The following is a 113,806-nucleotide window of genomic DNA, read 5'->3' on the forward strand; positions in this document are numbered from 1 at the left end:
GATCGCCCCCGCGCAAGCGCCGATCACCTTCCGCTTCCAGAGTACCTGGCCGTCCAAGGACATCTTTCACGAATTCGCCCAGGACTACGCCCGCAAGGTCAACGAAATGGCGGGCGGCCAGTTGCGCATCGAAGTCCTGCCGGCCGGGGCGGTCGTCAAGGCCTTCGACCTGCTGGACGCGGTATCCGCCGGGACGCTGGATGGTGGCCATGGTGTGGTCGCCTATTGGTACGGAAAGAACACCGCCGTCGCGCTGTGGGGATCGGGCCCGGCCTTCGGCATGGACGCCAACATGCTGCTCGCCTGGCATGAATACGGCGGCGGCAAGGACCTGCTGGAGGAAATCCAGAAGGCCATGGGCGTGAACGTGGTGTCGCTGATGTACGGGCCGATGCCGACGCAGCCCTTCGGCTGGTTCAAGAAGCCAATAACCCGGGTGGAGGAAATGAAAGGGATCAAGTTCCGCACTGTCGGGCTGGCCATCGACATGTACACGGCCATGGGCGCGGCGGTGAACGCCCTGCCCGGCGGCGAAATCGTCCCGGCGCTCGATCGCGGGCTGCTGGACGGCGCCGAGTTCAACAACGCATCGTCCGACCTGGCGTTGGGCTTTGCCGACGTTTCCAAGGTGTGCATGCTGCAAAGCTTCCACCAGAGCGCCGAGCAGTTCGAGATCCTGTTCAACAAGGACAAGTACAACACCCTGCCCGATCACCTGAAGCATCTGCTGCGCTACGCGGCGCAGGCGTCCAGCGCCGACATGTCGTGGAAAGCCGCGAACCGCTATTCCCAGGACTATCTGGTTCTGCAGAACGAGCGCAAGGTCAAGTTCTACAAAACACCGGACGCGATCCTGCAGCAGCAGCTGAAGATCTGGGATGAGATGATCGAGCGGCGCTCCGCGGAAAACCCCTTGTTCAAGAAGGTGCTGGATTCGCAAAGGGCCTTTGCCCAGCGCGCCGGCAAATGGCAGGGCGATACGCAGGTGAATTTCCGCATGGCCTACAACCACTACTTCGCAGCGCCCTCCAAGGCGTGACCGGATGCGCCACGGGTTCATTGCGCCATGACATGACCGCAGGAGGCTTGCCTTTCCCATGATGGCCTTCATCCGTTTCGTCGACCGGCTGTCGACCGCCGTGGGAAAGGCGTTTGCCTGGCTCATCGTGGCGCTGACCGTGCACGTCTGCTGGGAAGTAATGGCGCGCTACCTGTTCCATCGTCCCAGCGCGTGGGCCTTCGATATGCAGGTGATGTACTACGGCGTCATGTTCATGATGTCGGGCGCCTACACGCTGGCGAAGAACGGCCATGTGCGCGGGGACATCCTCTACGGCTTTCTGCGCCCGCGCGTTCAGGCGGGACTGGACCTGGCACTGTACATCGTGTTCTTCGTGCCGGGCGTCACCGCGCTGGTGTGGGCTGGCTGGTACTACGCAGGCGAATCCATCGCTATCCGCGAGCATTCGTCGCTGATGGCCAATGGCCCGCCGATCTACCCCTTCAAGGTCTTCATCCCCATCGCCGGCGCCTTCCTGCTGCTGCAAGGCATCGCGGAGATCTGCCGCTGCGTGCTGTGCCTGCGCCACGGCGCCTGGCCGCGCCGCGCCGACGATGTCGAGGAAGTCGACGTCGACAAGCTGAAGGAAATGGTGCAGGTCAAGGACGAAGACATCGCCGAACTGGACCGCTACGCCACCGGGCAGGGAAACCGCTCATGAAGACCAACAGGGCGCTCTGGTTCGGCTATTCCTGCATCGGCATCATCGTGGCGATGATCGCCTTCCTGACGCCATGGGGCAGCCTGACGTCGGCGCATATCGGCCTGCTGATGCTGGCCCTGATCGTCGTCGCGATCATGCTGGGGTTTCCCACGGCGTTCACGCTGATGGGCATGGGCGTGCTGTTCACGTTCTTTTCCTACTCCATGCAAGGCGACGGCTTCACGCTGCGCGCGGTAAAGCAGACGCTGGATCTGATGGTGCAGCGGGCCTATGCCACCATGACCAACGAGTCGCTGATTTCCATTCCGCTGTTCGTGTTCATGGGTTACCTGGTCGAGCGGGCCAACCTGATCGAAAAGCTGTTCCGCTCCATGCACCTGGCGCTGGCCCGCCTGCCCGGTGCGCTGGCGGTGGCCACGCTGGTCACCTGCGCGATCTTCGCCACGGCGACCGGGATCGTCGGCGCGGTGGTGACCCTGATGGGGCTGCTGGCGATGCCGGCCATGCTGAAGGCCGGATACAGCGTCAGGCTGACGGCCGGTTCCATCACCGCCGGCGGCTGCCTGGGCATCCTGATCCCACCCTCCGTGATGTTGATCGTCTACGGCGCGACCACGGGCGTGTCGGTGGTGCAGCTGTACGCGGGCGCCCTCTTTCCCGGCATCATGCTAGCGGGGCTTTATATCGTGTACGTGATCCTGGTGTCCGCGCTTAAGCCCGCCCTGGCGCCCCCGCTGCCCGTCGACGAACGTCGCATTCCCCTGCCGGAGGACGCCGCGCGGGTAGCGCGGGCGCAGCCCGGCAATGCGATGGCCGGCTTGCTGACCGCGCTGTTCCAGCCGCGCGCGGGATCGGCCGCCGCCTCGCGGCTTTTCCTGTGGACCCATCTGGCGGTGGCCTTGGCCCCGCTGGCGCTGTTCGCGATCGTCATGGGCACCGTGCACCAGATGGTAACGACACCCGCGGCCATCTATGACATCCCGGAGGAACTGCGGCTGGGATCGGCCGAAGGGACGACCGATGCAGGCAGCCTGGCCGAGCCCGGCGGGTTGGCGGAACCGCCCGGCGCGGGTGGCTTGGCAGAACCTCCCGTGGCATTGGCCGACCCTTCCGCAACATTGGCCGAGCCGCCAGTCGCATCAGCACAGTCACCAACGGCGGATGGACTTGCTGAACCGCCGGCGGTGGGCAAACCGGACCAGGGTGCGGGTGCCGCCCATGCCGCACCGCCTGGCCGCGCCCCGGCGCAGACGGCCGGCGCGCCATCCGGCGATGCCGAGCGCCTGGCGGCACCTGGGGGCTATTGGATCGGATTCGCCATATGCGCCGCGATCGTCGCCGGCTTTTATCTGACGTTGAACTGGCAGCGCCTGCTGCTCTTCCGCCTGCTGATGGAATCGTTCTTCCCCCTGGCCATCATGATCGCCGCGGTGCTGGGCTCGATCACCTTCGGCCTGGCCACGCCCAGCGAAGCCGCCGCGATGGGCGCGCTGGGCGGCGCCCTGCTTGCCCTGGCCTATCGTCGGCTGAACATGCCGATGCTGAAGGAATCGGTCTACCTGACCGCCAAAACCACCGCCATGGTGTGCTGGCTGTTCGTCGGCTCGTCGATATTCTCGGCCGCCTTCGCCCTGCTGGGCGGCCAGGCCATCGTCGAGTCCTGGGTGCTGTCGCTGGGCCTGGGCAAGCTGCAATTCCTGCTCCTGGCGCAGGTCATTATTTTCCTGCTGGGCTGGCCGCTGGAATGGACGGAGATCATCGTGATCTTCATGCCCATCTTCGTTCCGCTGCTGACGGCGTTCGACATCGACCCCCTGTTCTTCGGCCTGCTGGTCGCGCTGAACCTGCAGACCGCCTTCCTGTCGCCGCCGGTCGCGATGTCGGCCTTCTACCTGAAGGGCGTGGCGCCACGGCACGTCACCCTGAACCAGATATTCCTTGGCATGATGCCGTTCATGGGCATACAGATCCTTGCCATCCTGTTGCTGTACGCCTTCCCGGGCATCGGCCTGTGGCTGCCCAAACTGCTGTACGACTGAAGCGGAGATGCACATGAAGCCGTATCCCACGAAGCTGTATCGCGCCATCGGCACCGTCATCGCGGCGCTTGCATTGCCGGTGCTGTTCTCGGCAACGGCCAACGCCCATCACGGCTGGTCCTGGGCCGACACGGACCAGATCAAGCTGACCGGCGTGGTAAAGAAAGTCGTGATCGCGCCGCCTCATCCCTACCTGGACGTGCAAACAGCCAACGACGGATTGTGGCGCGTCGAGCTGGGCAATCCCACGCAAACACGGGAGTCCGGTTTCGACGAGCGGTCCGCCAAGGTCGACCAAACCATCATCGCGGTCGGCAACCGGGCCAAGGATCACGCCGAAAAGCGCATGAAGGCCGTGCAGGTCTCCGTCGGCGGCAAGACCTATGACATCTATCCCGAACGGATCCAGCGATGAATCTGGACGCCTTCGTGCAGTGGGTGGCCGGGTTGCCGCCCGCTGTATTCCTGCGCAACTCGTCCATTGGCTATCTGCTGGTCAATGCCGCGCATATCGCGGCGCTGGGCATACTGGTGGGTTCGATCACGGCGCTGGACCTGCGTCTGCTATGGTCGCGCGGCACGGTGCCGCTGCGTGAGTTCGGCCCTTATCTTTCGAACCTGGCAGCAGTCGCCTTGGGCTTCGCGGTCATCACCGGCCTGCTGCTCTTCTCGGTGAAGGCCGATGAGTACGTCCGCAACTGGGCCTTCCTGGTCAAGGTGGTGGTGGTCGGACTGGGGATCGTGAACGCCGTGTGGCTGCATGCGGGGCCGCACTGGCGGCGCGCGCTGCGGGAACCGCAGATCCCGCGCGCGCTGCGCATGCATGCGGCAGCGTCCCTGCTGTTCTGGCTGAGCGCCATCGTCGCGGGACGCTGGATCGGCTTTCTGTAGGGCCAGTCAACGGCTTTTCTTGACGGCCATCGCCACCGCGTCGCCCATCTCTTCCGTACCGACGCGCTGGCAGCCCGGCTGCATGATGTCCGGCGTGCGGTAGCCCTCCGCCAGCACCGCGCGCACGGCGGCTTCCACGCGGTCGGCATTGGCGGTCTGGTTGAAGGTGTAGCGCAGCATCATCGCCATGGACAGGATGGAGGCGATCGGATTGGCCAGGTTCTTGCCGGCGATGTCTGGCGCCGTGCCGTGCACCGGCTCGTACAGGCCCTTCTGCCCGTAACTGAGCGACGCGGAGGGCAGCATGCCGATGGAGCCGGTCAACATGGCGGCGGCGTCCGACAGGATGTCGCCGAAGATATTGCCCGTGACCATCACATCGAACTGCTTGGGGTTGCGCATCAGCATCATCGCCGCGGCGTCGACGAACAAGTGCGTCAGCTCCACGTCGGGATATTCCTTGCCCACGTTCGTCACGACCTCGCGCCAAAGCTGCCCGACTTCCAGCACATTGGCCTTTTCCACGGAGCAGACCTTGCGGCGGCGGCCGCGCGCCGCCTTGAACGCCACATGCGCGATGCGCTCGACTTCGGATTCGCTGTAGCGCATGGTGTTGTAGCCTTCGCGCTCGCCTTTTTCGTTCACGCGGATGCCGCGCGGTTCGCCGAAATAGGCATCGCCGTTCAGCTCGCGCATGATCAGCAGGTCCAGGCCCTCGATGACTTCCGGCTTCAGCGTGGACGCGTCGATCAATTCGGGAAACAGGAACACGGGACGGAAGTTGGCGAAGATCTCCAGTTCCTTGCGCAAGCGCAGCAGGCTGGCCCCCGGCCGCATCGCGTAAGGGATGGCCTCGTCGCCGGGGATGCCGGCCGCGCCGAACAGGATGGCGTCGGCCTTGCGCGCGATCTCGGAGGTCGCGGCCGGCAGCGGATCGCCGGCGGCCTCGACACCCGCGCCGCCGATGGCGGCTTCGACCAGTTCCAGGTTCGCGCTGGAACCCAGCACGGCATGCAACACCTTGACCGCCTGGGCGGTGACTTCCTTGCCGATGCCGTCGCCCGGCATGACTGCGATTTTCATGGGTTTTCCTTCCGTTCCGTATTCAGGGATAAAGCGGGGCTAGGCGGCGGACGCATCGTGCTGCTGCTCAAAAGCGGCAATGCGGTCGCCCAGCGTCAGGGTGTAGTCCAGCTCGTCCATGCCTTCCAGCAGGCACTGCTTGGAAAAGGCATCGACCTGGAATGCGTGCGTACCGCCGTCCGGCACGGTCACGGTCTGCGACGCCAGGTCCACCGCGATGCGCACGCCCGGCTTGGCTTGCACCGCCTGCAGCAGCGACGCGACGGTGTCATCGGGCAGCACGATGGGCAGCAGGCCGTTCTTCAGCGAATTCGAGAAAAAGATATCGCCGAAGCTGGGCGCGATGACGGCGCGCACGCCATAGTCGTACAAGGCCCACACCGCGTGCTCGCGCGACGAGCCGCAACCGAAATTGCGCTGCGCCACCACGATGCGCGCCGGCCGGTACGGCGGCTGGTTCAGGATGAAATCGGGGATCTCCGAACCGTCCTTGGCGAAGCGCAAGTCACGAAACAGGTAGGCGCCGAAGTCGTCGGTGCGGGGTTTTTGCAGATAGCGCGCCGGCACGATCTGGTCGGTATCGACATTGGACCGCGGGATGGGCAGCGCCACGGCATCGAGTCGTTGGAAGGCTTCCATCATCAGCTCCTGTCCAGCAGCGGACGCGGGTCGGCCAAGTGGCCGGTCACGGCCGCCGCGGCCGCCATGGCGGGACTCATCAGGTGGGTACGCGAACCCGGCCCTTGCCGCCCCACGAAATTGCGGTTGGATGTCGAGGCACAGCGTTGGCCCGGCGCGACCGTATCGCCGTTGGTCGCCAGGCACATCGAACAGCCCGCGTAGCGCCATTCGAAACCGGCGTCGCGGAACACGCGGTCCAGCCCTTCCTGTTCCGCCTGCAGCTTGACCTGCTGCGAGCCGGGCACGACCCAGGCCTGCACCCCAGGCGCCACGCGCTTGCCGCGAGCCACCGCGGCAGCCTGGCGCAGGTCCTCGATGCGGCCGTTGGTGCACGAGCCGATGAACACGCGGTCCACGGTCACGTCGGTCAACGGCATGCCGGGCTTCAATCCCATGTAGTCCAGCGTGCGGGCCATCGCGGCCCGCCGGCCCGCGTCCTTGGCGGCATCCGGATCCGGCACGCGGCCGGAGATGGGCAAGGCATCTTCCGGGCTGTTGCCCCAGGTCACCATGGGCTGCAAGGCCGAGCCGTCCAGCACCACTTCGCGATCGAAGCGCGCGCCCGGGTCGGTGGGCAGCGTGCGCCACTGCGCCATCGCCTGGTCCCATGCCGCGCCGGCCGGCGCGTAGGGCCGCCCGTGCAGCCACGCGAAGGTCGTATCGTCCGGCGCCACCATGCCGGCGCGCGCGCCCGCCTCGATGGACATATTGCAGACCGTCATGCGGCCTTCCATGGATAGCGCGGTAATCGCCGGGCCGGCATATTCGATGACGTGGCCGGTGGCGCCCGCCGCACCGATCTGGGCGATGATGCCCAGGATGATGTCCTTGGCGGCCACGCCCGGTTGCAGGCGCCCTTGCACCACCACGCGCATCGTGGGCGGCTTGCGCTGCCAGATCGACTGCGTGGCCAGCACGTGGGCCACTTCCGAGGCGCCGATGCCGAAGGCGAATGCGCCCATGGCGCCGTGCGTGGCGGTGTGGCTGTCGCCGCAGACGATCAGCATGCCCGGCAGGCTCAGTCCCTGTTCCGGCCCGACCACGTGGATGATGCCTTGGCGCGGATCGTCCAGCCCGAAGAACTGCATGCCGGCGTCCTTCGCGTCCTGCCGCAGGGCGTCGGCCATGGCGCGTTTTTCGGGGTCGGCGATGGTTGAAAGCTCGCGCGTATCGGTGGGTACGTAGTGGTCCGGCGTGGCGAAGCTGCGCTGCGGGCTGCGCACCTTCAGGCCGCGTTGCCGCAGCATCGCGAAAGCGGGCGCCGAGCCGTCCTGGACCAGATGGCGATCGACGTAGAGCAGGCTGGTGCCGTCGTCACGCTGCAGGATCTGGTGCCGGGACCAGATCCTGTCGAACAGCGTGCGAGGCGCGGAGGCAGAGGACATAAATGGCAGCTGATAAAGGTTGATGGAACCGGCGCGATCAATCGAGCTTGGCGCCGGACAGTTCCACGATGGGCTTGTAGCGCTGGATTTCCTCGTTGATGAAGGTCGTGAAATCGCCTGGCGTGCCGCCGCCGATCTCGGCGCCGTAGTCCAGCATGCGCTGGCGGATTTCCGGATTCTTCAGCACGGCGTTGGTCGCCTTGGTGAGCTTGTCGACGATGTCCTGCGGCATGCCCTTCGGCCCCATCAGGCCGTACCACGACGACGCGTAGACGTTCTTCACGCCCAGCTCATCCAGAGTCGGGACATCGGGCAATTGCGCATTCCGCTGGCGCGAGGCCACGGCCAGCGCGCGCAACTTGCCGGACTTGACCAGCGGCAGGCAGGTGGTCGTGTCCAGCATCAGCGACACATGGCCCGCCATCAAGTCCGCTTCCGCCGGCGACGTGCCCTTGTACGGCACGTGGACGATATTGATCTTGGTCGCGTCCATGAACTGCACCGCGGCCAGGTGCTGCGACGATCCCACGCCGGCCGATCCGTAGTTCAGCTTGCCGGGATTGGCACGGGCGTAATTGACCAGGTCCTGCATGGTCTTGAACGGCGACGAAGCCGGCACCACCAGGATATTGGGCACCGCCGACACATAGGTGATGGGCGTGAAGTCCTTCACCGGATCGAACCCCAGGTGGGAATACAGGTAGACGTTGATGGCATTGGGGCTGATGGAGCCCATCAGCAGGTTGTAGCCGTCCGCGGGCTGCCGCATGGCCAGCTCGGTGCCAATGTTGCCGCCCGCGCCCGAACGGTTGTCGACGATGACCGGCTGCCCCAGCTCCTGGGACAAGCCCTGCGCGACCAGGCGGCCCATCGTGTCCACGCCGCCGCCGGGGGGCCAGGGCACGATCATCTTGATCGGATGGTCGGGGTATTCCGCGTGGGCGACGCTACAGGCGGCCAGCATCATGGCGGCTAGCCAGGCATGCAGTTTCTTCATGGTTGTCTCCGTATTCTTGTGGCAGTACGGCGCTATTCTTGGCTGGCTTCTCCCGGCGAGCAAGGCAAATTAAGACATGTCAGCTATGATTAATACTCATAGCTTTTTGGACCAGGCCATGACCCGCCGCCTCCCGCCGCTGAACGCGCTGCGCGCCTTCGAGGCCTCCGCGCGCAACGCCAGCTTTACCCGCGCCGCCCAAGAACTCTGCGTCACCCAGGGCGCCGTCAGCCGCCATGTCGCCTCCCTGGAAGACTGGACCAAGGCGCAGCTGTTCGTCCGCGGCCGCCACGGCATTGAACTGACCGGGCCGGGCCAGGCCTATTTCCGCACCATCAAGGCGGCGCTGGACCAGATCGAACAGGCGACGCGCCAGCTGCAGCAGCAGCCCGACGAACGCTGCCTGCGCATCAAGCTGCCGCCCACCTTCGCCATCAAGTGGCTGGTGCCGCGCCTGGCGCGCTTTCATGCCGCGCGGCGCGACATCGACGTGCAGATCACCACGTCCCACCTGCGCGCGGATTTCGACCGCGAGGACGTGGACGTCAGCATCCATTCCGAAACCCGGCCGCCGTCCGGCCCCGGCTACCGCCGATTGTTCGGCGAAATCCTGCTGCCGGTCTGCGCGCCGGGGCTGCTGAACAAAGAGCCGCGGCTGGAAAGGCCCGAAGACCTGGCGAACCATGTCTTGCTGTGTTCCCTGAACCGCCCGAATGATTGGCCCACGTGGCTGTCGGCGGCGGGCGTCGCGCACATCGACGGCAACAGCGGCCTCAAGTTCGAGAACGCCGCACTGGCCTACCAGGCCGCCATCGACCAACTGGGCGTCATGGTCGCGCAGCTGGCCTTCGTCAGCGACGACCTGCTGGCCGGCAGGCTGGTCGCGCCCCTGCCCCAGCGCACCGATACCGGTGGCGCCTACGTACTGGCCTATCGCAGCGACAGGCCCAAGCCGGAGCGTGTACAGGCTTTTGAAGAATGGATCGTGCAGGAAGCGGAAGAGATGGAAGCGCGTTTGCTCGGCTGAGGGCTAGACAGGTGGATTGCAGCGCACGGCGGCCGCAGCGTCGTGGCGGCGACTGCTGTTGTAATCAGCACAAAAACGTTTTTGGGGGCTGTGACGATTTGCGTGCGTTTTGTTACTCTTGACGCAACTTGCAATACACGGCCGGAAAGCCTATCCCTGGGCTCCCCTCCATACACTCCCCCCGATTCCCTTCGATGACAGCCCGCGATCTGCGGCGCCAGCGGCGCTGCGCCTTCCCTCAACACCTGAGTTTCTACAAGGCGACGTTCGCCGCCGGCCTGTCCCTGGCCGCCGCCGGGGGAGCATTCGCCCAATGTGTTTCCACAGGGCCCGTCATGGCACCTTCCGGCTGCGTCGACTGGGGCTCCGGCGATTTCACCATCACAAGCACCGGCATCGTCAACGGGACGGGGAACATTTTCGGCTACGCACTGCGCGCCGCGGGCACCGTCGGCACGCTGTTCAACCAGGGCACGATCAGCAGCGGCAGCTCGGATGGGATAGTGGTTGCCTCCGGAACCTCCGTGACGGCCATCATCAACGAGGGCATGATCACCAGCCCGACCGCGCTCAGGAACGTAGGCACGATAAGCAATATCACGAACGCAACCAACGCCTACTTCAGCGGCACGAGCGTCTACGGAATAGAAAACGACGGACGGTTCGTCGCGGCCCACATCGGGACACTGAACAATAACGGCATCATCACGGCATCCAGCCCCACGGCGGCGGCAAGCGCTGCGCTTGCCAACGTCGGCCCGTTGGCAAGCCTGGATACGCTGAACAACACCGGTTCGATATGGGGAAGCTCCACCCTGGGCGCAGGCCTGAGCAACGCTGCCGGAAGCACCATCGGGACAGTGAACAATGCACCGGCCGCGGACATCATCGGCGTTACGACCGGCCTCCTGAACAGCGGCACGATAGGCACCATTGCGAACCGAGGCCTTATCGCCGGCACCAGCCTTGCGGGCGACGAAGCCTACGGCATCCGCGCCAACGGCGGCTCCATTAGTCTCATCCAGAACGAGAATGGCGGCGCGATCCGAGGCGCTTTCGCCGGCGTGCTGGTCGAAGGCGCCAACGTGCAAGCCATCGATAACGCAGGCACCCTCGCTTCCGCGTCGAGCTTTTTGAGCGGCAGCACCACATCCCCCTACGTCGGCCTGCTGGCCCGGAACAGCGCAAGCATCGGTTCGGTAAGCAATAGCGGCACCATCACCGGCCTTTACAACGCCATACAGGTCGACTCCACGAGCACGATAGGCCCGATCGCCAACACCGGGGTGATCGCCGGCGACATCACCTCCGCCAGCACGACTGACCTGGTCATGGCAGGCGGCAGCGGCAATGCGATAGGCACGCTGACCGGCGCGAGCGGCGGCGTGGGCGCGGCCGATAAAGGGTTCATCAAGTTGACTGGGGCCAACCTGGTCTTCACCAGCGGCAATCTGCTGTTGAACGATGACATCGGCGTCGATGCGTCCCATGCGGTGATCAACAGCGGCGCGACGCTGCAGATCAGCAATCCCATCACGGTCCACGGCAATTACACGCAAACCGGCGGCGGCCTGTCGATCGACGCCGCCAACGCGACAAGCTACGGCTACCTGGACGTCAGCGGCAATGCGTCCGTCAGCAACACGGCCATCAGCCTGAACGGCGGCGGCTTGGCCGCAGGACAATCCTATTCCGTCGTGCGGGCCGGCGGCAGCGCGGCGTACAGCGGCAACACCGCCTTCGTCTCCACCAACAACGGCTTGCTCGCCCAGACCAGCACGTCCGGCGGCGCCCTGGTGGTGACGCTGTTTCCCGACGCGCAGCACCATTACTGGGACGGGACCAACACCGGCGCGGACGGCGCGATCGCCCGGGGGGGTCGGGCACGTGGACGGCCACCGGCACGAACTGGACCAGCACCGACGGCGCCAGCAACGGCAAGCTGGACACCACGGACGTGCGCCCGGTGTTCGGCGGCGCCGCGGGAACCGTCACTGTCGACGCCAGCCAGGGCGCCATCAATGTCAGCGGCATGCAGTTCTCCACCGACGGCTATCGCGTCACCGGCGCGCCGATCGGCCTGACGGCCTCGGCCTCGGCCTCGGCCATCGAGGTGGACAACAACGTCAATGCGACCATCGATTCGGTGCTGCAAGGCAGCGGCGGCCTGACCAAGACGGGCAACGGCATGCTGATCCTGAACGGCGTGAATACCTATACGGGCGGCACGACGGTCGATGCCGGCACGCTGGAGATCGGCGATGCGGACCACGCCGGCGCCAGCATCCTGGGCGACGTCGCCGTGGGCACGGCAGGCACTCTGCGCGGGCACGGCACGATTGCAGGCAGCGTTACCAACGACGGCGTCGTGCGCCCGGGCGGCTCCATCGGCACGCTCACCATCGCGGGCGACTACACGCAGTCGTCCTCCGGCACGCTGTTCGTCGACGTCAGCCCCACGGCGGCCTCACAGCTGAAGGTGGGCGGCACGGCGACGCTGGGGGGCGCCTTGAACGTGCTGTACGGCCCCGGCACGTATAGCGCAGCGTCGTTCCGCATCATCGATGCGTCCAGCGTCAGCGGCAGATTCGCCAGTGTCACCAGCAATGCCCCTGCCAACCTGGCACAGAGCGTACAGAACCTGGCCGACGGTAGCACCCTGACCCTGGCCGCCACCCCGGGCGGCAGCGGCACGGATAATGGCGGCGCGGGCAATACCGGCACAGGGAATAGCGGCACGGGTAGCAGCGGAAATGGCGGCGGCGTGGGCACGGTCGTCATCGCACCGACCAATGCCACGATTTTCGGCGCCACCGCTTCGGCGGCCATACGTGAAGGGCAGCGCGTGAACGACACGCTGCTGTCGCGCCTGGGACTATCCTGCGCCGACGCGGCGTCCGCCGCCGATTGCGCGCGTCCCGGCCGCCAGGCATGGGCGCAGATCGTGTCCAACACCGCGCACGTGCACGGCAACGATGACACGCCCAGCTACAAGGACAGCCACTATGGATTCCTGGCCGGGCTGGACAAGCAGGTCGGGGCCTGGACCGTTGGAGTAGCCGGCGGCTATAGCCACGTCGACGTTTCGGAGGACGAGGCCAGCGGCAAGATCGACACCGTGCGCATCGCCGGCTACGGCAGCCGCCGCCTGGGCCCGGTGGACGTGGCCGCCACCCTGGGTGCGGCGTACGACTTCCTGCAATCGCAGCGCTCGTTCGCCGGCCTGGGCAGCGCCAAGGGCGACACCGACGGCCAGGAGATCACGGCCGGGCTGCAGGCCAGCCTGCCGCTGGCAACCGGACCGGTAACGGTCACGCCGCGCGTGGGTGTGCGCTATCAGTACTTTCACGCCAACCGCTTCGGCGAGACGGGGCCGACCAGCCAGAACCTGGACGTCGGTTCGCAGGACTTCAACAGCCTGCAACCGTATGCGCAGGTAGCGGTGGGCCTGCCGTTCAGCACCGGCGCGGCGCGGCCCGCGCTGGTCGAGGCGCGCGTGGGCTATGCCTACGAGACGCTGGATGCCGGCCGCAATGTGGCGGCCGCGGCCGGCGACGGCACGCGCTTCACGCTGCCCGGCGTATCGCCCTCGCGCGGCATGCTGACCGCGGGCCTGGGCTTGACGCTGCCCATCGGCAAGGCGGTCGATATCACCGCGAGTTACGACCGCCTATTCGACACCGGCAACGTCTCCGCGCAGGCCTTCCTGCTGCAGGGAAGCTACAGATTCTGAGCGACTTACGGAAGAGAGCGTGGAGAGTTATCAATGTAGCCGGATGTCCGCGGCCCTGATGATGGCTCCCCACCGCATATCTTCTTCCTGGATGAATCGCGCGTAATCCGCTGGCGTGGATCCGAGCGCTTTCGCGCTCCTTGCCATCAACTGCGATTGCATGTCGTCCGACACCAAGGCCAGCCGAATTGCATTGTTCAATCGCTCGACGATAGCCGCGGGCGTGCTCTTGGGCGCAAGCACGCCCTGCCAAGCCGTAACCTCGAAACCAGGCACACCCAAGCCACCGTCGGCACGTCGTCCAAGGCCGCGATCCGCTCCTTCGCGGTCACGGCCAGCAACGAACTCCACGATGGCCCCGTTTATATACAATCAGGCAATCTTCCCAACCTGGATGGATTGACCAGATGAGCCTGTCTCGCATCGCAGTTGTCGCTTGCGCCGCCCTGCTGGCCTGCTCATCTCCCGCCCACGCCGAGGATGAAGTGAAGGGTTTCTTCGGTGAGCTGTTCAACCGCGGCAAGCCCATGGAGCTCAAGCTGACGCAGCGCAAGGATGGCATGGCACTGCAAATCAATTCGATACAGGCCAAGCCCTCCGAGACAGTCGTCGGCTTTCTGGCGAGCAATCGCGGCAATCACGAGATTCATTTGAACGAGGCCGCGGTCAACGGCCAGAAGACCTATCTTGTCGTCGAAGGCGAACGCTACTATCTGGTCCCGCCGAAGGACAACAACACGCTCGTCCTCAAGGCCGGCGAGACGATAAAGGGCACGCTGGTATTCCGGGGCGAAGTTCCCGATGTAAAGACCGTGCAGCTGCTTTTCAATGAAGGTAAAGGAGGCGTACCGCCGGAATACTTTCCGGGGTTTACCTTCGACATTCCCATGACTGCCGCCGCTTATGGCGACGATGGCTCAAAAAAAAAGTAACTGAGATCACTCGCCTTGGGCTGCAGACGGAACCGTCGCGAATCGAGCAGGTTGGCAGCCAGAAAGGCCAGTCGCAGCCGGAGGTCGTCGGTAACACTGGGAGCTCCAGCACCGCCAGCCGGATCGGCACGTTGCAAAGCGAACTCAGCGCGGTACAGGTCGACCGTGGAACGCTAGTCTCCCTGCCTGGCGACGTGTTGTTCGATTTTGACAAGGCAACGATACGTGCCAGCGCACAAGCCACGCTGGACAAGCTGGCCGAGCTGATCAAATTGCGCCAGCCGGCCTCGGTCATCATCGAGGGGCACACCGACAGCAAGGGCGACGACGCGTATAACCAACGCCTGTCCGAGGCACGTGCCGCCAGCGTGCGGGCCTACTTGAGCCAGCATGGCGCCGGCAACACGCCCATGTCCGTCGCGGGCTTCGGCGAGCGCAAGCCCGTTGTCCCCAACGAAAAACCCGACGGCAGCGACGACCCGGATGGGCGCCAGCGCAATCGGCGTGTCGAGGTGGTGCTGCGCCAGTCTTGAGTCGCTATCGCAGCGATTCCGCATAACCGATTGGCGCAAAAGCTGGCGACGAATTCGCGGCCCGCGACGACGCAAGCACAACCCCCAAATGGCACAGCTATTTCGAGATGGCATTCTTTTCCGGCCTGCGGCCGTCTTACCCGATCCTGGCCTAACGTGGATTTCCAGCGCCAGCAACCTCGGATCGATGCCGCGCGGGTGCGGTTCATCGACAAGGATACGAAAGACGCGCCAGGCGCGCGATATCGATCTCCAGACGTGCGCCATGCAGGCGCGCGCCCGGCAGAAACAACACACCTTTGTGGCCGGTGGCGACGTGTTCATCAACCCAGACACCGGGGCGCGTTCGTCGACACCGCAGCGGGGGTACAAGTGATATGGCGTCCAACGGTGAAGGCGCCGGGCATCCGCGATCGCGACGCACGGCAGACACGGCACACCTTCGCAACGCCATGCTTGTGGCCGGCATGAATCCCGCACCTGTGTCCCGGCAGATGGGACACAAGAACGCAAAGATGTTCTTTGAGGTCTATTCGCAGTGGATCGACGGCGCGGCGAACGATCTGGAGAAAGAAGATGGACCGGCTATTCCAGCGCCACGGTGCGCTCCATCGCGCAGCGTTCTAACATCATGGCGCCGTGGGCTGCGTACTTTTGATTACTGTACTTAATTTGCAGGACTCGAAAACTTTCGAGTTTCCATCGCGCCCGCAATCATAGGCGTACATAGTCCGTAGCAGCCAAATCTTTTGCCAGAGTGGATCATCGTGCTGGCGCGTGTCAACTACTAGGCCGAGTTGCGTCGCTTCCACCGAGTCCAGGACTGAGCCATGGCTGTGAAAATGGTCCCGTGATGCGAGCTTGTTGACGACGGCCTCGATTTCCGCTGGTGGCCTGCCTTGCATCATCCCGGTGGTGAGTAGCTGTTTGGCGAGCTTTCTAGTCTGATCCAACGCGGTACGAGCGACCTGTATTTGGATCGGATTCATCGTCTGAGGCGGCGCCTTTAAGATGAAGTCCGCAGGTATGCCGCCCACGGCCGGGTCAATAGGACCCAACTCGGAAGTCGGTCCCATCATCACAGTTTGGCCGCACATAGCGATCACAGTGCCGTTGCTCTTGGCCTTGCGGGGAATGATGACGCGAAGATCCGGGGCCATCGCGCGCAGAATCGAACAGACCTTTTCGGTGGCGTCGGTAAAGCCGCCGTTGGTTTCGAGCAGCAGATCGAGGCCAGCATTTCTCCGGTCCGACAGCAACTCGACCAGACAAGCATCGTCTGCCGGGTCAATCTGAGCTGCCGACCTGTCGCAATCAGTGAAATAAACGACTAAATCGCGCTTAGTTTCGTCCTCGATATCCCGGATTAGTTGTTGCCGCAAATAGCGGTCTTTATGAGTAACCCAGAACAGAGGTGATTGCGTTGGAAGGTCTTTAGTACGCGGGAAAGTATCCGACATTGCCCGATTTCGCCGATTGTTCGTTGTTCTTAGGGGCGGCGGGCTCGGCCAACACTTTATGACTCGCGTCCAAGATTCGCTGCACAGGGTCGACCGCCCGTTTCACCGCGACCTCGTCTTTCACCACTACTTGCCGGCTCTGCGAACCCATGAGGTCGCTAGGGGTCCGTTCCAGACCGCCGACAGACAGCCAGGAGTATTGCAGGGTGGTAGACATGGCATCCTCGAAGCACAGGCGCGGGGACCTGAGTCTATGCCTCGCAACGTGTGGCGAGGTCAGTAAACAAATAATACAGCTCGGGCCAACCAACTCAAACCGTTTTGTGCCGTCAGCCTCAATTCAGGCAGGGCGACGCGTTAACGGAATTTGTCCGAAACTTGTCTTAGACACGGTTGGAACCCGCACAAAACTGGCGCGCCCGACAGGAATCGAACCTGTATCAAGAGCTTCGGAAACTCTCATTCTATCCATTGAACTACGGGCGCGAAGAGGCAGTATTGTACCCAAAACAGGATTACGCGCTTGGCGCCTATGACGACCAGGCCCACGGACGGCGATGGCCATGCCCGAACGCGATTCCCGTCCTGCTTCAGCGGGCGCGTCAGGAAGGCCCGTCGCGCGCGCATCCGGGGCACATCCGTGCGGCACATCCGGGCACGTCCGGCAGCGCACCGGGTGGCGCATCGGGTAACGCACCTGAGCGTAAAAGCAGCGTAGCGGCGGTGCGAGCCGCATACCGCTTGACGGCCAGGCAGTGCGCTACCCTGCGGCCGACCGGCTGGCCGGGTGGGCAGGAAAAGCCCTTCATCCCGAGCGCGCGCCGATTGCTGCGGCGCGACGAAATGGGCCGCTCAGCCGCCGCCAGCCATCCTGAATGGCCCAGCGACCCCCGCGTTATATAATCCAGCGTTTGCACGCGTGCAGGCGGGGAGCTGAGGAGGTCTCCGCAGGTCCGTAGTACTTTATCCGCCCCAGGCGCCCCGGTACCCGACAGCAGGATTAGGTTATGAGCAAAGAGCAGGAACACGTAGAAGAACACGCCTCACTCATCAAGACCCCGAAGCAGTTGATCGTCACGGTCGTTCTGGCCTTCCTAGTGCCGATCATCATCATCCTGATGCTGGTCAATATGGTGGCCTCCTACGGCCGCAGCGGTGCGGGGTCCAGCGCCCTGACGCCGGAAGCCATCGACAAACGCATCGCCCCCGTAGCGGGTTTCGATCTGGTCGACGCCAACGCGCCCAAGGTCTTCAAGACCGGCGAACAGGTTTTTAGTTCCGTCTGTACGTCCTGCCATACGGCGGGCGTGGCCGGCGCTCCGAAAGTCGGCGACAACGCCGCCTGGGCGCCGCGCATGAAGGAAGGCCTGCAAGCGATGTTCAACATCGCCCTGCACGGCAAGGGCGCGATGCCGGCCAAGGGTGGCAACCCGTCGCTGAGCGACTACGAAGTCGAGCGGGCCGTGGTGTTCATGGCCAACAAGTCCGGCGGAAGCTTCAAGGAGCCCGAAGCCCCGGCGCAACCGGCCGCGAACCAGGGCCAGGCGCAGGCTGCCGCCGCGCCCGCCGCGACCGCGCAGGCGGCTCCCGCGGCACCGGCCGCCACACACGCACCCGCCGCCCAGGCGCAGGCTCCGGCACCCGCCGCGCCGGCCCAACAGGCCGCCGCGGTGAACCCGGCCGGTGAAAAGCTCTACAAGACCACCTGCTTTGCCTGCCATGGCACCGGCGTCGCGGGCGCTCCCAAGTTCGGCAGCAAGGCCGACTGGGACAAGTACATCCAGACGGGCACCGATACGATGGTCAAGACGGCCATCACCGGCAAGGGCGCGATGCCGCCCAAGGGCGGCGCCGCCAATGCGTCGGAAGCCGACATCCGGGCCGCTGTGGAATACATGGTCCAGGCCGCCAAGTAACTGCGATCGCAGGACCTCGCAAATCCCTACCCGGCGCTACCGCCCGGTAGGGATTTGTGTTTTTGGGGCTGGGCCAAGCAGCACGATGCCGCGGGGCGCGGCGCTCCGGCATAGGCGCCGCAGACGGACGCGGTGTTGCTGACGCGATATGCGCTACGGACCATCGCACCCGCGACCACGGCAGCATGAGCGGCCGACTACCGCAAATGAATGGCGGCGAAGTGGCACGGGATGAACGACCAGCACTCAACGATGAACGCGCAAGGGAACCCGCGAGACAGTGATCGGTCTAGACCGCACGAATGCACGAATGCACGAATGCACGAATGCACGAATGCACGAATGCCCGAATGCCCGAATGAACCGAATGAACCGAAACGATCGGGACCCAGCAGGATGCGGAAAAGACGGCACGCAGTCACGCGGCAAGCAGTCGCGGGGCGCCCATGCGGGCCCGGGAGTCAGGGCGTGGGACGAACTTGTGCGTGAGCTGCGCCGATGTCCAGTCGCGAGGCATCGAGGCACGTGAGAGGAGGGACGATGGACGCACGGCCAGGGGTTCCGCAAACAGATAGCCGCAGCCTCGCACGGCGAGCAGGGGCAATTCGATGTCGGCGAGCCGGGCCTTGCGCCGAAGGCGAGACACGACCACGTCCATGCTGCGCGGATCCAGGGGCTGGTCCGCACCGCCCCTGCCCTGTTCTATCGCGTCGCCGGAGGCGGGCCGCCGGCGACGCAGCAACTGGCCTTCGCTGGCCGCGACGCGCATGAGGAAATCGTTTTCCGCCACCGTCATGAACAGCGTGCGATCCCGAGGGCATATGAGCACGCGGCAGCTGGCGTCAAGACTCCACCCGCTGCCAAGGCGGCCGGACGGATATGCAGGAGGGGCGGAATGCTGAAGATCCTGGGCGTCCCTGTGATCGCAACGGTGCCGCAACTGTCCGGGCCCGGGCGAGGAAACCCGCGGTTGCGGAATATCGCCGCTGCAAGAAGATGGGACATGAGACCTGGCATGAGGCCCGACATGAGACAAGGCCCGCGACAACGCCGCGCGAGCGGGCCCGGCCCGCGGTGCGGACTCCGCATGATCCACCGGACGGTAAGGCCGGCGTCCCACAGCGAGGTCGGACGATTTCATGCGGCATACACGCGCGGCCTGACGCCCCCAGGACAACAGGATCGCCGTCAATTCCGCGATATCGATGGACGCGGCATGGCAGGCGTCCGCCCCCGCCGCCATGACATGCGTGCGCCACGCCGCATCGGTCGCCGTCCCCAGCGCGATGATGACGGCAGCCGGCGCGGCCATGCGCGCGCTTTGCGCATCGCAGGCCAGGTCGTCGGATTCGCCGGTAAGCACGATGAGCGGCGACGGCTGCGCGGCATACAGATGCCGCAAGCCCGCCAGGCTGCCGCACGAGCGCACCGCGAAATCCCGCCTGGCCAGTTCCTGGGCGAGGTTATCTCTTACCGCCCGGGCGTCCTGCAGCACGATGACGTTCCGATAATCCATCATGTTTTTTCTCCTGCACACGACAAAACCACGAATGTGATTTATATAAACACCAACGTGGCAACGGTGCAAGCTTCAATCGGTCCGTGAAGAAATTTTCAGACCGTTTGAGGCACATTCGTTCGCTGCGCGGCTACACGCAGGCAGAACTGGCGCGCCTGGCGGGCCTGTCGCAAAGCGCGGTTGCCAGCTACGAAAGCGGCGAGCGCAAATCCAGCAGAGGCCTGTTCAAGCTGGCCGCCGCGCTGGGGGTGGAGGCGCAATGGCTGGACACGGGCAAGGGCCCGATGGAACGTCCCGCCGACGTCTACGCCGCGCCCGCCGGCGGCCATCGCTACGCACTGGAGGACGGCGCGCAAGCCGCGTTCGGCGAAGCGCGCAAGGAAGCGGAGTGGCCCTTCCCGAACATCCCGCGCGGCCGCTACGAAAGCCTGACCGCGCGCGACAAGCGCCATCTGGAAAACATGGTGGCCGCGTTCATCGACGCCTGCCATAGCAACTACGCGCCGCTCAAATCCAGAAACAAACCGCGGCGCGGCGACTGATCCCAAAAAGGCGCCCGCGCGGACGCAGCGGACTGCCCGAGCCGATCGCGCGACGGCGCGTGCTCTCCATAACCGCCCCCCGACGCCGGCCCCCCGAAAAGAAATCGCGCCGCGGCGATTGACGCCGGGCGCGATGGCCAAGCCAAGCGCGGCACGCGGCCGCGCCGGAGGGCAATCTTTACCGCGCGGGGTTGGCGGTTCCCGAGGCGGGGGCGGATCGGTTCGACGCCGGCGGCACGGCTTGCGTGCCGGTACCCGAAGCAGCCGGTGCATCGCCGCGTACGCGCGCGGCGATCTCGGTCGCCGTCTGCGCCGTGTCCACGCCGAAGGCAAGCACGCCGCGGTTCAGGGGTTCCGCGATGCGCGGCGCCGCCACCAACTGCCCGTTGATGACCAGCACCAGCAACTTGCCGACGTTCTGCGAGCTGACCTGGGCGAGCTTGCGCGCGCCTTCCGGGCTGAAACGCAGGCCGACGAAGTTCTGGCCCTGGCGGTCCACCAGCGCCGCGGCTTCCGTGAGGTCCGCGCGGGTCAGTACCGGCTGGCGTTGCACATACACCGTGGCGTCGCTCAGCTTGACCTCCATCAGGTCCGGCGCGGCATCCGTCTGGGCGATGTAGAAGCCGACCGAGGATGCCACGGGCACGGTCGACGGCGCGGACGTGCCTGGGGCGCCGGCCGGCGGCGTCGCGGCCGCGGAGGGGGTGGCGCCGCTGGAGGACGTCGATGCGGTACCGGCCTTGTTGCCAGGCGTCTGGCAACCCGCCAGAAGGACCGTAGCCATCAATACCAGGGGGGCGATCGTACGGAATCTGATGTGCATAACAGGTTTTCCTATTGGTGGAGGTTGCAAAAAAAGTGTACAGGGGCGGCAAGACCCGGCGTCACGCAGACTGCATCCAGATGTAATGACCCCATCATGTTGTCTATACTGTCACATGCACGCAGGGGTACTTCACGGTCCGGCTGCGGTCCCGCCGATTTCCCAGCGAAGCGGCGGCGCCCGGAACCAGAGGTTGAGAGAGTCCCTTCGTACCAGTACGGATAATGCCGATGCTGGGAGCGTTCCGGTGGAAACCGCCGGAATCCGACCCTATTCGGCTCCAAACCCTCGCTTGGAGCTTCCATGAACGCCAACCCCAAATTCCTGGCCGCCACGGCCGAAGTCGACGCCGCCGCGGTCGCCCCGCTGCCGAAATCCCGCAAAGTCTATCAGCAGGGATCGCGCCCGGACATCCGCGTGCCGTTCCGCGAAATCGAGCAGCAGGATACGCCCACCATGTTCGGCGGCGAGAAGAATCCACCGCTGACGGTCTACGACACCAGCGGCCCGTATACCGATCCCAGCGTGAAGATCGATATCCGCCGCGGATTGCCGGAACTGCGGCGCGGCTGGATAGAAGAACGCGGCGATACCGAGCTGCTGTCCGGGCCGTCCAGCGCCTACGGCCGCGAACGGCTGAACGACCCCAAGCTGACGGCCATGCGCTTCGACCTGCAGCGCCCGCCACGCCGGGCCACGGCCGGCGCGAACGTCTCACAGATGCATTACGCGCGCCGCGGCTTGATCACGCCGGAAATGGAATTCGTGGCCATCCGCGAAAACCTGCGCCGCGAGCAGTATCTGGAATCGCTGCGCGCCAGTGGCCCGGAGGGCGAAAAGCTGGTCAAGCGCATGCTGCGCCAGCATCCGGGCCAGTCGTTCGGCGCGGCGATCCCATCGTCCATCACGCCGGAATTCGTGCGCGACGAAGTGGCGCGCGGCCGCGCGATCATCCCGGCCAATATCAACCACCCCGAGCTGGAGCCGATGGCCATCGGCCGCAACTTCCTGGTCAAGATCAACGCCAATATCGGCAACTCCGCGGTCAGCTCCGGCATCGGCGAAGAAGTCGAGAAAATGACCTGGGCCATCCGCTGGGGCGGCGACACGGTCATGGACCTGTCCACCGGCAAGCACATCCACGAAACCCGCGAATGGATCGTGCGCAATTCCCCCGTGCCGATCGGCACCGTGCCCATCTACCAGGCGCTGGAAAAGGTGGACGGCAAGGCCGAGGAACTGACCTGGGAAATCTTCCGCGACACGCTGATCGAGCAGGCGGAACAAGGCGTGGATTACTTCACCATCCATGCCGGCGTGCGCCTGCCCTTCATCCCCATGACCGCCGACCGCATGACGGGCATCGTCTCGCGCGGCGGCTCGATCATGGCGAAGTGGTGCCTGGCGCACCACCGCGAAAGCTTCCTGTACGAGCGCTTCGAGGAAATCTGCGAAATCATGAAGGCCTACGACGTCAGCTTCTCGCTGGGCGACGGCCTGCGTCCGGGCTCGGCCTACGACGCCAACGACGAAGCGCAGTTCGCCGAACTGAAGACGCTGGGCGAACTGACGCAGGTGGCGTGGAAGCACGACGTGCAGGTCATGATCGAAGGCCCTGGCCACGTGCCTATGCAGATGATCAAGGAAAACATGGATCTGCAGCTCAAGCACTGTGACGAAGCGCCCTTCTACACGCTGGGCCCGCTGACCACGGACATCGCCCCGGGCTACGACCACATCACGTCGGGCATCGGCGCGGCGCTGATCGGCTGGTACGGCACCGCGATGCTGTGCTATGTGACGCCCAAGGAACATCTGGGCCTGCCGAACAAGAAGGACGTCAAGGACGGCATCATTACGTACAAGATCGCCGCCCATGCCGCGGATCTGGCCAAGGGCCATCCCGGGGCCGCCATCCGCGATAACGCCCTGTCGAAGGCGCGCTTCGAGTTCCGCTGGGACGACCAGTTCAACCTGGGGCTGGATCCCGACACCGCCAAGGACTTCCATGACGAGACCCTGCCCAAGGACTCGATGAAGGTGGCGCACTTCTGCTCGATGTGCGGCCCGCACTTCTGCAGCATGAAGATCACGCAGGACGTGCGCGACTATGCCGCCAGCCAGGGCGTGGCGGAACAGGAAGCGCTGAAGAAAGGCATGCAGGAAAAGGCCGTGGAATTCGTGCGCAAGGGCGCCGAAATCTATCACCAGACCTGATGCCGAAACCGTGTAAGCACGGCGGCCGGCCCGGCCGCCGATGGACAATGCAATGAGCCTATTGAAACGCCTGTTGACCACGCGGACTTCGCGCACGCTCGATGCCCGCCAATTCGCGCAAGCCTACGCCGACGCCGCGCGCGCACGGTTTCCCAAGGACGGTGTCGGTGTCGAAGCGGACACGGCGGGCGAAGGCGTGCAGGTGCGCTGGTCGCTGCCGGACGGCAGCCAGGTGACGCAGTCGCTGGGCAACGCCTACACCGCCTACACCAAGGCGCCGGCCGACCTGGACGCGATCCTGGCCGCGCACCTGGATGCCGCGCCGGCGGCCGTCAAGCCGGACGCGGCCACTCGCCGTGCCGCCCTCCTGCCGGTGGTGAAGACCAAGATGTGGCTGGCCGCCAGCACCCGCCAGCTGCAGTCGGCCGGCGCGGGCGACGGTGATCGCTTCGTCGCCGAACCGCTGACCGACGAGCTGATGACGGTGTATGTGGAAGACCGCCCCGACGCCATGAGCTACGTGGCGCCGGATCACCTGGCTGGCCTGGAATTGCCGCGCGATGCACTGATGCCGCTGGCCCGGGAAAACCTGCGCCGCCTGCTGCCGCAGTTGACCATCGAAGGCGAGGACGGCTGCTACGGCGTGCGCCTGGACGGCAATTACGACGCCAGCCTGGTGTTCCTGACCGAGGATTGGCGCGACCGCGTGGAAATCGAAGGCGACCCGGTGCTGGCGATCCCGGCGCGCGAGGAACTGCTGGTATGCGGCACGAAAGACCGACACGGCCAGAATCGCATACGGAATATCGCCGCGCACATCATGGCGCGATCGCCCTATGGCCTGTCGGCGTTGCTGTACGTGTGGCGCGACGGGATGCTGACGCGGTATGAGGACTGACGCGCGCTAAGCCGCGCCGGGGCCGCCGGCGTACGCCGCCGTGGGGCACGGCAGCAGCAGCGGCAACGGCAGCGGCAGCGGCAAGGATGGAAAAGTATCGGGCGGACAGCGGAATCCTCCCGTGGCAAGTGACACGTATCACGTCGATGCAGCGTCACGCTAACCACGGAGATTTTCCATGCCAAGCATTTCGGTCCCCCCTTCCACCGTCCCCTCCGGTTACGATCAATCGCCGCCGCCTGACGGCGCGACAGGCACACCCAAGGTCATCAGGCCGGAGAGCCCGCGACCCAACACGCCGCCCGGGACCGAGCGGCGCGAAATTCCCTCGATCATCGTCTACCGATCCAGGCGGGACGCGGAAGCTGCCATGGAGCACTATGGCAGCGCTGCCGGCGTCATGAAAGGCATGGCCAGCGAAGCCGCCTTGGGCGGGATCCGGTATCAGCTACGCCAGATGTGCGCGCCCACGCAGGCGCTCGAATGGAAACCCGTGCCCGGGATCACCGAAACGCTGTCCGCCTTGGCCCAATGCGTGAAACGGGCAAGCCTGACAGAAGCGGAGGCGATCGCGGCAACGCTGAACAGCGACCTGCCCAAGCCGAGCAGCGATCCAGCCAAGCTGGACAGCGACCAAGCCCATCTGAGCAGCGATCAGCCCGACCTGAACAGCGCGCAGGCCAAGGCGCAGGCGCAGCGGCAAAAAGATATCGACCTGTTGAAAACCGCCCTCAACCGCATTCTGCGGGGCGAAGACCCGATGGAAGTCCTCGGCGGCATCGCCGAAAAAAATCTGGTGCTGCCCGAGCTCACCATCCGGGAGGAGGGCCAGGAAGAACCTTCGCAAAGGGTGTTCGACAGCACGCTGCTGTCCTTCGCATCGGGCAGCTACGACCATGGCCCGCTGGGACGCACCTTGCTACTGGAAGGCGGCCGCGCCCGTTTTGCCGGGCCGAGCGAGGCACAGCGCGCCGACAAGCTGCGGGAGGTCATCTTTGCCTTGCCCAATCCGCCGGAATCCGGCGAACCGCTGGAAGACATGTCCGACATATACCAGGCCTTGGTGGAGTTGGGAATCGATATCTGATCGCGGCCGGTACCAGGCGCCGCCTAGACCGGCGGCGCTACCGCTTCAACGGCCGATTCCGCCAGCAGCATGATCAGCTTCAAGTCCGGGTGGGTGGCCAGGCGGAAGGTCACCTGCTGGAACCGCAGCAGGCCTTGCCGCGGATGCTGGAATTCGCGCAGGCCGCCTTCGCGCTCGACCACGGCATGACGGGTCCACCAGTGTTCGAAGGCCGGGCTGTCCCGCAGCAGCGGATCCAGCAGCTCGCGTACGTCCTGTTCGTCCAGGTGCGGCCCGGCATCGTGGCGGAACTCGGCGACGGCGCGGCGGGCCCGCTGCTCCCAGTCCACCACCAGCCCGCGGGCCGCCGGATCCAGGAAGATATAGCGCAATAGATTGGGCGCGGGATCGACCGCGGGCCAGTTGTCGAACAGGTCGCGCATGGCTTCGTTATAGGCCATGACGTTCCATGTGCGATCCAGCACATAGGCAGGGGCGTTGATCACGTCGACGCAGGCGTTCAGCACGCCGGAGACGCCGGAGGGTTCCTCGCGGGGATGCTGCGGATCGGCGCATTCCGCCAGCTCGAACAGATAGGCCCGTTCCGCGCGGGCCAGTTGCAGCACGCTGGCGATGCGCGCCCAGACGGCCGGCGACACCGATACTTCGCGCCCCTGCTCGACCCAGGTGTACCAGGTGACGCTGATGCCGCAAAGCTGGGCGACTTCCTCGCGCCGCAGGCCGGGCGTGCGGCGGCGCAAGCCCGCCGGCAGGCCCGCCATCTGCGGCGTGATGCGCGCGCGCGCGTTGCGGACGAAGTCGCCCAAGGTCCGGCGCCGCAAAGTGGCGCCTTCGGCAAGCAGGGCGGGGTTGGCAACCGTGGAGGGTGTCATACCAGGATAAGCAGGAATCTTGTACCTGTATGGGACCCTATATTACACGGCTTAGTACGGCTCCAACGGGGCATGCGCCGCCGGGAGGCGGGGATATTCGAGGGCCATGGGGTTGCGTTCGATCAGGTCCGCAAGCGCATCGGCGGCGCGGCTCAATTCGCCTTGGCGGCGCGCCAGCACGAAGTCCAGCGAGGGCAACTGGGGCAAGCCGTATTCCGCCGCGTCCAGCGCGCACAGCATATGCGGCACGAAGCCGCGTCCGCACGCCGAGATACCCAGGCCCGCCGCCACGCCGGCCTGGATACCGGCGAAGCTCCAGCTGGTATGCGAAACCCGATACGGAATGCCGGCCTGCTTGAGCTGGTCCAGTACCAGCCGGCGCGTGACGCTGGGATCGGAATGCAGGGCCAGCGGCAGCGGCCGCATGCGGGCAATGCCCTGCGCGCCGGCCACGCCCACCCACACCAGGGGCTCGGTATAGATGGATCGCACCTCGGGGTGGTGCCGCGGATTCAGCCGCTTGCACAGCACCAGGTCGAATTCGCGCTTGTCCAGCCGTTCGAGCAGGTTCAGGCTCATATCGATCTGGACGTGCAGGACGACGTTGGCATGCGCACGCCGGTAGCTTTGCAAAATACGGGGCAGCCGGGACACCGCGATGTCCTCGGCGATACCCAGGCGAACTTCGCCCGACAAGGAGGAATCGCGCACGCGCAATTCCGCTTCCGCCAAGGTGGCGAGCAGGGATCGGGCATATTCCAAAAGCGTGGCGCCCGCCGCGGTCAATTCCACGCGGTGCGTGTCACGCAGGAACAGCGTCTTGCCCAGGCTGTCCTCCAGGCGCCGCACGCGTTGGCTGATCGATGACTGGCTCAATCCCGTGCGCGCGGCCGCCTGCGTGAAGCTGCCGGTTTCCGCGACGGCGACGAAGGCGGGAAGCAATTGGGCATCTATCATGGGACGGGAAGGCGCACCGCCCGATGGACGGCACCGAGGGACTCCAGGGTGGTGCGAGGGATTATCGCGCGGAACGTTCACGCGTGTCCCGCAGCCACCGCCGCACGCCTTCCAGATGACGGAAATCGTCCAGCGCGCGCGCATCGTGCAGCCCGTCGCGGCCTTGCGCCATGCGGGACAAGGCCGTGCCTGGACCGAGCTCCAGTGCGGCGACCGCGCCGCTTTCGACACAGCGCCGCAGGCAGCCGGACCAATCCACGGTGTCGCGGATCTGCCTTGCCAACATCTGCCTGGCGGCATCGATGCTGCGCAGCGGCTCGGCCTCGACGCCGCCAAGCACCTGCACATCGGACGCCGGCAGCCGGACGTCATGCGTGGCCAGGGCCTCGGCGAACCGCGCGGCGGCCGCGCCCACAAGTGGCGTGTGGGAAGGAACGGCGACCGGCAGCCGCACCACCCGCCGCGCACCGGCTTGCGCGGCGCGAGGCGCAATGGCGCGCAGCGCCGCGTCCTGGCCGCCGATAATGAAGTGATCGTCGTCGTTCACGATGGCGATCCAGGCAGCGCCGTCCGCCATCATCGGACGCAACGCCTCCTGGCGCAGGCCGGTGACGGCCAACAGGCCACCCGGCGTCGCGCAGGCGGCATCCATGAAGCGCGCGCGCTGGTCGGCCAGGGCCAGCACGTCTCGCGGCGGCAGCATGCCGGCGCAGCCCCATGCCGCCAATTCGCCCACGCTGTATCCCGCGATCACCACGCGGCCAGGCAGCGCTTCCCGCAGTGCCGCCCATGCGGCCAGGGCCTGCGTGCAACACAGCAGTTGTCCCACCCGATTGCCGTAGAGTGCATCGGGCGGAGCGTCGCGAACGAAATCCCTGGGATCGATGCCGCCGAAGTACGGGGCAGCCATCTCGAAGATGGGCTGCGCTTCCGCCGCTTGCGCGGTCAGGCCGAACATGTCGCCATGCTGTCCCCCCTGCCCCGAACACAGGATGGCGAACAGGGGCTCCCTCATGCATGGGCCTCCAGATCGCGCAGGAAAAGCGCCATGGCCAGCAAGTCGGCGCAGCCGCCGGGCGACAGTCCGCGTGCCACGAAACGGCGATGGACGGCGGCGGCATCGTGCCGCCACGCCGCGCGCCGCACGCCGCCGCGCGCCAGGAAGCCGCGCGCGCTGTCGCGCGCCCAGTTCATGCCTTCGGGGCCTCCCCGGTGCAGGAGATTGGTGTCCTGTACCCGGGCGATCAGCGCGAACAGCGCCTGCACGGCCGGCGCCTGCGCATCGCCTGGCCGCCAGATGCGAGCGCGGCGCATCGCCGGCAAGGCGATCCGATAGACGCTGGGAAAACCCGTCGCCGCCTCGGCACGCGCGCCGCCCGCGCCATAGCGCCGCTGCACGGACATCCCGTTGCTGTCGGCAGGACGCGGCCCACCCGCGATATCGCGGCCCCAGCGTCGCGCCACCAGTTGCCCCAAGGTTCCCGGCTCTCCCGTCGCCGCCCGGTATCCCGCCGCCGCGCACAGCAATCCCATGCCGAAGATCGCGCCGCGATGGGTGTTCACGCCTCCCGTGGCCGCCATCATGGCCCGTTCGGCCGCCATGCCCAGCAAGCGCAGCTCGCGCATGTCCTTGTCGCGCGCGCCGGCCATGGCGATGTCGAAAAAATAGCCGTGCAGGCTCGCCGCGCTGGCCTCGAACGTCGCGCAATCCATATCGTGATGGCTGCCGCTATCGACGGGCGACACCAGCCCTGGCTTGGGCCAGGTATGCAGCTCGGCAAGCAGGGCGCCGTGCGCCTGTCCCGCGAGCGCTTCGGCCACCCGCCGCAGCGGCGCATCCGCGTCGCGAGAGGGCTGGCCCGTACGCGTGGCCGGCATGAAGTGACACAGCTGCGGATTCATGCCCGGGCCTCCCCTGCAAGCCAGCGGCGCCTGGGATAGAGCCGCGCGTCGCCCGCGGTTTTCACCATCAGCAAATCGTCGCGGCCCGCCGCGGCGAGTTCACGCCACTGCACCGCCGCGCCGTTGGCGACGATTTCCCCGTCGATGCGTGGGCCTTGCTGCGCGTCGATGCGCAGCAAGGCCTGCAACAACGCGTCGCATCCGCCGGCAGAGCCGGCCGGCAGCAACCACAGCAGGTCGACATCGGAAGCCTCGGTCACATAGGGCAATCCGGACAGGTACTGCCACATCAGGCTGCCGAACACGCGCGTGCGCAATCCCAGGCGCGCGGCGGCGCCATCGACGGCGGCCAGCGTCGCGCGCCATGCGGACGGAAAGCAGCCGACCGCCAGCACGCAGTCCAGCGCGACGGCTGCGCGCACACCGGCGACCGCGCCGTGCGGCGCCATGAACGCGATGCGCCGCTTGCCCGCCGACGGCGGCGTGGGCAAGCCCAGCGGCACGCCGCCTTTACCCGTCTCCCCGGCATCGGACGGCGCGCAATGACAGGACGACCGGCCAAGGCCCACTCGCGCACGAAGACATCCGCGGCCAAGGCCGGATAGCGGTCGAAGACCTCCTTCCAGCCATGCCGGGATAGCGTCACGATGGCATGCCGGGGCAAGGCGTCACGCATGGCGCATCGCCTCTGCGCAAACTCGCCCGGCAACGGCGGCGGCCTTTGCGCGCCCGCCACGTCGGGCCCCAAGGCAATCGCGCTCGTCCCTGTCCGGGGCGCTTTCCAGCAAAGACGCCAGGCGGCCGGCGTAATCTGCCGGATCGCCCCAGCGTTCCAGGATGCCGCCCATCTGGAAGAGCGGGTCCACGCCCGGCGCGAATACCGGCGTCCGGGACGCCATCGATTCCAGCTGCGCCAGGTCCAGCTTGGTCACACGGGCCATGGCCGCCAGATTCATGACGCTGGGCGCCGCGCCGGGAACGGCCACCAGCTCGTCCACGGCCAAGGCGCTGGCGACCATGGCGCCCCCGGACGCGGCACCGTACAAGACACCCAAGGTGCGGCTGCCGGTGGCGGCGGCCAGATACAGGGATTTCGCGAGGTGGGCCAAGTACTCGTTCAAGCCCAGCAATTCATCGCGCCGGGCCATCCGCTGGCTTCCCGCGTCCACAAGAAGGACGAGCGGACGGCCAGCATGCTCGGCCACGTGGCGCAGCACGCATGCCGATACGGCCATGGCGACGTCGGCACCCACCGCCCGCCCGCCGGTCAGGCCGATCACGGTCACCTTCGCGCCGCTTGCAAGGCGCTGTTCGCCTTCGATGACACCCGCGTTATCAGGCACCATCGGCGCCGCGTCGGGGAACAGGGCCTGAATCAATTCATCGTGCGACATGTTTCTCTCCAAGGGATCGCCGGACCAGATCGAGGAACGCGGCATCGCCGTGGTCCGGCACGGTGTCGGGCGTATCAAGGCCTTGCTTGCGCCAGATCTCCGGCGCGTCCCGGCAATCGCCGAAGCGTGCCAGGCGGCTCTGCAGACGTTGCTGTTCGGCCTGCAGCAGCGGCAGGTCGAACGGCGCCGGCGCGTGCAGGCAGGCACTCGCCCGCCTGCGAAAATCGTCGATGTCGTCCCGCGCATAGCGGTCGGCGCCTCCCATCAGCACGCGTGTACGGCCTCCGGTGATGCGCCACACCAGCGCGCGGTCCTTGGCGTCGAATTCCTCCAGGCCCTCGTTCGCTTCGATGACCTCCGGACCCGAAACACCGATGCGGCCGGGCTCGGAGATGACGATGTCGCTGCAGCAGGCCGCGACCAGGCCCGCACCGCCGAAGGCGCCCGCCTTGCCGCCGATCAGCGCCACGACGCGCACCCCAGCGCGACGCGCCTGCAAGAGCGCGCGTATCACCTCGGACACCGCCAGCTCGCCTGCGTTGGCTTCCTGCAAGCGCACGCCGCCGCTGTCCAGCAGCAATAGCACGCAACGCGGCTGCTCACGCGCCGCCAGTGCGCGCGCGGCGCGCAACAGGCCGACCAGCTTGGCGCCGCCGACCTCGCCGAACGTGCCGCCCATGAAGCGGCCTTCCTGCGCCGCGATCCACACGGGCTTTCCATCCAGCGTGGCGTGGCCGACGATCATGCCGTCATCGAAGGCATGGGCCAGGCCGAAGAGCGCCAGATGCGGACTGACTTCGCGCTGCTCCGGTCCCAGGTATTCCACAAAGCTGCCGCGATCCGTCAGACCCGCGACGCGCTCGCGTGCCGTCGCTTCCAGCCAGGCAAGAGTGGGAACGCTCTCGTTCATGTCGTTTCCTTCAAGGCCTCGCAGGCCTGTGCCAGGCGCAGCATCACCGTATCGGGACGCGCGCCACCGTCGTTGATGGAGAAGACCACGCCACCGGTCGCATACCGTTCGACGAAATCGGCAAGGACCGCCTCCCATACATCGCCGAAGCCCTTGACGGCCGTCGACACGTGGATGTGGCAGGTATCGTCGTTGCCCGGGATACGTTCGGCCAGGACTTCCAGATTGCCGGACGCCACCACGCCGACCAGGACCCGGTCACGCCCCCCGGGAAATCGCTGCTGCGCCGCGTAGCGGCGGGTAAAAGTTTCCATGGCTGCCCCCTACCAGTTGCGGAACCGGGCCGGCGGCGCGTACAGGCCGCCCGACCACGTCACGATGTCCTTGATCGAACGCGCGGCCAGCATATGGCGCGTCGCATCCAGTGGATTGATGCCCAGGTCGGCGGGCCGGCGGATGACGCCGCGTTCGCGCAGGGCCTGTACCGCCTTGCGGTCGCGGCGCCGGCCGATCTCGGTATAGCCGGCCACGCCGCGGATGGCCTGTTCGCGTTCATCCAGGTCGCGGCACATCAACAGATTGGCGATGCCTTCCTCGGTCACGATGTGCGTCACGTCATCGCCATAGACCATGATGGGCGGCAGGTCCAGCTTGAGCTTGCGCGCCAGCGCCACGCTGTCCAGTTCCTCCACGAAGCTGGGCGCGTGCTTCTCGCCGAAGGTTTCGACGACCTGCACGACCAGCTTGCGGCCGCGCGGCATGCGCCCGTGCGCGCCGGCGTCTTCCTGTCCCGCCTTGAGCCAGCTGGCCGACGGATGGCGCCGGCCGCGCGCGTCCGATCCCAGGTTAGGCGCGCCACCGAAACCGGCGATGCGGTCGGCCCGAACGGTGGACGAATTGCCTTCCAGATCGATCTGCAGCGTGGAGCCGATGAACATATCGCAGGCATACAGGCCGGCATTGTGGGCCAGCATGCGATTGGACCGCATGGCGCCTTCCTGCCCGACGAAGAACACGTCGGAACGCGCACTGACGTAATCGTCCATGCCTACTTCCGCGCCCGGCGAGAATATCTGGCTGACCCAGCCGCTTTCGATGGCGGGAATCAAGGTGGGATGCGGGTTGAGCATCCAGTGCGTGGCGATCTTTCCTTTCAGCCCCAGGCGCTGGCCATAGGTCGGCAGCAGCAATTCGATCGTGGCGGTGGGGAAGCCGGCGCCGTGGTTCAGCGTGCGCACTTGATAGGGCGCGTAGATGCCCTGGATGGCCATCATCCCCATCAGGATCTGCGTGTCGGTGATGCTGGCCGGATCCCTCGTGAACAAGGGTTCTATGTAGAACGGTTCCGGCGATGGGATGATGAAATCGACCAGGTCTGCGGCGATGTCCACGCGCGGCAGATGGTCCACCACTTCGTTGACCTGGGCCACGATGATGCCATCCTTGAAGGCGGTCGCCTCGACGATGGTGGGCGTGTCCTCGGTATTCGGGCCCATGTACAGATTGCCCTGGCGATCCGCCTGCCGCGCGACGATCAAGGCCACATTGGGCGTCAGGTCGACGAAGTAGCGGGCGAACAGTTCCGGATAGGTGTGGATGGCGCCGACCTCGATACGCCCTTTTTCCAGGGCGCGGGCGATGGCGCCGCCTTGCGGTCCGGAATAACAAAAGTCCAGCTTGCGGGCGATGCCTCTTTCGAACAGTTCCAGGTGTTCCGGCAGGACAACGCCGGACTGCACGACGTGCAGGTCATGAACGACCGCGGGATCCACCTGGACCAGGGCACGCGCCAGGAAATCCGCCTGCTTCTGGTTGTCTCCCTCCAGGCATAGCCTGTCGCCGGGCCGCAGCAGGGCTTGCAGCAATGCGGTGGCCCGGTCCGCATCGACATATTTGCCATGCGCGCAGCCCCGCGCGCCCTCCAGCCGGACGGCACGCTCGCGCGCATGGGAATTCCAGGGATTCATACCGCTCTCCGCAAGGTGATCTGACAGGGATCACTCTAAGGAGATCAATCGGTAATCTCAATAACGCCGGGCCTTGTTATCCAGATTCGCAATAACCGCATCATTGAACCGGATGCCCGCGCGCCCACAGCGCGACACCGGCCCGTGGGACGGGATCCGGCTCCTTGCGGGAGGGGTGGCCGCCACGCAGGGCCGCCACGGGCACCTGCGGGCGACGGTGTGCTCAGCCCAGCACCGGGCCCAGCGTGCGCCGGACGTCTTCTTCGCTGCGGCCGCTGCGGGCGATGTAGTCCTTCAGCTGGTCCTCGCCGATGGTGCCCACGTTGAAGTACTGGGCGTCGGGATGGCTGAGGTAGAAGCCGCAGACGCTGGAGGCCGGGAACATGGCATAGCTGTCGGTCAGGTCGATGGCGACCTCCGCCGCGTCCAGCACCTGGAACATATCGCGCTTGACGACGTGCTCCGGGCACGCGGGATAGCCGGGCGCGGGACGGATGCCGACGTACTTTTCGGCGATCAGCTCGGCGTTGTCCAGGGACTCGTCCGCCGCATAGCCCCACAGGTCGCGTCGCACGCGGGCATGCAGGCACTCGGCATAGGCTTCGGCCAGGCGGTCCGCCAGGGACTTGAGCATGATGCTGGAATAGTCGTCGTGCGCCGCGGCGAATTCGGCTTCCTTCTTTTCGATGCCCAGCCCGGCCGTGACCGCGAAGACACCGATGTAGTCCGCGACCCCGCTTTCCTTGGGCGCGATGTAGTCCGCCAGGCATTTGTTGCTGACGCCTTCGCGCTTGGCGCCCTGCTGGCGCAGATTGCGCCAGGTGAACAGGACACGCGAGCGGCTATCGTCGGCGTAGACCTCGATGTCCTCGTCGTTGACGCGATTGGCGGGATAGAAACCCACCACGCCGTTGGCGGTCAGCCAGCGCCCTTCGATGACGCGCTTGAGCATGGCCTGGGCGTCGGCGTAGACCTTGCGCGCCTGCTCCCCGACGACCTTGTCGTCCAGGATGGCCGGGAACTGGCCGAACAGGCTCCAGGTCTGGAAGAACGGCGTCCAGTCGATGTAGGTGGCGATTTCGGCCAGGTCGTAGTGCTTGAAGGTGCGGCGGCCGATGTACTTGGGCCGCGGCGGCACATAGGCGGACCAGTCGATGGCGGGACGGGCGGCGCGCGCCTCCGTCAACGGAATCAGCGGGGTGGCCTTGCGGTTTGCGTGGCGGCGCCGCACTTCCTCGTATTCCTGCTTGAGCTCGGCGATGAAGGCATCGGCCTGGTCGGACACCAGGTTGGTGGCCACGCCGACCGCGCGGCTGGCGTCCGGCGTATAGACCACCGGGCCGTCATAGTGCGGCGCGATCTTCACGGCGGTATGCACGCGGCTCGTGGTGGCGCCGCCGATCATCAGCGGGATCTTGCGTTCGCGGAAGTAATCGTCGCGCTGCATTTCGCTGGCGACGTAGGCCATCTCTTCCAGGCTGGGCGTGATCAGGCCGGACAAGCCGACAATGTCGGCGTTCTCCTGCTTGGCCTTTTCCAGGATCTGCGCGCAGGGCACCATCACGCCCATGTTCACGACCTCGAAGTTATTGCACTGCAGGACCACCGATACGATGTTCTTGCCGATGTCGTGCACGTCGCCCTTGACCGTGGCGATGACCATCTTGCCCTTGGCCCGCACGTCGCCGCCCGCGGCGGCGATCTGGCGTTTTTCCTCTTCGATGAACGGCACCAGGTGCGCCACCGCCTGCTTCATCACGCGGGCGGACTTGACCACCTGCGGCAGGAACATCTTGCCTTCGCCGAACAGGTCGCCAACGATATTCATGCCGTCCATCAGGGGGCCTTCGATCACCTCGATGGGGCGGCCGCCGCGCGCCTCGACCTGCTGGCGCACTTCTTCGGTGTCCTCGACGATGAACGTCGTGATGCCGTGCACCAGGGCATGCGCCAGGCGCTGTTGCACGGGCTGCGCGCGCCAGGCCAGGTCTTCTTCCTTGCGCGCGCCGCTGCCCTTGACCGTCTCGGCGAACTGCACCAGGCGTTCCGTGGGCGTGCGATCGTCGTCCACCTCCGGCTTGCCCACCGGTTCCGGGCGGTCCAGGATGACGTCCTCGACCAGGTCGCGCAGCTTGGGGTCGAGATCGGCGTACACGCCCAGCTGGCCGGCATTGACGATGCCCATCGTCAGGCCTTCGCGGATGGCGTAGTACAGGAATACCGTATGGATGGCCTCGCGCATCGGCTCGTTGCCGCGGAACGAGAAGCTGACATTCGAAATGCCGCCCGACAGCCGCGCATGCGGCAGGTTCTGGCGGATCCAGGTCACGCCTTCGATGAAATCCAGCGCGTAGCGGTTGTGTTCCTCTATGCCCGTCGCAACGGCGAACACATTGGGATCGAAGATGATGTCTTCGGGACGGAATCCTTCCTGCCGGACCAGCAGGTCATAGGCGCGGCCGCAGATTTCCTTGCGGCGCTCCAGCGTGTCGGCCTGTCCCTGTTCGTCGAAAGCCATGACGACCATGGCCGCGCCGTAGCGGCGGCACAGGCGCGCATGGTGCAGGAAGGGCTCGATGCCTTCCTTCATGGAAATCGAATTGACCACCGGCTTGCCCTGCACGCACTTCAGGCCCGCCTCGATGACTTCCCACTTGGAGCTGTCTATCATCACCGGCACGCGTGCAATATCGGGCTCGGAGGCGATCAGGTTCAGGAAGCGTGTCATGCAGGCCACCGAATCCAGCATGGCCTCGTCCATGTTGATGTCGATGATCTGCGCGCCGTTCTCTACCTGCTGGCGCGCCACCGTCAGCGCCTCGTCGTATTTTTCCTCGCGGATCAGGCGCGCGAACATCTTGCTGCCCGTGACGTTGGTACGCTCGCCGACGTTGACGAACAGCGATTCCTCGTCGATGTTCAGCGGTTCCAGGCCGGCCAGGCGCGTCTTGACCGGGACCTCGGGCACCACGCGCGGCGTCAGGTCGACCACCCTGCGCGCGATGGCTTGGATGTGGTCGGGCGTCGTGCCGCAGCAGCCGCCCGCCATGTTGACCAGCCCGGCGCGCGCGAATTCTTCCAGCAGGCCCGAGGTGTCGTCCGGGGATTCGTCGAAGCCGGTATCGCTCATCGGGTTGGGCAGGCCGGCGTTCGGGTAGACGCAGACGTAGGTGTCGCAGATCTTGGACAGCTCGGCCACGTAAGGGCGCATCAAGGCGGCCCCCAGTGCGCAGTTCAGGCCTATCGTGACCGGCCGCGCGTGGCGCACCGAGTTCCAGAAGGCTTCGACCGTCTGGCCCGACAGGATGCGGCCCGAGGCGTCGGTCACCGTGCCGGAGATCATCACCGGCAGGCGCACGCCGCGCTGCTCGAAGACTTCCTCCACGGCGAAGATCGCCGCCTTGGCGTTCAGCGTGTCGAAGATGGTTTCGATCAGGACGATGTCGATGCCGCCGTCCAGCAGCCCGTTCAGCTGCTCGACGTAGGCGGCGCGCAGTTCGTCGAAGGTGATGTTGCGCGCGCCGGGATCGTTCACGTCCGGGGATATGGAAGCAGTCTTGGGCTGCGGCCCCAGGGCGCCGGCGACGAAGCGCGGCCGCTCGGGCGTGCTGTAGGCATCGCAGGCCTCGCGCGCCAGCCTGGCCGAAGCCAGGTTCAGCTCATAGGCCAGCTCCGGCAGGTCATAGTCGCCCTGCGCAATGGAGGTCGCGCCGAAGGTATTGGTTTCGATGACATCGGCACCGGCTTCCAGATACTGGCGGTGGATTTCGGCGATGACCTGCGGACGCGTCAGCGACAGCAGTTCGTTGTCGCCCTTCACGTCCTTGCCATGGCCGGCAAAGCGCTCGCCGCGGAAATCCGCTTCCGACAGCTTGTAGCGCTGGATCATGGTCCCCATCGCGCCGTCCAGGATCAGGATGCGCGTCGCCAGGGCGCGCACGAACCCGGCGCCATGGGTATAGGAATCGATTGGATAAGGCAGGGCGGGATAGGACGGCACGGGCGTTCCTGGAGGAAGGCAGGATGGATTGCAAAGAAGCAACCTGGAATGGTAACAAAGCGCGCGGAAATGCGGGACCGTGATAAATTCCGCCCCCTCGAACCGGTGCTTTCAACGCATACACGCCCCTGGGCGCCGCGTGGTGAAAGATAAACGGGAAACAGGAAGGATCGCGGCCGGCCGCCCATGAGGCGGCCCTGCCGGATACCAAGCCTGTGCTGCCCCCGCAACGGTCCTCCCGCCCCGCCTGCTCCGTCCCCGGATCGCAGGCACGGCGGGACAGCCCGATACCGGCCGGTTCGTCCGTGGAGGACGGACGGCACGAGGCGCCCGCGGGCGCCGCGCGCCGCCGTCTTCCGGTCCCTAGAACGACGTGCGGGGTCGCGCGTCATCACCAGGTCTCGTTATGAAGCCCCTCTTTACCCGGCGCTGCGCCGGGCTCCTCGCCTGTCTGGCCCCCGTCTGGGCCGGCGCCCAACAGAACCCGGCCGCCGCCCAACCCCCCATCACCCAGCTCGATACCGTGGTCGTCACCGCGACCCGATCGCCGGAACCCTTGAAGGACGTGCTGGGCGACGTCAGCGTCATCGATCGCGACACCCTGGAAAGCGCCGGCCAGAGCAGCCTGGCCGAAGTGCTGTCGCGCACGCATGGCATCGAATACGCCAACAACGGCGGCCCGCAGACCGTGACCAGCCTGTTCATGCGCGGCGCCAACAGCAACCAGACGCTGGTGCTGGTGGACGGGCAGCGCATCAACAATGCCACCAATGGCCTGGCGGCGCTGAACGCCATACCGACCAACAGCATCGACCACGTGGAAATCGTGCGCGGAGCGGCCAGCAGCCTGTATGGCGCGGACGCGCTGGGCGGCGTCATCAACGTGATCACCAAGCGCGACGCGGACCGCCCGCTGTCGGCCTATGCCTCCGTCGGCGGCGGCACCTATGGCACCAGCAGCTATAGCGCCGGGCTGTCGGGCGCCGCGCAGGGCTGGACCTACAGCCTGGCCAGCAGCTACCAGCAAAGCCGCGGCTTCGACGCGACCAACGGCAAGAACTTCCTGCACAACCCGGACCGGGACAGCTACTACGAAAACAACGTGGCCGGTTCGCTGGGCTACGAATGGATGCGCGGCCAGACATTGACCGCCCAGTTCTACCAGACGCACCTGAACGGCGGCTACGACAATGGCATGCCCTACTTCAACGACCGCTCCATCCAGGACCTGCAGGGCTATTCGCTGACCAGCACGAACCGGCTGACGGACATCTGGACCAGCACGCTGCGCGTGGGCAGCACGCTGGACCGCAATCGCAACGAAAACGCGCCCGCCGACGAGAACCCCTTCGACACGCCGAACGGCAAGAGCACGTTCCGGACGCGGCAGAACCAGTACCTGTGGCAGAACGACCTGCAGTTCACCAAGGACCAGAAGGTAACGCTGGCCTACGAACACGTGGACCAGCGCGTCGCCGGGGACATCGGCGATTTCAACAACTTTCCCGTCACCTTCGGCGACTACGCGCGCACGAGCCGCCATGTGAACTCGTTCACCGGCGTCTACCTGGGCGACTTCGGCGCGCATCACGTACAGGCCAGCCTGCGCAACGACGACAACTCGCAGTTCGGCAACCGCACCACCGGCGGCTTGACCTACGGCTACGACATCACCAGCCGGATCCGCGCGACGGTGGGCGCCAATACCGGCTTCCGCGCGCCGAATTTCAACGAGCTGTACTGGCCGAATGACGGCGGCTTCGTGGGCAACCCGGACCTGAAGCCGGAGACCTCGCGCAATGTCGAGGCCAGCCTGCGCTACCAGGACGACGACAGCGAACTGGGCGTGACCTACTATCACAACAGGGTCAAGAACCTGATCCTGAACGAGCCGACGGCGGACAATCCCTTTCTGTTCCAGGCGGTCAATGTGTCCAACGCGCTGCTGGAAGGCGTGACGCTGACCGGGATGAAGAAATTCGGCGCTACGCGGCTGCGCGCCAGCCTGGACTTGAGCGACCCGCGCAATACGGATGAAGACACCCGCCTGCCGCAACGCGCGCGCAAAGTGTTGCGGCTGTCCGCCGACCATCGCTTCGGCGATTTCCTGGTGGGCGCGGAGATGTACGCCAGCGGCGACCGGCTCGACGGCAGCGGCGATCGACTGGGCGGCTACACGCTGTACAACCTGGTGGCCTCCTATGACCTGACCCGCAGCCTTCAGGTGCAGGTGCGCTGGAACAACGTGTTCGACAAGGAGTACACCTTGGCCAATGGCTACAACACGCCCGGTTCGAACGCCTTCGTCAACCTGACCTGGCGCATGTAGGAGCGCACGGGCGGATGAGCAGGCACCCGAACCGGCCGGCATCGTCGCCGCGCCGCCACGGCGCGGCGGTGTTTGCCCGCGTGGCCATCCTCGCCATGGCAATAGGCGGCGCTTGCCTGGCCCAGCCCTCCGTGACGGCGTCCGCCGGCGTCTCCGTCCAGGATGACGACGGCCGCGCCGTCACGCTGCGCCATCCGGCGGTCCGGGCCATTTCGCTGGCCCCGCACGCGACGGAGCTGGTGTATGCGGCGGGCGCCGGCGACAGGCTGGTCGGCGTGGCGCGCGGCAGCGACTATCCGCCCCAGGCCCGCGCGCTGCCGTCGGTGGGCGACGGCCTGGTGCCCGATTCCGAGCGCGTGGCCGCGCTGCGGCCGGACCTGGTCATCGGCTGGCTGCCGGCGGGTGCCGCGCCGCTGCTGCCCGTCCTGCGCGCGCTGGACGTTCCGGTGTACTACAGCGACCCGCGCACGCTGCGCGACATCCCCGACGCGGTGGATCGCATGGGCGTGCTGTTCGGCACGCAAGCCGTCGCGGCTCCTGCCGCCGCCGCGCTGCGCGCGCGCATCGACGCCCTGGCGGCCCGCTATGCCGGCCGCAAGCCGGTGCGGGTGTTCATCCAGGCGGGCGGCGATCCCCTTTACACCCTGAATGGCAGCAGCATCGTCAGCGATGCCCTGCGCCTGTGCGGTGGCATCAACGTCTTCGCCGACGCGCCCGTCACGGCACCGCAGGTCACGCAGGAAGCCGTCCTGGCGGCGCAGCCCGACGTCATCGTGGCCAGCGCGGCCAGCCTGCAGGCGATCACGGCGGCATGGCGGGCGCTGCGGCTGCCGGCGGCGCTGCGCGGACGGGTCGTCGGCATGGACGCCGACGCGCTGTATCGACCCGGCCCCAGGCTGATCGACGCCGCCGAAACACTGTGCGCGGCCCTGGACCGGGCGCGCGACACCACCGATACGCCAGGGCCGCGCTGATCGCCCCCTGACCGGCCATGCCACCGGCCGCCTTGGGCCGCGCGCCTCACGGGGGCATCCGGAAAACAGGAGCGATGGCGGCGCGGCGCCCTGCTTTATCATGACGGAATGCGCCGCGCGCCATCCGGGCGAACGGCAACTCTTCCGCTCTCGCCATGTCCTCCCAAGATACCTTCACCATCGCCGGCCGCACCTTCCGGTCCCGCCTGCTCGTCGGTACCGGCAAGTACAAGGATTTCGAACAGACCCGCCAGGCGCTGGACGCCAGCGGCTGCGAAATCGTCACCGTGGCCATCCGCCGCGTGAACCTGGGCCAGAACGCCAACGAACCCAGCCTGCTGGATTTCGTGCCGCCCTCGCATTTCACCTACCTGCCCAACACCGCCGGCTGCTACACGGCCGACGAAGCCGTGCGCACCCTGCGCCTGGCACGCGAACTCCTGGACGGCCACGACCTGGTCAAGCTGGAGGTGCTGGGCGACCCGCACACGCTGTTTCCCAACATGCCCGAAACCCTGAAGGCGACGGAGACCCTGGTCAAGGAAGGCTTCAAGGTCATGGTCTACTGCACCGACGATCCGATCCAGGCGCGCATGCTGGAAGACCTGGGCGCGGTAGCGGTCATGCCGCTGGCCTCGCTGATCGGCTCGGGCATGGGAATCCTGAACCCCTGGAACCTGCGCCTGATCCTGGACCAGGCGCGCGTGCCGGTGCTGGTGGACGCGGGCGTCGGGACGGCCTCGGACGCCGCCATCGCCATGGAGCTCGGCTGCCAGGGCGTGCTGATGAATACCGCCATCGCCGGCGCGAAAGACCCCATCCTGATGGCCAGCGCCATGAAGAAGGCCGTGGAGGCGGGCCGCGAGGCCTACCTGGCCGGCCGCATGCCCCGCAAGCTTTACAGCGCCTCGCCGTCCTCGCCCACGGAGGGCGTGGTGCGATGATACCCAACGCGCTTTCCATCGCGGGCGTCGACCCTTCCGGCGGCGCGGGCGTGCTGGCCGATGTGAAGGCCATGAGCGCGCTGGGCGCCTACGGCTGCGCCGTGATCGCCGCGCTGACGGCACAGAACACCGAAGGCGTCAGCCAGGTCGCGCCCGTGCCGCCCCTGTTCGTCGGCCAGCAGATCGACACGCTGTTCGCCGACGTCCGCATCGATGCCGTGAAGATCGGCATGCTGGGCCAGCAGGGCGTGATCCAGGTCGTCGCGGAAAAGCTCGCGCGCTGGCGGCCGCCGCACATCGTGCTGGATCCGGTCATGGTGGCCAAGAGCGGCGACCTGCTGCTGGAACGCGCGGCCGTCGGCGCGTTGCGCGAAGCGCTGCTGCCGCAGGCGACCCTGCTGACGCCCAACCTTCCGGAGGCCGGCGTCCTGCTGGAGGAACGCCCGGTGGAAACCGTCAAGGAAATGCGCCGCGTCGCCGAACGCCTGCGCAACAAGATGGCCCATGACGGCCAGCGCTGGGTCATGGTCAAGGGTGGCCACCTGCCGGGCGATGACACCATCGACCTGCTGCATGACGGCGACCGCATGATTGAATTGCCCGGGCGCCGCATCGCCACCCGGAACACCCACGGCACGGGCTGCACCCTGTCCGCGGCCTTGGCGGCGCTGATTCCGCAGACGGGCGACGTGCCGGAAGCGGCCCGGCGCGCCAAGGCCTACCTGGCCGAAGCCATCCGCCACGCCGAGAGGCTGGACGTCGGCAAGGGCCATGGCCCCGTACATCATTTCCATGCGTGGTGGTAGGGCCGGGACGCAAATCGGTACAATTGCCCAGCCTCCGAACTCTTTTTGCCGTGTCATGAACGCCTCAACCCTGCCCGACGTCGAACAAGCCCGCTTCAATATGGTGGAGCAGCAGATCCGCCCGTGGGACGTGCTGGACGAAAAAGTGCTGGCTGCCCTGTCCAAGGTGCGCCGCGAGCTCTTCGTGCCGCCCGCGCTGCGATCGCTGGCGTTCTCCGACCTGGAAATCCCCTTGCAGATCAATGCGGTGGACACGCGCGAGACCATGCTCGCGCCCAAGGTCGAAGCCCGGTTCGCCCAGGAACTGCTTCTGGCGCCGACCGACGCGGTGCTGGAAATCGGTACCGGTTCGGGCTACCAGGCCGCGCTGCTGGCCACCTTGGCGCAACAGGTCACGACGGTGGAGATCGACAGCCGCCTGGTCGCCTTCGCCCAGCAGAACCTGCAGATGAACAACGTCGCGAACGTCAAGATCGAAACCGGCGACGGGCGCAACGGATGGGGCACAACCGAGTATGACGCCATCCTGCTGACGGGCTCGGTGCCCGTGGTGCCGGACGGCCTGAAGTACCAGTTGCGCATCGGCGGCCGCATGGTGGTGGTGGTCGGCACGGCGCCCGTCATGACGGCCTGCCGCATCACGCGCACGACGGCCGCCAGCTTCGAAACGGTCAACCTGTTCGAAACCGTTATCAAGCCGCTGCGCGGCGCGACGGTATCGCAGTTCAAGTTCTAACCCGCGACGGCGGGCGGATCAGCCGCCCTGTATCTTGCGGACCAGGGCCGTCGTGGAACGCTGGAATTCGAAGGGCACCGCGACTGCCCGCCCCCCCCAGCTGCGGACCAGCGCGGTTTCCGGCAGCTTTTCCATGTCGTAGTCCCCGCCCTTGACGATGATGTCGGGGCGCAGCAACGCGATCAGGGCTTCGGGCGTATCCTCGTCGAAGGCCGTGACGGCGTCCACGCACGCCAGCGCGGCCAGCATCGCCGCGCGGTCTTCCTGGTTGTTCAGCGGCCGCTCCGGGCCCTTGCCGAGCCGGCGTACCGACGCATCCGTATTCACCGCCACCACCAGCGCAGCCCCCAGCTGGGCGCTTTCGTCCAGATAGGTGACATGGCCGCGATGCAGGATGTCGAAGACGCCGTTGGTGAACACCAGCGGGCGCGGCAGGCGGCCCTCGGCAAGCGCGTCCACGCATTGCCGGGGGGTAAGGATCTTGGATTCGAATCGGGCGGTCATGCGGACATTTTAACGACGCGCGGCCAGGGCGGCCCTACTCCCGCGCCGCCCTGTCCCGCCTGACCGGCCTTGAACCCGCGGGCCGTGCCTCAGCCCAGGACCAGCGAAGACAGGCCGCGCGCTTCGGCCGCGGCACGCTCCATGACCGCATCGCTGCCGCGCTCCATCAGCGACATGATTTCCTTGCGATAGCGGTTCAGATCCTTCACCGATTCGAAGCTGCGGTCCAACAGCTTGGACAGGATGTGCAGGATGCGGTCGCCCACCTTCTTCTCCCACACGCCGTCGAAACGGATCTGCGTGTCCAGCCACTGTTCCAGCCAACCCGGTTCGGGCAGCCGGGATTGCACCGTGTCGTTGGGGAACAAGGCCTTGTTCACATGCAGGTTGGTCGGATGCATGGCCTGCGGCGTGCGGCTGGCCGATGCCATCAGCATGCCGATCTTGGAAAACGCCAGGCGGGCCTGCGCCTGCGTGTTTTCACCACGGTCGAACAGCGCGCGGCGCATGTATTGCAGATAGGCGCCGGCATGGCGGGCCTCGTCCTGCGAAATGGTCTTGTAGATGGCCTGGATCACCGGTTCGGTATGCCAGCTGGCGGCGCAGCGGTACCAGTGGTTCAGGCGGATCTCGCCGCAGAAATGCAGCATCAGGGTTTCCAGCGGCGGCGCGGGGTCGAATTCGAAGCGCACCTTGTGCAGCTCTTCTTCCGTGGGCATCAGGTCCGGCCGGAAGCGGCGCAGGTACTCGATCAGCACCAGCGAATGCTTCTGTTCCTCGAAGAACCACACAGACATGAAAGCCGAGAAATCGCTGTCGCCGTGATTGTCGCGCAGGAACATCTCCGTGGCGGGCAGCGCCGCCCACTCGGTGATGGCATTCATCTTGATGGTCCGCGCCTGTTCATCGGACAGCTTGGCGCCATCGAAGTCATCCCATGGAATGTCGGTCGACATATTCCAGCGCACGGCTTCCATGGATTTGAAAAGTTGCGGATAAAGCATGGTTTGGGTCCGAAAATGTATTAAGTGTCCCCCGCACTCGTATGGCCCCATATCATGGCCGCGCGGGCGCGCATCGCTTATAGGTTTGTCATGCGTACGCGTGTTGAAGCTGGGCAAAAAGCGCATGGGTGATAAGCCCATTCGCCGTCTTCCTTTATCGCCGTTGCATGCGAAGACTTGATGACAAATACATGGCAGAACTATGACGAAGGGCCTGCCGCCCGGAAAAACCGCGCGAATAAAAACAACAGGCCGGGTTGGGACACCCGCTGACGAAGCAACAGGGATTAAAAAAAGTTGGGACGCGGACGGACCGCATTCGGGTGCGGCAGTCCTCAGCGGGTGGAAAACCAGATGATCAGCGCGAGACCGGCCGCCAGTACCGCCGCGACGACGGATAACAGGCGATTCGTATGCTCCTGCGCCTTGCGCAGCCGGCCCAGTTCCAACAGCACGGCGGGCTCCACATTCGGCCGGTTCAGGCGATCGTGTACCAGCCGCGGCAGCGCGGGCAGGATCTGCGACCACTGCGCGGCTTCCTTTTCCAGCTGTTTTTTCAAGCCGGCCATGCCGATGCGCTCGCGCATCCAGCGCTCAAGATAGGGCTTGGCGGTTTTCCAGAGGTCCAGGTCCGGGTCCAGTTCGCGCCCCAGCCCTTCCACGTTCAGCAGCGTCTTCTGGAGCAGGACCAGCTGCGGCTGGATTTCCACGTTGAAGCGCCGCGATGTCTGGAACAGGCGCAGCAGCACCTGGCCCAGCGAGATCTCCGACAGCGGCCGATCGAAATAGGGTTCGCAGACGGCGCGCACGGCGCCTTCCAGCTCCTCTTCGCGCGTGTCCGCCGGCACCCAGCCCGATTCGATATGCAGCTGGGCCACCCGCCGGTAATCGCGACGGAAGAAGGCCAGGAAGTTCTGCGCCAGGTAGTTCTTGTCGAATTCCGACAGCGAACCCACGATGCCGAAATCCAGCGCGATGTAGTGGCCCAGTGTTTCGGCGCGGTCGGACACATAGATGTTGCCCGGGTGCATATCGGCATGGAAGAAGCCGTCGCTGAACACCTGCGTGAAGAAGATCTCCACGCCGGTGCGCGCCAGCTTCTGGATATCGATGCCCGCCGCGCGCAGCCGTTCGGTCTGGCCCACCGGGATGCCGTACATCCGCTCCATGGTGAAGACCGTATTGGCAGTGAACTCCCAGATCACCTCCGGCACGATGAGCATCCGGCCGCGGCCACTGTCCGGCCCGAAGTTGCGCCGCAGCTGGCTGCAGTTGGAGGCTTCGCGTACCAGGTCGAGCTCGTCGTGCAGATACTTGTCGAACTCCGCCACGACCTCGCGCGGCTTCAGGCGGCGGCCGTCAGGGCCCAGGCGCTCGATGACCGACGCCAGCGTGCGCAGCAGGGTCAGGTCTTTTTCGATTATGTCGAGCATGCCGGGCCGCAGCACCTTGACAGCCACTTCGCGGCCATCGTGCAGCACGGCGAAGTGCACCTGGGCGATCGACGCCGACGCCACCGGATCGACTTCGAAGTGCTTGAACAGCGTGGCGGGCGGGGCCCCCAGCGCGGTCTCGATGCATTGCGCCGCCTGTTCCGACGGGAAGGGAGGCACGCGATCCTGCAGTAGCGCCAGTTCGGCCGCGATGTCGATGGGGATGAGATCGCGCCGGGTCGACAACACCTGGCCAAACTTAACGAAGATCGGGCCCAGCGATTCCAGGGCGCGGCGCAGGCGCACGCCGCGCGCGACGCGCGGCCGCGTGCCGAAGCGCATGACGCGCAACAGCAGCGTGGCCAGGGGATGATTCAGGCTGGACAGCACCAGCTCGTCCAGGCCGTAGCGCAGGGCCACGACCACGATGCGCACGAAACGAAGAAAGGTCAGCATCGTTCAGGCGCCACCATGGCCCGCGTTCGCGGCGCCCCGCTGATCCTGCATGCGCTGCAAGCGCGCCTGCAGGGCGAGGAAACGCGCCTGGGCGACGTCCAGCGTGGCGTTGGCGCGCGCGATATCGGCGGCCCAGCTTTCCATCAGAGGACGCGGCGTCAGGATGGGCCGTTCCTGCGCAAGGTATTCAACCAGGTTGTTCCCCAATCGCGCCGCGGCGCCGCGCAGGCCCGAGGACAGGGCGCGCGCCCCGCCCACCAGCCGGGCGGCGGCGATATCGCCGAACCAGCGCGCCAGGTCGTCTTCGACATCCCAGCGCAATTGCGCGGCCAGCTCCGCCACCACCTGGGCCAGGCCCGCATCCCCGGAAATATGCGTCATGTCGGCGATCGCGTCGGCGCGCGCGCGCGCGGCCGCGGCGGGGTCGGCGTTTTCGCTACCGCCCTGGAAAAGGCGCGCGACGCGGAACCGGGCGGGATCGCCCGTCAACGTCACGTCGGGCACCACCGCGGGATCCGCCACATCCGCATAGCCTTCGCTATCGATGGTGAGCGAAAGCTTGAACGCGCCCACGGCCAGGCGCACGGTCTTGCCGGCATGGCGGGCAAGGCGTGCGCGGGCCCAGTCCTCCCGCCGCAGCAAGGCATTGAGCGCGCGGACAGCGGGACGGCCAGGATCGGGCAAGACGGGAATCGGCAGCATGAATTTACGACGGGACGCAAGGCGCCCTGGGATGATCAGACCGCAAGTTTAACGGGTCGCCCGCCCCGGCCGGCGCCGCGCCGGAATAAGGGCCTGGAAGGAAGCCCCAGGGAACGCCGGCGTGCCGGGCCGCGCCAGCCTGGCGGGCAAGGCACGCCGCGCCGCGGACTGGGCCAGGATAAAAAAAACCGGCCCCTGCGGAGCCGGCGTGAGGGCGGTTGCCCGAGCAAGGCGAACCGCGGAAGGAAGAAAAACAGCGGGGCGATCAGCTCGCGTGGACGGGAATCTGCTGGATACCCGCCAGCAGCCATCCGCCCTGCGTGGGCTTGAAGAGGTTCCAGACTTCCTCGAAGCGGAACGCTTCGGCGCCCGGCTCTTCGCGCAGCATGCCGGAAAAGCGCACGCTGGCCAGATGACCGTCGGACACGGCTTCGATGCCCAGCATTTCGGCATTGAGCAGCACGACTTCGGTGCGGTTGGGGGCGCCCTGCCGTTCCGTCAATTGGGGCTTGAGTTCGACGATGAGGTCGTCGGTCAGGTATTCGCGCAGGCGTTCGGTATCACCGCTGTCCCATACGCCCTGGATGCGGACGAACTGTTCCTTGGCCTGCTTCAGGAAGGCCGGGGTGTCGAAATCGCCCGGGATGAACCAGTTGCTTTCCGCATCCGCGCGCGGTGCAGCGCCGGATTGCGTCCCGAAGCCCGACGTCGCCGCGGGCGCGGCTGCACCCGCGGCCGCACCAGCCGCACCAGCCGCCGGCAGGGCATCGCGCCACGCGGCGGGCTGCTGCTGGGCGGGCGTGTCAGCCTGGCGGGCCATGCCGTAGGCGCCCTGCATGGCCGGCCGCGGGCCAGCACCGCGCAGACGGCGGACGATGAACATGACGGCAAAGACGACCAGGGCGATCAGCAGCAGGCTTGAGAGCATCTCGGCGAAGGCGCCGGACAGGCCCAGGTGCGACAGCAGCGCCGCCAGGCCGAGGCCGGCTGCGATACCGGCGATGGGGCCCAGCCAGCGCGATGCGCCGCTGCGCGCGGTGGCGCCGGCCGCACCCGCGGCGGCGGCGCCGGCGGCGGGCGCGGCGGCCGAAGCCGCTGCCGGCCCGGTGCCGGTGGACGGCGGCGTCGTCGCCTGCCGCTGCATGGTCACGTTGGGGGATTGGCGGCCTATGCTGCCGCCCCCGCCCACGCGCCGCGCTTCGGCGTCGAACGAGGTGGCAATCATGGCCATACCGGTTACGGCGACGAGCGCAGCAGCCAGGAAACGGCGGAAGTAAGGGGCTGACATGGTGTGCTCCTGTAGTCGTTCGCAAGGCGTCGCAGCCGGATGGCGCGAATCGCACCGCATGCGGACGGGAGCTGTCGCCCCGCGAACGTCATTTGGGTTTTGCCTGGGTTTCCGCTTGGGCGCCTACCGGACGGGCCGGCCGACCGGCCTTGCCGGTAGACCGTACCGGTTAGACCGGCCGGTTTGACCAACCGGGTTGACCAACGGGGGTTGACCAACAGGGTTGACAACCGAAGCATACTTACAGAAACCTGAACACCTACAGGATATCCGACTTTTGCCTAGGTAACAAGCGCGGTGGCGCTAGGGCCTGTCAACGCTAGGCCAGGCGTACGCCTTCGTGCAGGGCGACGACACCGCTAGGCCAGGCGTACGCCTTCGTGCAGGGCGACGACACCGGCGCTCAGGTTGAAGTACTGCACGCGCTCCAGCCCCGCATCGCGCAGCATGCCTGCCAGCGTTTCCTGGTCGGGATGCATGCGGATCGATTCCGCCAGGTAGCGATAGCTGGCTTCGTCCTTGGCCACCTTGCGGCCCAGCCAGGGCAGCACATTGAACGAATACCAGTCATAGACGGGCGCCAGCGGCTTGGCGACCCGCGAAAACTCCAGCACCAGCAGCTTGCCGCCGGGTTTGAGCACGCGTGCCATCTCGGCCAGCGCGCGGTCCTTGTGGGTCATATTGCGCAGGCCAAAGGCCACGCTGACGCGATCGAAATAGCCGGACGGGAAAGGCAGGCGCTCGGCATCGCAGACGGCGACGGGCAACAGCAGCCCTTTGTCCGCAAGGCGGTCGCGCCCCACCCGCAGCATGGAATCGTTGATGTCGGTGAGCCACACCTGGCCTTCCGGGCCGGCGCGCCGCGCGAAGGCACGCGCCAGGTCACCCGTTCCGCCGGCGATGTCCAGCACCTTCATGCCGGGCCGCACGGCGGCGCGGCCGATGGTGAACGCCTTCCATACGCGATGCAGGCCGGCCGACATCAGGTCGTTCATGACGTCATAGCGCGACGCCACGGAATGGAAAACTTCGGCGACCTTGCTGGCCTTTTCGGTTTCGTTCACGGTCTTGAAGCCGAAATGGGTGGTGCCGGGGGATGAAGCTTCCCCGCTGCTCGCGGAATTGGGGTTTTGCATAATGGGTTCCCGAATCAACCGGGTATGGTAGCCGATGGGAGTCGCCTTAAGGCGCCCATCATGAACGCCGCAATGCGGCGCGTCACATACCTGAAATATTACGGCCATACTATCGCAACGTTCGCGCCCATCACCCTCCCGCAGGCTCGCCACCGTTACGCAGCAATCACCATGTCCAGCACCATACTCGTAGTCGAAGATGAACCCGCCATCCAGGAACTGATCGCTGTCAACCTGTCCTTTGCCGGCCACAAGGTGCTGCGCGCGTTCGACGCCGACCAGGCGCAGACGCTGATCCGGGCGGAATTGCCGGACCTGATCCTGCTGGATTGGATGCTGCCCGGCGCGTCGGGCCTTTCCCTGGCCCGCAAGCTGCGGGCGGAAGAACGCACACGAACCGTCCCCGTTATCATGCTGACGGCCAAGGGCTCGGAGCAGGACAAAGTGGACGGCCTGGAAGCCGGCGCCGACGACTACATCACCAAGCCGTTCTCCCCCAAGGAACTGATGGCGCGCATCAAGGCGGTGCTGCGCCGCCGGGCGCCGCAGTTGACGGACGACGTCATCGACGTGGCCGGCCTCAAGCTGGACCCCGTGACGCACCGCCTGAACGGCGGCGGCCACCCCTTGCAGATCGGGCCCACGGAATTCCGCCTGCTGCATTTCTTCATGACGCACCCGGAGCGCGTGTTTTCGCGTTCACAGCTGCTGGACCAGGTCTGGGGCGACCACGTCTTCGTCGAGGAACGCACCGTCGACGTCCACATCCGCCGCCTGCGTAAGGCGCTGGAGCCCACCGGCCACGATATGCATGTCGAGACCGTGCGCGGCAGCGGCTACCGGTTTACAGCCCAGGTTCCGGCGGGTAAAACCAGCGCACAATGATTTTGTTGCGCACGATACTTCTGATCGCCCTGTGGGCGATCCTGGCTGCGTTGGCCCAATGGCTGCTGGGCAACCCCATGGGCTGGGCGCTGATGTGCGCCGGCCTGACGGTGACCCTGCTGGCGCGCAGTGCGCGCCAGCAACGCGTGGCGCGATGGGCGCGCAACCCCGAGACGGCGCCGCCCGCCGCCGCGGGCCCCTGGGACGACATCCTCGCGCCGCTGTACCGCTATCTGCGGGGCCAGGCGCGCCAGCTGACGGAAAGCCGCGATGCCATGCAGGGCATGCTGGCGGCCGCGCAGGCGCTGCCCGATGGCGCGGTCACCTTGAACCAGGACCTGCAGATCGACTGGTGCAACCGGGTGGCGCGCCAGCACCTGGGCCTGCGCCTGCCGGCCGACCGCGGCAGCAATCTGCTGAATCTGGTGCGCGCGCCGGAGTTCATCGAATACAGCCGCCAGGAGGATTGGCCCGAGCCTATCCTGGTCCGGATGGCCGTGGGCAGCCAGGAACGCCTGTTGATGATGCAGCTGACGGCCTACGCGCGCGACCAGCGCCTGCTGATCACCCGCGACGTCACGCAGATCGAAAAGCTGGAGACCACGCGGCGCGACTTCGTGGCCAACGTGTCGCACGAATTGCGCACGCCGCTGACGGTGCTGACGGGATTCCTGGAAACCCTGCGCGAAATGCCGGACGAGGCCCTGACCCGGGACCAGCGCGGGCAATACCTGACGATGATGCACGAGCAGGCGCAGCGGATGCAGGCCATCGTCGCCGACCTGCTCACGCTGTCGACCTTGGAGTCCTCGCCCAACGCCGAACCGCACCGCGTGCGCATGGCCGCGCTGCTGCAGACCGCGCGGCAGCAGACCGAGGCGCTGTCCGCCGGGCGCCATGCGCTGACCTGGCAGCTCGATGAAGGCGTGGACCTGCTGGGCGCGGAAAGCGAACTGTCGTCGGCCATTTCCAATCTGCTCACCAACGCGGTGCGCTACACGCCCGAAGGCGGGACGATCACCGTGCGCTGGGAACGGCTGCCGGAAGGCGGCGCGCGCTACAGCGTGCAGGACACCGGCATCGGCATCGCGGCCCGCCACATCCCGCGCCTGACCGAGCGCTTCTATCGCGTGGACCGCGGCCGCTCGCGCGCGGTGGGGGGCACGGGGCTGGGACTGGCCATCACCAAGCACATCGCGATGCGCCACGACGCCGAACTGAGCATCGCCAGCGAAGTCGGCAAGGGCAGCACGTTTTCGCTGCTGTTCCCCCCGGACCGCGTGGTGGAGAGCGACGCGGGTTGACCGCGCAGGCGCAGGCTCCAGCGGCGGCGCGCCCCCCGCCGCCCTGCCCCTGCCAGGTGTGGGGCCAAGCCCGGCCGCACGGCTCTTTCCTGGCATGATGATTGCGCGTCCATATCGCGCAAAATCGTAGGGAGCATGCAGCATGACGCGTATTGTCCTGTTCGAAAACATCCACCCCAGCGGCGTGGCGGTGTTCCGCGACGCGGGCTACACGGACATCCAGACCTATTCGTCCTCGCTGCCGCCGGACGAACTGCGCGCCGCGCTGAAGGGCGCGCACGCCGTAGGCATCCGGTCCCGCACGCACCTGGAGGCCGCCCACTTCGAGCAGTTCCGCGACGTCCGCGTGGTGGGTTGCTTCTGCATCGGCACGAACCAGGTAAATCTCGACAGCGCCATGCATCATGGCGTGCCGGTCTTCAACGCGCCCTTCTCCAACACCCGGTCGGTGGCCGAACTGGTGCTGGCCGAAGCGATCCTGCTATTGCGCCGCATCCCGGAAAAAAGCACGCGCGTCCATCAGGGCCATTGGGACAAGAGCGCGTCGGGCGCCTACGAGGCACGCGGCAAGACGCTGGGCGTGATCGGCTACGGCAACATCGGCTCCCAGGTGGGAACGCTGGCCGAAAGCGTCGGCATGCGCGTCGTGTATTACGACGTGGAGGCAAAGCTGCCGCTGGGCAACGCCCATGCGGTGAACACGCTGGCCGAACTGCTGGCGCACAGCGACGTCGTGACGCTGCACGTGCCGGGCGGGCGCAGCACGGAAAACATCATCAATGCCGAAACCCTGGGGCAGATGAAGCGCGGAGCCATTCTGATCAATGCATCGCGCGGCACGGTGGTGGACATCCCCGCGCTGCATGACGCCCTGGCCTCGCAGCACCTGGCCGGCGCCGCGCTGGACGTGTTCCCGGCGGAACCGAAAAGCGTGGACGAACCGCTTGCCAGCCCGCTGATCGGCATGCCCAACGTGATCCTGACCCCGCACATCGGCGGCAGCACGCAGGAATCGCAGGAAAACATCGGTCGCGAAGTCGCGGAAAAGCTGGTGCGCTATCTGCAGGCCGGCACGACCAAGGGCGCGGTCAATTTCCCCGAACTGCCGTTCACCGAACGCGCGGGCAGCGCGCGTATCCTGCACATCCACCGCAACGTGCCGGGCGCGCTCGGCACCCTGGACAACCTGCTGGCGCAGCATGGGCTGAACATCCTTAGCCAGAACCTGCAAACGCGAGGCGATATCGGCTATGTCGTGACCGACGTCGACGGCATGGTGAACGACGACATCATGCAATCGCTGTGCGGCCACCCGGTGACGATCCGCTGCCAGCGGATCTAGGGCCTGTCAACGCGGCAAGCGGCCTCGCAGCGGCCCCGTCCGGGGGCGGCACGCTAGGCGGGTCCGGCGGCCGCGCCCGAAAGCTGCCCGCGATCCCCGGCAGCCGCGCGCAGGCATGCCGCCATGCGCGCGGCGACGCCCGCCGCGTCGGTGGCGCGGCGGATCACGATCCCGATCTCCCGTTCGAAGCCCGCCGCGCCCAGATCCAGCAGACGCATTCCACGCGTGTCCAGATGGGCGGTGCGCGGCATCAGCGCCACGCCCAGCCCGGCACGCACCAGGTTGGCGATGGCGTCGATTTCGTCCAGCTCCACGGCTTCGTGCACCGTCAGGCGGTGCCGGCGCAGGAAGACATCCACCAGGCGGCCGCCGAACGATGCCCGGTCATAGCGGATGAAGGGCTGGCCCGCCAGCGCCTCGCGCCAGCCCATGTCCGGCAGCGACGCGGGCACGGCCAGCACCATGGGTTCGGTCAGCAGGGGCTGCCAGGCCAATTCGGGCGGCAGATTGAAAGGCGGACGGATGAGTACCGCCAGGTCCACTTCCGCCGCGTCCACGTGGGCCAGCAGCGAGAGCGACACGCCCGGCACGATGCGCACGTTGACGTCCGGAAAATCCGCGCGGAACAGGCGCAGCGCGGTCACCAGCAGGTCCTGCTGGACGGAGGCGATGGCCGCCACCCGCAGCGACCCGGTAACGTGGCCGGTACCGGCCTGCGCCACCATGCGATTCACCAGGCCCAGGACCTCTTCCGTCTGCGCCAGGATGTCGCGGCCCGCATCGTTCAACGTGGCCGACCGCGCGGTGCGGTCGAACAGCGCTACGCCCAGGAATTCCTCCAGGCGACGGATCTGCGCGCTGACGGCGGATTGGGTCAGGCCGAGCTGGCGCCCGGCGCCGGTGAAGGTGCCGTCGCGGGCGACGGCGACGAAGGTGCGGAATTCGGCGAGCATCTATAGAATTTGTGCTAAGTACCAAAAAATATCGTTTTTCAATCAAAAAAACAATCCATACACTAGCGGTCGCGTTTTCCTTCCCCTCGGAGTTTCGTATGAGTGCCCACGCCGCCATGCCGCCTTTCCACCTGGCCTTCCCCGTTCGCGATATTGCCGAAGCACGCCGTTTCTACGGCGACCTGCTGGGCTGTCCGGAAGGGCGCAGCGCGCCGGAATGGGTGGACTTCAATTTCTACGGCCACCAGATCGTTGCCCATCTGGCGCCCGAGGAATGCGGCCACAAGCAGACCAGCGCCGTCGACGCCCACGACGTGCCCGTGCGCCACTTCGGCGCCGTGCTGTCCATGGAGCAATGGGAAACCATGGCCGATAAGCTGACCCAGGCCGGCACCCGCTTCGTGATCGAACCGTATATCCGCTTCAAGGGCGAAGTGGGCGAGCAGGCCACCATGTTCTTCCTGGATCCGTCGGGCAACGCCCTGGAATTCAAGGCCTTCAAGAACATGGATTCCCTGTTCGCGAAATAAGCGCGGCGGCACGTGAACGCAGGGCCTGAATCCGCGGCGCCGGACTGGCGCATCCACCCGCAGGGGGATCGCTGCCTGCTGGTGGTTTTCGGCGACGCCATCGACGCGGACGTCGGCCGGCGCTGCCTGGCCGTGGCGCGGCTGCTGCGCGATGCGGGGCTGCCCGGCGTGACCGACGTCGTGCCTTCCTTCGTCGCGGTCGCCGTCCACTACGCCCCGGGCCCGGACGGCGGCGGCCCAACCTTCGCCTTCCTGGCCGACAGGATCGAAGCCCTGCTGGCCGGCGGCATCCCCAGCGCCGACAGCACCGCCCGCGACGTGGACGTCCCCGTCTGCTACGGCGGCGAGCACGGCCCCGACCTGGAAGACGTCGCCCGCGCCGCCGGCATCACGCCGGACGAAGTGATCGCGCTGCATACGCGCCCGGGCAGCATGGTCTTCATGCTGGGCTTCGCGCCCGGGCATCCCTATATCGGCGTCCACGATGAACGCCTGAACCTGCCCAGGCGCGCGTCGCCGCGCACCGCCGTTCCGGTCGGGTCCGTTGCCGTGGCCAACCGCCAGACGGTGATCTACCCCAGCCGGCTGCCCGGCGGATGGAACATCATCGGCGCGACGCCATTGAGGCTGTTCGATCCGGCGCGCGAGCCAGCATCCCTGCTGCAGCCCGGCGACCGCGTCCGCTTCGTTCCCATCGACGCTCCCACGTTCGCGCGCATGCGGGCGGAGCAAGCATGACCGTCTCCGTATTGAAACCGGGCCTGCTGTCCTCCTTCCAGGACCTGGGGCGGCTGGGCTATCAGCACCAGGGCATACCGGCGGCGGGGGCCATGGATGCGCGTGCCCACCGCCTGGCCAGCCTGCTGGCGGGCAACGATCCGGCCCGTACCGCCACGCTGGAAATCACCCTGCAGGGGCCGACGCTGCGCTTCGAAGGCGCGGCCTGCTTCGCCTTGAGCGGTGCCTCGCTGGGCGCGGCGCTGAACGGACGGGCCTTGCCGGTCAACCGGCCGCTGCTGGCACGCGCGGGCGACGTGCTGTCCTTCGGTGCGCCCGCCGCGCCGGCGCCGGGCGGCGCGCCCGGCCTGCGCGCCTACCTGGCCGTACACGGCGGCTTCGCGCTGACGCGCGTCATGGACAGCGAAAGCACGTATCTGCGCAGCGGCTTCGGCGGCCACGAAGGCCGGGCGCTGGCCAAGGGCGACACCATCGGGCTGCGCACGCGGCTGGACACCGATGCCCTGGACGCGCTGGAAGAGGCGCTCTGGCAGACCCGGCTCTACCTTCCCGCTACGCTGGCCGCGCAGGCCCGCGCCGCGGTCCGCGCGATGCCGGGACGGCAATGGCAGGACTTCACCCATGCGTCGCGAGAGGCTTTTGCCCACGAGGCGTTCATCGTGACACCGCAATCGGAGCGCATGGGATACCGGTTGCGCGGCCCGGCGCTGGCCATGGCCGCGCCGCGCCAGATGCTGTCGGAAGCCACCTGCTTCGGTACCGTGCAGGTGCCCGCCGACGGCGCGCCCATCGTCCTGATGGCCGACCGCCAGACCACCGGCGGCTACCCCAAGATCGCCCAGGTCGCCAGCGTCGATCTCCCGCTCTTGGCACAAACGGCGCCGGGTAGCACCATACGCTTTGAAATGATCTCGCTGGAAGACGCGCAGCGGCTGGACGGCGAGCGGGAAACCGCCTTCGCGCGACTGGCCGCGGCACTGGCGCCGCTGCGCGCGCGATATGCGTGCCATACATCCGTATCGAACTGAAGGAGCACAGCCATGGGCTTATCCATAGACTTGAACTGCGACATGGGCGAAAGCTACGGCGCGTGGAAGATGGGCAACGATGAAGGCGTACTGCAATACGTCTCATCCGCCAATATTGCCTGTGGCTTCCATGGCGGGGATCCGGGCACCATGCGGCGCACGGTCGCGGCCGCGCTGGCGCGCGGCGTGGCGCTGGGCGCGCATCCCAGCCTGCCGGATCTGGCGGGCTTCGGCCGACGCGTGATGCAGATCAGCGCCGCCGAAGCCTATGACTTCATGGTCTACCAGATCGGCGCGCTGGCCGGCGTGGCGGCTTCCCAGGGCGCCCGCTTGCATCATGTGAAGGTGCACGGCGCGCTATACAACATGGCGGCCAAGGATCGCCCGCTGTCAGACGCGATCTGCCGCGCGATGCGCGACGTGGACGCCGATCTGGTGCTGTACGGCCTGGCGGGCACCGAGCACATCCGCGCCGCCGAAGCGCTGGGCGTGCCGGTGGCGCAGGAAGTCTTCGGCGACCGCTCTTACCAGGACGACGGCTCGCTCACGCCGCGCAGCCATCCGGGCGCGATGATCACCGAGGTCGACAAGGCCGTCGAACAGGTGTTGCGCATGGTGCAGGAGGGCAAGGTCCGCTCGGTCCACGGCAAGGACGTACCGGTGCGCGCCGACACCCTGTGCATTCATGGCGACCAGCCCAACGCGCTGGTATTCGCCAGCGGCATCCGCGCCGCGCTGGAAAAAGCGGGTATCGCGGTGAAGACCATCGCGTCGCCGCGCAAGCCGGCCTGACGGCCCGGGTCAGCCCGCGCCTATCGCGCGGGCGCCCACCTCTTCCGCGTAGGCACGCAGCACCATGGGGAGTATCCAATGGGCGCATTCGCGCCGTATCGCCGCGGCGAGGTCGAAGTCTCGTTGGGTAATCGCATCCGCGACCCGGCCGACGAAACAGGCCGATGCCCCCACGTCGGAAAACCCGCGGCGAAACAGGTTATAGCGCAAGGGCTCGCAGCGTTCGTTCAAGCGGTGCACGGCCTCGCGTAAAGGCTGGTTGCCGACGAAATCGACCACTTCCAGGAAGGCGCCGCGCACGGTGGAGAGATAACTCAGCACGGCGCGACCCGGCTCGCAGCGCACCAGCCGTTCATGGGCGTCGCGCAGGCGGCCCAGCAGCGGCTGCAAGTCCTTGTGGCCGGCCAGGCCCTGGATGGCATAGGCCTCCAGCTCCGCGCGCAGAAGATAAAGCTGGCGGATTTCCCGCTCGCTGTACAACACGACCCGAAACCCGCGCCGCTGCGCATGGGTGGCCAGGCCACTGAGCTCCAGCAGGCGCAGGGCCTCCCGGATGGGACTGCGGCTGGTGCCGAAGCGCCGTTCGAGCTCTTGCTCGCGCAACGGTTGGCCGGGTGCCAAGGTGCCGTCGATGATCATTTGGCGTACCTGCTCGTAGAGCATGTACGGGATGGTGGCGGGCACCTTGGTTTCCATACCTCGTTCCTGAAAGCCGGTCGTTGATGCACACTTTTGGGGCATCACACAATGATACAACCAGACAGGAAACGAAACTGAGGGTTGGTCAAATATCAAAAATCGCGGCGAGCGCCGCGATTTTTGATCCGATCACGCCGGTTTCTGTTAACCGTAGCGAGCCCTAGACGAGAACCCGCTCTATGCCGCCGGCGTTGGCCTGCTTGACGTAGTCCTGCATCCAGTCCGGGCCCAAGATATGGCGCGCCATCTCCACCACGATGTAATCCGCATCCATCGCCGTGTCGCCCTTGTAGCGCGACAAGCCTTGCAGGCATGACGGGCAGGACGTCAGCACCTTCACGTCGCCGTCGAAGCCGTCCGCGCGCACCGCTTCGTTGCCCTTGCGCAATTCCTCTTCCTTGCGGAAGCGCACCTGCGTGGAGATATCGGGCCGCGTGACGGCCAGCGTGCCGGATTCGCCGCAGCACCGGTCGCTCTTGATGGTGCCGTCGCCGACCAGCGCCTTCACGGTTTTCATCGGGTCCTGCAGCTTCATCGGGGTGTGGCAAGGGTCGTGATACATGTAGCGCACGCCCTGCACGCCGTCCAGCTTGATGCCTTTCTCGAGCAGGTATTCGTGGATGTCCACCAGGCGGCAGCCGGGGAAGATCTTGTCGAACTCATAGCCGGCCAACTGGTCGTAGCATGTGCCGCAGCTGACCACCACCGTCTTGATGTCCAGGTAGTTCAGCGTGTTGGCGACGCGATGGAACAGGACCCGGTTGTCCGTGATGATCTGTTCGGCCTTGTCGGTCATGCCGTTGCCGCGCTGGGGATAGCCGCAGCACAGATAGCCGGGGGGCAGCACGGTCTGCACGCCGGCATGCCACAGCATGGCCTGCGTGGCCAGGCCGACCTGCGAGAACAGGCGTTCCGAGCCGCAGCCGGGGAAGTAGAAGACGGCTTCCGTATCGGCCGACGTGGCGCGCGGGTCGCGGATGATGGGAACGTAGTTCGCGTCCTCGATATCCAGCAGCTTGCGCGCCGTCTGCTTGGGCAGGCCGCCGGGCATCTTCTTGTTGATGAAGTGCACCACCTGCTCGCGCAGCGGCGCCTTGCCCACGGTGGCCGGCGGATGGCGCGTCTGCTTGCGCGCCAGGCCCGACAGCAGGTCGTGGGCCGCGCGCTGTACCTTGTAGCCGACGCCCACCATCGCCTTGCGCGTGGCGTTGATGGTGGCGGGATCCTTGGCGTTCAGGAAGAACATCGCCGCCGCCGTGCCGGGATTGAAGGACTTGCGGCCCATGCGGCGCAACAGCGCACGCATGTTCATCGACACATCGCCGAAGTCGATGTCCACCGGACAGGGGTTGTAGCACTTGTGGCAGACGGTGCAGTGGTCCGCCACGTCCTCGAATTCTTCCCAGTGCTTCAGGCTGACACCGCGCCGGGTCTGCTCTTCGTACAGGAAGGCTTCCACCAGCAGCGAGGTCGCCAGGATCTTGTTGCGTGGCGAATAGAGCAGATTCGCGCGCGGCACATGGGTGGCGCACACCGGCTTGCACTTGCCGCAACGCAGGCAGTCCTTGATGGACGACGAGATGGCGCCGATATCGCTTTGCTGCATGATCAGCGATTCGTGCCCCATCAGGTTGAAGCTGGGCGTCCAGGCATGCGTCAGGTCGGCGCCCGGCATCAGCTTGCCCGCATTGAAGCGGTCATGCGGGTCCACGCGGCGCTTGTAGTCCTGGAAAGGCTGCAATTCTTCCTGCGTCAGGAATTCGTATTTGGTCAGGCCGATGCCGTGCTCGCCGGAGATGACGCCGTCCAGGTCGCGGGCAATCTGCATAATGCGCGCGACGGCTTCATTGGCCTCGCGCAGCATGCCGTAGTCGTCGGAGTTGACGGGAATATTCGTATGCACGTTGCCGTCGCCGGCGTGCATGTGCAGGGCGACGAAGACGCGGCTCTTGAGCACGCGCGCGTGGATGGCGCGCATTTCTTCCAGGACCTTCTGGCAGGCCGAACCGGAAAAAATGCCTTGCAGCTGGGCCAGGACTTCCGTCTTCCACGATACGCGCACGGTGCGGTCCTGCACGACGTCGAAGACGCGCGCGTCCGGCTGCGCCGCGATGCGGTCGGCCAGCGTGGATTGCATATGGCCCATGCCCAGGCCGGCCAGGTCCGGCAGCGCCTGGGTCAGGGGTTTGTCCAGCTGGTTCAGCAGATACTGCCAGCGGGCCCGCGTCATGGCGATCAGTTCGTGCGCCTGGCGCGTGCGCTCGGCCAGGACTTCCGCGCGGATTTCCGCGTCCTCGGCGTCTTCCGCCTTGCCCAGCGGCAGGGGCTGTTCCAAGAAGGCTTCCAGTTCATCGAGCAGGCGCAGCTTGTTGCGCGTGGACAGCTCGATGTTGATGCGTTCGATATGGTCTGTGTATTCGCCCATGCGGCCCAGCGGAATCACCACGTCTTCGTTGATCTTGAAGGCGTTGGTGTGGCGCGCGATGGCGGCGGTGCGCGAGCGGTCGGCCCAGAACTTCTTGCGGGCTTCCGCGCTGACGGCCACGAAGCCTTCGCCGTGGCGCGTATTGGCCAGGCGGACGACTTCGCTGGCGGCCGCGGCCACGGCGGATTCGTTGTCACCGACGATGTCGCCGATCAGGACCATCTTGGGCAATTGGCCGCGCTTGCTCTTGGTGGCGTAGCCGACCGCGCGCAGATAGCGTTCGTCCAGGTGCTCCAGTCCGGCCAGGATGGCACCGCGCTCCTTGCCGTCGGTATCCAGGTAGTGCTTGACGTCGATGATCGACGGGATCGCATCGCGTGCCTGGCCGAAGAACTCCATGCACACCGTGCGCGTGTGCGCCGGCATGCGGTGCAGGACCCAGCGCGCGGACGTGATCAGGCCGTCGCAGCCTTCCTTCTGCACGCCCGGCAGGCCGGCGAGGAATTTGTCCGTGACGTCCTTGCCCAGGCCTTCCTTGCGGAAGCGGCGGCCTTCGATTTCCAGGATTTCGCTGCGCAGCGGCGTTTCGCCGGGCTTGCCGCGGCCGTCGGACCATTTGAGTTCGAAGCGCGCGACGTCCACGTCATGGATCTTGCCGCGGTTGTGCTCCAGACGGGTGACTTCCAGCCAGTTGCCTTCCGGATCCACCATGCGCCACCAGGCCAGGTTATCCAGCGCGGTGCCCCACAGGACGGCCTTCTTGCCGCCCGCGTTCATGGCGATGTTGCCACCGACACAGGACGCTTCGGCGGAGGTCGGGTCCACGGCGAACACATAGCCGGCCTCCGCAGCCGCATCGGCGACGCGCTTGGTGACGACGCCGGCGCCGGTGAAGACCGTGGCCACCGGATCCGCGACGCCGGGCAGTTCGGTCAGTTCGACCTTGCCCAGCGTTTCGAATTTCTCGGTGTTGATAACGGCCGATTTCCAGGTCAGCGGGATCGCGCCGCCGGTGTAGCCGGTGCCGCCCCCGCGCGGGATGATGGTCAGACCGAGTTCGAAGCAGCCGCGCACCAGCGCGGCGATCTCTTCCTCGCTGTCCGGCGTCAGGACGACGAAGGGGTACTCGACGCGCCAGTCGGTGGCGTCCGTGACATGCGACACGCGCGACAGGCCGTCGAACTTGATGTTGTCGCGCACGGTGACGCGCCCCAGCACCTTTTGCGTCTGCCGGCGCAACTGCGCGGTCTGGTCGAACTGGGCCTCGAAGCTGGCCACCGCGGCGCGCGCGCGGTCGATCAGCTGCAGCACCTTTTCGTCGCGGTACAGATCCCGGCCTTCCTGGAAATCGATGCGGCCGGGTTCGCGGCGCTTGTCGATTTCCCCCAGGCGGTGGTGCAAGGCCTCGACCAGCAGGCGGCGGCGCTTGGGGTTGTCCAGCAGGTCGTCCTGCAGATACGGGTTGCGGCGCACCACCCAGATGTCGCCCAGGACCTCGTACAACATGCGGGCGGAGCGGCCCGTGCGGCGTTCGGCGCGCAGATCGGCCAGCAACTGCCAGGCGTCCTCGCCCAACAGACGGCCGACCACTTCGCGATCGGAAAACGAGGTGTAGTTGTAGGGGATCTCACGCAGGCGGGTGCCCGGTGCCGGCGGAACTGCCGCGTTCAATAGCTGGCTGGCGATGGGGGCGTTCATGGAAGCTGAAGGGTGGCCCTTAAAAAATCATTTTAAGCCAAGGGAAGGGGCCGCCCCGGAAAAACCCCAGGGCGGCATGGCGTCCATGCCGGCTGACGCGCAGCTGAAGCTTGCCGCGCGACGGCGACGCGCATGCGCTCAGGCGTGCGGGAACATCCACACCAGGCCGCCGGTCATGGCCAGGTAGCGCAGGAATTTACCGATCGCCATATAGATAACGCAAGGCCAGAATGCCAGGCGCAGCCATCCGGCGACGGCGCACAGCGGGTCGCCCACGGCCGGCACCCAGGACAACAGCAGCGCCGGCGGGCCCACACGGTGCAGCCAGTCGTGCGCCTTGCGGTGCCAGCGGCCCTGGTCGTGCGTGCGGGCCTCGTGGGCGCGATGCGGGTGTTTTTCCTTCCAGCGCTCGGCGGCGCGCCAGGCGCCCCACCCCATGGCGTAGCTGATGGCCCCGCCCACCGTATTGCCCGCCGTGGCGACCAGCACGGCCGGCCAGAACATATCGGGCATCAGCTTGACGTAGCCGAACACGGCGGGCTCCGAACCCAGGGGCAGCAGGGTCGCGGAAACCAGGCAGATGATGAAAATGGCGCTCAGGCCGACCTTGGGCAGCGCCAACGCGGCCAGCAGCCAATTCACAGCGGACGACAGGGCGGCTTCCATGCCACGCAGTGTAGCCGGAACGCTGTGGTAATCTGCCCGACGCTCTCCAACCCGCGCCTTGCAGTCCATGTCCACCGACTACCTGAAACGCATCCTCACTTCGAAAGTCTACGACGTTGCCGTCGAGTCGCCGCTGGAACCCGCCACCCTGCTGTCCCAGCGAATTTCGAACACGGTGCTGCTCAAGCGGGAGGACACCCAGCCGGTCTTCAGCTTCAAGCTGCGCGGCGCGTACAACAAAATGGCCAACATGGCGCCCGCGGCGCTGTCGCGCGGCGTGATCGCCGCATCGGCCGGCAACCACGCCCAGGGCGTCGCGCTGTCGGCCCGCAGGTTGGGCTGCCGCGCCGTCATCGTGATGCCCACCACCACCCCGGCGGTCAAGGTCGACGCCGTGCGGCGGCTGGGCGGCGAAGTCGTGCTGGCGGGCGAAAGCTTCTCCGACGCCTATACGCACGCCAAGGAACTGGAGCACAAGCAGAAGCTCACCTTCGTCCACCCCTTCGACGATCCGGACGTGATCGCCGGCCAGGGCACGGTGGGCATGGAAATCCTGCGCCAGCATCCCGGCACGCTCGATGCGGTTTTCGTCGCCATCGGCGGCGGCGGGCTGATCTCCGGCGTGGCCGCCTATATCAAGCAGCTGCGCCCGGAAGTGAAGATCATCGGCGTGCAGACGGAGGACTCCGACGCCATGCTGCGCAGCGTGCGCGCCGGCCGCCGCGTGGTGCTGAACGACGTCGGGCTTTTTTCCGACGGCACGGCGGTCAAGCAGGTGGGCGCGGAGACCTTCAAGCTGGTGCGCAAATATGTGGACGACTTCGTGGTCGTCGATACGGACGCCATCTGCGCGGCGATCAAGGACGTATTCCAGGATACGCGCAGCGTGCTGGAGCCGGCCGGCGCCATGGCGGTGGCCGGCGCCAAGCAATATCTGGCGCAGCAGAAATGGAAGAACAAGACCGTCGTGGCGATTGCCTGCGGCGCCAACATGAACTTCGACCGCCTGCGCTTCGTCGCCGAACGCGCCGAGGTCGGCGAAATGCGCGAGGCGGTGTTCGTGGTCTCCATGCCCGAACAGCGCGGCAGCTTTCGCAAGTTCTGCGAACTGGTGGGCAACCGCAGCGTCACGGAGTTCAACTACCGCATCTCGGACGCCGTGCGCGCCCACGTCTTCGTCGGCGTACAGGTGTCGTCTCCGTCCGAACCGGAAAAGCTGGCCAACAGCTTCCGCCGCCACGGTTTCGATACGCTGGACCTGACGCACGACGAAATGGCCAAGACCCACCTGCGGCACATGGTGGGGGGCCGTTCGGCCCTGGCGCACGACGAGCTGCTGTACCGTTTCGAGTTCCCCGAGCGTCCCGGCGCGCTGATGCGCTTCCTGAGCGCCATGAATCCGAGCTGGAACATCAGCCTGTTCCATTACCGCAACCAGGGCGCGGACTACGGCCGCATCCTGGTCGGCATCCAGGTACCGCCATCGGACAAGAAGCAATTCAAGGACTTCATCGCCGAACTGGGGTATCCGTGCTGGAACGAGACCGAAAACCCGGCCTATAAACTCATACTCTGATCGACCGCCAATCGCGGGCATACCAGCGGGACGCGCCGGATGGACATCCAGCTCAATGACATCGCATTGTTTGTCGAAGTCGCCAAGCGCAAGAACTTCAGCCATGCGGCCGAAGCGCTGGGCATGCCGTCGGCCACCCTATCCAAGCGGGTCTCCGAACTGGAGCGCCGCGTCGGCCTGCAGCTGCTGACCCGCACGACGCGCCGCATCGACCTGACCGAGGCGGGCGCGCTGTATTTCGAGCGCTGCCGCCACATCATCGAGGAAGCCCGCGTCGCCCACGAGCAGCTGCAGGATATGGCGGCGCTGCCGCGCGGCCGGCTGCGCGTTTCCATGTTCGCCAGCCTGGCCCACCTGGTGCTGCCCGTCGTCATGCGCGAGTTCACGGAGCAATACCCGGACATCGAATGCGAGTTCGACCTGAGCGGGCGACCGCCGGATCCCATCAGCAATCCCTTCGACCTGGTGCTGCGCGCCGGCCAGCAACCGGATTCCAGCCTGGTCTCGCGGCAGTTGATGCTGATGGACCACCAGCTGTTCGCGTCCCATGAATACCTGGCCCAGCACGGCCAGCCGCTGACGCCGGCCGACCTCAGCCACCATGACTGCCTGCGCTTTCCTTCCGCGGACGGCACGTCGTCCTACTGGATGCTGCATTCCGGGGAACGCGTGGAGCGGGTGGCCGTGTTTGGCCGCCTGGTGGCCAATAACATCGGCATGCTGGCGCGGCTGGCGGCGCGCGGCATGGGTATCGTGCCCTTGCCGATGTTCCATGCCATGGAGAACCCCATTGCCGGCCTGGGCCTGGTGCGGGTGCTGCCAGACTGGAGCCTCACCCCCCTGCCCCTGTTCGCCTTGCTGCCCTCGCGGACCATACCCGCCAAGACGCGCGCCTTCCTGGATTTCATCCATCCGCGGCTGCAGGAACGTCGCTGATATCCGCACACGCCTGCCCTGGGGGAGCGTCCCGCACGCCTCCCCAGCCGCAATTCGTCCTTGACTCTACTTTTCATGGTTGTGAAAATACATTCACAGTGCAGAAATCGGAGACAAGGATGCCTCTCTCTACCCCCGCCTGGCTGGTGCGCGAGGCCGGCGTACCCGGCTATCACCCCGCGAACCACCTGGGCACCACCAACCGCCGGCTGATCGGGCGGGAAAACGTGGGCGCGCGCAACGTCGAGGTGATCCTGGGCGTCATCGAAAAAGGCAAGGGCGCCCTGCCGCACGCCCATCCCGGCATCGAGCAGGTGTGCTACCTGCTGTCCGGCACCGCCCGCGCCGAGGTCGACGGCGTCGCCGCCGACATGCAGGCCGGCGACTGCTGCTATTTCCCGCCCGACATCCCGCACGTCTTCACCGTCACCAGCGACGAGCCTGCCCGCCTGCTGGTGATCTACACCCCGCCCTACGAAGAAAACCCGGATCGCGTCGTCCGCTGAAGTCCGACGGGGCATCCCTGCCACCGTGCCGGCCGCGATGCAGGCCCTGCGCAAGCGGCGCCCACCCAAAAAACCAACATACGGAGACAACCCCATGATTCGCTTTCGCTTTATCGGCCGCCTGGCTGCCACGGCGGCCGCCGCCTTCGGCCTGGCGGCGCTGCTGGCGGCGCCCCAGGCGGCACGCGCCGCGTACCCGGACCGGCCCATCACACTGGTCGTGCCCTTCCCGGCCGGCTCCGGCACCGATGCGGTGGGCCGCATCTTTGCCGCGGAGCTGGGCCGCCTGCTGAACGGCCAGGTCGTGGTGGAGAACAAGCCGGGCGGCAACGCCACCATCGCGGCTTCCTACGTGGCGCGCGCCAAGCCCGACGGATATACGCTTTTCGTCACCACCAATACGTCCCATTCGGCCGCGCCCTTCCTGATGAAGAACATCCCCTACGACCCGGTGAAGGACTTCACGCCGATCGCGCGGGGCGGCAACCTGCCGTTCATCCTGGTGGTCAATCCCAAGCTGCCCGTCAAGACGGTGCAGGAGCTGGTCGCCTACGCCAAGGCCCACCCCGGCAAGCTCACCTATGCCAGCGGCAACAGCACGGGCATCGTGGCCGGCGCCACCCTGGCGCGCCGCGCCGGTATCGATATCGTGCATATTCCCTACAAAGGCACGCCCCAGGCCATCACGGACGTGGTCGGCGGGCAGGTAGACATGATGTTCACCGACGTCGCCTCGGGCCTGCCCTTCGTGCAGTCCGGAAAAATGCGGGCGCTGGCCGTATCCACCGCCGCCCGCAGCGCCGTGGTGCCGGATATCCCGTCGATGGAGGACGCCGGCATCAGCGACTTCGATATCAATTCCTGGAACGGCTACTTTGGACCGGCCGGCATGCCGCCCGACGTGGTGCATACGCTGAACACCGCCATCAACAAGATCGTCGCGGAGCCGCAGGTGCGCAAGCAGCTGGCCGGCCTGGGCTTCGATGCCTTCAGCGGCACGCCGGACGACTTCGCCGCCTTCGTCGCGCAGCAGTTGCAGCTGTGGGGCAAGCTGATCAAGGACGCGGGGATAGACCAGCAATGACACAAGACGATGCAGCGGGCGCGGGGGCCGGGGGCGGGCCGCTGGCGGGGGTGCGCATCCTGGACCTGACCGCCGTGGTGATGGGCCCCTATGCCACCCAGGTGCTGGCCGACCTGGGCGCGGACGTCGTCAAGGTGGAATCGCCAGCGGGCGACAACATGCGCGCGGTCGGGCCGATGCGCAACCCCGGCATGGGGCATCTGTACCTGCACCTGAATCGCAACAAGCGCTCCATCGTGCTGGACCTGAAGCAACCGGCGGCCCGCGATGCCTGCCTGGCGCTGGCGCGCGATTGCGATGCCGTGCTGTACAACATCCGGCCGCAAGCCATGGCGCGGCTGGGATTGGACTACGCCGCGTTCGCGGCTCAGCGACCGGGCATCGTGTACGCCGGCGCCTACGGGTATGCGGAAGGCGGCCCCTATGCGGGCCGTCCCGCGTACGACGACCTGATCCAGGGGCAGACCGGCATCGCCGACCTGTTCCGCCGGCAAAGCCAGGACGAACCGCGCTATGCGCCACTGACACTGGCCGACCGCGCCGTCGGCCTGCACGTGGCCATCGCGCTGCTGGCGGCGGTGCTGCACGCGCGCGCCACCGGCCAGGGACAAAGCCTGGAGGTCCCCATGTTCGAAGGCATGGCCCACATGGTGCTGGGCGATCACCTGGGCGGCTGGACCTTCGATCCCCCGCTGGGGGAAACCGGCTACGCACGGCTGCTGGCGCCGCACCGCAAGCCCTACGCCACGCGCGACGGCCACGTCTGCCTGTTGATCTACAACGACAAGCACTGGCGCAATTTCTTTCAGGCGATCGGCCAGCCCGGCATGGCGGCGGACCCGCGCTTCGCCACGCATACCGCGCGCGCGGAACACATCGGCGAGGTCTACGCCTACGTCGCCCAGGTCATGCTGACGCGCGATACGGAAGACTGGCTGCGCCTGCTGGCCGCCGCCGATATCCCCGCCTCGCGCCTGTACGGAATCGAAGACCTGGTCGCCGATCCGCATCTGCGGGCTACCGGTTTCGTCCGTACCGTGGAGCACCCGACGGAAGGCCGCCTGCGCACGCCGGCGCCCCTGGGCCGCTTCGACGGCACGCCCACCGCGCTGCGCCGCCCCGCGCCGCGGTTGGGCGAACACAGTATCGAAGTCCTGCGCGAAGCAGGCTACGCCGAACCGGCCATCCAGGCGCTGCTGGACGCCCAGGCCACTTACGATGGGAAACGTTGATGGATTTCGCCTTCACCCCTGAACAAATCGCCATCCGCGACGCGGTGGATCAGATCTGCGCCCGCTACCCGGACGACTATTGGCTGGAACGCGACCGCGAAGGCGGTTTTCCGCACGACCTGCATGCCGACCTGGCGCGCGACGGCTGGCTGGGAATCGCCATGCCGCCGGAATACGGCGGCGCCGGCCTGGGCATGACCGAAGCCGCGCTGATGATGCAGACCATCGCGGCGTCCGGCGCGGGTTTCGCCGGCGCCTCCGCCGTTCATATGAATATCTTCGGCTTGAACCCGGTGGTGGTGTTCGGCGACGCGGCGCAGCGCGCGCGCTGGCTGCCCGACCTGATCGCCGGCAAGCACAAGGCCTGTTTCGCCGTGACGGAACCCGATGCCGGCCTGGATACCACCCGGCTGACGACACGCGCCGTGCGCGAAGGCGACCACTATGTGGTTCATGGCCGCAAGATCTGGATTTCGACGGCGCAGGTGGCCGACAAGATGCTGCTGCTGGCGCGCACCACGCCGCTGGCCGAGGTGGACAAGCCCACGCACGGACTCTCCCTGTTCTACACGGACCTGGATCGCGAACGCGTGGAAGTGCGCGAGATCGACAAGATGGGCCGCAAGGCGGTCGATTCGAACATGCTGTTCATCGACGGACTGCGCATTCCGGTGACCGACCGCATCGGCGAAGAAGGCCGCGGCTTCGAATACATCCTGCACGGCCTGAACCCGGAACGCATCCTGATCGCCGCCGAAGCCGTGGGCATCGGCCGCGCCGCGCTCGCGCGCGCCGTCCGCTACGCCGGCGAACGCACGGTCTTCGGCCGCCCCATCGGGCAGAACCAGGGCGTGCAGCACCCCTTGGCCCAGGCCTGGATGCAGCTGGAAGCCGCCGACCTGATGGTGTTCAAGGCAGCGTCCCTGTACGACGCCGGACAGCCCTGCGCGCCTTACGCCAACTCGGCGAAATACCTGGCGGCCGAGGCCGGGCACAACGCCTGCCAGACCGCCGTGATGACGCTGGGCGGCATGGGCTATGCCAAGGAATACCACGTGGAGCGCCTGCTGCGCGAAAGCTATATCCCGCGCATCGCCCCCGTCAGCCCGCAGTTGATCCTGTGCTTCATCGCCGAAAAGGTCCTGGGGCTGCCGAAATCCTATTGAGGGGGCCCACCCCCGAAGCGCTACGCGCTTCCCCCCCAGGGGGGCGACGCTGGCGGACCGGAGGGAAGGCCCACCCCCAAGCGCTGCGCGCTTCCCCCTCAAAGGGGGCGACGCCGGCGGACCGGCAAAGCCGGATCCGCGGCGTCCTCGATACGGGGCATCTGTTTCATGCCGCCGGCTTGCGTGGCAACGGCGCGTTGAGGTCCTACTGCGCGTTCTGTTCCAGGGCGGCGCAGGCGGCGCGCAGGATGCGGGCGTAGGCGTCCTGGTTGGGTTCGATGCGATACACGGGAGCGCCCACCGAGATCGCATAGTGTTCGCCGCCCAGCGCCAGCGGCCAGGCGATGGCGCCGACCTCGGCCAGCGACTCTCCCAGGTTGCGAAACCAGCCGCGCTGGCGCGATGCGGCAATGTCGGCCTCCACGGCTTCGGGCGCCACCATCGTCCGGTCGTTGTAGCGGGTCAGGGCACCGCGCCGCAGCAACTCGCCGCGCTTTTCCGCGGGTAGCGTGGACAGCAGCGCCTTGCCCAGCGAATTGGCATGCAGTTCGCGGAATTCGCCGGCCACGGGCGCGTAGCGGATGGTGTGCGGGGAGTCCAGCACTTCCAGGTATACGACCCGGTAATCCGGCGTCAGCTTGGCGAACACCACGGTTTCCTGCGTGGCCTCGCGCAGCTCCAGCAGGCTGGGATACACGCGGTCGCGCACGGGATCGTTGCGGGCGATCTGCTGCGCCATGGCCAGCAACCGGCTGGTGGGGTAGTAGCCGTTGCGGCGGCCCACCTCGTACAGATAGCCCAGTTCGGCCAGGGTGCGGATCAGCGCCAGGCAGCTGGAGACCGGGACCTGCAGCAGGCGTGCCAGTTCGGACAGCGCCAGCGGCCGCTTTTCCCGCGCGTAGACCTCGATGATCTCGATGACCCGCAGGGCCGTCTTGACGCTCATCGTGCTCCTGTCCGGGGACCGCGGCCGCGCTGCGTGATCAACATCGTCTTGACGATAATCCTAGGCCGCTTCGCTTTCGAAACGGCAAACGGAATACAGCGGCGTGCCGGTTTCCGCCACGGCCGCCGATCCTTTCAGGAAAGGCAGGTCGATGATGGTGGCCGCCTCGACGACATTGGCCCCCAGGCGCTGCAGCAGCTTGATCGCGGCGATCATGGTGCCGCCGGTGGCGATCAGGTCGTCCACCAGCAGCACGCGCTGGCCGGGACGTACCGCGTCGGCATGCATTTCCACGGTCGCGTTGGCGTATTCCATGGCATAGGATTCGGCCACGGTGCGGTAAGGCAGCTTGCCCTGCTTGCGCACCGGCACGAAGCCCAGGTTCAGTTCATAGGCCAGGACGCTGCCGATGATGAAGCCGCGCGCGTCCACGCCCGCGACCAGGTCCAGCCGCTGCCGCATATAGCGGTAGACGAAGAGATCGATCAAGACGCGGAAGGTGCGCGGATCCTGCAGCACCGGGGTGATGTCCCGGAAAATCACTCCTTCCCTGGGCCAGTCGGGCACGCTGCGTATGGTGCGCCGGACGAGCTCGGCGTAGTCGGTTTGCATGATGGCGTCCGCCGTATGGAGTGTGGCCGGAAACTATAACCCGCCGAGAGGCGTTCAAGCCAATGCGGGCGTCTCGCCCTTGGCGCGCGCCGGGCGGGCGCGCGGCTTTAGCTTGGCCCCCTTGCGCGGCTGCCGGCCTGGGGCCGGGCCGCAGTGGGCCATGCTTTGCAGCGATGCGGCGATATGGCCAAGGAATTCTTCGACCATCCCGGGCAGCAGGCGGCCTTCCATGGTGTGCACCTGCAGCCGCCGGAACGCCATTTCCGGATGGTTCACGGGACGCGCGACCAGCCCGCCGCGCTTGAGCGCGGACTCCGCCGGCAGGTACGGCCCCAGCATGACGCGATCCGAATTGCGCACGAAGGACATCAGCGCGGCCGACAGGTTGCTGACGAAGATCGGTTCGAAGCGCAGCCCTTCCAGCCGCCAGCAGCGCTCCAGCAGCTTGCGCGTGGAAGACGCGGGATCCCCCGTCGCCAGCGGGTACGGCGCCAGCTCGCGCGGCAGAACGCGTGCCAGGCGGGCCAGCGGATGCGCCGGGCACATCACCGCGTAGACGGGCGCGGACATCGAATGGCGCGCCACCGTGCCCTGGCTCTGTTCCGAATTGAAGGAAACGGCAAGATCCGCCTGGCCTTGCGCCACCCGGCGCAAGGCCTCGGCCTGGGGGCAGACGTGCAGGCTGAAGCGCGCATGCGGATGCCGGAGGCGGAAGGCCGACATCAATTCGGGCAGGAAATGGTGGGCCGGGCCGTCGGTGGCGACCACGCGGATGGTGCCGCTGGGCGCGCCTTTCAGGCTGGTGATGTCCTGCAGCACGGCCTCGGATTCCAGCAGGGTGCGCCGGGCGTGGGCCAGCAGCAGTTCGCCGGCCTCGCTCAGCACCATGCCGCGCGACATGCGCGTGAACAGCGGCGTGCCGACCTCCGCTTCGAGCTTGGCGATCTGGCGGCTGATCGCCGACACGGCGACGAACAGGCGCTCGGACGCCGCGCTGAGGCTGCCCGCGGCGGCGACTTCGGCGAAATACTTCAGGGCGACACCATGCATGGGCGACCTCTCCGGCGGCAATACTGGGGGGTTTGCCTTTTCGGCAATACAAGGACGAAATATTCTAATAGCCCCGCGCTGCACCCGCCCCTTAGAATCCTTACAAAAAGCCGGCAAGCGGGGGAACCCACAGCTAGCCGGCGGGCCGCGGCGCCCGCGCAACGCCAGGACAGCCCGCAGGGGCGGCGTGTTACATCGGTCCGGTTCCCTATCCTCACTCCTACAGGCCCATCGCACTGCCCGCTATCGCATTTGGATCATGGCATCACAGAATCCTCCTTCCGACCTGCCGCCCAAATCCGGCGGGCGACGCCCGGCGCTTGTCTTTCCCATGCTGCCAAACCTGAACCGTATCGCAGGAATCCCGATGCCCGCTGAAACTGGCCTTCCCCTCCACCCCTTTGACCTTCCCTGCCCCGATTTGAACGTGGAGCGCGCGGGCAACACGGGAACGGAAGGCATCTGGCACTTCGACTCCGGCCTGCCGGGCCGCAGCGTCATGCTGACCGCACTGATCCACGGCAATGAAATCTGCGGCGCCTGGGCGCTGAAGGCGGTGCTGGCCCATGGCGTGCGGCCCCGTACCGGCGCCTTGACGCTGGCCTTCTGCAACCTGGCGGCCTTCGACCGCTTCGACGCGAAAAACCCTGCTGCGTCGCGGTATATCGACGAAGACCTGAACCGGGTCTGGAGCGACGACAAGCTCGCCGACGAGAGCACGCAGGAGCGGCGCCGCGCGGCCATGATCCTGCCGTGGCTCAAGAAAGCCGACTGGCTGCTGGACATCCATTCCATGAGCAACTCGGTCGTGCCGCTGCAGCTTTCCGGCCTGCAGCAGCGCAACATCGACCTGGCCCTGACACTGGGCAACCCCGCCAAGGTCATCGCCGATGCCGGCCACGCGGCGGGCGTGCGCATGCGCGATTACGGCCGGTTTGGCGAAGAAGGCGAGAACGGCACGCGTTCGCTGCTGATCGAATGCGGTTTTCACGGCGCGATGGCCGCGCGCGAGGTCGCGATGGACCAGACGGCGCGTTTCCTGGTGGCCTCGGGCGTGGCCGAATCCACCGACCTGCCGGGCAGCTGGTTCGCGCCCACGGCCCCCAGCCAGGAAGCCTTGCTGGTCACCCACGCCATCGCCGCCAAGAGCGCGGATTTCCGTTTCGCCGAGCCCTGGAAGGGCCTGGAAAAGCTGCCCAAGGCGGGTACCGTGATCGGCTGGTCCGAAGGCGAGCCCGTCGTCACGCCCTACGACGACTGCGTGCTGATCATGCCTTCGCTAACCAATGTGCGCGCCGGCGTCACCGTCGTGCGCCTGGCCCGGCCTATCGCCTCCCACGGCTGACCCGCGCGGGCGCCGCCGCGCCATCCCGAGCTATCCCGCCGGCGCGGGTCGCAGTAAAGTAGCGGCCAAAGCGCTTGCGCCACATTTAAAAACATCATCCGGGGAATCGCCGCGTGGCATTGTTCATCCTGCGCCGGCTCATACAGAGCCTGTTCGTGCTTCTTGCCGTATCCGTCGTCGTTTTTTTCGCGGTCTATGCCGTCGGCGACCCCATCGAACTCCTGGTCAGTCCCGAAGCCAGTCTGGCCGACCGCCAGCAGATGATCGCCCGGCTGGGGCTGGACCTGCCCGTGTGGCAGCAATACGCCAGCTTCGTCTGGCGGGCGCTGCATGGCGACCTGGGCACTTCCTTCGTGCAGGGCGTGCCGGCGATTTCGCTGATCCTGCAGCGCCTGCCCGCCACCTTCGAACTGGTGGTGGCTGCCATCCTGCTGACCTGCCTGCTGGGCATTCCGCTGGGCCTGCTGGCCGGCCTGCGCCGCGACACGCCGCTGGGCCGCGGCATCCTGGCCACGTCCGTGCTGGGTTTTTCGCTGCCCGCCTTCTGGCTAGGCATGATGCTGATCTTGATGTTCGCCGTCTGGCTGGGATGGCTGCCCGCGTCCGGCCGCGGCGAAACCGTCAGCGTATTCGGCATTCCGTTTTCCTTCCTGACGCGCGACGGCTTGTCCCATATGGTGATGCCGGCGCTGAACCTGGCGCTGGCCAACGTGGCGCTGGTACTGCGCATGACGGCATCGGGCGTGGCCGAAGCCGAAAGCCAGGAATACGTGAAGTTCGCCCGCGCCAAGGGCATCCGCCCCGGCCGCATCGTCGGCCGCCACATCCTGCGCAATATCCTGATCCCCGTGGTCACCGTCGTGGGCATGGAGTTCGGCCAATTGATCGCCTATTCGACCATCACCGAGACCGTCTTCGCCTGGCCCGGCATGGGCAAGCTGCTGATCGACAGCGTCTACCAGCTGGACCGGCCGGTGGTGGTGGCCTATGTCATGTTCGTGACCTTCCTGTTCGTCTTGATCAATCTGATCGTGGACATCCTGTATGCGGTGCTCGACCCGCGCGTGCAGCTGACCGCGCCGGCGCATTGACACCCCGATCCCCGCATCCGAGACCCTGCCCACCCACGCCATGCCCGATTCCGTACCCTCCGGCCGCACGCGGACCGTACCTCCCCTGGCCGAAACGCCAAGGCGAGCCGCCATACTGCGCAAGCTGCACGGCCGGCCCACCACGCGCGGCACGCTCATCGTGCTCGCCATACTGGCGCTGATCATCCTGATCGCGCCCTTCTTCGCGCCGCAGAATCCGTACGACCTGTCCAACCTGAGCATCATGGACGGCCGCCTGCCGCCGCGTTCCGCCTCGATGGACGGACACGTGTACTGGATGGGTACGGACGACCAGGGGCGAGACATGCTCAGCGCCATCCTGTACGGCATACGCATCAGCCTGATCGTGGGCCTGTCGGCCGTGGCCATCGCCACGGCCATCGGCAGCGCTGTCGGCCTGCTGGCCGCCTACGCGGGCGGCCGCGTGGACGGGATGCTGATGCGCCTGGTCGACTTCGTGCTGGGCTTCCCGTCCATCCTGGTCGCCCTGGTCCTGCTGGCCGTGCTGGGACGCGGCGTCGACAAGGTCATCCTGGCGCTGGTGCTGGTGCAATGGGCGCACTATGCGCGCATCATGCGCGGCCGCGCGCTGCAGGAGCGGCGCAAGGAATATGTCGAGGCGGCCATGAACCTGGGCTTTCCGGCCTGGCGGATCATGCTGGTGCACCTGCTGCCCAATTGCGTCGGTCCCATCCTGGTCTATGCCACGGTGCAGATCGCGCATGCCATCGCGCTGGAAGCCACGCTGTCCTTCCTGGGCGTCGGCGTACCCATTACCGAGCCGTCGCTGGGCCTGCTGATCGCCAACGGCTTCCAATACCTGCTGTCCGGCGATTACTGGATCAGCCTGTTCCCCGGCCTGGCCCTGCTGTTTCTTATCCTGACCATCAATATCCTGGGCGATCGCCTTCGGGAAAGCCTGGATCCCCGACGATGAGCGATCTTCTACTGGACGTGCGCGGCCTGCGCACTGCGTTTCATACTTCCGCCGGCGCATGGCCGGCCGTCGACGGCGTGGACCTGACCCTGCGCCGCGGCGAAATCCTGGGCCTGGTGGGCGAATCCGGTTCGGGTAAATCCGTGACCGGCTTCTCGCTGATGGGACTGATCGATCCGCCCGGCGAAGTCGTCGCGGGCGAAGTCCGCTTCAAGGGCGAAGACCTGCGCAAGCGCAACGAAGAAAGCATGCGGCAGCTGCGCGGCAACCGCATCGCCATGATCTTCCAGGATCCGCTGATGACGCTCAATCCCGTGCTGCGCATCGGCGAGCAGATGGCCGAAACCATACTGACGCACGAAAACGTCGGCCGCGCCGACGCGATGGCGCGTTGTGCGCAAGCCCTGGCCATGGTGGGCATTCCATCGCCGGAGGCCCGCCTGCGCAGCTTTCCGCACGAGTTCTCCGGCGGCATGCGCCAGCGCGTGGCCATCGCGATCGCACTGCTGAACAACCCCGACCTGATCATCGCGGACGAGCCCACCACCGCGCTGGACGTCACGATCCAGGGCCAGATTCTTTATCGCATGCAGGAAATCTGCCGCACGCGCCAGACGGCGCTGATCTGGATCACGCACGACCTGGGCGTGGTCGCCGAGCTGGCGGACCGCATCGCCGTGATGTACGCCGGCCGCATCGTCGAAACCGGCCCCGTGGATGAAGTCCTGGACGCGCCGCGCCATCCCTACACGCAGGGCTTGCTGCGCTCGATGCCCGGCACCGCGCAGCCCGGCGCCCGCCTGCGGCAGATCGACGGCATGGCCCCCAGCCTGGCGGCCCGGCCGTCCGGCTGCCCTTTCCGGCCACGCTGCGGCAACGCGATCACACGCTGTACCGAACAATTCCCCGGCCCCACACGCGAAGGCGCACGCACCTTCCATTGCTACGCGCCCGTGGGGCGTGCAGGAGGTTCGGCATGAACGCGCGGCGACAGGAGGGTACATCGGTGCAGGCGCCCGTGATTGAATTGCGCGACATCCACAAGCGTTTCGAACAGCGTCCGGATCTGGCGCAGCGCCTGCTTGCCCTCACGGGCCGCAAGGTGGACCGCGCGGTGGTCCATGCCGTCAATGGCGTCAACCTGTCGATCGCGGCCGGGGAAGTGGTCGGCCTGGTGGGCGAATCGGGCTGCGGCAAATCCACGCTGGGCCGCGTGGTCGCGGGCCTGTACGCGCCCAGCCAGGGCGAGCTGCGCTACAACGGCCGGCCGGTCGGCGAACTGCGCGGACGCGAACGGCTGGACTATGTGCTGGGCGTACAGATGGTGTTCCAGGACCCGCAGGCGTCCCTGAACCCTCGCCACCGCGTGCGGCAGATCCTGGGCGAAGCCCTCAAGGTACATAAGCTCGCGCCGCCGGCCGACATCCCCGCGCGCGTGGATAGCGCACTGGCCGACGTGGGACTGGGCGCCGACTACCGCGACCGTTTCCCTCACCAGATTTCCGGCGGACAGCGCCAGCGCATCGGCATCGCCCGCGCGCTGATGGTGGCGCCGTCCTTCCTGGTCTGCGACGAACCGGTGGCGGCGCTGGACGTATCCATCCAGGCCCAGGTCATCAATCTGTTCATGGACCTGCGCGAACGCAACAACTTCACTTACCTGTTCATCAGCCACGACCTGGGCGTGGTGCGGCACATTTCCGATCGCGTGGCCATCATGTACCTGGGCCGCATCGTCGAGACCGCGCCAGCCGCGGAGATCTTCTCGCGCGCCAACCACCCGTACACGCAGGCGCTGCTGGCCGAAGTCCCGGATGTGAAGCGGCGCGGCCGGCAATTCACGCCCATCCAGGGCGAAATCCCGTCCCCGCTGGCGCCCCCGCCCGGCTGCGCCTTCCATCCGCGCTGCCCGCATGCCATGCCGCGCTGCCGCGAACAGACGCCGCCGCTGGCCGAGATCGCCCCCGCGCACTGGTCGGCCTGCCACCTGAACGATATGGCGGGCTGATTCCGCCCACGCAACCGAACACCAGGATCCAAGCCACCATGAACCCGGACCGCCCCTCGCGCAGCCGGGCCCGATTGCCCCAAGGACAACCATGAACGCCTCCAACGCCGAACGCATCAGCCTGGACTTGAATCACCCGGGCCGCAACGCCATTCCCTATGTCGACGAGGACCGCAACAGCGACCGGCCGTTCACCCTGCACACCTACCGGCCCTACGGCTACACGCCCGACCGGCCCGTGGTCTTCGTGCAGCATGGCGTGCTGCGCAACGGCGACGACTATCGCGACTTCTGGATTCCCGCCGCCGACAAGCACAACCTGCTGATCGTCGCGCCCACCTTCTCCAACGAGACCTGGCCCGGCACGGAAAGCTACAACAACGGCCGTGTGTTCACGCCCAGCGGCAACGTGCGCGCGGTGGCGGGCTGGACCTACGTGCTGGTCGAACGGGTGTTCAACGACCTGCGCGCCGCCGGCGTCACCGAAGTCGAGCAGGCCCACCTGTTCGGCCATTCGGCGGGCGGCCAGTTCGTGCACCGGCTGATGAGCAGCCAGTCGCACGCGCCGTTCAAGGCCGTCACCATCGGCAATCCCGGCTGGTACACCCTGCCCACCTTCGATCATCCCTATCCCGAGGGCCTGGACGGCGTGGGCCTGACGCAAGACCATCTGGTGCGGCTGCTGGGCTATCCCATGACCATCCTGGCGGGCGACCAGGACATCGCGACCAGCGACCCCAACCTGCCGTCCGAACCGGCGGCCAAGCGCCAGGGCCCGCATCGCTACGCGCGCGCGCACAATTACTTCGAAGCCGGCAAGCGCGAAGCCACGCGGCTGGGCGTGCCGTTCAACTGGACGCTGCAGTCGGTGCCCGGCATCGGCCACGACGGCAAGGCCATGTCGGCTGTCTGCGCCAGCCTGTGGTTCGAAGGCCGTATGCCGGACGACGCGGAAATGGCCAGGCTGGCCGGCAAGACGGTGGCTTGAACAGGCACCCGCACCCATCTCGAACAACAAGGAAACGCCATGTCCGCTCAACCGTCTTCCACGCTTCCCACCTCGGCCGAGATCGCCGCGGGCCTGCGCCCCTGGATCGAATGCGAATCACCGACCCATGCGCCCGCCGGCGTCGCGGCCATGGCCGGGCTGGTCCAGGCCGAGGCGCGGGCCGCCGGCCTGCGCACGGAACTGAAGCCGCTGGGCGATACGACGGGCCCGCTGCTGGTGGTCACGAATCGGGCGCCGGACGATACACGCCCAGGCATCCTGATCCTGGCGCACATGGATACGGTGCACCCCATCGGCACGTTGCGGGAAACGCCTTATCGCATCGAAGGCGACAAGCTGTACGGCCCGGGCTGCTACGACATGAAGGCCGGCATCTACATGGCCTTGCTCGCGATGCGCCGGCTGGCGACGCCAGGCTCCACCCGCCTGCCGATCGACATGGTGCTGGTGCCGGACGAAGAAACCGGCAGCCATGCGTCTCGCTCCTTTATCGAAGCCTATGCGCGCAATGCGCGCTACGGCCTGGTCTGCGAACCGGCGCGTGCCAACGGCGGAAAATGCGTGACCGCCCGCAAGGGCACCGGCATGCTGCGCCTGAGCGTGAAGGGACACGCGGCCCACGCCGGCGTCTCCCATGAAAAAGGCCGCAGCGCGATCCGCGAGATGGCGCACCAGATACTGGCGCTGGAAGGCATCACGGATTATGCGCGCGGGGTCACCGTCAGCGTCGGGACCATCGAAGGCGGTACGGCCACCAACACCGTTCCGGCGCTATGCCGTTGCGTGGTGGATTTCCGCGTGCCCGACATGCCCGCGGCCGAAGATACGCTCCAGCGCATGCGCGGCCTGCAACCCGTCGGCCAGGACGTCAGCCTGGACATCGACGTCGAGCTGAACCGCCCGCCCATGGTCAAGACAGAGGCCACGACCCAGCTGCTGGGCAAGGCCCGCCTGTTCGCCACCGCCGCCGGCTTCACGCTGGACGACGCGCCCATGACGGGCGGCGGCAGCGACGCCAACTTCACCTCCGCGATGGGCGTACCCACCCTGGACGGCCTGGGCGCGGACGGCGACGGCGCGCACACCCTGCACGAACACATCCTGGTCAGCACGCTGGCGGCGCGGGCGAAATTCTGGCATCTGCTGCTGAAGGACCTGGAATAGCAGGGCCAGGCCAGGAAGCCCATTAGTTTCCCTAATGCGGACATGAAATATCGTCGCTGTAAAAACCAGCGGCGCGTCGCTACTATTTTGAGATTACATAGGGGCGAGCGCGGTATCCGGCCACGATAGCCGGCGGCCGCTCGATGAGAATTGCAGATAGCAGGCGGCCTGCGTGGGCCGCCCGCCAGGCGCGCCGTGGTGCTCCCCCCACAAGAGTTTTTCTCAACGATGGTAGGAGACAACCATGCTATTTCTGGTCATCAGCACGCCGCGCCCCGAGCGCCCCACCACCCTGATCGATTCGCGCAGCCGCTACTGGGACTGGATGCGTCCGCTGCTGAACTCCGGCCTGGCGCGATCCGTGCACGCGCGCGTCGGGCGCGGTGCCGTCGCGCTGTTCGATGTCGATTCCAACACCACGCTGCACCGCCTGATGAACGAATGGTCGGACATCATTCCGGCGCATTTCGAGGTGTACCCGCTGCTGGATGAAGATACGGCCAAGGCCTACCTCGCGACCCAAACGCCAAGCACCGGGGATGCGCGATGATGCCGGCCCGCCTGTCCTGTCTGGAGGGGCGCGGTGTTATGCAACGAGCCGCCGGTCCGCAGGAAGTCGACGGCCTGAAGGGAAGCGGCACCAAGGGAAACGCCCCCAAGGAAAGCGTCTTGAAGGAAGGCGTGCTGAAGGCCGCCGCGCGCACCCTTCTGGCCGCGGCCCTGGCGCTGTGCGCGGTGGGCGGTGCGCGCGCCGAAACCTTTCCCGACAAGCCCGTGCGCATGATCGTGGCCTTTCCGGCCGGCGGCGGCACCGACATCGTCGCCCGCCTGATCGCCGAACGGCTCACCGCGTTGTGGCACCAGCAGGTGATCGTCGATAACCGTGGCGGCGCGGGCGGCGTGATCGGCACCGAGGCGGCGGCGCGCTCGGCACCGGACGGCTACACCATCCTGATGGCGACGCTGGGCAATCTGTCGATCAATCCCCACCTGTACAAGATGAGCATCGATCCCACCAAGGATCTGGCGCCGATCTCCAACGTGGTGGATGTGAACTTCGTGCTGGTCGTGAACCCCAAGGTGCCCGCCCGGAACGTCAAGGAGCTGATCGAGCTGGCCAGGAAGCAGCCGGGGCAGATCAACTTCTCGTCGTCCGGCGTGGGCGGCGCGCCGCACCTGGCGGGTGAGCTTTTCAACCAGATGGCGGGGGTCAAGCTGGCGCACATTCCTTACAAGGGAAGCGCGCCCAGCTTCACGGACCTGATCGGCGGCCAGGTATCGGTCACCTTCGACAGCCTGGTGCAGGCGCTGCCCTATATCCAGGCCGGCAAGCTGCGGGCGCTGGCGGTACTGGGCGATAAACGGTCCGACCTGTTGCCCGATGTGCCGACGCTGTCCGAAGCCGGGCTGCGCGGCTACAACTTCTCCAACTGGTTCGGCCTGGTCGCGCCCGCGGACGTGCCCGCCGACCGCATCCGCAAACTGAACGCCGACGTGCGCAAGGTGCTGGACGAGCCTGCCGTCAAGGATCAATTGGCGAAGATGGGCGCGGTGCCCGCCGGCAATACGCCGGAGGCGTTCGGCACGCAGATCCGCGACGATAGCGCGAAGTGGGCGCGCGTCATCAAGGAACAGAATATCCGCGCGCAGTAAGGGGAACAGGGCGCGGATTCAACCACATTCCATCACCGGAGATTTTTTCATGACCACCGCTCCCGCCAAGCCGCCGGCAGGCGCCTGTGATTGCCACGTGCACGTGTTCGGGCCCGCGTCCGACTACCCCTTCGATCCGGCGCGCACCTATACCCCCGGCGATGCGCCTTTGGAAGCGCTGGTCGCGCTGCATCGCGACCTGGGCATCGAACGCACGGTCATCGTCCAGCCCAGCCCCTACGGCGCCGACAATCGCTGCACGCTGGATGCGCTCGCGCGCCTGGACGGCAGGGGCCGCGGCGTGGCGGTCATCGACGCGTCCACATCGCAAGAGGCGCTGGCCGACATGCATCGTGCCGGCGTGCGTGGCGTGCGCGTCAACCTGGAAACCGCTGGCCAGCATGACCCCGGCGTCGCGCGCCGGCAGCTGCTGCGCACCGCCGAACGCGTCGCGCCGCTGGGCTGGCACGTGCAGACCTACACGAACCTGCCGACGATCGCGGCGCTGGACGGCGTATGGAACGACATGGCCACTCCGCTGGTGATCGACCACTTCGGCCGCGCCCAGGCCGCGCAGGGCATTTCGCAGCCCGGCTTCGAAACCCTGCTGACAGCGCTGGCGTCCGGCCGCGTCTACGTCAAGGTATCGGCCCCTTACCGCATCTCCACCGCGCCCGACCATGCCGATGCGGCCGCCATCGCGGGCGCGCTCATCGACGCGAATCCGGACCGCGTCCTGTGGGGCAGCGACTGGCCGCATCCGGGCACGGCGGCCGGCGTGCCCTTGAAGGTCGACGGCATCACACCGTTCAAGGACGTGGACAACCGCCGCGCGCTGGCCCGGGCCATGGCGTGGGCCGGCACGCCGGAACGCGTGCGCAAGCTGCTGGTGGACAATCCGGCGCGGCTCTACGACTTCTGACGCCATAACCGCGAAGGCGGGCCGCCGCCAGCGTCGCGCGCCTGGGCGCGCGGCAGCCATGGCGCATCCTGCGCGTGGCGGCGGCGGCCGCCGCGATCAGATAGCGGGCCAGGGCAAGCGATAGGACAAGCCGGCCAGGTCGTTCACCGTCCCGATGACCGTATCGAATCGCATCGTCGCGCGCCGTGCCAGGTCATACGGCGCCCAACGCGGCAGCCCGCCATGATTCGGATCGCCGCCGCGCGCGAAGGCGATCCACGCATGATGCATCGCGTTGGCGAGACCCTGGAATTCCGTTTCGTCCGCGCCCTTCAGCATCGGCGAATCGCGCCAATTGTCGCGATTGTTGAACACGAAGGGAATTTCCAGGCAATGACAGGACTTGAATCCCGGCGCCGGCGATTGCCAATCGAACTGATAGACGTAGGCCGGCCGGCCCGCCTTGGCCTGGCCTTCCGCCAGCCGCAGGCTGCCCATGCGGAAGACCTGGTCGGTCGTCAGGTCGCCCAGCATCGCGGCTGGACTCGGCACCGCGCGCATGCGGCGGAACTCGTCGTAGTAGTCGCTGTACCCGGCACCGCAGATGCGCTCGAAAACCTGCGTGGCGGCGGCCTCGTCGGCGTTAAGCACCGCCTGGTCCACGCAATGGAAAGCCGCCATTTCCTCGCGCGTCGTGCCGACCATGACGTCCACGTGGGCGCCGGCGCCGGCCTGCAGGCGTTCGATGATATTGGCCTCGATGACGCGGCCGTCGCGCACCGGCGAAAACGGCAAGGAGAGCACGGCAAAGCCCTGCAGGCTGCGCGCCAGTTCGCCCTGCGCGGATAGCAGCTTCGCCACGGGTACCTGCTTCAGCGCGGTTTCGTCGCCCGGCTCGACACCGACGAAATGCGCGTAGCGCGCCCCCAACTCGGCGGCTTCCGCGGCGCCGCGCGAAGGACGCCCCATGCCGGGGCTTTGCAGGATGGCGCGATGAAAGAGCCCTTGCGCCTGCGGCATGGTCATCATGGCCGCGATGGAGCCGCCGCCAGCGGACTGTCCCACCACGGTCACGTTGTCCGGGTCGCCGCCGAAGGCGGCGATGTTTTCGCGCACCCAGCGCAGGGCCTGCATCTGGTCCAGCAGACCCATATTGCCCTCGCTGATGCCGGGCAGATACAGGAAGCCCAGCGCGCCCAGGCGGTAATTCACCGACACGAAAACCACGTCGCCGTTGGCCGCGAAACGGTCACCTGCATACCAGGGCAGCGAACCGGCGCCGCTGGAATAGGCGCCGCCATGCAGCCAGACCATGACGGGCCGCGCGCTGGCGTCGGCCTTGGGCGTCCACAGGGTGAGTGTCAGGCAATCCTCGCCTTGTGGCCGATCGAAGTCGCCCATGATGTGCGCCAGGCGCGATCGGCCTTGCGGGGCGATGGGGCCGTCGGCCAGCGCATCGCGCACGCCGCTCCAGCCGGCATGATCGCGCGGCGGCTCGAAGCGCAGCTCGCCCACCGGGGGCGCGGCGTACGGAATGCCGCGGAACACGGCTACGCCGTTTTCCACACGGCCGCGCAGCGTGCCCGCGCGGGTGGCGACTTCCGGCATGGAGTGGCTTGCATGGTTCATCAGGGTCTCCCGACCCGGAGGCCGGACGGCATCCGGAACATGGGTTCCGGCGACGGACGGCAGCGGGTCAACACGATCATGGCTATGGATGGCCGCGCCTCATCGCGCGGCAAAGCGGCGTTCCAGCGGCACGATCACCAGCCGTTCCCCCGCGACGAAAAGCAGCACGATGGCGAAACAGGTCGCCAGAAAAGTCACGCTGTCGGCCGTGGTCTGCGCCCGCAGCATCAGGTAACCCAGCCCGCTGGGCGCGCCCACCAGCTCCGACACCAGCGCGATCTTCCAGCCGATGCCGTAGGCGATGCGAATGGCCGACAGCAGGTACGGCACCAGCAGCGGCAAGGTAATCCGCCACCACACCCTCGCGGCGCGGCGGGTGAAGCTGCGTCCCATCTCCAGCAGCTCCCGGTCTATCGCCCGCAGGCCTTCGCTCACGTTGACCAGGCAAAAGGGGATCAGGATGGCCACTTCGACGAAGATGACGCTGAAATCGCCCGCGTCGAACCAGATGGCCGCCAGGATCGCCCAGCCGATGGAAGGAAAGGAATTCAGCACCGGCTTGATTCGTTCCTGCACGATGGCCGCGCAGGCCGGCACGCCGTGGGACAGGAAGGCAAGCGCGCTGCCGATCAGGCTTGCCAGCAACACGGAAACGACCACGCGCAGCGTCGAGATCGCGGTATGCCCCAGGAAAGCCGGATCGATGAACAGGTCCAGCAGCCGCCGGCCCACCGCCAACGGCCCGGGCAGCACGAATGCCGGCAGGCCGCGCGCCGTCAGCCACCAGCCGGCCAGCAAGGCCACGATCAGGCCCTCCCCCAGCAGGCGGGCCTTCCAGTCGGGCGCGTCGGCGCCACGCGTCGATACGGAACTATTGCGCATACTGTCGGGACAAGCGGTTTTGCAGGGGCGCGAATACCAGCCGGTCGGTGCCGTAGACGAACAGCACGATCAGCACGATGGCGACGAAGATGGTGGTCGTGTCGAAATCCTGCCGCGCCATGTTGATCACATAGCCCAGGCCGGAATTGCCGCCGAACAGCTCGGCGGTCAAGGTCACTTTCCAGGCCACGCCGAACATGATGCGCAGCGTGGCGAAGACAAAGGGGTAGAGCAGCGGCACGACCACATGGCGGAACTGGCGCCAGCGGGCACGGCTGTAGCTGCGCGACATCTCCAGCAGCTCGCCGTCCATATTGTTCAGGCCGGCCCACAGGTTCACCAGCGCGAACGGCGTCAGCACGGCGCTGATGGCGAAGACCACCGCGCCGGAATTGATGCCGAACCACATCACCGCCAGCAGCGTCCAGCCCACGCCCGGAAAGGCGTTCAGCAAAGGCGCGAGCCGATGCTGGATGGCGAAGCGCCAGATCGGAAAGTAATACGGCAGCAGCGCCAGCAGCGCGCCGATGACGAAGGACAGCGCGATCGCGCCCAGCACGTGGCCGATGGACACCGCCAGATGCCACAGCTGGTGCGGGTTGGCCAGGAAGCGGGACAGGCCCAGCGCGACTTCGCCCGGACCCGGCAGCAGGAAGGACGGTAGCAGCCACGATGCGCCTTCCCAGGCCGCCAGGAAAGCCAGCGTGAACAGGTGCGGGGCCCAGCGCCGCCGCGGCCCGCATGCCGGCGCCGGACCGCGCGCGCTGATCGTGGACGACATGTGGCCCGCCTCAGGCGCGCGGCGCCTTGTCCCAGACCAGGGTGCGGATGTCCGGATAGGACTTCAGCACGCCCAGGTCCCGGGCCTGCTCGTAGAACAGCGTAATGGCCTTGGCGTGTTCCTCGCTGAAGTAGCCCGGCACCTCGGAGTTCTTGGTGAACCACCATTCGAAGAAATCCGGCTCCAGGCCGCTTTCCTTGCCCACCGCGCCAAAGACCTCGGCCTTGTTGGCCATGGCGTATTTCAAGGACTCACGGAACACACGGCAGAATTCGACATAGGCCTCCGGCTGCTTGGACAGGCGTTCCGGATAGCCGATATTGACGGCGCTGACGAAGCGCGTCTTGAATATCTCGTTGTTGTCGCGCGCCGTTTCGGCGATCAGGCGAAAATCCCCGGACTTCAGCGCACGGTAGGCCTGGCTGTGTATCAGCGTGGCGGCGTCCAGCTTGCCCGACGCCAGCGCACCGGGCAGGTTGGGCGCCTGGATCTCCACCTGGCTGACATCCCCGCCTTCCAGCGCCATGTTCAGGCCGTATTTTTTCGTCAGCGCGATACGGATCTGCGTATAACCGGTGGAACGCAGCCCATAGGATCCCAGCGTCTTGCCCTTGAGGTCCTGCGGCGTCTTCAGCGCGCTATCGCGCGGCACCCATACGCCCGCCCCTTCACCGGCCGGCGCGGCGCGCAGCGACGTGGCCAGGATGTTCACCGACAACCCGCGCTGCACGGCGGCCGGCAGGCTGACCACGGCCGCCATGATGACGTCGTACTGCTTGGCCGAGGTTGCCTGTATCAATTGCGGAATCGCCAGCGCGCGCGCCTGGACATCGATCGTGGAAGACGGCACCTTGCCGTTGCGCATGGCCCAGGTGACCACGTCATAGGCAGGGTCCAGCAGATACGCGTAGGTAATGGTGGGGCGCTGCTGCGCCAGGACAGGTGCCGCGATCCCATAGAGGGCGGGCAGCGCGGCCAGTTTCAGAACACTGCGACGATGCATGGGAAACTCCTAGGACACCGCGGCCGGCTCGTCGACGGGCGTCGAAGCCATCGCACGGAACAGGCCGACCAGATGATCGCGATGGGCCGCGAGCACGGCATGGTCCGCGCGGCGCGGCCGTGGGGTATCGACCGCCACGGTCTCCAGCACGGTGGTCGGTTTGCCGGAAAACAGCACGATGCGGTCGGCCAGTTGCAAGGCTTCGTCGATGTCGTGCGTGACGAACACCACGGTCTTGCCGGTGCGCTGCCAGATCTGTTCGATCTCGGCGCGCATGCGCTGGCGGGTATTGGGATCGAGCGCGGAAAACGGCTCGTCCATGAAGATAATTTGCGGATCCACCGCCAGGGCGCGGGCGATCGCCACGCGCTGGCGTTCGCCGCCGGAAAGCGCCGACGGATATTTGTGCGCATCGGCCGCCAGGCCCACCATGGCCAGCAGGTCCATGGCGCGCTCGCGGCGGCCTTGCCTTTCTTCCCTGCCGGCCTTGCCGAAGCGCAGTTCCGGCGCCAGCAGGATGTTGTCCAGCGCATTGCGCCACGACACCAGCCGCGGCGACTGGAAAACGAAGGCGATTTCCTGCCAGGCCTCGCTGGGGGGGCGCCCGGCCACGCTGACCTGGCCGCCGGAAATCGGCAGCAGGCCGCCCATGACGCGCAGCGACGTCGACTTGCCGCAGCCCGACGGGCCGAGGATGCACAGGAATTCGCCGCGCCTGACCTCGAAACTCAGCGTGTCGTAGATACGCTGGCCGCCCAGCGTGACATCCACGCGGTCGAACACGATGATGGGGTCCTGCATGGCCCCGTCACGGGTGGCCGAGGTGGCGGAGACGTCGATGGGCACGGAAGCAACCGGGCATGAAAAGTTCGGTATACGCGTGGATACAAACACGCGATCCGCACCTTACCAGGGATGCCGTCCCTACGCCAGGGTATTCGCCCTAGGGCGCGGCCGCCATGGTGCGACCGCGTACCGGCGCCCGCGAAAAAATCGCATGCGCGTCAGGGGTGAAAACCCATCCTGGACATATCCGCCCGGACCTGCTGCCGGTCGATCCATATGGGCTGCCTGCCCGAGCCGCCAGGCGGTATCGTTACGCCAACCCCGGCCGGGTCGCCGGCCTGAAAGCCGATATCCACCAATGTGCGGCGCAGCCCCGTATAGAACCTGGTCTTGTCGAAATCCCGGATCACCGCGGCGCGGTCAACGTCGCGCCCTTCGAAAATCCAGCTGTACAGATAAGGCAGCGTGCTCCGAAAGATGCGGCGATGGTGCTCGTTGATGAAGAAATTCGCGTGCGCCACATAGTGGTCGATATGCTTGGCGACGAAGTCGCGCGTGGATGCGCCGCCCATGAACAGCGATGAACCAAAGCCAGGGCCGGTTTGCCGGTAGTCCGGCATTTTGATCTTCATTCTGGCGTACAGATTGCATTGCTCCAGGCCGTCGTAGCGTGGCGTGGGCACGGACTTGAACCGGGTACCCAGGGTATCCAGGAATCTCCAGGCCAGGAACCATGCCATTTCCGCCGCCTCGCCAAGATTCTTCATCACGTTCCTGTCGAGCTTCGCCTGGCCCGCGTGATTGCCAGGAAACGGTATGAATATCGCATTCGTTCCCGGATCCGTGAACGCGACACGCTGGGCATCCTGCGGCGCGAAGAAACGCCGGGTCTCGTGCATGGAGAGGACGGCGCAATAATTCCTGACGTTGCCGGGAATCGTGCTGGTGTCGATATCGCCGCCGTTGCCGATGCCGGCAACCGGGTCCACCGCGAAGATGTTGACGGCGATCTGCGGGAAAAACTCGCGCAGCTTGACGGCCAGTTTCGTGCAGGTGACCGCGCCGCGGCTCCAGCCCAGCATGTTGACCGTATCCGGCAGCCGGTCCAGTCCGGCGATCGTCGCCACGGCGTGGATGACATTGTCGTCCCATCCCGCACCGGTGAGCGCCCCGGTCAACGCGCAATTGATGCGCGTATTGCCCAGTTCCTTGTTGCCGAAGATGGCCTTTGCCTGCTTGTCGCGGGTGTAGGGATTGAATTGTCCGGGCGTCACGCCTGTTTTCGGATCGCTGCCGGGGCCATCGCATATCAGGTAATCGGTGTATTCGTTGCCCGCGGCCAGGCGGCCGAATTCCGCCACGATCTCGCCTTCCCCATCGCGGCTGGCACGTGTGCCGTGGTTGAAAACCGTAAATACTGCCATTTGGATCCCACTGCGTCGGTTAAGGAATGCCCATGGCCGGCGGATCCCGTCTCCATGTTTGGCTGCAGGCATACTCCAGCCCCGGAGCCGGATGCGACGGCATGCAGGCCGGGGCAGGATAGATAAATTCCCCAACCCGCACTAACAAGAAAATTCTCATCGCGGCATGGAGGACATCGCGCGAAAAACCGCCATCGCGGACGCCATGGAGCGCGCCCCATTCATCAATCCGCGGGAGACGTCGGAATCGCGTTCCTCTCGACGCCCGGCGCATTCTTCTGCGTTCGGAACTCGCCTGCCTCGGCGTGGGATTCAATCTTTCTTCGGCGCCGGTCCGGTTGCGTGGCGGGCCCGGCATGCGGCAAGCCGCCGGCCTTCGCGCCGTTTGCGGGCCGCCGCCTTATGTGCCGGGACCGCCCTTGTTCAGCAGGGCTTTCAGCATCCCCAGCCGCTCTTTCGGGCTCAAGGCGCGCGTGGCTTCATCCTCGGGAAAGCGTGCGTCCCCCAGGCCCATTTCCTCGATGAAGCGCGACGGTTCGCGCACCAGGTCCTCGCGCGCGCGCCGGCGCTTTTTGCACCAGCTCAGATTCAGGCTGCGCTGGGCGCGTGTGATGCCCACGTACATCAGCCGACGCTCTTCCTCGATGCGGGTGGCCAGCGATTCGGCGGCACGCGCCGGGTCGCCTTCTTCTTCGTCCTTGCCCAGGTGCGGCAGCAGCCCTTCTTCCACCCCAGCCATGTAGACGTGCGGATACTCCAGGCCCTTGGAGGCGTGCAGCGTGGACAGCTTGACCGCGTCGGGTTCTTCTTCCTCGCCGCGTTCCAGCATGGTCACGAGCGCCACGTGCTGCACCAGCTCGAACAGCGTCATGCCGTCCTCTTCCGCCTTGCGCTTGAGCCAGCCGGTCAGTTCCAGCACGTTCTGCCAGCGCGTCTGCGCCGGTTTTTCGTCGAACATATCGTACAGATGGCGTTCGTACTGGATCGCACCGAGCAGGTCATCCAGCAGGACGCCGGCCGGTTCGGCGGACAGGGGCTTGGTGCTGTCCGGCGCGCCACGTCCGGCGCGCCACTGCATGCGCTGGATAAACTCGGCGAACGTGCGCAGCGCTTCCAGCTGGCGCTGTTGCAGCAGCGTGTCCACGCCGTGCTCGAAGACCGCGGCGAACAGCGGTATCTGCCGCTCGGCGGCATACTGCCCCAAGGTCTGCAAGGTTCCCTGCCCGATGCCGCGCTTGGGCGTGGTCGCGGCACGAATAAAGGCCGGATCGTCCTGGTCATTGGCGATCAGTCGCAGATACGCCAGCACGTCGCGCACTTCGGCCTTGTCGAAGAAGCTCTGCCCGCCCGAGATGGTGTACGGGATCTTCAGATTGCGCAGCGCCTGCTCCAGTATCCGCGCCTGGTGATTGCCGCGATAGAGGATGGCGTAGTCCTTCCAGTGCCCTTGCCTTTCGAACCGGGCGGCGGAAATCCGCATCGCGATCGCTTCCGCTTCGGCCTCTTCGCTATCCATGGGCGTGATCACGATGGGTTCGCCCACGCCCAGGTCGGACCACAGCTTTTTTTCGAACAGCTTGGGGTTTTTTTCGATGACCTTGTTGGCGGCGGCCAGGATGCGCTGCACGGACCGGTAGTTCTGCTCCAGCTTGATCAGCTTCAGGCTGGGATAGTCCGTCGTCAGCTTGGCCAGGTTCTCGATGGTCGCGCCGCGCCAGGCGTAAATGGCCTGGTCGTCGTCGCCCACCGCCGTGAACATGGCGCGATCGCCGCTCAACAGCTGCACCAGCCGGTACTGACAGACATTGGTGTCCTGGTATTCGTCCACCAGCAGATAGCGCACGCGGTTCTGCCAGCGAGTGCGAACCTCTTCGTTGTGCTCCAGCAGCAGCGCCGGGATGCGGATCAGGTCGTCGAAATCCACCGCCTGATAGGCCGCCAGCGTCGCCGCGTAGCTGCGGTACACGCGCGCGGCCTCCACGTCGGCCTTGGTCGTGGCCTGGGCCGCGGCGGCGTCCGGGTCCAGCAGCGCATTCTTCCACAGCGATATCGTCGTCTGCACGGTGCGCAGCCAGCCGCGATCCGTCGTCGCCAACAGTTCCTGGATGATGCCCATCGCGTCATCGGCATCCAGGATGGAGAACTGCGGTTTCAGGCCGGCGTGCCGCGCCTCCTCGCGCAGGAAGCGTACGCCCAGCGCGTGAAAGGTGCTGATGGTCAAGCCCTTGGCAAGCTTGCGGTCGACCAGGGTCTTGACGCGTTCGTCCATCTCGCGCGCGGCCTTGTTGGTGAAGGTGAGCGCGACGATATTGCGGCCCATGTATCCACATTCGCGCAGCAGATAGGCGATCTTCTGCGTGATGACCCGCGTCTTGCCGCTGCCGGCGCCCGCCAATACCAGGCAGGGACCGCCCAGGTACAGGACGGCTTCGCGTTGCGCGGGATTCAGCCCGGCGGGTAGGGACTCGGACATGGCGCTCGTCAGATCTCCAGGGGGTCGACCTCTAGCTGCCAGCGTACGCGGGAAGCGGCAGGCAACTCGTGCAGCATGGCGGACCAGGCGGACAGGAAGGCCTGCAGGGCTGGCCGGCTGGTACTTTCCACCAGCAGCTGCGCCCGTTCCATATTGGCCACCCGCACCACGCGCAACGGAACCGGATCGTAGCGCGTAACGGCGTCCGCCGTGGGAAAGCTGCCTGCCATTTCGCCGTCCGGCAGATCGCGCGCCGTCTGCAGGAACTCCAGTGCCTGGGCCAGTTCGCGGGCCTCGGCCGTCAGCAGCGCCTGGTGGGCGAATGGGGGCAGGCCCGTGCTTTCGCGTTCGGCCAGCGCGGGGCCGGCAAAGCCGGCGTAGTCGTGGCGCAGCAACGCCTGGTAGATGGGTTGTTCCGGATACCCCGTCTGGACCAGGACTTCGCCGCCTTCCGCATGCCGGCCGGCGCGGCCGGCCACCTGCATAAGCTGGGCGAACAGCCGCTCGGGCGCGCGGAAATCATGCGCGAACAGCATCGCGTCGGCATTGAGCACGCCGACCAGCCCCAGCCTGGCGAAATCATGGCCCTTGGCCACCATTTGCGTGCCCACCAGGATGTCGACTTCGCCGGCATGCACGCTGGCGAACAGGCTCTGCGCGCTGCCCTTGCGGCGCGTGCTGTCCGCATCGATGCGCAGGATGCGGGCTTGCGGAAACAGCTGGGAAAGGTGTTCCTCGACACGCTGGGTGCCACGGCCCATGGGCTGCAGGTCCTGGTCGCCGCACTCGGGGCAGGCGCGCGGCACACGCGCCTGGTAGCCGCAGTGATGGCATTGCAGGATATGGCCGCCGGGCCCGGGCCCGCGATGCAGCACGGTGAAGGCCGTGCACCGCGGACATTGGCTGACCCAGGCGCAGGATGCGCAGTGCAGCACGGGCGCATAGCCGCGCCGGTTCAGGAATACCAGCGACTGTTCGCCGCGCTCCAGCCGCTTGCCGATGGCCTCGATCAATTGCGGGGACATGCCTTGCTTCATCGCCAGGCGCCGCGTATCCACCAGCCGCACGGCGGGCGGCTGGCTGGCCTTGGCGCGCGCCGATAGGGTCAGGCGCAGGTAGCGGCCACGCTCGGCCTGCTGCCAGGTTTCCAGCGAAGGGGTGGCCGACCCCAGCAGCACCGGAATGTCGCGATCCCGCGCCCGCCAGATGGCGAGATCGCGTGCCGAATAGCGCAGGCCGTCCTGCTGCTTGTATGACGCGTCATGTTCTTCATCGACGACGATCAAGCCCAGTTCCGGCAGCGGCGCGAAGATGGACATACGCGTGCCCAGCAGTACCCGGGCCTCGCCGCGCTGGGCACGCACCCAGGCCCGCAGGCGTTCGCCGTCGGACAGCCCGCTGTGCAGCACCGCCAGGGATCCCGGCCCCGCGACCGCGTCCAGCCGGCCGCGCAGCACGGCTTCCAGCTGGGGCGTCAGGTTGATTTCCGGCACCATCAACAAGACCTGGCGGCCTTGCGCCAGGACGTCCCGCGCGGCGCGCAGGTAGACCTCGGTCTTGCCGCTGCCCGTCACGCCGTGCAGCAGGACGGGCTTGAAGCCACGCAGGGCGCGGATGGCGGCAACCGCGATTTCCTGTTCCGCATTCAGGACGGGTTCGACGGGGGCCAGGTCGGTATCGTCCGCCACGGTGGCGGCCGCGTCGGGCGGGGTGGCGGTCTTCGCCTGCGCCTTGGCATGCTTGGCATCCAGGCGAGCAACCGGGCCGGCGCCGGACCGCTGGCCTTCGTAGGCCGACGGTTTGCGCAAGGGCGGCGGCAGCGCCGGCAGCATGACCTCGCCCAGTGGCCGGTGGTAATAGGCCGCGGCGAAACGTGCCAGCCGCAGCCAATCGGGCGTGAAGGGCGGCAGGTCGTCCAGGACGCGGTCTATGGGCTTGATATGGACAGGATCGATGGACGGCGCCGCCGGCACGTCCGTCACGATACCGACCAGCCGGCGCCGGCCGAAAGGCACGATGACGCGCATGCCGGGCGCCAGCGGCGCGGCGTGGCGGTAGTCGAAGGGGCCCGGCAACGGCACGTCCAGGGCCACCCGCAACCACACAACCCCTTGTTGGGCGGCCATGCCGGGCAGGCGCTCGACGTCCGTGTCAGTCATTGCCATCGGCCAAAAGCATGGGGTTCCCGCATGACGCTATTTAAAGTGAATTCTCGAAGTTTCCGCTAAGCGCCTGTACTGGCTGCGATAGGAAAGGCATTCGGACGGGGCTGTGGATAACTTTGGGGAAAAGCCGCGGCTTTTCGGAAAGCGGGCGCGATACCACAACTGCGCCGCTCTGGTAAAGGGAATTTGCTAATTGGTTTTGCACGTGAAATCAGTCACTTACGATCTTGGCCGAGAAGGCATGGACTAGGGCCTCCTGTCAAGAGGAAAGCTTCGCTGCTGTGCACAAGTCCCGGAAAATGGGGCGCGGCTTGGCGCTGCCGTCCCCTGGGACCCCCTGGCCTCTAGGCGGCAGGCGCATGAAACGCGCGGCTGTAGGCATGCACCTCGTCAACCAATTCGGCTACGGCATCCGGCGGAGTGAATTGGGAAATCCCATGGCCCAGGTTGAACACATGGCCCCCCGCGCCGACCATGCCGAAGTCGTCGATGACGCGGCGCGCCTGGGCGCGCACCGCGGGCGCGCCGCCAAACAGCGCCATGGGATCCAGGTTGCCCTGCAGCGCCACCGTATCGGCGACCCGGCGGCGCGCCTGTTGCAGGTTGACCGTCCAGTCCACACCCACCGCGTCCGCGCCACAGCCGGCGATATCTTCCAGCCACATCCCGCCACCCTTGGTGAAAACGATGGCAGGCACCCGGCGACCGTCGTGCTCTCGGACGAGCCCCGCCAGCACCTGTCGGGTGTAGGCCAGCGAATATTCCTGGAACAGGCCATCGGCCAGCACGCCGCCCCAGCTGTCGAACACCATGACCGCCTGGGCACCCGCCGCGATCTGGGCATTCAGGTAGTCGATCGTCGCCTGGGCGTTCACGCGCAGGATGCGATGGACCAGATCCGGGCGCCCATACATCATGCCCTTGATAAGTCGGTAATCGTCGCTGCCCTTGCCTTCCACCATGTAACAGGCGATCGTCCATGGACTGCCGGCAAAACCGATGAGCGGCACACGCCCACCCAGTTCGCGGCGGATCAGGGCGACGGCGTCGAATACGTAGCGCAGGCGGTCTAGGTCTGGCGGGACGAGGGCGTCGACGTCGGCCTCGGTACGCACCGGCCGCTCGAAATGGGGGCCTTCCCCGGCACGAAAATCCAGGCCCAGGCCCATGGCGTGGGGCACCGTCAGGATGTCGGAGAACAGGATGGCCGCATCCAGCGGATACCGCGCCAGCGGCTGGAGGGTGACTTCGGCGGCGTATTGGGGATTCTGCGCCAAGCCCAGGAAGGACCCGGCGCGCGCGCGAGTGGCATTGTATTCAGGCAGATAGCGTCCCGCTTGCCGCATCAGCCACACGGGGGTGTAAGGCACCGGCTGGCGCAGCAAGGCGCGCAGGAATACATCGTTTTGCAAAGCAACGGCTGACACGGCTTTCCTTGAAAGGTCCAAGCGGTGGATTTTACCCGCCGGGCGGGCGTCAACCCGCGGCATCCTTGCGTTCCTGGCGCGGACGGTACGGCGCGGCATCGATATGGTGCTTGCGCATCAATGCCCAGAAGGCGCGGCGGTGCTTGGCCGAGGCACGCGCGGCGCGCGCGACATTGCCGGCGTGGCGCGAGAGCGCGGTACGTACATAGTCGCGTTCGAAGCTGTCGACCACACGCGATTTGGCGATACGGAAGGGTTCGTCGGGATGGACCCGCGGTGCGGCCTGGATGGCCAGCAGGCTGCTATCGATGAGCTCGCGCGACAGGCGGGGGCGAGCGTCCCCCGGCGACAGGGCCATTCTTGCGGCCGCCGCCGCGGCGGCGATGGCGGCCGCGCCGACCCCGGCGCCGGCCCTTCCGTCCGCCCAGGCATAGTGGGACGCGGGCTCTCCCAATGCCTTGGCGGCGGGGCCGCCGGACAAGGATACGGACGGCGCGTCCATGTCCTGCGGGCAGGCGGAACCGACGCCCTGCCCCGCCACGGCCGCCTCCCGCCCGGTGGGATGTCCGGGCGCGGCCATGCCACCCACGGCTGGCCCGCCGGCGGGCCGTCGGCCACTCGCGACGCGGTCCACCCGGACGCGCAGCTCTTCGGGGCATAGCGGATCACGAACGAAATCGCACATGCCGAGCGCCAGCAAGTCCTCCACGGCGGCCGCTTTCAGGCTTTTGGCCAGCCCGATCAGGGGCGTATGCAATCCGCCACGCGCGCAGGACAGCGCGGTTCGCGTCCAGCCCAGCGTGTCCGGCGCCACCGGCAGCAGGCAGGCGTCGAAACGGCGCAGGGACATGGCCAGCCGCGCCAGCGATTGCGTGGCCGCCTGCGCGCCCGCCCCGCCCTGGGCGCCGCCTGGCGGCGCGCCATCGTCCAGCGGCACCGCGTGCAGCCGCACACGTGCCATGTGGCCCGCGTGCCGGTCCATCCATGCCTTGATCCAGCCGGCATGCGCCGGCACCATGAGCACGCCGCAGTCTAGCGTCTCGCGCATCGCTACTCCTCCGTATTGATCGAAGCAGCAAGCCTAGATAGCGCGCCCGTGGCCGGCTATTCGCAACATCCACACTGCGGTTTATACGTAAGGGTTAGCGTGCAGGAACCGTGTCAAGCCTTCATCCCCTGGGCCCCGGCCTTGTGCCGCGCCTCCAGGTCGGCGATGCGCGCCGCGGCGGATTTGCGCCGCGCGACCCACAGGTAGACGCCGCTGCCCAGCACGATGATCGTGACCAGGTCCAGCACCGCCCAGATCAACTTCAGCGGCATGCCCGCGTAGTCGCCGAAGTGCAGCGGCCGCGATACTTCCAGGGCACGCAGGTACCACGGCATGTCCAGCTGGGCGCTCAGGGTCCCGGTGCGCGCGTCCACCAGGACCGGACTGAACAAGCGTGACGTCAACGCGGTATCGCCGTTGAGCCAGAACAGATAGTGATACGGGCTGCCGAACGGACTGGCCGGGAAGGTCACCGCGTTCACCCTCATGCCGGGGCGTGCCTTCAGGGCAGCGCCGTAGGCGGCGTCCACGGAACCCATTTCGCCCAGCCGCGGCGCCGCCTTTCCCTGGTACGGCGCCAGCAGCGTACGCATCGACGTCGCCTGCCAGTACTTGAACATGGGCGTCGACAGTTCATTGATCACGCCGGTGACCCCGACCACGAAGGCCCACCCCAGTGTCACCACCCCCAGCAAGTTGTGCAGGTCCAGCCATTTGATGCGCGCCGACCGCTCGCCGCGCACGCTGCCGAACGGGATCTTCTTCATGTAGGGGCCGTACAGCACCACGCCCGACACCACGGCCACGCAGAACAGCAGCCCCATGAATCCGAGGAACAATTCGCCAATCAGCCCGGCAAACATGTCGACATGCAGGTGCAGCATGATTTCCATGAAACCATGGCCTTCCTGGTCCGCAGGGGGAAAGTGCTTCAAGAGCTCGCCGGTATGCGCATCAAACCGGAGGCGGTGCGCCAGGTCCTGCTTGCCCGGCTGCGGGTTCATGCCAATCAGGACTTGGGGATCGTCGTCGTCGATGAACAGGAACTCGATGGCGTCCTGGGGATACAGGCGCTTGCTCTGCGCAACCATCGCGTCCAGGCTGGCGCGCGGCGTGCCCTCGGCGACTTGTGCATACGGCTTTGCATCGTCCAGCCAATGGCCGATCTCATGAGAGAAAATCAGCGGCAAGCCGGTCAGGCAGAGCAGCAACAGGAAAAGGGTGCAGGCCAGGCTGCTCCACTTGTGAATGTCGAACCAGGTCTTGAGGGACAGTTTCCCCATGCCATCACCTCCAGGCCGCGCGCGTTATTAATAATAAGAATCTATCTCAATATTGTACCCATTTGAAGCCCGCAATTTGCGATGGTCCAATTCCGGTCTATGTTCTTGGTGCTTCACAGATGTATTTGTCTGAACCATCATAGGCTCACACCCGGCGGTAACCGTCGGATCGCGGACAGTACCCTCTCCGCGCGCCGACGGCACTTCCTCGCCGATCCACCCCTACGTCAAGGAATTGCCATGAGCCAACGCCTGAACTACTACAAGCTGAGCCCCGAACTCGCCAAGAAATACGTGGACTTCAGCCAGACGCTGAAAAAGCGTCCCGTCATTGCCGAGCTCGGCCATCTGGTCACGCTGCGTGCCTCGCAGCTGAACGGCTGCGCCTTTTGTGTCGACATGCACTCCAAGGAAGCCAAGATTCACGGCGAACGCGAACTCCGTCTGTACCACGTTGCCATTTGGTGGGAGTCGCCCCTGTTCAGCGATCGCGAAAAGGCCGCACTGGCGTGGACGGAGGTCGTCACGCACCTGCCGCCCCACGGGGTCCCGGAAGAGGCGTACCAGCGCGTGCGCGAGCATTTCAGCGAAGAGGAAGTGTCCGACCTGACCTTCGCGATCGTCGAGATCAACGGCTGGAACCGCCTTGGCGTCGCCTTCCGTCCGGCTCCGGGTTCGGCCGACGAAATGTTGGGCCTGGGGAAGGCCGGGCTGAAATAAGCTTGCACCCCGCAATGGACGCGAGTCCAGGGTTGCACCCCGCTGTGAGTTGATTGTTTGAGCGCAAGATGCAAAAAGGCCAGGCTGATGCCTGGCCTTTTTTGCGAACGGGCCTTGTGGATCAGTGGCGGCGACCCGAGGTTCCGCGCAGGCGGCGCGCGGCGATAGCCTGCGCCGCGAGCATGGCGAGCTCCGCTTCCACCACGGCCACATCGGCCTTGTCCTTGGCGTTGCGCAGCGCTTCCTCGGCCTTCTGGCGAGCAGCCTCCGCCTTCGCCTCGTCCAGGTCGGCGGCGCGGATGGCCGTATCGGCCAGTACCGTGACGCTGCCCGGCTGCACCTCGAGGATGCCGCCGGCGACAAAGACGTTTTCTTCGCTATTGTCCTCGCGGACGATCTTCAACGTACCCGGGCGGATTCGCGAGATCAGCGGGGTGTGGCCGGGCAGGATGCCCAGCTCGCCCGCTTCGCCAGGCAGAACCACGAACTTCGCCTCGCCGGTGAAGATCGCGGCTTCCGCGCTGACCACGTCGACATGCAGGGTAGCCATAGCGGATCCTTATTGCAGTTTCTTGGCCTTCTCGAAGGCCTCGTCGATGGTGCCGACCATGTAGAAGGCCTGCTCCGGCAGGGCGTCGCATTCGCCGTCCACGATCATCTTGAAGCCGCGGATGGTTTCGGCCAGCGGCACGTACTTGCCGGGCGAGCCCGTGAAGACTTCGGCCACGTGGAAAGGCTGCGACAGGAAGCGCTGGATCTTCCGGGCGCGGGCCACGGCCAGCTTGTCCTCGGGCGACAGTTCGTCCATGCCCAGGATCGCGATGATGTCGCGCAGTTCCTTGTAGCGTTGCAGCGTCTGCTGCACGCCACGGGCAACGGCATAGTGCTCTTCGCCCACGACCTGCGGATCCAGCTGGCGGCTGGTGGAATCCAGCGGGTCCACGGCGGGGTAGATACCCAGCGCGGCGATGTCACGCGACAGCACGACGGTGGAATCCAGATGCTGGAAGGTCGTGGCGGGGGACGGGTCGGTCAAGTCGTCCGCCGGCACGTACACGGCCTGGATCGACGTAATGGAGCCGGTCTTGGTCGAGGTGATGCGTTCCTGCAGCTTGCCCATTTCCTCGGCCAGCGTGGGCTGGTAGCCCACCGCCGACGGCATACGGCCCAGCAGCGCGGACACTTCGGTACCGGCCAGGGTGTAACGGTAGATGTTGTCGACGAAGAACAGGATGTCGCGGCCTTCGTCGCGGAACTTCTCGGCCATCGTCAGGCCGGTCAGCGCCACGCGCAGGCGGTTGCCCGGGGGCTCGTTCATCTGGCCGAACACCATCGCGACCTTGTCCAGCACGTTCGACTCTTCCATTTCATGGTAGAAGTCGTTGCCCTCGCGGGTACGCTCGCCCACGCCGGCAAACACCGACAAGCCGCTGTGCTGCTTGGCGATGTTGTTGATGAGTTCCATCATGTTCACGGTCTTGCCGACGCCGGCGCCGCCGAACAGGCCCACCTTGCCGCCCTTCGCGAAGGGGCAGACCAGGTCGATCACCTTGATGCCGGTTTCGAGCAGTTCCACGGACGGCGACAGTTCGTCGAACTTGGGCGCGGCCTGGTGGATACCGCGCTTTTCCTCGTGCTGGATCGGGCCGGCGTCGTCGATGGGACGGCCCAGCACGTCCATGATGCGGCCCAGCGTGCCGGTGCCGACCGGCACCGAGATCGGCCCGCCGGTGGCGGCAACGTTCATGCCGCGGCGCAGGCCGTCGCTGGAACCCAGCGCGATCGTGCGCACGATGCCGTCGCCCAGTTGCTGCTGGACTTCGAACGTCAGGCCTTTCTCGGCGAAGGAGTTGCCTTCTTCGGCCAGCGAAAGCGCTTCATAGATCTTGGGCATTTGATCGCGGGGGAACTGAATATCCACCACGGCGCCGATGCACTGAACGATGGTTCCGTTGCTCATGTCGATTCCTTTGATAACTCTATGTCCTGTCAGGATGCTGCGTCCGCGGACGCCGGTGACGATGTCGACCCGGCGTCAGACGGCGGCGGCGCCCCCCACGATTTCCGAAATTTCCTTGGTGATCGCGGCCTGGCGGGTCTTGTTGTAGACCAGTTGCAGATCGCCGATCACTTTCTTGGCGTTGTCCGACGCGGCCTTCATGGCCACCATGCGCGCCGATTGTTCCGACGCCATGTTTTCCGCGACCGCCTGGAACAGCACGCCTTCGACATAACGTTGCAGCAGATCGTCGATGACCGAGCGGGCATCGGGCTCGTAGATGTAGTCCCAGCTGTACTCGCCCTTCAGCGCCGCGATGGTCTCGCCGGCGTGGAACGGGTTTTCCAGGTCGCCGCTAGGCAGCGGCAGCAGGCGCAGGAACACCGGCTCCTGCTTCATGGTGTTCACGAAGCGGGTGGTCGCGACATACAGCTCGTCGATACGGCCGTCCATGTAGGCATCCAGCTGGACCTTGATCGCGCCCAGCAGGCGGTCCAGGTGAGGCTGGTCGCCCAGGCCGACTTCCTGCGATACCAGGTTCGCGCTGATCCGGGTCAGCAGGCCCAGGCCCTTGTTGCCCAGCGCGGTGAACTGCACCTTGACGCCGCGTTCCTGGAATTCCTTGAGCTTGGCCAGCGTGACACGGGATACGTTGGTGTTCAGGCCGCCGCACAGACCCTTGTCCGTGGTCACCAGCACCACCCCGATCGCCTTGACCTGTTCGCGCTCGACCAGGAAGGGATGACTGTATTCCGGATTGGCCTGCATCAGGTGCGACGCGATGGCGCGCACCTTGGTGGCGTAGGGACGGCCCGCCCGCATCCGTTCCTGCGCCTTGCGCATCTTGGACGCGGCGACCATTTCCATCGCCTTGGTGATCTTGCGCGTGTTCTGCACGCTCTTGATCTTGGTACGGATTTCCTTGATTCCGGGCATTGCGCTTTCCTGGTGAGACGGTCGGCGGCGGGGCAATCACCCCGTCCGCCCTGCAGGCCGTGCGCGCCGCATGGCGCCCGCCGACCTCATCACAGTCAAAATGTCTTAAAAAGCACCGTGCTTCTTGAACTCCTGGATTTCCGCGGCCAGCACGGCCTCGTCATCCTTCGAGAGTTCCTTGGTATCTTCGATGCGCTGGATCAGCTCGGCGTGCTTGGCCTTCAGGTGATCCTTCAGCGCCTTTTCGAAAGCCAGCACCTGCGACACTTCGACGTCGTCCAGGTAGCCGTTGTTCACGGCGTACAGGCTGACGGCAAGTTCCCAGACCTGCAGCGGCTGGTACTGGGGCTGCTTCAGCAGTTCGACCACGCGCTTGCCGCGCTCCAGCTGGCGGCGCGTCGCGTCGTCCAGGTCGGAGGCGAACTGCGCGAAGGCAGCCAGCTCACGGTACTGCGCCAAGTCGGTACGGATACCGCCGGACAGCTTCTTGATGACCTTGGTCTGCGCGGCGCCGCCCACGCGCGACACCGAAATACCGGCGTTGATGGCGGGACGCACGCCGGCGTTGAACAGGTCGGTTTCCAGGAAGATCTGGCCGTCCGTGATCGAGATCACGTTGGTCGGAACGAAGGCGGACACGTCGCCGGCCTGCGTTTCGATGATCGGCAGCGCGGTCAGCGAACCCGTCTTGCCCTTCACGGCGCCGTTGGTGAACTTCTCCACGTACTCTTCATTGACGCGAGCGGCACGCTCCAGCAGGCGCGAGTGCAGGTAGAACACGTCGCCGGGGTAGGCTTCGCGGCCCGGCGGACGGCGCAGCAGCAGCGAGACCTGGCGATAGGCCCAGGCCTGCTTGGTCAGGTCGTCATAGATGATCAAGGCGTCTTCGCCGCGATCGCGGAAGTATTCGCCCATCGTGCAGCCGGCATAGGGGGCCAGGTACTGCATGGCCGCCGAGTCCGAGGCCGACGCCGCGACGACGATGGTGTATTCCATCGCACCGTGCTCTTCCAGCTTGCGCACCACGTTGCTGATCGTGGACGCCTTCTGGCCGATGGCGACGTAGACGCAGATCACGCCCTTGCCCTTCTGGCTGATGATGGTGTCCACCGCGACGGCGGTCTTGCCGGTCTGGCGGTCGCCGATGATCAGCTCGCGCTGGCCACGGCCGATAGGCACCATGGAATCGATCGCCTTGATACCGGTTTGCACGGGCTGCGACACGGAACGGCGTGCGATCACGCCCGGCGCGACCTTTTCGATCACGTCGGTTTCCTTGGTATTGATGGGGCCGCGACCGTCGATGGGCTCGCCCAGCGTGTTGACCACGCGTCCCTTCAGTTCGGGGCCGACCGGCACTTCCAGAATGCGGCCGGTCGTCTTGACCTGGTCGCCTTCCGACACGCCGGTGTAGTCGCCTAGAATCACGGCGCCGACGGAGTCGCGCTCGAGGTTCAGGGCCAGGCCGAAGGTGTTGTTGGGGAATTCGAGCATTTCGCCCTGCATCACGTCGGACAGACCGTGGATGCGGGTAATACCGTCGGTCACGGAAACGACCGTGCCCTGGGTACGGATATCGGTCGAAGCGCCCAGGCCCTCGATGCGGCTCTTGAGCAGTTCGCTGATCTCGGAGGGATTGAGTTGCATGTTCAGACTCCTGGAATCCTGTTAGTCGCCTGGCTAAGGGCTATGCCGCCAGCGTGTCGCGCATGCGGGTCAATTGAGCTTGCACGGATGTATCGAGTACCTGATCCCCGACGGCCACGCGGACACCCCCGATCAGGGAGGCATCAACGGTTACGTGGGGCTTGAGCTTGAGGCCGAACTTCAGTTCCAGGGCGCTCAGCAAGTCCTTGACCTGGTCGGGGGTCATCTCGAAAGCACTGGTAATGTTGGCCTGCGCCGTGCCTTCGTGGCGGTTCTTCAGCGCCGCGAACTGCTCTGCGATTTCCGGCAGCAACGGCAGGCGGCCGTTTTCAGCCAGCAGGTCGATGAAATTGCGGGCGAATTGCGGCACTTCGCCTTGCAGCAGTCCGGCGAAGGTCTGCGCGCGCTGGGCGTCCCCCAGGCGGGGATCGGACATGGCCTCACGGACGTCCGCGTTGGCGGCGACCTGGGCCATTTGATTCACCAGGCCGGCCCAGAGGTCCAGCCCGGCCTTGTCGTCGCGCGCGGCGGCGAACAAGGCTTCGGCATAAGGCCGGGCGACAGTCGATAGTTCAGCCATGACGGTTCCGGATTAAAGCTGTGCCTTGAGCTGAGCCAGCAGCTCGGCATGGGCGCGGGCGTCGATCTCGCGGCGCAGGATCTGCTCCGCGCCCTTGACGGCCAGCGCGGCGACTTCGTCGCGCAAGTTGTCGCGCGCGCGCTGCACGACCAGCTCGGCGTCCTGCTTGGCCTGCGCCACGATGCGGGCGCGTTCGGCTTCCGCGTCACGGCGAGCCTGATCCAGCAGCTGATTCGCCTGCTTTTCGGCTTCCACCATGCGGGCGTGGTTTTCGGACTTGGCAGAAGCCTCGATCAGACTGATGCGCGCCTGGGCCTGGGCGAGGTCAGCCTTGCCCTTTTCAGCCGCGGCCAAGCCGTCGGCGATTTTCTGGCGGCGCTCATCCATCGCCTTCGTCAGGGGCGGCCACACGAATTTCATCGTGAACCAGCCCAGAACGAAGAACACGAGCATCTGGAAAAAGATCGTCGCGTTCAGATTCACGGTCGTTTCCCTTTAACACCTAACGGCTCGGACGTTTCCCTGGAAACGCCATCGAGCACTCGATACTTGCCGGTGGGCAGTCGCGGTACGGGCCTTATCTGGCTATACAGGACCACGCGCCACCGGCTTCTTCGACCCGCCGGCGCACCGGCGGGCAATGCGCCATTAACCGACGAACGGGTTGGCGAACGCGAACAGCATCGCGATACCGACGCCGATCAGGAACGCGGCGTCGATCAGGCCAGCCAACAGGAACATCTTGGTTTGCAGGGCGTTCATCAGTTCAGGCTGACGAGCCGAAGCTTCCAGGTATTTGCCCCCCATCAGCGCGATACCGATGCAAGCGCCGATAGCGCCCAGACCGATGATGAGACCGCAGGCGAGAGCAACGAAAGCTACGTTGGTCATGACAACTCCTTGTTGAGAAATCTGAATGTCAAGAGATTGGAAGTGGTACAGCGCAATGCAAGAAAATCTTGCGTCCCGGCGCGGGCCGGAACCCGCGCCGAAAAAACGGTCAATGTCCTTCGTGGGCCTGGCCGATGTAGACCAGCGTCAGCATCATGAAGATAAAGCCCTGGAGCAGCACGATCAGGATGTGGAAAATCGCCCAGATCGAACCGGCCAGGAGCTGGCCGATGCCCAGGCCGATGCTGCTGCCGTTGAAGCCGGTCCACGCGCCGCCCAGCAGCGCGATCAACATGAAGATGAGTTCGCCGGCGAACATGTTGCCGAACAACCGCATGCCCAGCGACACGGACTTGGCGGCGTATTCGATGATGTTCAGCAGCAGGTTGAAGGGCATCAGGAGCAGGGCCCACACGCCGTGCGCATGGAACGGCGCGCCGATCAGGTCTTTCACGAAACCGCCGGGGTGCTTGATCTTCAGCCCGTAATAGAACATCAGCAGCAATACGCCCAGCGACATGCCCATCGGCACGTTCAGGTCGGCAGTCGGGAGAATGCGGTGGAAATACAGGGGATCGCCGTGGTGCGCACCCAAGCCGGTCCAGCGCAGGATGGTGCCCAGCAGGTCGACAGGGATCAGGTCCAGCGCGTTCATGAGGACGATCCACAGGAACACCGTCAGGGCCAGCGGCGAGACGAAGCGCCGCGACACTTCATTGGGGACGATGGACTTGGCCTGCTCTTCGACCATGTCGACGAGTGACTCGACGAACATCTGGAAGCGGCCCGGGACACCGGTGCTGGCCTGGCGGGCGGCGCGCCACAGGAAGAACACCACGACCGCACCCATCAGGATGGACCAGAACAGGGAGTCGTAGTTAATGACGCCAAAATTGGCGATCGCAGTCTGCTTTTCGCCTATGTTGTTGAGATGCACCAGATGGTGCTGAATGTATTCGGACTGAGGCGACACGTCGCTGGCAGCAGCCATTTATTACCTACCCTGTTTGCTGTCGCTGGCGCGTCACGCCAGCCATTTTGAACGATTAGAAGCGTCGCTATGACAACTTGCCGGACATCAAGAGCAGAACATACCCCTTGAGGGTGCAAATCAGGCCGATCAACATGGCCGGCCACACGATCCTGCCACCCCCAAGCCGCACCGCCAGCCACAACAGCAAAACCGTTGCGACCAGCTTGAATGCTTCGCCCAGGAAGAACGTGAACGGATTGGTCCGGCCCGGCCGGTGCGCGTCCAGCAGCAACCGTAGCGCAAACAATGTGTTTGGCACCAGATACGCCCCCGCCCCCACCAGCGCCGATAAACCCGCCGCCGTTCCCGCTACTCCCCACGCGATCACCGTCGCAAGCAGCGCCATGACGCATTGCGCCACGACAGCTCGCGCCAGTCCGCGACTTGTTCTTGCACGCAACGCGGCTTTTTGCTCCTCGTTGAGCACCAGCCTGGTCGGGTCCAGCCCATCGTCCAGCCTAGTTGTCCCATCCGGTGGCATGTTATTCCGCAAGCGTCAAACTATTGGAGTATAGCTGGAATCCAACCCGGCCCGCAAATCGAGCCGCCTGACAAGGCGCTGAGTCGCGACAAAGAAACAGGGGCAGTCCATTGCCCCTGCTTGGAACCCCTCCCGGCGGCGCCCTGGAGGGCCGCGCCGAGGCGCACGGCGCTCAGTGGTCGCGCACCGGAGGCGGCGCCCACTGCTGGTCCATCGCGATATCGCGCGGCCAGTACAGCCTCATATTGAGCATGAATGGACCGGCGTCGGGGCTAGGCAGCCAATTGGCCTGCCGCTCCCGGCTGGGGGCCCGGCGCTGGATATAGATGTCCAGGGAGCCGTCGGCGTTATAGCGCAGGTTGTCGGTGCTGCGGATCGCGTAGCGATGCGCCGGATTGTCCACGAAGGTCTGCTCCGGCCCGTACAAGTTGAGCGACCAGAAGGCGTTGACCGGCGGCAGTTGACCCTTGTCGAAATGCAGCACGTAGTCGTCGTCGCCCACCAGCCGGTCGCCGTCGGCATCGATCAGCGTCACCGGATACAGGATGTCCTCGGGCAGCCCGGCCCCCAGGCCCGCGTACGCCACGGCGGCGCGGCGCAGGTAATTGGTCCCATAGGTCCCGATACCGCCGGTCACCGTGTTCCAGCCATTGATGCCCGAACCCAGCCGGGAGACGTAGTCGGCGATGCGGCGGCCGGCTTCCGGACCGGCCTGCGTCAGCGCCTGCTGCACCGCCGGGTCCAGTTGCGAGAACGCCACCGGCGACGTGGTACCCAGGCCGAGACGGCGCAGGCGGTCCAGCATGGGATAGTCGTTGGCGTGGGGCGGATTGTTGCGCAGGGCGTCCGCGAAAACCCCGAAGAAGGTCGCCGCGTCCATGCCGGCCACCTGCTGCACCGGCGGCACCGCGCTGGGCGCGACCTGCGTGGTGGGCGTATAGGCCGGCGGCATCGGCATCGGCGCCACCAGCCGCGGGCCCGGCTGCCCCGGATACATCGGCGTCAGCGAACCGGGGGCGACCGCGCGGCCCGGCACGGGAGCGGGCGGGGCCACATAGGGCGCGACGGCGATATTGGCCTGCCACTGATTCACGGCCGGATAGTCCTGCTGCCCGCCAGCCTGCACATGGCCCACCACCCATCCCATGGACGTCGGGCTGCGTACCACGTCCACGCCGGCCGGCAGCGTACCGTTCCAATACGGCCCGACGATGGCGAAGGCCTGCGGGCCGGCGCCGTTGGTGCGGGTGCCGCGCGAGGCAAAGACGTCGGTCCACATATCCATCAGCGACAGCACATAGAAGCGGTTGCCGGGGTCCGGGACCCTGACGATCACCGGCCCGTTGCTGACGTCGTACCACATGCTGGAATACAGCGTGTCGGTGTTCGGCCAGCGGGCGTCGGGCGTGCTGGCATCCGGAAACGCCGTCTTGTGCCCGAACTGGTTCATGGGCGCCTTGCCGTCCAGGGGCGAGGCCACATTCGTGGTATTGCGGCGGGTCAGCTCCATCAACACCATGGGATAGGCATACACGTAGGCATCGACCGCCGTATCGTGCAGTTCCTGGGCAGTCATGGGCGCGACCGGGGCGGCGGCCACGGGCGTCGGCGACGTCATGCGCAGCGTGGGTTGAGGAGATTGGGCAGAGGCGGCGCCGCTGACGCCAAAAATGCACGCCAGGGCGGCCAATCGCCATTTACCGGTATGGGCAGTACGCATGGAGGGCTCCTTTGTTGTTGCCGGGCGGCCCCCGTCAGCAACCGGCGCGCCTGCTCATCCGCTGGCAGGCATGGGAGAGCCGCCCTCATTCGTTGGAACCCTAAAGGATAGGCGCGCGCCTTGATACATCCACCACAAGAACGTATCAAGACGCAACCAGACCGCGTGCCGCGAAACCCAGCTGTTCCGCGGCGCGCGCAAGGCCATGCGGTGGCCTGCGCTCAGCGATGGTGGAAATTCGGCTTGCGCTTCTCGACGAAGGCGGCCATGCCTTCTTTCTGGTCCGGCGTGCCGAACAGCGAGTGGAAGGAGCGCCGCTCGAACAACATGCCCTCGTTCAGCGGGGTTTCGTAGGCGCGGTTCACGCATTCCTTGGCCATCATGGCCGCCTGCAGCGGCATGGCCGCGATGACCGTGCCGATCTCGATGGCTTCTTCCAGCAGCTTGTCGGCGGGCACCACGCGCGACACCAGGCCGGCTCGCTCGGCCTCTTCCGCGCCCATCATGCGGCCGGTCAGCACCATGTCCATGGCCTTGGCCTTGCCCACGGCGCGTGGCAGCCGCTGCGTGCCGCCAGCGCCCGGGATGACGCCCAGCTTGATTTCCGGCTGCCCGAACCTGGCGGTATCGGCAGCCACTAGGATGTCGCACATCATGGCCAGCTCGCAGCCCCCACCCAGCGCGTACCCCGCCACCGCCGCGACCACCGGCTTGCGGATGCGCTTCAAGGTTTCCCAATTGCGGGTGATGTAGTCGGTGCCGTACACCTCCGTGTAGCTCCAATCCTTCATCGCGCCGATATCGGCGCCCGCCGCGAATGCCTTTTCGCTGCCGGTGATGACGATGGCGCCGATGGTCGCGTCCTGCTCCAGCGCCAGCAGGGCCTGGCCCAGTTCATCCATCAAGGCATCGTTCAAGGCATTCAGCGCCTGGGGCCGGTTCAGCGTCAACAAACCGACGCGTCCACGCGTCTCCATCAGAACCAGCGATTCACTCATGGATGTCTCCTGTGGTCAAAAAAGCCGGGGGCGGTGCCTAACCATTAGAATGCGCCCATTGACGACGCGCTATCGGAATAATGGCCCCGCATCCCGTAATTTACCGCCTGCAACCCCATGACCCGGCGGGTCATCGCTTTCGCATCGTGCTTACGATCGAGTCGCCCGCCCCCGAAGGCCAGTCCCTGACCCTGCCGGCCTGGATTCCGGGCAGTTACCTGATCCGCGACTTTTCCCGGCAGATCGAGACGCTGAAGGCGTATGCCGGCGGCCGCGCCGTGCCGGTGGCCAAGACGGACAGCCATACCTGGAAGGCGGCGCCGGCCGGCGGGCCGCTGACGGTGGAATACACGGTCTACGCCTGGGACTTGTCGGTGCGCGGCGCCCATCTGGATGAAAGCCACGCCTTCTTCAACGGCACCAGCGTATTCCTGTGCGTCGAAGGGCAGGCCCACCTGCCCTGCCTGGTTGAACTGCAGCCGCCGCCTGGCATCGAGGGCTGGAAGGTCTATACCAGCCTGCCGGAAGCGCGTGGCGTCACGGGCGGCGCCCGGCGCCATGGTTTCGGCCTGTACCGGGCGCCCGACTACGACGCCCTGATCGATCATCCGGTGGAAATGGGTACGCCGCAGGTCGCGCGCTTTTTCGCCCATGGTGCCGAGCACGAATTGGTCTTCACGGGCATCGCCCCGCGCCTGGACCTGGCGCGCATCGCGCGCGACGTCCAGCGCATTTGCGAAACCCAGATCGCCTTCTTCGAGCCGCAGTCGCGCCGCGCGCCCTTCCTGGACAGCAGCGACCGCTATGTTTTCATGACCATGGTCACCGGCGACGGCTACGGCGGCCTGGAACATCGCGCCTCCACCGCCCTGATGGCCGCGCGCAAGGACCTGCCCGTCAAGGGCCAGACCGGCCAGGGAGAAGGCTATCGCACCTTCCTGGGCCTGGTCAGCCACGAGTATTTCCATACCTGGAACGTCAAGCGCATCAAGCCCGCCGCCTTCGCGCCCTACGATCTGACGCGGCCCGCGCTGACCCGGTTGCTGTGGATATTCGAAGGCTTCACCTCTTACTACGACGACCTGTTCCTGCTGCGCGCGGGCACGATCACGCGGCCCGACTACCTGCGCCTGCTGGCCAAGACCATCACCTCCGTGGCGCGCACGCCGGGCCGCGCCAAGCAATCGGTGGCCGAGAGCTCCTTCGACGCCTGGACCCGCTATTACAAGCAGGACGAGAATTCGCCGAACGCCATCGTCAGCTACTACACCAAGGGCGCGCTGGTCGCCTTGGGCCTGGACCTGACCGTGCGGCGCAAGAGCGGCGGCCGGCATTCGCTGGACGACGTGATGCGGCTGATGTGGCGCCGTTATGGGCGCGATTTCTATCGCGGCGCGCCGCAGGGCATTCCGGAAGACGCGCTGCCCGCGCTGGTGCGCGAAGCCACGGGCGTGGACGCGCGAGCCTTCATCGGGCGCTACGCCGATGGCCGCGCCGATCCGCCGCTGGCCGAGCTGCTGGCCCACCACGGCATCACCTTGCAGTGGAAGCCCGCGTCCAATCTGCCCACGCTGGACGTGCGCACCCGCAAGCAGGGTGACGGGGTGGCGCTGGCCACCGTACTGGAAGGCGGTGTCGCGCACAAGGGCGGCCTGTCCGCCGGCGACGTTCTGGTGGCCATCGACGGCCTGCGCGTCGATGCCCCCGCGGGCCTGGAACTGCTGCTGGCGCAGTATCGCCCCGGCGATACGGTGACGGTACACGTGTTCCGCCGCGACGAGCTGCGGGCATTCCGCATGCGCCTGGATGCACAGCCGGCGCTGGATTGTGTGCTGAGCTGACGCATCGCCCCTGGACCGTATCCGCCGCCCTCCTTCCGACACTGCTGCCCCGACCCCCCATCGGCCTTTTTGGTCCGCCATGTCCACCATCATGTCCAGCCCTGACGTCCGCCCGGATACCCGGGCCTTCCGCGAATTGTTCCTTTCCGGCGTGCCGCTGCTGGACGTGCGCGCGCCGGTGGAATTCAGCCGCGGCGCCTTTCCCACGGCGGTGAATATCCCGCTGATGAACGACCCTGAGCGTGAAGAAGTGGGCTTGCGCTACAAGGAGCAAGGGCAGCAGGCCGCCATCGCGCTGGGCATGCAGCGGGTATCGGGGGACATCAAGCGCGAGCGCATCCAGGCCTGGGCGGCGTTCGCCCGGGCGCATCCGCAAGGCTATCTCTATTGTTTCCGCGGCGGGCTGCGATCCCAGATCACGCAGCAATGGCTGAAGGCGGAAGCCGGCATCGACTACCCCCGGGTGGTGGGCGGCTACAAGGCGATGCGCACCTATCTTGCGGACGTCATCCGCATCGCCGCGTCGACGCCCGGCCATCTGGTGCTGGGCGGCCTGACGGGCAGCGGCAAGACCGAAGCCCTGCACGGCGTCGGCAACGCGGTGGACCTGGAACGGCATGCCAATCATCGCGGCTCCGGCTTCGGCAAGCGCGTCACGCCGCAACCGTCGCAGATCGATTTCGAGCATCGCCTGGCGATCGACCTGCTGCACAAGCAGGCGGGCGGCTGGCGCACGATGGTGCTGGAAGACGAAAGCCGCCTGATCGGCATGAACGCGCTGCCGCTGGAACTGCTGCAGGTGATCCAGACCGCGCCCTTGGTCTGGCTGGACGCCGCGCTGGAGGAACGGGTGGAGCGCATCCTGCGCGACTATGTGGTGGAGCTGCGGACGGAATTTGCCGCGCGGTACGGCGAGGCGGGCGATGCCCTGTTCGCCCAGCGCCTGCAGGACAGTTTGACGGCGATTTCGCGCCGGCTGGGCGGCGAACGCCATGGGCGCCTGATGATGCAGATGCGGGCCGCGCTGGCACGCCAGCTGGAAACGGGCGATTGCGATGCGCATCGCGCCTGGATCCAGGGGTTGCTGGGCGAGTACTACGATCCCATATACGCCCGGCACCTGAAGGAAAAAGCCACGCGCATCGTGTTTCGCGGCGACGCCGCCGCCGTGGCCGCCTACCTGCGGGACCAGGCCGCGCGGAACCGGCACGGCGCCCCGGACTAGCCAGCCCGATACGGGGTTGATCCTGGAACCAACCCGGAGGTGTACCCGGCGCCGCCGCGCCAGGATGGCTCAGCGCGCGGCGACCGTGCCGCGCTCCAGCTCCGCCTGGATGGCCTTGGCCGCCACCACGCCATCAGCCATGGACGTCACCACGCACGGATGCATGCGGTTCGCGACTTCACCGATTGCATACACCCCGGCCGCGCTGGTGCGCGCGGTGGCCGGCTCGGTCACGATATAGCCGCGCGCATCGCGCTCCAGGTGCAGGCTGTCCGCAAAGCCGGCCTGCGGCTCCCAGCCGTAGAACACCAGGATCAGGTCATAGCGGCGGCCGTTGACACTGCGCGCGCGCGGATCGACGACGTAGTCGCCGACATGCAGGTCCCGCGTGGCGGCGGCCGCCACCAGCTGCGGACGCGCCCGCACCGTGCGCGAATAGACATGCACTTCGCGGGCCCCGCGGCCGCGCACGTAGGCGTAGTTTTCGAAGCCGTTGTCCCCGCCCCCGAGGACGGCGACCGACAGGCCCCGATAGTCCTGTTCGTGAACCGCCACGCCGGGACCGACCAGCACCCCAGGCCATCGCCGCCCGTCGTCCGCCCCCGGCAGCCCCCGCGCACGCACACCAGAGGCGATCACCAGAAAACGCCCGTGCACCTGGGACGGCGCGCCGTTTGCCGTCTCCAGCGTCACGTCGAATCCCTTGCCGGCACGCGCGACCTGGCGCGCCCGATGGCCGGTCAGCGCGGGCACGTGCGCGGCGGCGACGCTCTGCGCGATGTTGGCGGCAACCTGCTGTCCCGTCACCCCCGGCAGCACGGCGATCCACTCGTCCCGGAAGGGATTGTCGTTTTCCAGGCCGCCCAGGCGTGACGCGGCCTCCACCAGCAGGGGCGCCAGGCCCAGGCGTGCCAGCCAGATGGCGCAGGAGGCGCCGGCCGGACCGCCGCCTACAATGATGGCATCGGATGTATCCCGCATTCCGTACAGGTTTCCGCTGTGATTTTCGGGTTTCGCGACGATTGTAGCGACAGCGCCGGGACGCGCGCAGCCGACCGCCCGGATGCGCATGCGGCATACAATGCGGCACACGCCTTGACTTCCACGCCCGGCGCCGTCAGCGGACACGCCACCCCAGAATCATGCCTACTCGCCGCATCGTTTTTTCCCGCCTTGCCCTGGACGCCCGCATCGGCATCCTGGAACACGAGCGCCGCGCCACGCAGCCGCTTCACGTCGACGCCGAGATCGATGTGGACATTACCCGCAGCGTGGACGACCATGACATCCATAGCGTGCTGGACTACCGCGCCCTGCGCGAGGCCATCGTCGCCGAATGCACCCACGCCCACGTGAACCTGATCGAAACGCTGACCGAGCGGGTGGCCGAGCGCCTGATGGCGGATTTCGAGGAAATCCGCGCCGTGCGCATCCGCATCAGCAAGCCCATGGCGTTTTCCGACTGCGCCGCCGTCGGCGTGGAAATCTATACGTCGCGCTGACCCGGTTGGGCCGCGCGGCATCATGACCGCTTTCGTATCATGAACGCTCCCGATACCTCCGCCTTCCGTGCCGCGTCCGCCACGCCGGCGGACGCCCCTCCCGCCGGTAGCAACCGGGCCGCCCAGGAAAAAGCGCGCGTGCACGCCAACAAGCTGGCCAAGCGCCTGGCCCGCGAAACCACCCGCGCCATTTCCGATTACAACATGATCGAAGCGGGCGACCGCGTCATGGTCTGCATGTCGGGCGGCAAGGATTCCTACGGCCTGCTCGACATCCTGATGCGCCTGCGCGAACGCGCGCCCTTCCCCTTCGAACTGATCGCCGTCAACCTGGACCAGAAGCAGCCCGGCTTTCCCGACCATATCCTGCCGGACTACCTGCGCGGCCTGGGCGTGCCCTTCCACATCGAAACGCAGGACACCTATTCCGTCGTCACGCGCGTCATTCCGCAGGGCAAGACCATGTGCTCGCTATGCTCGCGGCTGCGGCGCGGCATCCTGTATCGGGTGGCCGGCGAACTGGGCGCCACCAAGATCGCGCTGGGACACCATCGCGACGACATCCTCGGCACGTTCTTCCTGAACCTGTTCTACGGCGGGAAGATCAAGGCGATGCCGCCCAAGCTGGTATCGGACGACGGCAAGCACACGGTCATCCGGCCGCTGGCCTACATCCCGGAAGCGGATATGGCGGCCTATGCGGAACACCAGGGCTTTCCCATCATCCCGTGCAACCTGTGCGGCTCGCAGGAAAACCTCAAGCGCAAGGAAGTCGGCCGCATGATCCAGGAATGGGATCGCAAGCATCCCGGCCGGGCATGGAACGTATTCAATGCGCTGGCGAACGTGGTGCCGTCCCACCTGATGGACCGCCAGTTGTTCGACTTCGCGGGATTGCGGCCCAGCGGGCTGGCCGATGCGAACGGCGACACGGCCTTCGACCAGGAAGACCCGGACGCGCCCGGCACGGCCTGCGGCGACAGCGCCGGCCAGCATGCCGAGGGCGACGCCCGCGAACATGCGCTCAGCTTCGTGCGCTTCGAATAAGCATCAGGCCGACCCGGTCCAGGTGGGACCGGGCACGTGGATATCGAACATGCCCAGGACGCGGGCGATGGTTTGGTCGACCATTTCCTCGATCGACGCCGGCCGGAAATAGAACGCGGGCAGCGGCGGAAACACGATGCCGCCCATTTCCGTTACCGCGGTCATATTGCGCAGGTGTGCCAGGTTG

104 protein-coding genes and 1 tRNA gene (2 of these 105 running past the window's edge) are annotated in these 113,806 nt (G+C 66.4%); 48 read left to right on the forward strand and 57 right to left on the reverse strand.

Annotation, left to right across the window (positions count from 1 at the left end; all coding sequences use genetic code 11):
* The 5 genes in view from AKI39_RS22230 to AKI39_RS22250 are tightly spaced (at most 58 nt apart) and all read left to right on the forward strand, a layout consistent with a single transcriptional unit that may run on beyond the window.
* Positions 1–1,039, forward strand: the 3' portion of a protein-coding gene (locus AKI39_RS22230; protein WP_066641015.1) for a TRAP transporter substrate-binding protein. Its footprint begins 83 nt before the window's first position; only the last 1,039 of its 1,122 coding nucleotides appear in the window; its start codon lies beyond the left edge, outside the window; its stop codon occupies positions 1,037–1,039.
* 58 nt (positions 1,040–1,097) lie between these two features.
* Positions 1,098–1,721 carry a TRAP transporter small permease subunit gene (locus AKI39_RS22235; RefSeq protein WP_066641017.1) on the forward strand — a complete coding sequence of 208 codons (624 nt, stop codon included), beginning with the start codon at positions 1,098–1,100 and terminating at the stop codon, positions 1,719–1,721.
* On the forward strand, positions 1,718–3,763 hold the full coding sequence (locus AKI39_RS22240) for a TRAP transporter large permease (RefSeq protein WP_066641019.1): 2,046 nt from the start codon (positions 1,718–1,720) through the stop codon (positions 3,761–3,763). Before AKI39_RS22235 ends, AKI39_RS22240 begins: the two co-directional genes overlap by 4 nt.
* A gap of 13 nt (positions 3,764–3,776) precedes the next feature.
* Positions 3,777–4,178: a DUF6152 family protein gene (locus AKI39_RS22245; RefSeq protein ID WP_066641023.1), complete on the forward strand. Its 402-nt coding sequence runs from the start codon at positions 3,777–3,779 to the stop codon at positions 4,176–4,178.
* Positions 4,175–4,654 (forward strand): DUF6644 family protein, encoded by a 480-nt coding sequence (locus tag AKI39_RS22250; protein ID WP_083228993.1) that lies wholly within the window; start codon positions 4,175–4,177, stop codon positions 4,652–4,654. The genes AKI39_RS22245 and AKI39_RS22250 overlap by 4 nt, the downstream gene beginning before the upstream one ends.
* Positions 4,655–4,660: 6 nt before the next feature.
* Here the strand turns inward: AKI39_RS22250 and leuB are convergent, their stop codons facing one another.
* Genes leuB through AKI39_RS22270 form a run of 4 tightly spaced genes read right to left on the reverse strand, consistent with a single transcriptional unit; the run spans position 4,661 to position 8,800 of the window.
* Positions 4,661–5,737, reverse strand: a complete 1,077-nt coding sequence (gene leuB, locus AKI39_RS22255) for a 3-isopropylmalate dehydrogenase (protein WP_066641025.1) — start codon at positions 5,735–5,737, stop codon at positions 4,661–4,663.
* A 39-nt stretch (positions 5,738–5,776) separates the two neighbouring features.
* Positions 5,777–6,376, reverse strand: a complete 600-nt coding sequence (gene leuD / locus AKI39_RS22260) for a 3-isopropylmalate dehydratase small subunit (protein ID WP_066641027.1) — start codon at positions 6,374–6,376, stop codon at positions 5,777–5,779.
* A 2-nt stretch (positions 6,377–6,378) separates the two neighbouring features.
* Positions 6,379–7,803: a 3-isopropylmalate dehydratase large subunit gene (gene leuC / locus AKI39_RS22265; protein ID WP_066641029.1), complete on the reverse strand. Its 1,425-nt coding sequence runs from the start codon at positions 7,801–7,803 to the stop codon at positions 6,379–6,381.
* Between the two features lie 37 nt (positions 7,804–7,840).
* Positions 7,841–8,800 carry a Bug family tripartite tricarboxylate transporter substrate binding protein gene (locus tag AKI39_RS22270; RefSeq protein ID WP_066641035.1) on the reverse strand — a complete coding sequence of 320 codons (960 nt, stop codon included), beginning with the start codon at positions 8,798–8,800 and terminating at the stop codon, positions 7,841–7,843.
* A gap of 118 nt (positions 8,801–8,918) precedes the next feature.
* Between AKI39_RS22270 and gcvA the strand changes: the two genes are divergently transcribed.
* The 3 genes from gcvA to AKI39_RS25035 all read left to right on the forward strand — a co-directional run bounded on the left by gcvA (position 8,919) and on the right by AKI39_RS25035 (position 13,560).
* On the forward strand, positions 8,919–9,827 hold the full coding sequence (gene gcvA / locus AKI39_RS22275) for a transcriptional regulator GcvA (protein ID WP_066643607.1): 909 nt from the start codon (positions 8,919–8,921) through the stop codon (positions 9,825–9,827).
* 194 nt (positions 9,828–10,021) lie between these two features.
* Complete coding sequence (locus AKI39_RS26135) at positions 10,022–11,911, forward strand: beta strand repeat-containing protein (RefSeq protein WP_066641037.1); 1,890 nt, start codon at positions 10,022–10,024, stop codon at positions 11,909–11,911.
* Entirely contained in the window at positions 11,794–13,560 is a 1,767-nt protein-coding gene (locus tag AKI39_RS25035; RefSeq protein ID WP_235610859.1) for an autotransporter family protein, read from the forward strand. The genes AKI39_RS26135 and AKI39_RS25035 overlap by 118 nt, the downstream gene beginning before the upstream one ends.
* A 30-nt stretch (positions 13,561–13,590) precedes the next feature.
* Here AKI39_RS25035 and AKI39_RS22285 read toward each other — a convergent pair whose 3' ends face one another.
* On the reverse strand, positions 13,591–13,911 hold the full coding sequence (locus AKI39_RS22285; protein WP_158515203.1) for a tripartite tricarboxylate transporter substrate-binding protein: 321 nt from the start codon (positions 13,909–13,911) through the stop codon (positions 13,591–13,593).
* Between the two features lie 56 nt (positions 13,912–13,967).
* On the opposite strand from AKI39_RS22285, the gene AKI39_RS22290 reads away from it, so the two are divergent.
* Both AKI39_RS22290 and AKI39_RS25350 read left to right on the forward strand, forming a co-directional pair.
* Entirely contained in the window at positions 13,968–14,492 is a 525-nt protein-coding gene (locus tag AKI39_RS22290; protein ID WP_066641041.1) for a hypothetical protein, read from the forward strand.
* A gap of 131 nt (positions 14,493–14,623) precedes the next feature.
* Positions 14,624–15,025, forward strand: a complete 402-nt coding sequence (locus tag AKI39_RS25350) for an OmpA family protein (protein WP_158515204.1) — start codon at positions 14,624–14,626, stop codon at positions 15,023–15,025.
* A gap of 629 nt (positions 15,026–15,654) precedes the next feature.
* Here AKI39_RS25350 and AKI39_RS22300 read toward each other — a convergent pair.
* From AKI39_RS22300 to AKI39_RS22305, 3 genes are all read right to left on the reverse strand, one after another.
* Entirely contained in the window at positions 15,655–16,485 is an 831-nt protein-coding gene (locus AKI39_RS22300; protein ID WP_066641049.1) for an SDH family Clp fold serine proteinase, read from the reverse strand.
* Positions 16,460–16,702: a hypothetical protein gene (locus AKI39_RS25650; protein ID WP_145925352.1), complete on the reverse strand. Its 243-nt coding sequence runs from the start codon at positions 16,700–16,702 to the stop codon at positions 16,460–16,462. The genes AKI39_RS22300 and AKI39_RS25650 overlap by 26 nt, the downstream gene beginning before the upstream one ends.
* A 194-nt stretch (positions 16,703–16,896) precedes the next feature.
* A tRNA-Arg gene (locus tag AKI39_RS22305) sits at positions 16,897–16,971 on the reverse strand.
* 521 nt (positions 16,972–17,492) lie between these two features.
* Between AKI39_RS22305 and AKI39_RS22310 the strand changes: the two genes are divergently transcribed.
* A complete protein-coding gene (locus AKI39_RS22310) occupies positions 17,493–18,401 on the forward strand; it encodes a c-type cytochrome (RefSeq protein WP_066641051.1) in 909 nt (302 codons plus the stop codon).
* Between the two features lie 418 nt (positions 18,402–18,819).
* Here the strand turns inward: AKI39_RS22310 and AKI39_RS22315 are convergent, their stop codons facing one another.
* Entirely contained in the window at positions 18,820–19,920 is a 1,101-nt protein-coding gene (locus tag AKI39_RS22315; RefSeq protein WP_066641053.1) for a helix-turn-helix domain-containing protein, read from the reverse strand.
* A gap of 83 nt (positions 19,921–20,003) precedes the next feature.
* On the opposite strand from AKI39_RS22315, the gene AKI39_RS22320 reads away from it, so the two are divergent.
* Positions 20,004–20,462: a helix-turn-helix domain-containing protein gene (locus tag AKI39_RS22320; RefSeq protein ID WP_066641055.1), complete on the forward strand. Its 459-nt coding sequence runs from the start codon at positions 20,004–20,006 to the stop codon at positions 20,460–20,462.
* A 178-nt stretch (positions 20,463–20,640) separates the two neighbouring features.
* On the opposite strand, the gene AKI39_RS22325 is transcribed toward AKI39_RS22320, so the two are convergent.
* On the reverse strand, positions 20,641–21,285 hold the full coding sequence (locus AKI39_RS22325) for a SecDF P1 head subdomain-containing protein (protein ID WP_066641057.1): 645 nt from the start codon (positions 21,283–21,285) through the stop codon (positions 20,641–20,643).
* Positions 21,286–21,588: 303 nt separating this feature from the next.
* Here AKI39_RS22325 and thiC point away from each other — a divergent pair, with 303 nt between their 5' ends.
* From thiC to AKI39_RS22340, 3 genes are all read left to right on the forward strand, one after another.
* Entirely contained in the window at positions 21,589–23,502 is a 1,914-nt protein-coding gene (gene thiC, locus AKI39_RS22330) for a phosphomethylpyrimidine synthase ThiC (RefSeq protein ID WP_066641059.1), read from the forward strand.
* A 52-nt stretch (positions 23,503–23,554) separates the two neighbouring features.
* Positions 23,555–24,400, forward strand: a complete 846-nt coding sequence (locus AKI39_RS22335) for a DUF1444 family protein (protein ID WP_066641061.1) — start codon at positions 23,555–23,557, stop codon at positions 24,398–24,400.
* Between the two features lie 409 nt (positions 24,401–24,809).
* Positions 24,810–25,487 (forward strand): hypothetical protein, encoded by a 678-nt coding sequence (locus AKI39_RS22340; RefSeq protein WP_145925354.1) that lies wholly within the window; start codon positions 24,810–24,812, stop codon positions 25,485–25,487.
* Between the two features lie 23 nt (positions 25,488–25,510).
* Here AKI39_RS22340 and AKI39_RS22345 read toward each other — a convergent pair whose 3' ends face one another.
* The 10 genes from AKI39_RS22345 to metH all read right to left on the reverse strand — a co-directional run bounded on the left by AKI39_RS22345 (position 25,511) and on the right by metH (position 37,489).
* Positions 25,511–26,359: a helix-turn-helix transcriptional regulator gene (locus AKI39_RS22345; RefSeq protein WP_066641072.1), complete on the reverse strand. Its 849-nt coding sequence runs from the start codon at positions 26,357–26,359 to the stop codon at positions 25,511–25,513.
* Positions 26,360–26,410: 51 nt separating this feature from the next.
* Positions 26,411–27,316: a LysR family transcriptional regulator gene (locus AKI39_RS22350; RefSeq protein ID WP_076879733.1), complete on the reverse strand. Its 906-nt coding sequence runs from the start codon at positions 27,314–27,316 to the stop codon at positions 26,411–26,413.
* 61 nt (positions 27,317–27,377) lie between these two features.
* Positions 27,378–28,331: an acyltransferase domain-containing protein gene (locus AKI39_RS22355; protein WP_066641077.1), complete on the reverse strand. Its 954-nt coding sequence runs from the start codon at positions 28,329–28,331 to the stop codon at positions 27,378–27,380.
* On the reverse strand, positions 28,328–29,194 hold the full coding sequence (gene mdcB / locus AKI39_RS22360; RefSeq protein WP_066643609.1) for a triphosphoribosyl-dephospho-CoA synthase MdcB: 867 nt from the start codon (positions 29,192–29,194) through the stop codon (positions 28,328–28,330). Before mdcB ends, AKI39_RS22355 begins: the two co-directional genes overlap by 4 nt.
* Positions 29,195–29,214: 20 nt before the next feature.
* Entirely contained in the window at positions 29,215–29,721 is a 507-nt protein-coding gene (gene mdcG, locus AKI39_RS22365; RefSeq protein ID WP_338012410.1) for a malonate decarboxylase holo-[acyl-carrier-protein] synthase, read from the reverse strand.
* A gap of 165 nt (positions 29,722–29,886) precedes the next feature.
* A complete protein-coding gene (locus tag AKI39_RS22370; protein WP_066641079.1) occupies positions 29,887–30,612 on the reverse strand; it encodes a biotin-independent malonate decarboxylase subunit gamma in 726 nt (241 codons plus the stop codon).
* Positions 30,599–31,522, reverse strand: a complete 924-nt coding sequence (locus AKI39_RS22375; protein WP_066641081.1) for a biotin-independent malonate decarboxylase subunit beta — start codon at positions 31,520–31,522, stop codon at positions 30,599–30,601. Before AKI39_RS22375 ends, AKI39_RS22370 begins: the two co-directional genes overlap by 14 nt.
* Positions 31,519–31,836, reverse strand: a complete 318-nt coding sequence (gene mdcC / locus AKI39_RS22380; RefSeq protein ID WP_066641082.1) for a malonate decarboxylase acyl carrier protein — start codon at positions 31,834–31,836, stop codon at positions 31,519–31,521. The genes AKI39_RS22375 and mdcC overlap by 4 nt, the downstream gene beginning before the upstream one ends.
* A 9-nt stretch (positions 31,837–31,845) precedes the next feature.
* On the reverse strand, positions 31,846–33,489 hold the full coding sequence (mdcA, locus tag AKI39_RS22385) for a malonate decarboxylase subunit alpha (protein WP_076879734.1): 1,644 nt from the start codon (positions 33,487–33,489) through the stop codon (positions 31,846–31,848).
* Positions 33,490–33,712: 223 nt separating this feature from the next.
* On the reverse strand, positions 33,713–37,489 hold the full coding sequence (gene metH / locus AKI39_RS22390; protein WP_066641084.1) for a methionine synthase: 3,777 nt from the start codon (positions 37,487–37,489) through the stop codon (positions 33,713–33,715).
* A gap of 406 nt (positions 37,490–37,895) precedes the next feature.
* On the opposite strand from metH, the gene AKI39_RS22395 reads away from it, so the two are divergent.
* The 5 genes from AKI39_RS22395 (at position 37,896) to AKI39_RS22415 (ending at position 43,278) form a co-directional block, all read left to right on the forward strand.
* The gene (locus AKI39_RS22395; RefSeq protein ID WP_066641086.1) at positions 37,896–39,818 is read left to right on the forward strand and encodes a TonB-dependent receptor domain-containing protein; all 1,923 of its coding nucleotides are present in this window, start codon (positions 37,896–37,898) and stop codon (positions 39,816–39,818) included.
* A 14-nt stretch (positions 39,819–39,832) separates the two neighbouring features.
* A complete protein-coding gene (locus AKI39_RS22400) occupies positions 39,833–40,792 on the forward strand; it encodes a cobalamin-binding protein (RefSeq protein ID WP_083229001.1) in 960 nt (319 codons plus the stop codon).
* Between the two features lie 155 nt (positions 40,793–40,947).
* Positions 40,948–41,736, forward strand: coding sequence for a thiazole synthase (locus AKI39_RS22405; RefSeq protein WP_066641088.1), 789 nt, complete (start codon positions 40,948–40,950; stop codon positions 41,734–41,736).
* Complete coding sequence (gene thiD / locus AKI39_RS22410) at positions 41,733–42,542, forward strand: bifunctional hydroxymethylpyrimidine kinase/phosphomethylpyrimidine kinase (protein WP_066641090.1); 810 nt, start codon at positions 41,733–41,735, stop codon at positions 42,540–42,542. The genes AKI39_RS22405 and thiD overlap by 4 nt, the downstream gene beginning before the upstream one ends.
* Before the next feature lie 55 nt (positions 42,543–42,597).
* Positions 42,598–43,278 carry a protein-L-isoaspartate O-methyltransferase family protein gene (locus AKI39_RS22415; protein ID WP_066641092.1) on the forward strand — a complete coding sequence of 227 codons (681 nt, stop codon included), beginning with the start codon at positions 42,598–42,600 and terminating at the stop codon, positions 43,276–43,278.
* Between the two features lie 18 nt (positions 43,279–43,296).
* Here the strand turns inward: AKI39_RS22415 and rfaE2 are convergent, their stop codons facing one another.
* The 6 genes from rfaE2 to ubiE form a co-directional block, all read right to left on the reverse strand.
* Complete coding sequence (gene rfaE2, locus AKI39_RS22420) at positions 43,297–43,782, reverse strand: D-glycero-beta-D-manno-heptose 1-phosphate adenylyltransferase (RefSeq protein ID WP_066641094.1); 486 nt, start codon at positions 43,780–43,782, stop codon at positions 43,297–43,299.
* 89 nt (positions 43,783–43,871) lie between these two features.
* On the reverse strand, positions 43,872–44,786 hold the full coding sequence (locus AKI39_RS22425) for a ferritin (RefSeq protein ID WP_066641096.1): 915 nt from the start codon (positions 44,784–44,786) through the stop codon (positions 43,872–43,874).
* A 335-nt stretch (positions 44,787–45,121) separates the two neighbouring features.
* A complete protein-coding gene (gene ubiB / locus AKI39_RS22430; RefSeq protein WP_066641098.1) occupies positions 45,122–46,675 on the reverse strand; it encodes a ubiquinone biosynthesis regulatory protein kinase UbiB in 1,554 nt (517 codons plus the stop codon).
* Positions 46,676–46,678: 3 nt separating this feature from the next.
* The gene (locus AKI39_RS22435) at positions 46,679–47,377 is read right to left on the reverse strand and encodes a ubiquinone biosynthesis accessory factor UbiJ (RefSeq protein WP_066641100.1); all 699 of its coding nucleotides are present in this window, start codon (positions 47,375–47,377) and stop codon (positions 46,679–46,681) included.
* 265 nt (positions 47,378–47,642) lie between these two features.
* A complete protein-coding gene (locus AKI39_RS22440; RefSeq protein ID WP_066641102.1) occupies positions 47,643–48,665 on the reverse strand; it encodes a Tim44 domain-containing protein in 1,023 nt (340 codons plus the stop codon).
* A 359-nt stretch (positions 48,666–49,024) separates the two neighbouring features.
* On the reverse strand, positions 49,025–49,801 hold the full coding sequence (gene ubiE, locus AKI39_RS22445) for a bifunctional demethylmenaquinone methyltransferase/2-methoxy-6-polyprenyl-1,4-benzoquinol methylase UbiE (protein ID WP_066641103.1): 777 nt from the start codon (positions 49,799–49,801) through the stop codon (positions 49,025–49,027).
* 171 nt (positions 49,802–49,972) lie between these two features.
* On the opposite strand from ubiE, the gene phoB reads away from it, so the two are divergent.
* From phoB to serA, 3 genes are all read left to right on the forward strand, one after another.
* Positions 49,973–50,686 carry a phosphate regulon transcriptional regulator PhoB gene (gene phoB, locus AKI39_RS22450; RefSeq protein WP_066643622.1) on the forward strand — a complete coding sequence of 238 codons (714 nt, stop codon included), beginning with the start codon at positions 49,973–49,975 and terminating at the stop codon, positions 50,684–50,686.
* On the forward strand, positions 50,683–51,990 hold the full coding sequence (phoR, locus tag AKI39_RS22455; RefSeq protein ID WP_066641104.1) for a phosphate regulon sensor histidine kinase PhoR: 1,308 nt from the start codon (positions 50,683–50,685) through the stop codon (positions 51,988–51,990). Before phoB ends, phoR begins: the two co-directional genes overlap by 4 nt.
* 142 nt (positions 51,991–52,132) lie before the next feature.
* Positions 52,133–53,332, forward strand: a complete 1,200-nt coding sequence (gene serA / locus AKI39_RS22460; protein ID WP_066641105.1) for a phosphoglycerate dehydrogenase — start codon at positions 52,133–52,135, stop codon at positions 53,330–53,332.
* Positions 53,333–53,385: 53 nt separating this feature from the next.
* Here the strand turns inward: serA and AKI39_RS22465 are convergent, their stop codons facing one another.
* Positions 53,386–54,285 carry a LysR family transcriptional regulator gene (locus AKI39_RS22465; protein WP_066641107.1) on the reverse strand — a complete coding sequence of 300 codons (900 nt, stop codon included), beginning with the start codon at positions 54,283–54,285 and terminating at the stop codon, positions 53,386–53,388.
* Positions 54,286–54,383: 98 nt separating this feature from the next.
* Here AKI39_RS22465 and AKI39_RS22470 point away from each other — a divergent pair, with 98 nt between their 5' ends.
* Genes AKI39_RS22470 through AKI39_RS22485 form a run of 4 tightly spaced genes read left to right on the forward strand, consistent with a single transcriptional unit; the run spans position 54,384 to position 57,373 of the window.
* The gene (locus AKI39_RS22470; RefSeq protein ID WP_066641109.1) at positions 54,384–54,815 is read left to right on the forward strand and encodes a VOC family protein; all 432 of its coding nucleotides are present in this window, start codon (positions 54,384–54,386) and stop codon (positions 54,813–54,815) included.
* A gap of 12 nt (positions 54,816–54,827) precedes the next feature.
* Positions 54,828–55,553, forward strand: a complete 726-nt coding sequence (gene pxpB, locus AKI39_RS22475) for a 5-oxoprolinase subunit PxpB (RefSeq protein WP_066641112.1) — start codon at positions 54,828–54,830, stop codon at positions 55,551–55,553.
* Complete coding sequence (locus AKI39_RS22480; protein WP_066641113.1) at positions 55,550–56,581, forward strand: biotin-dependent carboxyltransferase family protein; 1,032 nt, start codon at positions 55,550–55,552, stop codon at positions 56,579–56,581. Before pxpB ends, AKI39_RS22480 begins: the two co-directional genes overlap by 4 nt.
* A gap of 12 nt (positions 56,582–56,593) precedes the next feature.
* On the forward strand, positions 56,594–57,373 hold the full coding sequence (locus AKI39_RS22485; RefSeq protein WP_066641114.1) for a LamB/YcsF family protein: 780 nt from the start codon (positions 56,594–56,596) through the stop codon (positions 57,371–57,373).
* Between the two features lie 9 nt (positions 57,374–57,382).
* Here AKI39_RS22485 and AKI39_RS22490 read toward each other — a convergent pair whose 3' ends face one another.
* The 3 genes from AKI39_RS22490 to AKI39_RS22500 form a co-directional block, all read right to left on the reverse strand.
* Entirely contained in the window at positions 57,383–58,069 is a 687-nt protein-coding gene (locus AKI39_RS22490; RefSeq protein ID WP_066641115.1) for a GntR family transcriptional regulator, read from the reverse strand.
* A 163-nt stretch (positions 58,070–58,232) separates the two neighbouring features.
* Positions 58,233–62,195 carry a DUF3683 domain-containing protein gene (locus AKI39_RS22495; protein WP_066641120.1) on the reverse strand — a complete coding sequence of 1,321 codons (3,963 nt, stop codon included), beginning with the start codon at positions 62,193–62,195 and terminating at the stop codon, positions 58,233–58,235.
* A 138-nt stretch (positions 62,196–62,333) separates the two neighbouring features.
* The gene (locus AKI39_RS22500; protein WP_066641122.1) at positions 62,334–62,861 is read right to left on the reverse strand and encodes a YqaA family protein; all 528 of its coding nucleotides are present in this window, start codon (positions 62,859–62,861) and stop codon (positions 62,334–62,336) included.
* 67 nt (positions 62,862–62,928) lie between these two features.
* Here AKI39_RS22500 and ilvA point away from each other — a divergent pair, with 67 nt between their 5' ends.
* From ilvA to AKI39_RS22530, 6 genes are all read left to right on the forward strand, one after another.
* Complete coding sequence (gene ilvA, locus AKI39_RS22505) at positions 62,929–64,437, forward strand: threonine ammonia-lyase, biosynthetic (RefSeq protein WP_066641123.1); 1,509 nt, start codon at positions 62,929–62,931, stop codon at positions 64,435–64,437.
* A 39-nt stretch (positions 64,438–64,476) separates the two neighbouring features.
* A complete protein-coding gene (locus AKI39_RS22510) occupies positions 64,477–65,373 on the forward strand; it encodes a LysR family transcriptional regulator (RefSeq protein WP_066641124.1) in 897 nt (298 codons plus the stop codon).
* A gap of 119 nt (positions 65,374–65,492) precedes the next feature.
* Positions 65,493–65,879: a cupin domain-containing protein gene (locus AKI39_RS22515; protein WP_066641125.1), complete on the forward strand. Its 387-nt coding sequence runs from the start codon at positions 65,493–65,495 to the stop codon at positions 65,877–65,879.
* Between the two features lie 94 nt (positions 65,880–65,973).
* Complete coding sequence (locus AKI39_RS22520) at positions 65,974–66,963, forward strand: Bug family tripartite tricarboxylate transporter substrate binding protein (protein ID WP_076879735.1); 990 nt, start codon at positions 65,974–65,976, stop codon at positions 66,961–66,963.
* Positions 66,960–68,195 (forward strand): CaiB/BaiF CoA transferase family protein, encoded by a 1,236-nt coding sequence (locus AKI39_RS22525; RefSeq protein WP_066641127.1) that lies wholly within the window; start codon positions 66,960–66,962, stop codon positions 68,193–68,195. Before AKI39_RS22520 ends, AKI39_RS22525 begins: the two co-directional genes overlap by 4 nt.
* A complete protein-coding gene (locus AKI39_RS22530) occupies positions 68,195–69,361 on the forward strand; it encodes an acyl-CoA dehydrogenase family protein (RefSeq protein ID WP_066641129.1) in 1,167 nt (388 codons plus the stop codon). The genes AKI39_RS22525 and AKI39_RS22530 overlap by 1 nt, the downstream gene beginning before the upstream one ends.
* Before the next feature lie 205 nt (positions 69,362–69,566).
* On the opposite strand, the gene AKI39_RS22535 is transcribed toward AKI39_RS22530, so the two are convergent.
* From AKI39_RS22535 to AKI39_RS22545, 3 genes are read right to left on the reverse strand one after another with little or no spacing between them, the layout of a single operon-like run.
* On the reverse strand, positions 69,567–70,307 hold the full coding sequence (locus AKI39_RS22535; RefSeq protein ID WP_066641131.1) for an IclR family transcriptional regulator: 741 nt from the start codon (positions 70,305–70,307) through the stop codon (positions 69,567–69,569).
* A 60-nt stretch (positions 70,308–70,367) separates the two neighbouring features.
* Positions 70,368–70,919, reverse strand: a complete 552-nt coding sequence (locus AKI39_RS22540) for an adenine phosphoribosyltransferase (protein ID WP_066641132.1) — start codon at positions 70,917–70,919, stop codon at positions 70,368–70,370.
* 54 nt (positions 70,920–70,973) lie between these two features.
* Complete coding sequence (locus AKI39_RS22545) at positions 70,974–71,969, reverse strand: LysR family transcriptional regulator (protein ID WP_066641134.1); 996 nt, start codon at positions 71,967–71,969, stop codon at positions 70,974–70,976.
* 367 nt (positions 71,970–72,336) lie between these two features.
* Between AKI39_RS22545 and AKI39_RS22550 the strand changes: the two genes are divergently transcribed.
* The 10 genes from AKI39_RS22550 (at position 72,337) to AKI39_RS22595 (ending at position 82,119) form a co-directional block, all read left to right on the forward strand.
* Entirely contained in the window at positions 72,337–73,314 is a 978-nt protein-coding gene (locus tag AKI39_RS22550) for a succinylglutamate desuccinylase/aspartoacylase domain-containing protein (RefSeq protein ID WP_066641135.1), read from the forward strand.
* A 113-nt stretch (positions 73,315–73,427) separates the two neighbouring features.
* Complete coding sequence (locus AKI39_RS22555; RefSeq protein ID WP_066641136.1) at positions 73,428–74,405, forward strand: ABC transporter permease; 978 nt, start codon at positions 73,428–73,430, stop codon at positions 74,403–74,405.
* A 40-nt stretch (positions 74,406–74,445) separates the two neighbouring features.
* A complete protein-coding gene (locus AKI39_RS22560; protein ID WP_066641137.1) occupies positions 74,446–75,363 on the forward strand; it encodes an ABC transporter permease in 918 nt (305 codons plus the stop codon).
* Entirely contained in the window at positions 75,360–76,343 is a 984-nt protein-coding gene (locus AKI39_RS22565; protein WP_066641138.1) for an ABC transporter ATP-binding protein, read from the forward strand. The genes AKI39_RS22560 and AKI39_RS22565 overlap by 4 nt, the downstream gene beginning before the upstream one ends.
* The gene (locus AKI39_RS22570; RefSeq protein WP_066641143.1) at positions 76,340–77,371 is read left to right on the forward strand and encodes an ABC transporter ATP-binding protein; all 1,032 of its coding nucleotides are present in this window, start codon (positions 76,340–76,342) and stop codon (positions 77,369–77,371) included. Before AKI39_RS22565 ends, AKI39_RS22570 begins: the two co-directional genes overlap by 4 nt.
* A gap of 91 nt (positions 77,372–77,462) precedes the next feature.
* On the forward strand, positions 77,463–78,359 hold the full coding sequence (locus AKI39_RS22575; RefSeq protein WP_066641145.1) for a hydrolase: 897 nt from the start codon (positions 77,463–77,465) through the stop codon (positions 78,357–78,359).
* Between the two features lie 39 nt (positions 78,360–78,398).
* Entirely contained in the window at positions 78,399–79,544 is a 1,146-nt protein-coding gene (locus AKI39_RS22580) for a M20 family metallopeptidase (RefSeq protein WP_066641149.1), read from the forward strand.
* Positions 79,545–79,788: 244 nt separating this feature from the next.
* Entirely contained in the window at positions 79,789–80,094 is a 306-nt protein-coding gene (locus AKI39_RS22585; protein WP_066641153.1) for a DUF3303 domain-containing protein, read from the forward strand.
* A gap of 38 nt (positions 80,095–80,132) precedes the next feature.
* The gene (locus tag AKI39_RS22590) at positions 80,133–81,197 is read left to right on the forward strand and encodes a Bug family tripartite tricarboxylate transporter substrate binding protein (protein ID WP_083229002.1); all 1,065 of its coding nucleotides are present in this window, start codon (positions 80,133–80,135) and stop codon (positions 81,195–81,197) included.
* A gap of 49 nt (positions 81,198–81,246) precedes the next feature.
* Complete coding sequence (locus AKI39_RS22595) at positions 81,247–82,119, forward strand: amidohydrolase family protein (protein ID WP_066641154.1); 873 nt, start codon at positions 81,247–81,249, stop codon at positions 82,117–82,119.
* Between the two features lie 96 nt (positions 82,120–82,215).
* On the opposite strand, the gene AKI39_RS22600 is transcribed toward AKI39_RS22595, so the two are convergent.
* The 11 genes from AKI39_RS22600 to AKI39_RS22650 form a co-directional block, all read right to left on the reverse strand.
* Positions 82,216–83,727: a carboxylesterase/lipase family protein gene (locus AKI39_RS22600; RefSeq protein ID WP_083229003.1), complete on the reverse strand. Its 1,512-nt coding sequence runs from the start codon at positions 83,725–83,727 to the stop codon at positions 82,216–82,218.
* A gap of 99 nt (positions 83,728–83,826) precedes the next feature.
* Positions 83,827–84,609, reverse strand: a complete 783-nt coding sequence (locus AKI39_RS22605) for an ABC transporter permease (RefSeq protein ID WP_066641155.1) — start codon at positions 84,607–84,609, stop codon at positions 83,827–83,829.
* Positions 84,599–85,390, reverse strand: coding sequence for an ABC transporter permease (locus AKI39_RS22610; protein WP_066641157.1), 792 nt, complete (start codon positions 85,388–85,390; stop codon positions 84,599–84,601). The genes AKI39_RS22605 and AKI39_RS22610 overlap by 11 nt, the downstream gene beginning before the upstream one ends.
* Before the next feature lie 10 nt (positions 85,391–85,400).
* On the reverse strand, positions 85,401–86,393 hold the full coding sequence (locus tag AKI39_RS22615; RefSeq protein WP_066641159.1) for an ABC transporter substrate-binding protein: 993 nt from the start codon (positions 86,391–86,393) through the stop codon (positions 85,401–85,403).
* Between the two features lie 9 nt (positions 86,394–86,402).
* Entirely contained in the window at positions 86,403–87,239 is an 837-nt protein-coding gene (locus tag AKI39_RS22620) for an ABC transporter ATP-binding protein (protein ID WP_083229004.1), read from the reverse strand.
* Between the two features lie 158 nt (positions 87,240–87,397).
* On the reverse strand, positions 87,398–88,603 hold the full coding sequence (locus AKI39_RS22625; protein ID WP_066641161.1) for a DUF5621 domain-containing protein: 1,206 nt from the start codon (positions 88,601–88,603) through the stop codon (positions 87,398–87,400).
* Between the two features lie 400 nt (positions 88,604–89,003).
* Positions 89,004–91,076 (reverse strand): UvrD-helicase domain-containing protein, encoded by a 2,073-nt coding sequence (locus tag AKI39_RS22630; RefSeq protein ID WP_066641163.1) that lies wholly within the window; start codon positions 91,074–91,076, stop codon positions 89,004–89,006.
* 8 nt (positions 91,077–91,084) lie between these two features.
* The gene (locus AKI39_RS22635; protein WP_066641165.1) at positions 91,085–93,235 is read right to left on the reverse strand and encodes a primosomal protein N'; all 2,151 of its coding nucleotides are present in this window, start codon (positions 93,233–93,235) and stop codon (positions 91,085–91,087) included.
* A gap of 350 nt (positions 93,236–93,585) precedes the next feature.
* Entirely contained in the window at positions 93,586–94,668 is a 1,083-nt protein-coding gene (gene hemE / locus AKI39_RS22640) for a uroporphyrinogen decarboxylase (RefSeq protein WP_066641170.1), read from the reverse strand.
* A 49-nt stretch (positions 94,669–94,717) separates the two neighbouring features.
* The gene (locus tag AKI39_RS25920) at positions 94,718–95,716 is read right to left on the reverse strand and encodes a hypothetical protein (protein ID WP_066641171.1); all 999 of its coding nucleotides are present in this window, start codon (positions 95,714–95,716) and stop codon (positions 94,718–94,720) included.
* 113 nt (positions 95,717–95,829) lie between these two features.
* Positions 95,830–96,999 (reverse strand): PepSY-associated TM helix domain-containing protein, encoded by a 1,170-nt coding sequence (locus AKI39_RS22650; RefSeq protein WP_066641172.1) that lies wholly within the window; start codon positions 96,997–96,999, stop codon positions 95,830–95,832.
* Between the two features lie 240 nt (positions 97,000–97,239).
* Here AKI39_RS22650 and AKI39_RS22655 point away from each other — a divergent pair, with 240 nt between their 5' ends.
* Complete coding sequence (locus AKI39_RS22655) at positions 97,240–97,719, forward strand: carboxymuconolactone decarboxylase family protein (protein ID WP_066641173.1); 480 nt, start codon at positions 97,240–97,242, stop codon at positions 97,717–97,719.
* A 121-nt stretch (positions 97,720–97,840) separates the two neighbouring features.
* Here AKI39_RS22655 and AKI39_RS22660 read toward each other — a convergent pair whose 3' ends face one another.
* The 11 genes from AKI39_RS22660 to AKI39_RS22710 form a co-directional block, all read right to left on the reverse strand.
* Positions 97,841–98,269, reverse strand: a complete 429-nt coding sequence (locus AKI39_RS22660; RefSeq protein WP_066641174.1) for a F0F1 ATP synthase subunit epsilon — start codon at positions 98,267–98,269, stop codon at positions 97,841–97,843.
* A 9-nt stretch (positions 98,270–98,278) separates the two neighbouring features.
* Complete coding sequence (gene atpD / locus AKI39_RS22665) at positions 98,279–99,679, reverse strand: F0F1 ATP synthase subunit beta (protein WP_066641175.1); 1,401 nt, start codon at positions 99,677–99,679, stop codon at positions 98,279–98,281.
* A gap of 75 nt (positions 99,680–99,754) precedes the next feature.
* Positions 99,755–100,654: a F0F1 ATP synthase subunit gamma gene (gene atpG, locus AKI39_RS22670; RefSeq protein ID WP_066641179.1), complete on the reverse strand. Its 900-nt coding sequence runs from the start codon at positions 100,652–100,654 to the stop codon at positions 99,755–99,757.
* Between the two features lie 105 nt (positions 100,655–100,759).
* Positions 100,760–102,301 carry a F0F1 ATP synthase subunit alpha gene (atpA, locus tag AKI39_RS22675; protein WP_066641181.1) on the reverse strand — a complete coding sequence of 514 codons (1,542 nt, stop codon included), beginning with the start codon at positions 102,299–102,301 and terminating at the stop codon, positions 100,760–100,762.
* A 40-nt stretch (positions 102,302–102,341) separates the two neighbouring features.
* Positions 102,342–102,881, reverse strand: coding sequence for a F0F1 ATP synthase subunit delta (locus AKI39_RS22680; RefSeq protein WP_066641183.1), 540 nt, complete (start codon positions 102,879–102,881; stop codon positions 102,342–102,344).
* A 12-nt stretch (positions 102,882–102,893) separates the two neighbouring features.
* Positions 102,894–103,364, reverse strand: a complete 471-nt coding sequence (locus AKI39_RS22685) for a F0F1 ATP synthase subunit B (protein ID WP_066641184.1) — start codon at positions 103,362–103,364, stop codon at positions 102,894–102,896.
* 165 nt (positions 103,365–103,529) lie between these two features.
* Positions 103,530–103,772 carry a F0F1 ATP synthase subunit C gene (atpE, locus tag AKI39_RS22690; protein ID WP_003815363.1) on the reverse strand — a complete coding sequence of 81 codons (243 nt, stop codon included), beginning with the start codon at positions 103,770–103,772 and terminating at the stop codon, positions 103,530–103,532.
* A gap of 109 nt (positions 103,773–103,881) precedes the next feature.
* Positions 103,882–104,763 (reverse strand): F0F1 ATP synthase subunit A, encoded by an 882-nt coding sequence (gene atpB, locus AKI39_RS22695; RefSeq protein WP_066641185.1) that lies wholly within the window; start codon positions 104,761–104,763, stop codon positions 103,882–103,884.
* A gap of 67 nt (positions 104,764–104,830) precedes the next feature.
* Complete coding sequence (locus AKI39_RS22700; protein WP_338012411.1) at positions 104,831–105,151, reverse strand: ATP synthase subunit I; 321 nt, start codon at positions 105,149–105,151, stop codon at positions 104,831–104,833.
* A 307-nt stretch (positions 105,152–105,458) separates the two neighbouring features.
* Positions 105,459–107,006, reverse strand: coding sequence for a DUF1254 domain-containing protein (locus AKI39_RS22705; RefSeq protein WP_066641191.1), 1,548 nt, complete (start codon positions 107,004–107,006; stop codon positions 105,459–105,461).
* A 221-nt stretch (positions 107,007–107,227) separates the two neighbouring features.
* The gene (locus tag AKI39_RS22710) at positions 107,228–108,004 is read right to left on the reverse strand and encodes an enoyl-CoA hydratase (protein WP_066641192.1); all 777 of its coding nucleotides are present in this window, start codon (positions 108,002–108,004) and stop codon (positions 107,228–107,230) included.
* Between the two features lie 80 nt (positions 108,005–108,084).
* Between AKI39_RS22710 and AKI39_RS22715 the strand changes: the two genes are divergently transcribed.
* Together AKI39_RS22715 and mnmH are read left to right on the forward strand one after the other, a co-directional pair.
* On the forward strand, positions 108,085–109,845 hold the full coding sequence (locus AKI39_RS22715; RefSeq protein ID WP_066641194.1) for a M61 family metallopeptidase: 1,761 nt from the start codon (positions 108,085–108,087) through the stop codon (positions 109,843–109,845).
* Positions 109,846–109,924: 79 nt separating this feature from the next.
* On the forward strand, positions 109,925–111,070 hold the full coding sequence (gene mnmH / locus AKI39_RS22720; RefSeq protein WP_235610700.1) for a tRNA 2-selenouridine(34) synthase MnmH: 1,146 nt from the start codon (positions 109,925–109,927) through the stop codon (positions 111,068–111,070).
* A 69-nt stretch (positions 111,071–111,139) separates the two neighbouring features.
* On the opposite strand, the gene AKI39_RS22725 is transcribed toward mnmH, so the two are convergent.
* On the reverse strand, positions 111,140–112,051 hold the full coding sequence (locus tag AKI39_RS22725; RefSeq protein ID WP_066641196.1) for an NAD(P)/FAD-dependent oxidoreductase: 912 nt from the start codon (positions 112,049–112,051) through the stop codon (positions 111,140–111,142).
* 161 nt (positions 112,052–112,212) lie between these two features.
* On the opposite strand from AKI39_RS22725, the gene folB reads away from it, so the two are divergent.
* Positions 112,213–112,572: a dihydroneopterin aldolase gene (gene folB, locus AKI39_RS22730; RefSeq protein ID WP_066641198.1), complete on the forward strand. Its 360-nt coding sequence runs from the start codon at positions 112,213–112,215 to the stop codon at positions 112,570–112,572.
* Positions 112,573–112,611: 39 nt separating this feature from the next.
* Positions 112,612–113,619, forward strand: a complete 1,008-nt coding sequence (gene ttcA / locus AKI39_RS22735) for a tRNA 2-thiocytidine(32) synthetase TtcA (protein WP_076879736.1) — start codon at positions 112,612–112,614, stop codon at positions 113,617–113,619.
* A 3-nt stretch (positions 113,620–113,622) separates the two neighbouring features.
* On the opposite strand, the gene AKI39_RS22740 is transcribed toward ttcA, so the two are convergent.
* A protein-coding gene (locus AKI39_RS22740; protein WP_066643639.1) for a UbiX family flavin prenyltransferase crosses the window boundary here: on the reverse strand, positions 113,623–113,806 show its 3' portion. 380 nt of this gene lie beyond the right edge of the window; only the last 184 of its 564 coding nucleotides appear in the window; its start codon lies beyond the right edge, outside the window — the gene reads right to left on this strand; its stop codon occupies positions 113,623–113,625.

It is taken from the genome of Bordetella sp. H567 (genome assembly GCF_001704295.1).
Lineage (GTDB): Bacteria > Pseudomonadota > Gammaproteobacteria > Burkholderiales > Burkholderiaceae_B > Bordetella_C.

Coding starts and splice junctions, on each gene's coding strand:
- AKI39_RS22235 (WP_066641017.1), top strand. CDS start 1,098: ATGATGGCCTTCATCCGTTTCGTCGACCGGCTGTCGACCGCCGTGGGA.
- AKI39_RS22240 (WP_066641019.1), top strand. CDS start 1,718: ATGAAGACCAACAGGGCGCTCTGGTTCGGCTATTCCTGCATCGGCATC.
- AKI39_RS22245 (WP_066641023.1), top strand. CDS start 3,777: ATGAAGCCGTATCCCACGAAGCTGTATCGCGCCATCGGCACCGTCATC.
- AKI39_RS22250 (WP_083228993.1), top strand. CDS start 4,175: ATGAATCTGGACGCCTTCGTGCAGTGGGTGGCCGGGTTGCCGCCCGCT.
- leuB (WP_066641025.1), bottom strand. CDS start 5,737: ATGAAAATCGCAGTCATGCCGGGCGACGGCATCGGCAAGGAAGTCACC.
- leuD (WP_066641027.1), bottom strand. CDS start 6,376: ATGGAAGCCTTCCAACGACTCGATGCCGTGGCGCTGCCCATCCCGCGG.
- leuC (WP_066641029.1), bottom strand. CDS start 7,803: ATGTCCTCTGCCTCCGCGCCTCGCACGCTGTTCGACAGGATCTGGTCC.
- AKI39_RS22270 (WP_066641035.1), bottom strand. CDS start 8,800: ATGAAGAAACTGCATGCCTGGCTAGCCGCCATGATGCTGGCCGCCTGT.
- gcvA (WP_066643607.1), top strand. CDS start 8,919: ATGACCCGCCGCCTCCCGCCGCTGAACGCGCTGCGCGCCTTCGAGGCC.
- AKI39_RS26135 (WP_066641037.1), top strand. CDS start 10,022: ATGACAGCCCGCGATCTGCGGCGCCAGCGGCGCTGCGCCTTCCCTCAA.
- AKI39_RS22290 (WP_066641041.1), top strand. CDS start 13,968: ATGAGCCTGTCTCGCATCGCAGTTGTCGCTTGCGCCGCCCTGCTGGCC.
- AKI39_RS22300 (WP_066641049.1), bottom strand. CDS start 16,485: ATGTCGGATACTTTCCCGCGTACTAAAGACCTTCCAACGCAATCACCT.
- AKI39_RS25650 (WP_145925352.1), bottom strand. CDS start 16,702: ATGTCTACCACCCTGCAATACTCCTGGCTGTCTGTCGGCGGTCTGGAA.
- AKI39_RS22310 (WP_066641051.1), top strand. CDS start 17,493: ATGAGCAAAGAGCAGGAACACGTAGAAGAACACGCCTCACTCATCAAG.
- AKI39_RS22315 (WP_066641053.1), bottom strand. CDS start 19,920: ATGATGGATTATCGGAACGTCATCGTGCTGCAGGACGCCCGGGCGGTA.
- AKI39_RS22325 (WP_066641057.1), bottom strand. CDS start 21,285: ATGCACATCAGATTCCGTACGATCGCCCCCCTGGTATTGATGGCTACG.
- thiC (WP_066641059.1), top strand. CDS start 21,589: ATGAACGCCAACCCCAAATTCCTGGCCGCCACGGCCGAAGTCGACGCC.
- AKI39_RS22335 (WP_066641061.1), top strand. CDS start 23,555: ATGAGCCTATTGAAACGCCTGTTGACCACGCGGACTTCGCGCACGCTC.
- AKI39_RS22340 (WP_145925354.1), top strand. CDS start 24,810: ATGGCCAGCGAAGCCGCCTTGGGCGGGATCCGGTATCAGCTACGCCAG.
- AKI39_RS22345 (WP_066641072.1), bottom strand. CDS start 26,359: ATGACACCCTCCACGGTTGCCAACCCCGCCCTGCTTGCCGAAGGCGCC.
- AKI39_RS22350 (WP_076879733.1), bottom strand. CDS start 27,316: ATGATAGATGCCCAATTGCTTCCCGCCTTCGTCGCCGTCGCGGAAACC.
- AKI39_RS22355 (WP_066641077.1), bottom strand. CDS start 28,331: ATGAGGGAGCCCCTGTTCGCCATCCTGTGTTCGGGGCAGGGGGGACAG.
- mdcB (WP_066643609.1), bottom strand. CDS start 29,194: ATGCCGGCCACGCGTACGGGCCAGCCCTCTCGCGACGCGGATGCGCCG.
- AKI39_RS22370 (WP_066641079.1), bottom strand. CDS start 30,612: ATGTCGCACGATGAATTGATTCAGGCCCTGTTCCCCGACGCGGCGCCG.
- AKI39_RS22375 (WP_066641081.1), bottom strand. CDS start 31,522: ATGAACGAGAGCGTTCCCACTCTTGCCTGGCTGGAAGCGACGGCACGC.
- mdcC (WP_066641082.1), bottom strand. CDS start 31,836: ATGGAAACTTTTACCCGCCGCTACGCGGCGCAGCAGCGATTTCCCGGG.
- mdcA (WP_076879734.1), bottom strand. CDS start 33,489: ATGAATCCCTGGAATTCCCATGCGCGCGAGCGTGCCGTCCGGCTGGAG.
- AKI39_RS22395 (WP_066641086.1), top strand. CDS start 37,896: ATGAAGCCCCTCTTTACCCGGCGCTGCGCCGGGCTCCTCGCCTGTCTG.
- AKI39_RS22400 (WP_083229001.1), top strand. CDS start 39,833: ATGAGCAGGCACCCGAACCGGCCGGCATCGTCGCCGCGCCGCCACGGC.
- AKI39_RS22405 (WP_066641088.1), top strand. CDS start 40,948: ATGTCCTCCCAAGATACCTTCACCATCGCCGGCCGCACCTTCCGGTCC.
- thiD (WP_066641090.1), top strand. CDS start 41,733: ATGATACCCAACGCGCTTTCCATCGCGGGCGTCGACCCTTCCGGCGGC.
- AKI39_RS22415 (WP_066641092.1), top strand. CDS start 42,598: ATGAACGCCTCAACCCTGCCCGACGTCGAACAAGCCCGCTTCAATATG.
- rfaE2 (WP_066641094.1), bottom strand. CDS start 43,782: ATGACCGCCCGATTCGAATCCAAGATCCTTACCCCCCGGCAATGCGTG.
- AKI39_RS22425 (WP_066641096.1), bottom strand. CDS start 44,786: ATGCTTTATCCGCAACTTTTCAAATCCATGGAAGCCGTGCGCTGGAAT.
- ubiB (WP_066641098.1), bottom strand. CDS start 46,675: ATGCTGACCTTTCTTCGTTTCGTGCGCATCGTGGTCGTGGCCCTGCGC.
- AKI39_RS22435 (WP_066641100.1), bottom strand. CDS start 47,377: ATGCTGCCGATTCCCGTCTTGCCCGATCCTGGCCGTCCCGCTGTCCGC.
- AKI39_RS22440 (WP_066641102.1), bottom strand. CDS start 48,665: ATGTCAGCCCCTTACTTCCGCCGTTTCCTGGCTGCTGCGCTCGTCGCC.
- ubiE (WP_066641103.1), bottom strand. CDS start 49,801: ATGCAAAACCCCAATTCCGCGAGCAGCGGGGAAGCTTCATCCCCCGGC.
- phoB (WP_066643622.1), top strand. CDS start 49,973: ATGTCCAGCACCATACTCGTAGTCGAAGATGAACCCGCCATCCAGGAA.
- phoR (WP_066641104.1), top strand. CDS start 50,683: ATGATTTTGTTGCGCACGATACTTCTGATCGCCCTGTGGGCGATCCTG.
- serA (WP_066641105.1), top strand. CDS start 52,133: ATGACGCGTATTGTCCTGTTCGAAAACATCCACCCCAGCGGCGTGGCG.
- AKI39_RS22465 (WP_066641107.1), bottom strand. CDS start 54,285: ATGCTCGCCGAATTCCGCACCTTCGTCGCCGTCGCCCGCGACGGCACC.
- AKI39_RS22470 (WP_066641109.1), top strand. CDS start 54,384: ATGAGTGCCCACGCCGCCATGCCGCCTTTCCACCTGGCCTTCCCCGTT.
- AKI39_RS22480 (WP_066641113.1), top strand. CDS start 55,550: ATGACCGTCTCCGTATTGAAACCGGGCCTGCTGTCCTCCTTCCAGGAC.
- AKI39_RS22485 (WP_066641114.1), top strand. CDS start 56,594: ATGGGCTTATCCATAGACTTGAACTGCGACATGGGCGAAAGCTACGGC.
- AKI39_RS22490 (WP_066641115.1), bottom strand. CDS start 58,069: ATGGAAACCAAGGTGCCCGCCACCATCCCGTACATGCTCTACGAGCAG.
- AKI39_RS22495 (WP_066641120.1), bottom strand. CDS start 62,195: ATGAACGCCCCCATCGCCAGCCAGCTATTGAACGCGGCAGTTCCGCCG.
- AKI39_RS22500 (WP_066641122.1), bottom strand. CDS start 62,861: ATGGAAGCCGCCCTGTCGTCCGCTGTGAATTGGCTGCTGGCCGCGTTG.
- ilvA (WP_066641123.1), top strand. CDS start 62,929: ATGTCCACCGACTACCTGAAACGCATCCTCACTTCGAAAGTCTACGAC.
- AKI39_RS22510 (WP_066641124.1), top strand. CDS start 64,477: ATGGACATCCAGCTCAATGACATCGCATTGTTTGTCGAAGTCGCCAAG.
- AKI39_RS22515 (WP_066641125.1), top strand. CDS start 65,493: ATGCCTCTCTCTACCCCCGCCTGGCTGGTGCGCGAGGCCGGCGTACCC.
- AKI39_RS22520 (WP_076879735.1), top strand. CDS start 65,974: ATGATTCGCTTTCGCTTTATCGGCCGCCTGGCTGCCACGGCGGCCGCC.
- AKI39_RS22525 (WP_066641127.1), top strand. CDS start 66,960: ATGACACAAGACGATGCAGCGGGCGCGGGGGCCGGGGGCGGGCCGCTG.
- AKI39_RS22530 (WP_066641129.1), top strand. CDS start 68,195: ATGGATTTCGCCTTCACCCCTGAACAAATCGCCATCCGCGACGCGGTG.
- AKI39_RS22535 (WP_066641131.1), bottom strand. CDS start 70,307: ATGAGCGTCAAGACGGCCCTGCGGGTCATCGAGATCATCGAGGTCTAC.
- AKI39_RS22540 (WP_066641132.1), bottom strand. CDS start 70,919: ATGCAAACCGACTACGCCGAGCTCGTCCGGCGCACCATACGCAGCGTG.
- AKI39_RS22545 (WP_066641134.1), bottom strand. CDS start 71,969: ATGCATGGTGTCGCCCTGAAGTATTTCGCCGAAGTCGCCGCCGCGGGC.
- AKI39_RS22550 (WP_066641135.1), top strand. CDS start 72,337: ATGCCCGCTGAAACTGGCCTTCCCCTCCACCCCTTTGACCTTCCCTGC.
- AKI39_RS22560 (WP_066641137.1), top strand. CDS start 74,446: ATGCCCGATTCCGTACCCTCCGGCCGCACGCGGACCGTACCTCCCCTG.
- AKI39_RS22565 (WP_066641138.1), top strand. CDS start 75,360: ATGAGCGATCTTCTACTGGACGTGCGCGGCCTGCGCACTGCGTTTCAT.
- AKI39_RS22570 (WP_066641143.1), top strand. CDS start 76,340: ATGAACGCGCGGCGACAGGAGGGTACATCGGTGCAGGCGCCCGTGATT.
- AKI39_RS22575 (WP_066641145.1), top strand. CDS start 77,463: ATGAACGCCTCCAACGCCGAACGCATCAGCCTGGACTTGAATCACCCG.
- AKI39_RS22580 (WP_066641149.1), top strand. CDS start 78,399: ATGTCCGCTCAACCGTCTTCCACGCTTCCCACCTCGGCCGAGATCGCC.
- AKI39_RS22585 (WP_066641153.1), top strand. CDS start 79,789: ATGCTATTTCTGGTCATCAGCACGCCGCGCCCCGAGCGCCCCACCACC.
- AKI39_RS22590 (WP_083229002.1), top strand. CDS start 80,133: ATGCAACGAGCCGCCGGTCCGCAGGAAGTCGACGGCCTGAAGGGAAGC.
- AKI39_RS22595 (WP_066641154.1), top strand. CDS start 81,247: ATGACCACCGCTCCCGCCAAGCCGCCGGCAGGCGCCTGTGATTGCCAC.
- AKI39_RS22600 (WP_083229003.1), bottom strand. CDS start 83,727: ATGAACCATGCAAGCCACTCCATGCCGGAAGTCGCCACCCGCGCGGGC.
- AKI39_RS22605 (WP_066641155.1), bottom strand. CDS start 84,609: ATGCGCAATAGTTCCGTATCGACGCGTGGCGCCGACGCGCCCGACTGG.
- AKI39_RS22610 (WP_066641157.1), bottom strand. CDS start 85,390: ATGTCGTCCACGATCAGCGCGCGCGGTCCGGCGCCGGCATGCGGGCCG.
- AKI39_RS22615 (WP_066641159.1), bottom strand. CDS start 86,393: ATGCATCGTCGCAGTGTTCTGAAACTGGCCGCGCTGCCCGCCCTCTAT.
- AKI39_RS22625 (WP_066641161.1), bottom strand. CDS start 88,603: ATGGCAGTATTTACGGTTTTCAACCACGGCACACGTGCCAGCCGCGAT.
- AKI39_RS22630 (WP_066641163.1), bottom strand. CDS start 91,076: ATGTCCGAGTCCCTACCCGCCGGGCTGAATCCCGCGCAACGCGAAGCC.
- AKI39_RS22635 (WP_066641165.1), bottom strand. CDS start 93,235: ATGACTGACACGGACGTCGAGCGCCTGCCCGGCATGGCCGCCCAACAA.
- AKI39_RS25920 (WP_066641171.1), bottom strand. CDS start 95,716: ATGCGCGAGACGCTAGACTGCGGCGTGCTCATGGTGCCGGCGCATGCC.
- AKI39_RS22650 (WP_066641172.1), bottom strand. CDS start 96,999: ATGGGGAAACTGTCCCTCAAGACCTGGTTCGACATTCACAAGTGGAGC.
- AKI39_RS22655 (WP_066641173.1), top strand. CDS start 97,240: ATGAGCCAACGCCTGAACTACTACAAGCTGAGCCCCGAACTCGCCAAG.
- AKI39_RS22660 (WP_066641174.1), bottom strand. CDS start 98,269: ATGGCTACCCTGCATGTCGACGTGGTCAGCGCGGAAGCCGCGATCTTC.
- atpD (WP_066641175.1), bottom strand. CDS start 99,679: ATGAGCAACGGAACCATCGTTCAGTGCATCGGCGCCGTGGTGGATATT.
- atpG (WP_066641179.1), bottom strand. CDS start 100,654: ATGCCCGGAATCAAGGAAATCCGTACCAAGATCAAGAGCGTGCAGAAC.
- atpA (WP_066641181.1), bottom strand. CDS start 102,301: ATGCAACTCAATCCCTCCGAGATCAGCGAACTGCTCAAGAGCCGCATC.
- AKI39_RS22680 (WP_066641183.1), bottom strand. CDS start 102,881: ATGGCTGAACTATCGACTGTCGCCCGGCCTTATGCCGAAGCCTTGTTC.
- atpE (WP_003815363.1), bottom strand. CDS start 103,772: ATGACCAACGTAGCTTTCGTTGCTCTCGCCTGCGGTCTCATCATCGGT.
- atpB (WP_066641185.1), bottom strand. CDS start 104,763: ATGGCTGCTGCCAGCGACGTGTCGCCTCAGTCCGAATACATTCAGCAC.
- AKI39_RS22700 (WP_338012411.1), bottom strand. CDS start 105,151: ATGGCGCTGCTTGCGACGGTGATCGCGTGGGGAGTAGCGGGAACGGCG.
- AKI39_RS22705 (WP_066641191.1), bottom strand. CDS start 107,006: ATGCGTACTGCCCATACCGGTAAATGGCGATTGGCCGCCCTGGCGTGC.
- AKI39_RS22710 (WP_066641192.1), bottom strand. CDS start 108,004: ATGAGTGAATCGCTGGTTCTGATGGAGACGCGTGGACGCGTCGGTTTG.
- AKI39_RS22715 (WP_066641194.1), top strand. CDS start 108,085: ATGGCCCCGCATCCCGTAATTTACCGCCTGCAACCCCATGACCCGGCG.
- mnmH (WP_235610700.1), top strand. CDS start 109,925: ATGTCCACCATCATGTCCAGCCCTGACGTCCGCCCGGATACCCGGGCC.
- AKI39_RS22725 (WP_066641196.1), bottom strand. CDS start 112,051: ATGCGGGATACATCCGATGCCATCATTGTAGGCGGCGGTCCGGCCGGC.
- folB (WP_066641198.1), top strand. CDS start 112,213: ATGCCTACTCGCCGCATCGTTTTTTCCCGCCTTGCCCTGGACGCCCGC.
- ttcA (WP_076879736.1), top strand. CDS start 112,612: ATGAACGCTCCCGATACCTCCGCCTTCCGTGCCGCGTCCGCCACGCCG.